This window comes from Eubacterium segne, assembly GCF_014287775.1.
In the GTDB taxonomy this organism is placed as follows: Bacteria; Bacillota; Clostridia; order Lachnospirales; family Lachnospiraceae; genus Eubacterium_G; species Eubacterium_G segne.
The window spans coordinates 57,672-173,014 of the sequence record NZ_JACOOZ010000002.1; the positions used below are offsets into that span (position 1 = coordinate 57,672).

Annotated in this window: 97 protein-coding genes, 3 tRNA genes and 1 pseudogene (2 of these 101 cut by a window edge); 5 read left to right on the forward strand and 96 right to left on the reverse strand. The window is 36.8% G+C overall.

Annotation, left to right across the window (positions count from 1 at the left end; all coding sequences use genetic code 11):
* The 6 genes from H8S00_RS02690 to lgt form a co-directional block, all read right to left on the reverse strand.
* A protein-coding gene (locus H8S00_RS02690) for a peptidoglycan D,D-transpeptidase FtsI family protein (RefSeq protein ID WP_118588994.1) crosses the window boundary here: on the reverse strand, nt 1–279 show its start. 1,455 nt of this gene lie to the left of the window's left edge; only the first 279 of its 1,734 coding nucleotides appear in the window; the start codon lies at nt 277–279; the stop codon falls past the left edge of the window.
* A 66-nt stretch (nt 280–345) separates the two neighbouring features.
* On the reverse strand, nt 346–2,319 hold the full coding sequence (locus H8S00_RS02695) for a peptidoglycan D,D-transpeptidase FtsI family protein (RefSeq protein ID WP_118588993.1): 1,974 nt from the start codon (nt 2,317–2,319) through the stop codon (nt 346–348).
* 2 nt (nt 2,320–2,321) lie between these two features.
* The gene (locus H8S00_RS02700; protein ID WP_021953317.1) at nt 2,322–2,804 is read right to left on the reverse strand and encodes a septum formation initiator family protein; all 483 of its coding nucleotides are present in this window, start codon (nt 2,802–2,804) and stop codon (nt 2,322–2,324) included.
* 2 nt (nt 2,805–2,806) lie between these two features.
* On the reverse strand, nt 2,807–3,742 hold the full coding sequence (gene rsmH / locus H8S00_RS02705) for a 16S rRNA (cytosine(1402)-N(4))-methyltransferase RsmH (RefSeq protein ID WP_186839944.1): 936 nt from the start codon (nt 3,740–3,742) through the stop codon (nt 2,807–2,809).
* A 44-nt stretch (nt 3,743–3,786) separates the two neighbouring features.
* A complete protein-coding gene (gene mraZ / locus H8S00_RS02710) occupies nt 3,787–4,236 on the reverse strand; it encodes a division/cell wall cluster transcriptional repressor MraZ (RefSeq protein WP_186839945.1) in 450 nt (149 codons plus the stop codon).
* A gap of 199 nt (nt 4,237–4,435) precedes the next feature.
* Nucleotides 4,436–5,326, reverse strand: a complete 891-nt coding sequence (gene lgt / locus H8S00_RS02715; RefSeq protein WP_186839946.1) for a prolipoprotein diacylglyceryl transferase — start codon at nt 5,324–5,326, stop codon at nt 4,436–4,438.
* A 143-nt stretch (nt 5,327–5,469) separates the two neighbouring features.
* Between lgt and ychF the strand changes: the two genes are divergently transcribed.
* On the forward strand, nt 5,470–6,567 hold the full coding sequence (gene ychF, locus H8S00_RS02720; protein ID WP_118588991.1) for a redox-regulated ATPase YchF: 1,098 nt from the start codon (nt 5,470–5,472) through the stop codon (nt 6,565–6,567).
* Nucleotides 6,568–6,652: 85 nt separating this feature from the next.
* On the opposite strand, the gene rpe is transcribed toward ychF, so the two are convergent.
* The 41 genes from rpe to H8S00_RS02925 all read right to left on the reverse strand — a co-directional run bounded on the left by rpe (nt 6,653) and on the right by H8S00_RS02925 (nt 58,376).
* Complete coding sequence (gene rpe / locus H8S00_RS02725) at nt 6,653–7,312, reverse strand: ribulose-phosphate 3-epimerase (RefSeq protein WP_118588990.1); 660 nt, start codon at nt 7,310–7,312, stop codon at nt 6,653–6,655.
* On the reverse strand, nt 7,305–8,216 hold the full coding sequence (gene rsgA / locus H8S00_RS02730; protein WP_021953324.1) for a ribosome small subunit-dependent GTPase A: 912 nt from the start codon (nt 8,214–8,216) through the stop codon (nt 7,305–7,307). The genes rpe and rsgA overlap by 8 nt, the downstream gene beginning before the upstream one ends.
* A gap of 65 nt (nt 8,217–8,281) precedes the next feature.
* The gene (pknB, locus tag H8S00_RS02735; RefSeq protein WP_186839947.1) at nt 8,282–10,291 is read right to left on the reverse strand and encodes a Stk1 family PASTA domain-containing Ser/Thr kinase; all 2,010 of its coding nucleotides are present in this window, start codon (nt 10,289–10,291) and stop codon (nt 8,282–8,284) included.
* 3 nt (nt 10,292–10,294) lie between these two features.
* Nucleotides 10,295–11,050, reverse strand: a complete 756-nt coding sequence (locus H8S00_RS02740; protein WP_243169544.1) for a Stp1/IreP family PP2C-type Ser/Thr phosphatase — start codon at nt 11,048–11,050, stop codon at nt 10,295–10,297.
* A 15-nt stretch (nt 11,051–11,065) separates the two neighbouring features.
* The gene (gene rlmN, locus H8S00_RS02745; RefSeq protein ID WP_186839948.1) at nt 11,066–12,118 is read right to left on the reverse strand and encodes a dual-specificity RNA methyltransferase RlmN; all 1,053 of its coding nucleotides are present in this window, start codon (nt 12,116–12,118) and stop codon (nt 11,066–11,068) included.
* Entirely contained in the window at nt 12,115–13,458 is a 1,344-nt protein-coding gene (gene rsmB / locus H8S00_RS02750; protein WP_118588988.1) for a 16S rRNA (cytosine(967)-C(5))-methyltransferase RsmB, read from the reverse strand. Before rsmB ends, rlmN begins: the two co-directional genes overlap by 4 nt.
* The gene (locus H8S00_RS02755) at nt 13,451–14,158 is read right to left on the reverse strand and encodes a zinc metallopeptidase (protein WP_118588987.1); all 708 of its coding nucleotides are present in this window, start codon (nt 14,156–14,158) and stop codon (nt 13,451–13,453) included. Before H8S00_RS02755 ends, rsmB begins: the two co-directional genes overlap by 8 nt.
* A 19-nt stretch (nt 14,159–14,177) precedes the next feature.
* Nucleotides 14,178–15,104, reverse strand: coding sequence for a methionyl-tRNA formyltransferase (gene fmt / locus H8S00_RS02760; protein WP_118588986.1), 927 nt, complete (start codon nt 15,102–15,104; stop codon nt 14,178–14,180).
* 15 nt (nt 15,105–15,119) lie between these two features.
* Entirely contained in the window at nt 15,120–15,617 is a 498-nt protein-coding gene (def, locus tag H8S00_RS02765; protein ID WP_118588985.1) for a peptide deformylase, read from the reverse strand.
* Between the two features lie 27 nt (nt 15,618–15,644).
* On the reverse strand, nt 15,645–17,876 hold the full coding sequence (gene priA / locus H8S00_RS02770; RefSeq protein ID WP_186839949.1) for a replication restart helicase PriA: 2,232 nt from the start codon (nt 17,874–17,876) through the stop codon (nt 15,645–15,647).
* Nucleotides 17,877–17,931: 55 nt separating this feature from the next.
* Nucleotides 17,932–18,780 carry a bifunctional methylenetetrahydrofolate dehydrogenase/methenyltetrahydrofolate cyclohydrolase FolD gene (gene folD / locus H8S00_RS02775; protein ID WP_021953333.1) on the reverse strand — a complete coding sequence of 283 codons (849 nt, stop codon included), beginning with the start codon at nt 18,778–18,780 and terminating at the stop codon, nt 17,932–17,934.
* 34 nt (nt 18,781–18,814) lie between these two features.
* The gene (locus H8S00_RS02780; RefSeq protein WP_021953334.1) at nt 18,815–20,485 is read right to left on the reverse strand and encodes a formate--tetrahydrofolate ligase; all 1,671 of its coding nucleotides are present in this window, start codon (nt 20,483–20,485) and stop codon (nt 18,815–18,817) included.
* An 18-nt stretch (nt 20,486–20,503) separates the two neighbouring features.
* On the reverse strand, nt 20,504–23,143 hold the full coding sequence (locus H8S00_RS02785) for a DNA translocase FtsK (protein WP_347497881.1): 2,640 nt from the start codon (nt 23,141–23,143) through the stop codon (nt 20,504–20,506).
* Between the two features lie 21 nt (nt 23,144–23,164).
* A complete protein-coding gene (locus tag H8S00_RS02790; RefSeq protein ID WP_118588984.1) occupies nt 23,165–24,037 on the reverse strand; it encodes an undecaprenyl-diphosphate phosphatase in 873 nt (290 codons plus the stop codon).
* Between the two features lie 116 nt (nt 24,038–24,153).
* Entirely contained in the window at nt 24,154–24,801 is a 648-nt protein-coding gene (locus H8S00_RS02795) for a ClpP family protease (RefSeq protein ID WP_021953338.1), read from the reverse strand.
* A gap of 106 nt (nt 24,802–24,907) precedes the next feature.
* Nucleotides 24,908–25,678 (reverse strand): phosphoribosylformimino-5-aminoimidazole carboxamide ribotide isomerase, encoded by a 771-nt coding sequence (gene hisA / locus H8S00_RS02800; protein ID WP_118588983.1) that lies wholly within the window; start codon nt 25,676–25,678, stop codon nt 24,908–24,910.
* Nucleotides 25,679–25,707: 29 nt separating this feature from the next.
* Nucleotides 25,708–26,982: an O-acetylhomoserine aminocarboxypropyltransferase/cysteine synthase family protein gene (locus H8S00_RS02805; protein ID WP_021953340.1), complete on the reverse strand. Its 1,275-nt coding sequence runs from the start codon at nt 26,980–26,982 to the stop codon at nt 25,708–25,710.
* Between the two features lie 22 nt (nt 26,983–27,004).
* On the reverse strand, nt 27,005–27,217 hold the full coding sequence (locus H8S00_RS02810) for a hypothetical protein (protein WP_118588982.1): 213 nt from the start codon (nt 27,215–27,217) through the stop codon (nt 27,005–27,007).
* Between the two features lie 9 nt (nt 27,218–27,226).
* Entirely contained in the window at nt 27,227–28,156 is a 930-nt protein-coding gene (gene cysK, locus H8S00_RS02815; protein WP_186839950.1) for a cysteine synthase A, read from the reverse strand.
* Between the two features lie 109 nt (nt 28,157–28,265).
* Nucleotides 28,266–28,967 carry a response regulator transcription factor gene (locus H8S00_RS02820; protein WP_186839951.1) on the reverse strand — a complete coding sequence of 234 codons (702 nt, stop codon included), beginning with the start codon at nt 28,965–28,967 and terminating at the stop codon, nt 28,266–28,268.
* On the reverse strand, nt 28,960–30,021 hold the full coding sequence (locus H8S00_RS02825) for a sensor histidine kinase (protein WP_186839952.1): 1,062 nt from the start codon (nt 30,019–30,021) through the stop codon (nt 28,960–28,962). Before H8S00_RS02825 ends, H8S00_RS02820 begins: the two co-directional genes overlap by 8 nt.
* A gap of 158 nt (nt 30,022–30,179) precedes the next feature.
* On the reverse strand, nt 30,180–32,264 hold the full coding sequence (locus H8S00_RS02830) for a polyribonucleotide nucleotidyltransferase (protein ID WP_118588979.1): 2,085 nt from the start codon (nt 32,262–32,264) through the stop codon (nt 30,180–30,182).
* A gap of 259 nt (nt 32,265–32,523) precedes the next feature.
* Complete coding sequence (gene rpsO / locus H8S00_RS02835) at nt 32,524–32,790, reverse strand: 30S ribosomal protein S15 (protein ID WP_186839953.1); 267 nt, start codon at nt 32,788–32,790, stop codon at nt 32,524–32,526.
* Nucleotides 32,791–33,171: 381 nt separating this feature from the next.
* Entirely contained in the window at nt 33,172–33,618 is a 447-nt protein-coding gene (locus tag H8S00_RS02840; RefSeq protein ID WP_118588978.1) for a DUF488 family protein, N3 subclade, read from the reverse strand.
* A gap of 410 nt (nt 33,619–34,028) precedes the next feature.
* A complete protein-coding gene (locus tag H8S00_RS02845; RefSeq protein ID WP_186839954.1) occupies nt 34,029–34,208 on the reverse strand; it encodes a hypothetical protein in 180 nt (59 codons plus the stop codon).
* Nucleotides 34,209–34,280: 72 nt separating this feature from the next.
* Nucleotides 34,281–36,374, reverse strand: coding sequence for a fibronectin type III domain-containing protein (locus tag H8S00_RS02850; RefSeq protein ID WP_186839955.1), 2,094 nt, complete (start codon nt 36,372–36,374; stop codon nt 34,281–34,283).
* Nucleotides 36,375–36,706: 332 nt separating this feature from the next.
* Nucleotides 36,707–41,812 (reverse strand): SpaA isopeptide-forming pilin-related protein, encoded by a 5,106-nt coding sequence (locus H8S00_RS02855; RefSeq protein WP_186839956.1) that lies wholly within the window; start codon nt 41,810–41,812, stop codon nt 36,707–36,709.
* A 15-nt stretch (nt 41,813–41,827) separates the two neighbouring features.
* Nucleotides 41,828–45,100, reverse strand: a complete 3,273-nt coding sequence (locus H8S00_RS02860) for an MSCRAMM family protein (protein ID WP_186839957.1) — start codon at nt 45,098–45,100, stop codon at nt 41,828–41,830.
* Nucleotides 45,101–45,213: 113 nt separating this feature from the next.
* The gene (gene srtB / locus H8S00_RS02865) at nt 45,214–45,957 is read right to left on the reverse strand and encodes a class B sortase (RefSeq protein ID WP_186839958.1); all 744 of its coding nucleotides are present in this window, start codon (nt 45,955–45,957) and stop codon (nt 45,214–45,216) included.
* Complete coding sequence (locus tag H8S00_RS02870) at nt 45,920–46,798, reverse strand: class C sortase (protein ID WP_186839959.1); 879 nt, start codon at nt 46,796–46,798, stop codon at nt 45,920–45,922. Before H8S00_RS02870 ends, srtB begins: the two co-directional genes overlap by 38 nt.
* Nucleotides 46,788–48,860 (reverse strand): SpaH/EbpB family LPXTG-anchored major pilin, encoded by a 2,073-nt coding sequence (locus tag H8S00_RS02875; RefSeq protein ID WP_186839960.1) that lies wholly within the window; start codon nt 48,858–48,860, stop codon nt 46,788–46,790. Before H8S00_RS02875 ends, H8S00_RS02870 begins: the two co-directional genes overlap by 11 nt.
* Nucleotides 48,861–49,489: 629 nt before the next feature.
* Nucleotides 49,490–50,410 (reverse strand): bifunctional riboflavin kinase/FAD synthetase, encoded by a 921-nt coding sequence (locus H8S00_RS02880; protein WP_186839961.1) that lies wholly within the window; start codon nt 50,408–50,410, stop codon nt 49,490–49,492.
* A 45-nt stretch (nt 50,411–50,455) separates the two neighbouring features.
* Entirely contained in the window at nt 50,456–51,364 is a 909-nt protein-coding gene (gene truB / locus H8S00_RS02885; RefSeq protein WP_186839962.1) for a tRNA pseudouridine(55) synthase TruB, read from the reverse strand.
* Nucleotides 51,365–51,388: 24 nt separating this feature from the next.
* Entirely contained in the window at nt 51,389–52,336 is a 948-nt protein-coding gene (locus tag H8S00_RS02890) for a DHH family phosphoesterase (RefSeq protein ID WP_118588969.1), read from the reverse strand.
* Between the two features lie 9 nt (nt 52,337–52,345).
* Nucleotides 52,346–52,702, reverse strand: a complete 357-nt coding sequence (gene rbfA, locus H8S00_RS02895) for a 30S ribosome-binding factor RbfA (RefSeq protein WP_021953359.1) — start codon at nt 52,700–52,702, stop codon at nt 52,346–52,348.
* Nucleotides 52,703–52,707: 5 nt separating this feature from the next.
* Nucleotides 52,708–55,776, reverse strand: coding sequence for a translation initiation factor IF-2 (gene infB / locus H8S00_RS02900; RefSeq protein ID WP_186839963.1), 3,069 nt, complete (start codon nt 55,774–55,776; stop codon nt 52,708–52,710).
* A gap of 15 nt (nt 55,777–55,791) precedes the next feature.
* Nucleotides 55,792–56,124 carry a L7Ae/L30e/S12e/Gadd45 family ribosomal protein gene (locus H8S00_RS02905; RefSeq protein ID WP_021953361.1) on the reverse strand — a complete coding sequence of 111 codons (333 nt, stop codon included), beginning with the start codon at nt 56,122–56,124 and terminating at the stop codon, nt 55,792–55,794.
* A complete protein-coding gene (gene rnpM, locus H8S00_RS02910; protein ID WP_021953362.1) occupies nt 56,117–56,395 on the reverse strand; it encodes an RNase P modulator RnpM in 279 nt (92 codons plus the stop codon). The genes H8S00_RS02905 and rnpM overlap by 8 nt, the downstream gene beginning before the upstream one ends.
* Nucleotides 56,396–56,406: 11 nt before the next feature.
* Nucleotides 56,407–57,618, reverse strand: coding sequence for a transcription termination factor NusA (gene nusA, locus H8S00_RS02915; protein ID WP_186839964.1), 1,212 nt, complete (start codon nt 57,616–57,618; stop codon nt 56,407–56,409).
* Nucleotides 57,619–57,633: 15 nt separating this feature from the next.
* Complete coding sequence (gene rimP, locus H8S00_RS02920; protein WP_021953364.1) at nt 57,634–58,101, reverse strand: ribosome maturation factor RimP; 468 nt, start codon at nt 58,099–58,101, stop codon at nt 57,634–57,636.
* Between the two features lie 203 nt (nt 58,102–58,304).
* Nucleotides 58,305–58,376 (reverse strand) — tRNA-Glu (locus tag H8S00_RS02925).
* A 93-nt stretch (nt 58,377–58,469) separates the two neighbouring features.
* On the opposite strand from H8S00_RS02925, the gene H8S00_RS02930 reads away from it, so the two are divergent.
* The gene (locus H8S00_RS02930) at nt 58,470–59,288 is read left to right on the forward strand and encodes an SDR family NAD(P)-dependent oxidoreductase (protein WP_186839965.1); all 819 of its coding nucleotides are present in this window, start codon (nt 58,470–58,472) and stop codon (nt 59,286–59,288) included.
* A gap of 93 nt (nt 59,289–59,381) precedes the next feature.
* Here the strand turns inward: H8S00_RS02930 and H8S00_RS02935 are convergent, their stop codons facing one another.
* The 21 genes and pseudogenes from H8S00_RS02935 to H8S00_RS03040 form a co-directional block, all read right to left on the reverse strand.
* A complete protein-coding gene (locus H8S00_RS02935; RefSeq protein ID WP_186839966.1) occupies nt 59,382–59,549 on the reverse strand; it encodes a hypothetical protein in 168 nt (55 codons plus the stop codon).
* Nucleotides 59,550–59,638: 89 nt separating this feature from the next.
* Nucleotides 59,639–64,168, reverse strand: coding sequence for a PolC-type DNA polymerase III (locus tag H8S00_RS02940; protein WP_279287343.1), 4,530 nt, complete (start codon nt 64,166–64,168; stop codon nt 59,639–59,641).
* Between the two features lies 1 nt (nt 64,169).
* A complete protein-coding gene (gene ispG, locus H8S00_RS02945) occupies nt 64,170–65,228 on the reverse strand; it encodes a flavodoxin-dependent (E)-4-hydroxy-3-methylbut-2-enyl-diphosphate synthase (RefSeq protein ID WP_021953367.1) in 1,059 nt (352 codons plus the stop codon).
* A gap of 14 nt (nt 65,229–65,242) precedes the next feature.
* Nucleotides 65,243–66,544 (reverse strand): RIP metalloprotease RseP, encoded by a 1,302-nt coding sequence (gene rseP / locus H8S00_RS02950; RefSeq protein WP_186839967.1) that lies wholly within the window; start codon nt 66,542–66,544, stop codon nt 65,243–65,245.
* Between the two features lie 2 nt (nt 66,545–66,546).
* Nucleotides 66,547–67,689 carry a 1-deoxy-D-xylulose-5-phosphate reductoisomerase gene (locus tag H8S00_RS02955; protein WP_021953369.1) on the reverse strand — a complete coding sequence of 381 codons (1,143 nt, stop codon included), beginning with the start codon at nt 67,687–67,689 and terminating at the stop codon, nt 66,547–66,549.
* Nucleotides 67,690–67,698: 9 nt separating this feature from the next.
* Nucleotides 67,699–68,520 (reverse strand): phosphatidate cytidylyltransferase, encoded by an 822-nt coding sequence (locus tag H8S00_RS02960; RefSeq protein WP_186839968.1) that lies wholly within the window; start codon nt 68,518–68,520, stop codon nt 67,699–67,701.
* A gap of 2 nt (nt 68,521–68,522) precedes the next feature.
* Nucleotides 68,523–69,254, reverse strand: coding sequence for an undecaprenyl pyrophosphate synthase (gene uppS, locus H8S00_RS02965; protein WP_021953371.1), 732 nt, complete (start codon nt 69,252–69,254; stop codon nt 68,523–68,525).
* Nucleotides 69,255–69,368: 114 nt separating this feature from the next.
* Nucleotides 69,369–69,923, reverse strand: a complete 555-nt coding sequence (gene frr / locus H8S00_RS02970; protein WP_021953372.1) for a ribosome recycling factor — start codon at nt 69,921–69,923, stop codon at nt 69,369–69,371.
* A 32-nt stretch (nt 69,924–69,955) separates the two neighbouring features.
* The gene (gene pyrH, locus H8S00_RS02975) at nt 69,956–70,651 is read right to left on the reverse strand and encodes a UMP kinase (RefSeq protein ID WP_021953373.1); all 696 of its coding nucleotides are present in this window, start codon (nt 70,649–70,651) and stop codon (nt 69,956–69,958) included.
* A 155-nt stretch (nt 70,652–70,806) separates the two neighbouring features.
* Complete coding sequence (locus H8S00_RS02980; protein ID WP_186839969.1) at nt 70,807–71,472, reverse strand: ABC-2 transporter permease; 666 nt, start codon at nt 71,470–71,472, stop codon at nt 70,807–70,809.
* Nucleotides 71,456–72,328: an ABC transporter ATP-binding protein gene (locus tag H8S00_RS02985; RefSeq protein WP_186839970.1), complete on the reverse strand. Its 873-nt coding sequence runs from the start codon at nt 72,326–72,328 to the stop codon at nt 71,456–71,458. Before H8S00_RS02985 ends, H8S00_RS02980 begins: the two co-directional genes overlap by 17 nt.
* Before the next feature lie 30 nt (nt 72,329–72,358).
* Nucleotides 72,359–72,730 (reverse strand): GntR family transcriptional regulator, encoded by a 372-nt coding sequence (locus H8S00_RS02990; protein ID WP_186839971.1) that lies wholly within the window; start codon nt 72,728–72,730, stop codon nt 72,359–72,361.
* 223 nt (nt 72,731–72,953) lie between these two features.
* On the reverse strand, nt 72,954–73,598 hold the full coding sequence (locus tag H8S00_RS02995) for a phosphoribosylanthranilate isomerase (protein ID WP_186840039.1): 645 nt from the start codon (nt 73,596–73,598) through the stop codon (nt 72,954–72,956).
* Nucleotides 73,591–74,238, reverse strand: a complete 648-nt coding sequence (locus H8S00_RS03000) for a potassium channel family protein (RefSeq protein ID WP_021953374.1) — start codon at nt 74,236–74,238, stop codon at nt 73,591–73,593. The genes H8S00_RS02995 and H8S00_RS03000 overlap by 8 nt, the downstream gene beginning before the upstream one ends.
* A gap of 9 nt (nt 74,239–74,247) precedes the next feature.
* On the reverse strand, nt 74,248–75,588 hold the full coding sequence (locus tag H8S00_RS03005; RefSeq protein ID WP_186839972.1) for a TrkH family potassium uptake protein: 1,341 nt from the start codon (nt 75,586–75,588) through the stop codon (nt 74,248–74,250).
* A 55-nt stretch (nt 75,589–75,643) separates the two neighbouring features.
* A complete protein-coding gene (locus tag H8S00_RS03010; RefSeq protein WP_186839973.1) occupies nt 75,644–77,101 on the reverse strand; it encodes a TrkH family potassium uptake protein in 1,458 nt (485 codons plus the stop codon).
* A gap of 15 nt (nt 77,102–77,116) precedes the next feature.
* Nucleotides 77,117–78,475: a Trk system potassium transporter TrkA gene (gene trkA / locus H8S00_RS03015; RefSeq protein WP_186839974.1), complete on the reverse strand. Its 1,359-nt coding sequence runs from the start codon at nt 78,473–78,475 to the stop codon at nt 77,117–77,119.
* A gap of 94 nt (nt 78,476–78,569) precedes the next feature.
* Nucleotides 78,570–80,035: pseudogene (locus H8S00_RS03025) on the reverse strand (DUF4153 domain-containing protein).
* A gap of 3 nt (nt 80,036–80,038) precedes the next feature.
* A complete protein-coding gene (locus H8S00_RS03030) occupies nt 80,039–80,245 on the reverse strand; it encodes a helix-turn-helix domain-containing protein (RefSeq protein WP_021953379.1) in 207 nt (68 codons plus the stop codon).
* 10 nt (nt 80,246–80,255) lie between these two features.
* A complete protein-coding gene (locus H8S00_RS03035; protein WP_118588961.1) occupies nt 80,256–80,705 on the reverse strand; it encodes a DUF2975 domain-containing protein in 450 nt (149 codons plus the stop codon).
* Between the two features lie 268 nt (nt 80,706–80,973).
* Entirely contained in the window at nt 80,974–81,468 is a 495-nt protein-coding gene (locus H8S00_RS03040) for an immunoglobulin-like domain-containing protein (protein ID WP_118588960.1), read from the reverse strand.
* Nucleotides 81,469–81,596: 128 nt separating this feature from the next.
* Between H8S00_RS03040 and H8S00_RS03045 the strand changes: the two genes are divergently transcribed.
* Nucleotides 81,597–82,223, forward strand: a complete 627-nt coding sequence (locus tag H8S00_RS03045; RefSeq protein WP_186839977.1) for a nucleoside triphosphate pyrophosphatase — start codon at nt 81,597–81,599, stop codon at nt 82,221–82,223.
* Between the two features lie 60 nt (nt 82,224–82,283).
* On the opposite strand, the gene H8S00_RS03050 is transcribed toward H8S00_RS03045, so the two are convergent.
* The 15 genes from H8S00_RS03050 to H8S00_RS03120 all read right to left on the reverse strand — a co-directional run bounded on the left by H8S00_RS03050 (nt 82,284) and on the right by H8S00_RS03120 (nt 100,169).
* Nucleotides 82,284–85,250, reverse strand: a complete 2,967-nt coding sequence (locus H8S00_RS03050) for a discoidin domain-containing protein (RefSeq protein ID WP_186839978.1) — start codon at nt 85,248–85,250, stop codon at nt 82,284–82,286.
* A gap of 112 nt (nt 85,251–85,362) precedes the next feature.
* Complete coding sequence (locus H8S00_RS03055) at nt 85,363–85,854, reverse strand: dihydrofolate reductase (protein ID WP_186839979.1); 492 nt, start codon at nt 85,852–85,854, stop codon at nt 85,363–85,365.
* A gap of 10 nt (nt 85,855–85,864) precedes the next feature.
* On the reverse strand, nt 85,865–86,710 hold the full coding sequence (gene thyA / locus H8S00_RS03060; protein WP_021953385.1) for a thymidylate synthase: 846 nt from the start codon (nt 86,708–86,710) through the stop codon (nt 85,865–85,867).
* Nucleotides 86,711–86,722: 12 nt separating this feature from the next.
* The gene (locus tag H8S00_RS03065; RefSeq protein ID WP_186839980.1) at nt 86,723–90,556 is read right to left on the reverse strand and encodes a S8 family serine peptidase; all 3,834 of its coding nucleotides are present in this window, start codon (nt 90,554–90,556) and stop codon (nt 86,723–86,725) included.
* A gap of 133 nt (nt 90,557–90,689) precedes the next feature.
* Nucleotides 90,690–91,517, reverse strand: a complete 828-nt coding sequence (locus H8S00_RS03070; protein WP_186839981.1) for a polysaccharide deacetylase family protein — start codon at nt 91,515–91,517, stop codon at nt 90,690–90,692.
* A 67-nt stretch (nt 91,518–91,584) separates the two neighbouring features.
* The gene (locus H8S00_RS03075) at nt 91,585–92,565 is read right to left on the reverse strand and encodes a Gfo/Idh/MocA family protein (RefSeq protein WP_186839982.1); all 981 of its coding nucleotides are present in this window, start codon (nt 92,563–92,565) and stop codon (nt 91,585–91,587) included.
* A gap of 62 nt (nt 92,566–92,627) precedes the next feature.
* Nucleotides 92,628–93,368 carry a 23S rRNA (guanosine(2251)-2'-O)-methyltransferase RlmB gene (gene rlmB / locus H8S00_RS03080; RefSeq protein ID WP_021953389.1) on the reverse strand — a complete coding sequence of 247 codons (741 nt, stop codon included), beginning with the start codon at nt 93,366–93,368 and terminating at the stop codon, nt 92,628–92,630.
* Between the two features lie 10 nt (nt 93,369–93,378).
* Nucleotides 93,379–93,825, reverse strand: a complete 447-nt coding sequence (locus H8S00_RS03085; RefSeq protein ID WP_118588954.1) for a Mini-ribonuclease 3 — start codon at nt 93,823–93,825, stop codon at nt 93,379–93,381.
* A 10-nt stretch (nt 93,826–93,835) separates the two neighbouring features.
* Entirely contained in the window at nt 93,836–95,248 is a 1,413-nt protein-coding gene (gene cysS, locus H8S00_RS03090; protein WP_118588953.1) for a cysteine--tRNA ligase, read from the reverse strand.
* Between the two features lie 17 nt (nt 95,249–95,265).
* Nucleotides 95,266–96,285, reverse strand: a complete 1,020-nt coding sequence (locus tag H8S00_RS03095; RefSeq protein WP_186839983.1) for a GNAT family N-acetyltransferase — start codon at nt 96,283–96,285, stop codon at nt 95,266–95,268.
* Between the two features lie 15 nt (nt 96,286–96,300).
* Nucleotides 96,301–97,212 (reverse strand): DUF2156 domain-containing protein, encoded by a 912-nt coding sequence (locus H8S00_RS03100; RefSeq protein WP_021953394.1) that lies wholly within the window; start codon nt 97,210–97,212, stop codon nt 96,301–96,303.
* On the reverse strand, nt 97,199–97,687 hold the full coding sequence (gene ispF, locus H8S00_RS03105; RefSeq protein WP_021953395.1) for a 2-C-methyl-D-erythritol 2,4-cyclodiphosphate synthase: 489 nt from the start codon (nt 97,685–97,687) through the stop codon (nt 97,199–97,201). Before ispF ends, H8S00_RS03100 begins: the two co-directional genes overlap by 14 nt.
* A 98-nt stretch (nt 97,688–97,785) precedes the next feature.
* Nucleotides 97,786–97,859: transfer RNA gene (locus H8S00_RS03110), tRNA-Met, on the reverse strand.
* Between the two features lie 31 nt (nt 97,860–97,890).
* Nucleotides 97,891–97,963, reverse strand: a tRNA-Val gene (locus H8S00_RS03115).
* A gap of 70 nt (nt 97,964–98,033) precedes the next feature.
* On the reverse strand, nt 98,034–100,169 hold the full coding sequence (locus H8S00_RS03120) for a Tex family protein (protein ID WP_118588951.1): 2,136 nt from the start codon (nt 100,167–100,169) through the stop codon (nt 98,034–98,036).
* 224 nt (nt 100,170–100,393) lie between these two features.
* On the opposite strand from H8S00_RS03120, the gene H8S00_RS03125 reads away from it, so the two are divergent.
* Entirely contained in the window at nt 100,394–101,122 is a 729-nt protein-coding gene (locus H8S00_RS03125) for a phosphatase PAP2 family protein (protein ID WP_118588950.1), read from the forward strand.
* Nucleotides 101,123–101,157: 35 nt separating this feature from the next.
* On the opposite strand, the gene H8S00_RS03130 is transcribed toward H8S00_RS03125, so the two are convergent.
* The 3 genes from H8S00_RS03130 to H8S00_RS03140 are packed head-to-tail and all read right to left on the reverse strand — an operon-like array spanning nt 101,158 to nt 103,781.
* Nucleotides 101,158–102,171, reverse strand: a complete 1,014-nt coding sequence (locus tag H8S00_RS03130; protein ID WP_118588949.1) for a glycosyltransferase family 2 protein — start codon at nt 102,169–102,171, stop codon at nt 101,158–101,160.
* An 11-nt stretch (nt 102,172–102,182) separates the two neighbouring features.
* The gene (locus H8S00_RS03135; RefSeq protein WP_118588948.1) at nt 102,183–103,103 is read right to left on the reverse strand and encodes a CPBP family intramembrane glutamic endopeptidase; all 921 of its coding nucleotides are present in this window, start codon (nt 103,101–103,103) and stop codon (nt 102,183–102,185) included.
* 27 nt (nt 103,104–103,130) lie between these two features.
* Nucleotides 103,131–103,781, reverse strand: coding sequence for an HAD-IA family hydrolase (locus tag H8S00_RS03140; protein WP_021953400.1), 651 nt, complete (start codon nt 103,779–103,781; stop codon nt 103,131–103,133).
* Nucleotides 103,782–103,928: 147 nt separating this feature from the next.
* Between H8S00_RS03140 and H8S00_RS03145 the strand changes: the two genes are divergently transcribed.
* The gene (locus tag H8S00_RS03145) at nt 103,929–104,309 is read left to right on the forward strand and encodes a hypothetical protein (protein ID WP_021953401.1); all 381 of its coding nucleotides are present in this window, start codon (nt 103,929–103,931) and stop codon (nt 104,307–104,309) included.
* Between the two features lie 79 nt (nt 104,310–104,388).
* On the opposite strand, the gene argS is transcribed toward H8S00_RS03145, so the two are convergent.
* The 10 genes from argS to H8S00_RS03195 all read right to left on the reverse strand — a co-directional run.
* A complete protein-coding gene (argS, locus tag H8S00_RS03150; RefSeq protein WP_118588947.1) occupies nt 104,389–106,152 on the reverse strand; it encodes an arginine--tRNA ligase in 1,764 nt (587 codons plus the stop codon).
* Between the two features lie 75 nt (nt 106,153–106,227).
* Nucleotides 106,228–107,454, reverse strand: coding sequence for a UTP--glucose-1-phosphate uridylyltransferase (locus H8S00_RS03155; RefSeq protein ID WP_118588946.1), 1,227 nt, complete (start codon nt 107,452–107,454; stop codon nt 106,228–106,230).
* A 186-nt stretch (nt 107,455–107,640) separates the two neighbouring features.
* The gene (gene carB, locus H8S00_RS03160) at nt 107,641–110,838 is read right to left on the reverse strand and encodes a carbamoyl-phosphate synthase large subunit (RefSeq protein ID WP_021953404.1); all 3,198 of its coding nucleotides are present in this window, start codon (nt 110,836–110,838) and stop codon (nt 107,641–107,643) included.
* Nucleotides 110,831–111,910 carry a carbamoyl phosphate synthase small subunit gene (locus H8S00_RS03165; protein WP_021953405.1) on the reverse strand — a complete coding sequence of 360 codons (1,080 nt, stop codon included), beginning with the start codon at nt 111,908–111,910 and terminating at the stop codon, nt 110,831–110,833. The genes carB and H8S00_RS03165 overlap by 8 nt, the downstream gene beginning before the upstream one ends.
* Nucleotides 111,911–112,024: 114 nt before the next feature.
* Nucleotides 112,025–112,372: a helix-turn-helix domain-containing protein gene (locus H8S00_RS03170; protein ID WP_021953406.1), complete on the reverse strand. Its 348-nt coding sequence runs from the start codon at nt 112,370–112,372 to the stop codon at nt 112,025–112,027.
* A gap of 32 nt (nt 112,373–112,404) precedes the next feature.
* Nucleotides 112,405–113,097: a hypothetical protein gene (locus H8S00_RS03175; RefSeq protein WP_021953407.1), complete on the reverse strand. Its 693-nt coding sequence runs from the start codon at nt 113,095–113,097 to the stop codon at nt 112,405–112,407.
* 215 nt (nt 113,098–113,312) lie between these two features.
* The gene (locus H8S00_RS03180; RefSeq protein ID WP_118588945.1) at nt 113,313–113,771 is read right to left on the reverse strand and encodes a SpoVA/SpoVAEb family sporulation membrane protein; all 459 of its coding nucleotides are present in this window, start codon (nt 113,769–113,771) and stop codon (nt 113,313–113,315) included.
* Between the two features lie 28 nt (nt 113,772–113,799).
* Nucleotides 113,800–114,240, reverse strand: coding sequence for a stage V sporulation protein AB (locus H8S00_RS03185; RefSeq protein ID WP_118588944.1), 441 nt, complete (start codon nt 114,238–114,240; stop codon nt 113,800–113,802).
* Nucleotides 114,237–114,863 carry a stage V sporulation protein AA gene (locus tag H8S00_RS03190; protein WP_118588943.1) on the reverse strand — a complete coding sequence of 209 codons (627 nt, stop codon included), beginning with the start codon at nt 114,861–114,863 and terminating at the stop codon, nt 114,237–114,239. The genes H8S00_RS03185 and H8S00_RS03190 overlap by 4 nt, the downstream gene beginning before the upstream one ends.
* Nucleotides 114,864–115,060: 197 nt before the next feature.
* On the reverse strand, nt 115,061–115,343 hold the end of the coding sequence (locus H8S00_RS03195; protein ID WP_118588942.1) for a SigB/SigF/SigG family RNA polymerase sigma factor. Its footprint extends 431 nt past the window's final position; the window shows 283 of its 714 coding nt (coding positions 432–714); the start codon falls outside the window, past its right edge; the stop codon is at nt 115,061–115,063.

The following is a 115,343-nucleotide window of genomic DNA, read 5'->3' on the forward strand; positions in this document are numbered from 1 at the left end:
TATCACTTTTTCAGGCTCTTTTACCTGATTATATATAACAGATATGGTACATACAGTTTTGTTAGAAGCAATAACTTTTCCATTTCTGTCAAGAATTTTTCCTCTGGGAGCCTTGATTTTACGTTGTCTTTCCTGAACATCTAATGCTTTTTCAGTGTAATATTCAGACTTAAATATCATTATATATGCCAGTTTTCCAGTTGCCACTATACACACTAAAATAATTCCCATAACGTAAATCAGAAGCATTTTACGATTAATTGTTAATACATTATTCAATTTTATTCCCTATACAGCTTTTTATTATAATTTATTCATTTTTTCATATCACATTCAATAAATTTATTATTCTGTATATGTTTTATCCTTTAACACTAAAGACCCGTCATCTCCTTCAATGATTCCGTCAGAATAAAATTCTGTTTCTAAGGACTGCTTCTTTGCTTTTTGCTCAATCTTTTCTGTCTTTTTAATTCCAAGATAAGGTAAAACCTGCTTCATAATATCAGTCCAAAGTTCTGTGTTAAAAGCCGTTGCCTGAGGATTTTCTTTTGGAGTATCCATAAGGGTGTAACATACCACCTGTGGATTTTCACATGGAGCACATCCTAAAAATGATAAAATATACTGATTTTTAAGACGTCCGATTCCTGTTCCTGACGTATTAACTTTTTCCGCCGTTCCCGTTTTTCCTCCAATGGTGTACCCGTCAATTGCTGCAGTAGAGCCGGTTCCTTCTGTTACGACGGCTCTTAAGCACTGCTTAATATAATCAGAAGTGCTTTTTGTTACTGTCTGTTTTACCAGAGTTTTTGAATAATTTTTTACCAGTCTGTCATCTTCCGTCACTATTTGTTTTACCACATGAGGTTCATAATAATAGCCTCCGTTTATAAGAGATGAAAAGCCTGCCACCATTTGTATCATATTTACCGTGAAATTCTGTCCAAAGGAGTTAGTTGCCAAAGTGGCAGCTCCCATTCCTCTTGACTCATCATAAACAAGACCTCTTGTTTCATTAGGCAAATCTATTCCTGTTTTCATTCCAAATCCAAATCTGCTTTGATACTGAATGAATTTCTTTGCTCCTAAAAGCTTTCCTATATGCATCATGTAATCATTACATGACTGAGCTACAGCCTGTTTTACGTTAATGGTGCCGTGTCCGTCTACCTTGTGACATTTAATGGTAAACTTATCTACCTTTTCAAATCCATCGCAGTAAAATGTTGATTTTTCATCAACTACTCCCTCTTCATAGGCAGCTGCCACTGTAAAAGGTTTAGCCGTGGATCCCGGTTCAAAGGAATCTGTTATACAAAAATTGTTCCATATTCCATTAAGAAATGCCGACTGCTTTTCATCTGACATTTTTTTCTGCCGTGCCTTTGTAAAATAAGCATCCAGATTTGTAGGATCATTTAAATCAAAGGTTTTATCATCAGACATGGCAAGTATTTCCCCGGTATTTGGGTCCGCAATTACTACTGCTATTCTCTGAGGATTGTACTTATTCATATATTTTTTTATGGATTTTTGAACAATACGTTGTATATTCATATCTATTGAAGATACAACATTATCGCCGTTTTTAGCTTCCTTTATAACTGTCTCTATATTATTGTCAGCATCCATATATCCATATTCCCTGCCTTCGGTTCCCTTTAAATAACTGTTATAGCTGCTTTCAATACCTATGTTTGCCTCGTTATTTTTATTAGCAAAGCCTAAGACACTACATGCCAATGTGTCGTATGGATAAACTCTTTTATACTCCCTCTCAAAGTAAATAAATTTCACTGCTGCTGCCTGTTTTTTTTCTAAATCCGTTTTAGCATAATCCCCATTACAATAACTTTTAAATTCTTTTACCTTGTCATATGATATATCTTTTTGGGCAATCCAGTAACTTGTAGTACCATGCTCCTTAATACTTGTTTTAAGGTCATCTGTATTTAGTCCAAAATATTTTACCACTGCGTCAATTGTCGGCTGTAAATACTCCTGATTTTCCTCTTTTGATAACATCTTTGCATCTACTACCATATTATAAACTACAGTGCTTGTGGCAAGAATATTTCCGTTTCTGTCCTTTATGTCGCCTCTTTTATATGGCACAATATTGTTAGTAAAGCTTTGCTGTTTAAGAACCGCTATAGAATACTCATCTCCATAAGCTACATTTATGTAAATAATTCTTATGCACAATATAAATAGAAATCCAATAATCACCCAACTGGTGATTTTCAGATTTCTATTTGCTACTTTACCAAATCTTAACTTTTTTCTTTTTCTTCTAACTCTTCTTACTTCACTCATAATTATTTGTTTGGTATATCTCCGTACTGCAATGTGTAGCCGCTGTCACTAGACTTATATGTAATAATCTGGTTGTCAGAAGCCTGTTTCATTCCCAGCTTACTTTTTGCCACCTTGCAAATGTGGTTTACGTCAACATAGCTGTTTATAGCATAGCTTAACGCATTATTTTCAGTTTGTACAGTGGAAATATTTGTTCTAAGCTGTGAAATATTGTCCCTTGTAGCTCTTATGTTTGACTGAATGTTAAGGTATGTTACACACATTACTATACAAATACATGTAACTGCAATTAAAAAGAACACATATGGTGCACTCATTGGCAGGGCATTTTCCCTTGTTGCAACCTGTTCTCTCTTTTCTGTCTTTACCCTTTTTTCAGTTTTTATTCGTTCTTTTCTTTGTGGCTCCAAAGCCCTTACAGCGTTTCCGTCTATATATCCTGTATTTCTTAAATTTGTATTATATAATCTGTCTTTATTCATACTTAATGCCTTTCAAATATTCTTAATTTTGAACTTTTTGCTCTCTTATTCTCTGTGATTTCCTTATCACCCGGTACTATAGGTTTTCTTGTTATCACTTTACCCTTAGATACCTTTCCACATACACAAACTGGGAAATCCGGTGGACATGTACATGGATTTTCATTTTCCCTAAATTTCGTCTTTACAATTCTGTCCTCAAGGGAATGGAAAGTAATTATGCAAATCCGTCCGTTTTCATTTAGCAATTCAATCATCTTATCAATTGAGTCCCTAAGCACCGTAAGTTCCTTATTAACTTCAATTCTTATTGCCTGAAAAGTTTTCTTTGCCGGATGCCCTCCCTTGTTTTGAAACTTCATTGGTATTGAGTGTTTTATAACCTCACTTAACTGCGCTGTTGTTTCAAAAGGCTTTTTCTGTCTTTCCATAACAATGTGCTTTGCTATGTTCTTTGCAAATTTATCTTCACCGTAATCTCTTATTATTCTAAATAGTTCATTTTCGCTGTATGTGTTTACCACATCCGCTGCTGTTTTCACCTGTCTTTGGTCCATTCTCATATCAAGAGGTGCATCTGACTTATAGGAAAAACCTCTTTCTAAATTGTCTAGCTGATATGATGAAACTCCCAGGTCTAAAACAATTCCGTTAACCTTGTCTATATCTAAATCTTTTAAAATTGTATCTATTTCACAATAATTACTTCTAACCAATGTAATTTTATCTTCAAATTCCTTTAAGTGTTCCCTTGCGGCTTCTAATGCTTCTCCGTCCTGGTCTATTCCAATAAGTCTGCCCTTGTCTGACAAACGTTTGCACACCTCGTATGCATGTCCGCCTCCACCTAAGGTTCCGTCAACGTATATACCATCCGGATTTATATTTAAGCCATCAATGGTTTCATTTAACAACACTGATACATGTTTGAAATCCATATTGACCTCTTTTCATTTTTATATTTTTGTTTCCCGTTTCTATATTAAACTCCAAGTCCTGCCATATATTCTGCCAGTTCTTCAAGTTTCTGTTCTGCATCTTCGCTCTCAATATATTCATTGAGCTGTTCATTCCATTTATCTACATTCCAGATTTCAATTCTGTCACCAATTCCAACCCATACAACTTCCTTTTCTAAAGATGCATATTCCCTCAAGTTAGATGGGATTAATACTCTTCCCTGCTTGTCCGCATCGAGGGGTTCTGCACCACCGAGGAAAAATCGATTGAAACTTCTTACATTCTTATCTGTAAAAGCGAGACTACTAAGCTTCTTTTCAAGGGCTTCCCAAGTGGATTCAGGGTATGCAAACAAGCACTTGTCCACACCTCTTGTGACAACAAGTCTTTCGGCAAGAGCATCCCTCATTTTTGACGGGATGACTGTTCTGCCCTTTGTATCCATTTTTTGTGTCTGCTCTCCTGAAAACATAAACATCACCTATCTTTTTGGTATTTTTAATGAAATTTCACCACTTTTCACCACAAATACGCTCTCAATCACCACTTATATATGAATAATAAACCATTTTAGGTATCTTTTCAACCCTAAAATAAATAAAAAAAACGTTATCCGGTATTTTTTTAACACCTGATAACGTTTTCTTTTATTTTACGTTTTATATTCTGTTTTATTCTGCTTTTGCAATTTTTCTTCTTTTTACTATTACCACAATAACAGCCACCGTTGCCACTACTATAGATAATGTCTGGGATACCGGCCATCCGGTAACTGGCATAATAAGCTGGTCTGTTCTCATTCCTTCAATAACGGCTCTTCCTATGCCATATCCAATTAAGTACCAAAGGATAACCTCCCCATCAAACTTTTTCTTTCTTCTGAAAATAAGCATTAATACAAGTACAAACAAATTCCATAGGGATTCATATAAAAATGTGGGTTGCACCTGAATATATCCTATTTCACTTAATGCTTTTCCTCTTAAGGCTTCCATTCCGTTTTTTACCACATCCGGTACCTGGGAAATATCATAGTTTTCGTCAAAATAAATTCGCATTGCCCATGGATTTTTGTCTCTGGCAACTCCTCCAAATGCTTCTCTGTTAAAAAAGTTTCCCCATCTTCCAATTATCTGACCAAGTATTAATCCTAAAATTGCTGTATCGCACACCTTAGGGAAAGACATTTTCTTTATTTTGGTGTAAATAAAGCAGGTAAGAATTGCCACAATTACACCACCGTATATTGCAAGTCCCCCTTCACGGATGTTAATTATTTCAGTGGGATGGGCACTGTAATAGCTCCACCTGAATATTACATAATAGGCTCTGGCACCAATAACACTAAACACAATGGCATAAAGGGCGAAATCAATATACTGGTTATAATCCTGCCCTGTTCTTTTTGCCTCATAACATACTATGGCAATTCCTGCTAACATTCCCAAAGCTATAATACAGCCGTAAAATGCTATATCAAAGCCAAAAACCGAAAAGGATTTGGGCAGATGCTCTATATTTATATGTAAATTAGGAAATTGTATTGTTGTAGATAATATCATTTTATATTGCCTCCGGATTTTCCATTATTTTCTCTCATTATAATTTAACAATATTTTTGATTTTATTCAACCCTATCATTGCCCCTGTCCCTAAAATATGTTAAACTATCTTTTGGTATTACCAAAGATTGGAGGATTATAATATGAAATTAGGTATAGTTGGCCTTCCTAATGTAGGCAAAAGTACTTTATTTAATTCATTAACTAAAGCGGGGGCTGAATCAGCCAATTACCCGTTTTGTACAATAGACCCTAACGTAGGCGTAGTTGCAGTTCCTGATGAGAGACTTGACAAACTTACTGAATTATATAATTCAGCTAAAACTACTCCTGCCGTTATTGAGTTTGTAGACATAGCCGGATTGGTTAAAGGTGCGTCAAAGGGTGAAGGACTTGGTAACCAGTTTCTTGCTAACATCAGGGAAGTTGATGCCATTGTACATGTAGTAAGATGTTTTGAGGATACCAATGTTATTCATGTTGACGGAAGCGTTGACCCTTTAAGAGACATTGAAACTATTAATCTTGAGCTTATCTTTTCAGATGTGGAAATTTTAGAAAGACGTATTGCCAAAACAACCCGTGGTGCAAGAAATGATAAAATGCTTGCTAAGGAACTTGATTTCCAGCAACGTATGAAGGCATTTCTTGAAGATGGAAATTTAGCCATTAAATATGAAATCGATGATGAAGATGAGCAAGCATGGATGGCTGAATACAATCTTCTTACAGCAAAGCCGGTTATTTTTGCAGCTAATGTTTCTGAAGAGGATTTAGCAGATGACGGTGCTTCTAATCCTCACGTTGCAGCAGTTAGAAAATATGCAGCCGAAAACAATTCTGAGGTTTTTGTTATTAGTGCTGAAATTGAACAGGAAATTGCAGAATTAGATGATGATGAAAAACAGATGTTTTTAGAGGATTTGGGAATTAAGGAATCCGGCCTTGATAAATTAATTAAAGCCAGCTATTCACTTCTTGGTTTAATTAGTTATCTTACAGCAGGAGAAACTGAAACAAGAGCCTGGACTATTACCAAGGGTACTAAGGCACCTCAGGCAGCAGGAAAAATCCACAGCGATTTTGAGCGTGGCTTTATCTGTGCAGAAGTTGTAAGCTACGATGACTTAATGGCATGCGGTAGCTATAAAGACGCTAAGGAAAAAGGTCTTGTAGGACTTCAGGGAAAAGATTATGTAGTTAAAGACGGAGATGTAATTCTCTTTAGATTTAACGTTTAAAATATTTTTGCGTTATAAAAGATGCTGTTACCTTTAAATTTTAATTAAGGGTAACAGCATCTTTTTTATTATGTTTTTTTGTTTTTTATTCAAAGCTAATAAACTTATTTTTAAATACTTCTATATTCTTTTCCACATCTCCCTTATATACAGCAGAGCCTGCTACAATTACATTTGCTCCTGCATCAAGAGGTATACATACATTTTCCGTATTTACTCCACCATCTACCTGAATCAAGGTATCTAACCTGTATTCATTTACTATGGCATTTACTATTTCAACCTTTTCCGTACATTCATCTATATAAGACTGACCTCCAAAGCCCGGATGAACAGTCATAATAAGTATCATATCCACCTTATTAATGTAAGGAACAATGTCATCAACGGGAGTTTCCGGATTACATGCCAGTCCTGCCTTGATTCCTAACTTATGAATTTCATCAATGGTTTTTTCCACATCCTCACATGCCTCCACATGAACAGTAACCATGTCTGCTCCTGCCTCTTTAAACTGCTGTAAGTAACGTATTGGTTCCTCAATCATAAGATGTACGTCAAAAAATTTATTAGTTAGACCTCTTATGGCTTTGATTACAGGCATTCCAAAGGAAATGTTTGGCACAAACATACCATCCATTACATCTATGTGAATCCAGTCACAGCCTGCCTTGTCTATTCTTACTACATCTTCTCCTAACTTTGCAAAATCCGCTGATAAAATTGACGGTGCTAATTTAATCATAACGCCTCTCCTTTTCCTTTAATTCATTGTACATTAATTTATAGTTTTCATATCTGCTTTCATCTATATGTCCACCGGCTAAAGCCTCCTTTACGGCACAATCCGGTTCGCTAATATGGGCACATCCCACAAACCTGCATTTATCCTTATACTTTTCAAATTCACCATAACAGTCCTCAAGACTTTCCTTAGTCATTCCCGGAACATATAATGAGCTAAATCCCGGTGTATCAAAAATATAAGTATCGTCACCTACATAGAATATTTCAGAATGTCTTGTGGTATGCTTTCCACGTCCTATTTTTCTGCTTACACTACCTGTTTCCATTTTGTAATCCTTCGTTAAGGCATTAAGCATAGATGACTTTCCAACTCCTGAAGGGCCGGCAAAAACAGTACTTTTATTTTTTAAAAGCTCCATTATGCTTTCCACACCTTTTTCTTCCGTGGCACTGGCAAACATCACCTTATACCCTGCTTTTGAATATATACTGTCTAGCTCATTCATGAAATCTTCGTCTGATATATCCATCTTATTAAAGCAAATTATGGTGTCTATATTCTGATATTCCATCATAACAAGAAATTTATCTAACAGATTAAGGTTAGGATCCGGCTTTTTTAATGCAAAAATAATCATTGCCTGGTCAATATTTGCCACGGCCGGTCTTATAAGCTCGTTTTTTCTGTCACATATTTCAATTATATTGCCCTTTTTCTCTTCCTGATTAATAATGTCCATAACAACATTATCACCTACTAAAGGCTTTATATTTTTATTTCTAAATGCACCTTTTGCCTTGCACTCATAAACATCACCGTTTTCAATGCAAACATAATAAAATCCGGCTATTCCTTTTACAATTTTTCCTGACACCTGATGTCTATTGTTTTGATTTTCCAACTTATACTTCCTTTAACCATCAAAAGAGCTGTAGCTACTGCTTCAGCTCTTTTATATTCTTTATATTATTTTAACTTAACTGTTCCGGTATGAATAACCTGACCGTTTACCATAAGTTCAATGGTAGCCTTGCCCTTCTTATCTCCTGTAAGCTCTATTGTGTAATCTCCAGGCCACGTTGAAACATCTGCATACTTAGGATCAACCTTTTGTAATACACCGTCAAGTGCCACATTAACAACACCTTCAGTTATAGGATTTCCGTCTGCATCATGTAAATCCTCCAGGGCGAAAGTATAGCTTCCTGTATATTTCGGTGCATCTTCCGAGCCTTTACTTACCACAAGACCTATGGTTCCACCAAGAGGCATCTGATGACCTGACTTAACAGTCTGCCTTATTACATAACCTTTCTTTACAGTGTCGCTATATTCTTCACTTACATTTCCAATTTCAAATCCACTAGATGATATTTTCTGCTGTGCTTTTGCCAGTTTCATATTAACAAGACTTGGAACTGTTGCCGTTTTTTCTTCACTTTCCTGACTTCCACGGCTAACTACCAACTTAACAATATCTTTCTTATTAACAGATGCATTTTCTGTTGGTGAACAGGAAATAACAGTACCAATGGTATTTCCACTAAATTCGTATGTTATTTCATATTTTAATCCTACACTGTCTAATTTAGAAATGGCACTGTCTAAATCAGATCTACTTATACCTGCAGGAACCTGTATTCTTTCAGGACCTTTGCTGACAATAAGCTTAACAGTTATATTTTTATTAACTACACTGCCCGGTGCCTCAGACTGATTAACAATCTGGTCTGCCGCATAAACATCACTATATACATAATTTGAGTCATACTCAAATCCAAGACTCTTTTCATTAAGAGCTTTTTCAGCTTCATCAGAAGACATACCAAGAACATTTGGCACAACCGTCTTTCTTGGGTCAATAGTCTGGATTTCATCTCCTGACATATCCTTTGGAAGCTTTATGCTGTTATCACTTAATACCACCGTCAAAATAACAGCCACTACCATTAATGCCGCAATACCTGCTATTACACCACCTATAGTTACGGCTTTGTCCATTTTAGGCGACATGGCATCAATATCATCCACGTCCTCTTCCGGTTTCTCCGGGCTTGTTTTTCCGGCTCCTTTTCTTATCTGATTAATCTCCTCATCAGTAATCATAACTGTGGTTCCTATAGGTCTTGTAGCATCAATCTGTACAAAATCCACATCCGGTTCCGTAAGAGCCCTCTTTAAATCTGCTATAAGAAGAGAAATTTTCGGATATCTCTTGTCTGATTTATTTTGTGTACATTTTAAAATAATTTTTTCAATGCTTACCGGTGCCTGAGGAATATATTCCCTGATACTTGGCACTGAATTCTGAATGTGTTTTAAGGCAATGGTAACAGTAGATTCTCCATCAAAAGGAACCTTGCCTGTAATCATTTCAAACATTGTTATTCCAAGAGAATAAATATCGCTTTTTTCGTCAACGTACTTTCCTCCTGCCTGTTCCGGTGAAATGTAATGAACTGAACCCATTGCATTTCCGTTAATGGTATTGGAACTTGTAGCCCTTGCAATACCAAAATCCGTAACCTTAACCTTTCCCTCTCTTGAAATCATTATATTCTGAGGTTTAATATCCCTGTGAACAATCTGATTATTGTGGGCACACTCTATTCCATTGGCAATCTGAATGGCAATGCTTATGGTTTCCCTTGCAGAAAGTCTGCCTTTCTTCTGTATATAACTTTTAAGGGTAATTCCCTCTATTAATTCCATAACTATGTAATATAGTCCGTTGTCTTCACCTACATCATATACATTTACAATATTTGGGTGAATAAGACTTGCCGCAGACTGGGCCTCTACCCTGAATTTTGATACAAAATTCTTATCTTTGCTGTATTCCTTTTTTAATACTTTTATAGCTACATTTCTATTTAATTTATGATCCTTGGCTTTGTAAACATCAGACATACCGCCTGCACCTACTCTGCCTATAATTTCATAACGGTTATTAATAAAATTACCTTTTTCTAACATGCTCTACTCCTCGCCAATTTCAGGTTCTATCAGAATCGCTGATATATTATCTTTTCCGCCGTTCTCATTTGCCTGTTTAATCAGTTCACGGACTGCATCCTCAATGCTGTCATTATCTTTTACAATTTTCTTTATGTCATAGTCCTCCACCATATTTGTAAGTCCGTCTGAACATAAAAGCAACTTGTCACCATTTTCCACTTCTATTTCAAAAATGTCCGGAGTGGATGTTTTGTCATCTGCCACTCCTATAGCTTTGGTAATAACATTTTTCTTGTAATGAGTTCTTGCTTCTTCTCTTTCTAAAACACCCATTCTAACCATATCTTCCACCAGTGAATGGTCTCTTGTAATCTGCCTTATGTCTCTTCCTATCAAATAGAGCCTGCTGTCTCCAACATTTGCAATATAAACATGATTCTCAACTAATGAGGCTGCAACAAAGGTGGTTCCCATACCACTGTAATCTCTGTTGGAATTTGCCATATCAAATATATCTTTATTTACTGAAATAATTCCCGCATCTAATATGTTGGCAGGATCTGACATATGGGTAGTGCAGGCATATTTTACAAATCTTTCAATGGCTTCCCTTGAAGCCACGTCTCCTGCCTTATGCCCCCCCATACCATCTGCAACAATAAAAAGGTTAGGGAGCTTTCCTATTGGTTGTGTAGATACAAAAATACTATCCTGATTAATAGTTCTCATTAAACCTACATCAGTTTTTCCAAATGCATTAATTTTAATATCTGCCAATGATTTTCCTCCCTTCTAATCCTTTAATATTTTTCCGGACATAACCTCATTTCTAAGCTGTCCGCACGCTCCGTTAATGTCTCTGCCCATTTCTCTTCTTATAGTAACATTTATCTTATTTTTTTCAAGTATTGATTTAAAATGTTGTACCGCAGCTTTATCCGGCTGGGTCATTTTCCTTTCTTTAATGGGATTTACAGGAATAAGATTAACGTGGCAGTTTATTCCCTTAACAAGACCTACCAGTTTAAGGGCTTCCTCCGTATTGTCATTTACTCCTGCAACTAAACTATACTCAAAAGTAATTCTTCTTTTAGTTTTGTTAAAGTAATAAACGCAGGCATCTAAAATTTCATTTATTGAATATTTGTATGCTATAGGCATTAACTTCTTTCTTGTTTCATCATCTGATGCATGAAGGGAAAGTGCCAATGTAATCTGCGGATGCATATCTGCTAAACGTTTTATGTTAGGCACTATTCCACAGGTTGAAAGAGTTATGTTTCTCTGACTTAAATTCTTTCCGTTTTCGTCTGTAATCATTTCAATAAATTTTGTTACATTATCAAAATTATCCAAAGGCTCACCACTGCCCATTAAAACAATGTTAGATACCTTTTCATTTATGTCTCTTTCAATGGAATAAATTTCATCAAGCATCTCTGACGGAGTCAGGTTTCTGTCTAATCCCTTAAGGGTTGAAGCACAAAACTTACATCCCATACGGCATCCTGACTGGGTAGATATACATACTGAATTGCCATGATGATAACGCATCAGAACACTTTCAATAACAGAACCGCCTTTTATTTCTGATATGTATTTTCTTGTGCCGTCAATTTTTGAAACTAAAACCTGTATCTGATTTACATTTCTTATTTCATATTCCCTGCTTAACTTCTCCCTTAAGCTTTTGGAAATATTAGTCATTTCATCAAAGCTTCTTACGGTTTCCACGTGAAGCCATCTGTATATCTGACCTGCCCGAAAGGGCTTTTCACCCATTTTCGTTAATTCTTCTTTTAATTCTTTTAAATTATATGACTTAATATCTTTTAATTCACTCATATTTTCTTAAATGCTGATACGAAAAAACCATCCATACCATATTCTCCCGGATAAATTTGTACATAACCCTTATCTCCGCCCAGTTGCTTTGGTAAAATGCCTGCAAGAGAAACCGGGGTAAGGGGGAGATTTTCCGTTATCCACCTTACATTTTCATCATTTTCATATTTATTAACGGTACAGGTCGAAAAAACCAGTGTCCCGCCTTTTTTTAAATATTTACATGACACCTGCAAAATCTGTCTCTGTAATTTAACAAGTTCCTTTATTTGTGCTAATGACACATTGTATTTTATGTCATTTTTCTTTCCCATAACTCCAAGACCTGAGCAGGGCAAATCCGCCATTACCACATCAGCAGCTTCTATGGATTTTTCATCTAAGACTGTTGCATCCATCACGGTTGTTTTAATATTTTTATAACCCATCCGTGATATATTTTCATTTATCAGGCTAATTTTATATGGTGTTAAATCCCTTGAGTCAACCATTCCTGTCTGCCCCATAATATCAGCCATATGCATGGTTTTTCCACCGGGAGCTGCACATACATCTATAATGTAATCACCTTTTTTAGGATTGGCACTAAGTCCCGCCATCATGGAGCTTAAATCCTGAACTGTAATCATTCCCTTTGAAAAAGCCTCTAAGCTGTTTAAATTATCGTAACCCCAAATTAATAATGCCTTGTCATATAGTGGGCTTTTTTCCACCTTAACACCACCGTTTTCTAAGATGCTTATTACTTCTTCCACTGTAGCCCTGCCGGTGTTTACCCTTACTGTGGTTCTTCTGTCAGAATATATGGAGGTAAGCATTTCCTTTGTTTTATTAATGCCATATTCCTGTATCCATAATTTAATTATCCATTCCGGCATGGAATAATTCACTGAAAGTTTTTTTTCCTCATTAACAGGATATTTAATATCCTCTATATTTCTTGCAATATTTCTAAGAACTCCGTTTACAAAGCCCTTAAGTCCCGAAAATTTTCTTTTTGCCACTAACTTTACCGCTTCATTACACACTGCCGAAACCGGAACTGATTTCATATACTTTAACTGATAAACAGAAAGTCTAAGTATATTTCTTATAACCGGCTTCATTTTTTTAACAGGTGTTTTTGAATAAATGTTTATAATATAATCAAGTTCAATTTGTCTCTCTAATGTTCCCTGAAATAATCTGGTAATAAATGCTCTTGTCTGTTTATCAATGTCCTGATACCCGTCTAGTGTATTTTTAAGCACTATATGACTTTTTTCACCATTTTCAGTTTTTTCAAGCATTGTTAATACCACATTTCTTGAATTAACATTACATGAGACATTTTTAGTCATCTTTTCTTCCTCCAAACAGTATTATAAGTCTTAAGAGCTGTAAAATTGATGATGCTACCGCTGCCACATAAGTAAGGGCTGCCGCACCTAATACTTTCCTTGTATATTTAAGCTCCTGACTTCCAAATATGCCTGTACTTTCTAATACTTTTATGGCTCTTCCTGATGCATTAAACTCTACAGGAAGAGTTACTATCTGAAATATTACTGCCAATGAAAAGGCAAAAATACCGATATTTATTATTGTCTGTCCTGTTCCCTGTCCAAAGAATATTAATCCTGCAATTATAAGTACCCAGGACAATCTTGCTCCCCAGTTTGCAAAAGGAACCAATGCATTTCTCACTGCAATAGGTGTATATCCCTTCTGATGCTGCATTGCATGACCACATTCATGAGCTGCAACACCTATGGCTGCCACACTGGTGCTGTTATAAGTAGCATCTGACAGACTAAGTACCTTATTTGAAGGATTATAGTTATCTGTTAAATCCCCTGAAACATGTCTTATCTGTACATCATATATTCCCTGAGATTCCAATATTTTAGCTGCTGCCTGTGCCCCCGTAAGTCCTGAATTACTTCTGTATCTTGAATACTTTTTAAAGGTTGAGTTTACATGTGCTGAAGCTGCCATGCAAATCACCATACCTATAATAATCAAAATATATGTTGGGTCAAAATAAAATCCATATAGCATAAAAACACCTCCTAGTATATTAATCTCCCAAATGGTGTGCATTTATTTCATATCCGTTTAAAAATGCAGAAACTTCCATTCTCTTCTTTCCTTCCAGCTGTATTTCCTGTAAAATCAGAAAATTTTCTCCTGTTGCCACCTTAATGCCCCTTTTTGAAACTTCCATTATTTCTCCCGGAGCTTTATCTGTAGAACCTTCCTCTACCTTTGCCTTCCAGATTTTAAGAGTTTTTCCATTAAGGGTTGTATACGCACTTGGCCATGGATTTAATCCTCTTATTAAACGTTCAATTTCCACTGCAGGCTTTGAAAAATCAATATTTCCCAGTTCTTTTGTTATTTTTCCCGCATAGGTGGATAAGGAATCATCCTGCTTAGTTCTTTCTGCTGTGCCTTGTTCTAACTTGTCAAGAGTTTCTATTATAAGCTTTGCCCCCTCTTGAGACAAGGCATCAAACAGGCTCCCTCCTGTTTCGTCATCTCTTAATTTAACTACACTTTTATCTATAATGTCACCTGTATCAAGACCTTCTGCCATATACATTGTGGTAACTCCTGAATACTCTTCACCATCAATAACTGCCCACTGTATAGGTGCAGCTCCACGGTACTTAGGTAAAAGCGATGCATGCACATTAACGCATCCGTATTTTGGCAAATCGAGAATTTCTTTCGACAAAATCTGTCCAAACGCAATCACCACAATTACATCAGGCTTTAGATTTCTTAAAATTTCCACAAACTCCTTATCTTTTACCTTTCGTGGCTGATATACCGGAATATTAAGCTCCACTGCCGTTTCCTTTACAGGAGTAAACTGCATTTTGTGACCTCTTCCCTTTGGTCTGTCCTGCTGGGTAACAACTGCCGTTACATCATGCTTACCGGCTATAGCCTTTAATGCAGGTACGGAAAAATCCGGTGTTCCCATAAATACTACTTTCATGTATTCACCCCCTGACTATTCTTCATTATTTTCGTACAACTCTTCGTTGTCGTATAATTTTCCTTCCACCTTATCTACATACATAACTCCATCTAAGTGATCATTTTCATGAAGTATGCATCTGGCTAACAATCCTTCTGCCTCTAATTCAAATTCTTCCATGTTTTCGTCTAAGGCTTTTACCTTTACATTATTAGCTCTTGTAACCATTCCTGATTTTCCAGGAACGCTCAAGCATCCTTCATATCCTGCCTGAATGCCATCTCTGTCTATTATTTCAGGATTAATAAAAACATATGGAACGCTGTTTCCCTCCTCATCTCCACAGTCCACAACAAATATTCTCTTTAAAATTCCCACCTGTGGTGCCGCTAAGCCTACACCATTTGCCTCATACATGGTATCAAACATATCTTCAATTAATATCTTAGTACGGGAATTCATTTCCTTAACCGGCTTGCATACCTTTCTAAGACATGGTTCTCCTAATTCTCTTATATTTCGTATTGCCATTTTCTTCTCCTTAAATAAATTGTCAGTTTATACTTTAAAATCAAATTGTACATTAATATTTTTGAAATTTTGTGAACAGTTTATTACATCTTCTAAACTATCTTTTAAATCTATTAATTCTTTTCTTGTTATTCCCTTTAAATATATTATTCTTCTATGAACATCATTAACCTTTGAAACCGGTGGTTTTGCCGGGCCTATAATCATAAGCTTATTATAATGTTCATCTCTTTTCTTCTTTATGATTTCAGTAATATATTCCGTGGCAATGTTTAATTCCTTTTGGTCTTTTCCCTGTAAAAATACGGAAATCATATTTGCCACCGGAGGATATGACATAAGCTTGCGGTAGGCTATTTCCTCCTGATAAAACTCCTCATAGTCCTGATGACTTGCAGCTTTTATACTATAATTATCCGGGGAATATGTCTGAATAACCACATCTCCTAAGCTTACTCCTCTTCCGGCTCTTCCTGCCGCCTGACATAAAAGCTGGAAGGTTCTCTCTGCTGCCCTGTAATCAGATGCATATAAAGACATATCTGCTGCTAAAACTCCCACTAAGGTTACGTTAGGGAAATCATGCCCCTTAACAATCATCTGGGTTCCCACTAGTATATCTGCTTCGTGATTGGCAAAAGCTGAAAGTATTCTGTCATGGCTTCCTTTTTTAGATGTGGTATCTGCATCCATTCTAAGAACTTTTGCTGTGGGGAACATTTTCTTGACTGCCAGTTCTATCTGCTGGGTTCCTATTCCAAAGCCACCAATATTTTTAGAGCCACATCCCGGACACAATCCCGGCATCATTTCCGTGTGTCCACAATAATGACATACTAATTTTCTATTGGTGTGAAGTTTTAAGGTAACATCACAGTGGGGACATTTAATTGCCTCACCACAATCCCTGCAGGATACAAATCCCGCATATCCTCTTCTGTTAATAAACAGCATTGTCTGCTGTTTTTTCTGTAATCTGTCTTTAATTAATTCACTTAATTTTACACTAAATATAGACTTATTATCATTTTTTAACTCTTCCCTTAAATCCACAATTGAAACTGTGGGAAGATTTCCTTTTTCCCTTGATGTAAGTTTATGAAACTTATATATGCCTTTTTTTGCCCGGTAATATGACTCAAGAGACGGTGTGGCTGAACCCAAAACAATGGCAGCTCCCGTATCCACACCTCTTTTTTGTGCTACTTCTATGGCATGATACTTAGGCACCGACTCGCTTTTATATGCACTTTCATGCTCTTCATCTATTACAATAAGTCCCAAATTTTTAAAAGGTGTAAAAAGTGCTGACCTGGGGCCAATCATTATGCTGATTTCACCCTTCTTAGCCCTTTCAAACTGGTCGTACTTCTCTCCTGCAGACATTCTGGAATTTACAATGGACACCTTTTCCTTAAAACGCCTTGTAAATCTCATAACTGTCTGATAGGTAAGGGCAATTTCCGGAATAAGTACAATGGCAGACTTTCCATTTTTAATGGTATAGTCAATTAAATCCATATATACTTCCGTCTTTCCGCTTCCTGTAATTCCATGAATCAGATGAACATTAGGGAACTTAGACGGTTTAAAATTCATGTTTTTTTTTATTTCTTCCGCAACACATCTTTGTTCATTATTAAGAACAATGTCATACTCCGGCTGACTGGTAACAGTAACGGGATTTCTATAATCAATATCCGCATTAACAACAATATCTCCCTGGATTTCCATGGATTTTATCGTACTGTCAGATATATTTAATTTATCTGTTACAAGCCTCCTAGAAATATTATCATTGTCAATTAATTCCTTAAGAAGTCTTATTCTTGCTGTAGCATGTTTTTTGGTGTATTGTTCAATCTTCTCTAATGCTTCATCTTTAGTCATATTAAGAACAATGGTTTTATTTTCCTTTGCCCTGACTTTGTTTTTTACAGGTATTACGGTTTTTAATGCCTGATTCATGGTTGAACCGTAGTTTTCTTTTATCCACCATGCCAGTTTAATAAGCATGCTTTCCACTTCCACTGCACCTTCAATAACAGAGGATATTTTTTTCATTTTGCTTACATCAAAGGATGGTTTATCAGTTACCTCAATAACATATCCCTTTATCTGTCTGTTTCCCCTGCCAAAGGGTATCATTACCCCTGTGCCTGCAAAAATGCGGTTCTCCAATTCTTCAGGTATTATATATCCAAAAGGATGGTCTAACTTTTCGTGAGAAATATCAATTATAATATTTGCAAACTTCATTTTGACCTCCTTTTAATCTCCGCTGCATTTTGGACATTAGCTTTTATAGATTAATTTATTTTTTATTTAGCTCTACACTTCTTAAACAGTTTACCAACAACATAGTAACTGTCATTGGGCCTACACCTCCCGGAACAGGTGTTATGGCTGATACCTTTGGCTCCACTGACTCAAAATCCACATCACCACAAAGCTTACCGTTTTCATCTCTATCCATTCCTACGTCAATTACCACGGCACCTTCTTTAACATAATCAGCTGTTACAAATTTTGGTTTTCCAATAGCAGCAACTAAAATATCTGCCCGCTTTGTAACTTCCTTTAAATCCTTAGTTCTTGAATGAGCAATTGTAACTGTGGCATTTTCCTTAAGCATTAAAAGTGACATAGGTTTTCCTACAATATTGCTTCTTCCAATTACTACACACTCTTTTCCTTCAATATCTATGTCACTGCGTTTTAACATTTCAATAATTCCTGCAGGAGTACATGGTAAAAATGTATCTTCTCCAATTACCATTTTTCCTACATTTACAGGATGAAATCCATCAACATCCTTTGTGCTGTTAATTGCAAGAAGTACCTCACTTTCATCTATATGCTTTGGAAGGGGAAGCTGAACTAAAATGCCGTTTACGGTATCATCTTCATTTAATTCCCTGACAATATTAAGTAACTCTTCCTGAGTAGTTTCCTCCGGCAAAGCTAAGGTTCTTGAATTAATACCTACATATTCACAGGCTTTTTCCTTATTTCTTACATAAACTGCAGATGCCGGGTCGTTTCCCACCTTTACAACTGCTAATGTAATGTCAATTCCTTTATTCTTATATTCAGCTACCTTTTCCTTTAATTCATCCTTTATTGCTAATGAAATAGCCTTTCCATCTATTATTTTTGCCATTTCCTTTTCCCTCTTTTCCGGTAAATTTTATGTTTTAGAATAATCCTTCTATTTTGCCATCATCAGTCAAATCAATTCCATATGCTGCCGGCTTCTTTGATAATCCAGGCATGGTCATAATGCTTCCGGTAATTGCAACTACAAATCCTGCTCCGGCAGAAATATATACTTCACGGATATTTATTGTAAATCCTGTAGGACGTCCTAACTTAGTTTTGTCATCTGACAGTGAATACTGTGTTTTTGCCATACATACAGGATAATCTCCATATCCTAACTTTTCAATATTGGCAATGGCCTTTTCAGCCTCAGGAGAATATGTTACTCCCTCTGCTCCATATATCTTTGTGGCAACAGTTTCAATTTTTTCTTTAATGGACATATTATCAGGATATAAAGGCTTGTAATTTGACGGCTTATTTTCAATAGTATCAATTACTTTCTGTGCTAAAGCAACTCCGCCTTCGCCACCTTTTGCCCAAACTTCTGCTAATGCGAACTCACATCCACGTTCTTCACAGAAATTCTTTATAAATTCATATTCAGCTTCCGTATCTGTTACAAACCGATTTAATGTAACTACTACAGGAACTCCAAACTGCTGTAAATTTTCAATATGTTTTTCAAGGTTTACAATACCCTTTGCTAAAGCTTCAACATTTTCGTTGGATAATTCATCCTTTGATACGCCACCATTATATTTTAAAGCCCTTACCGTAGCAACTAATACTACACAATCCGGCTTAAGGCCTGCCTTCCTACATTTAATGTCAAGAAATTTCTCTGCTCCTAAATCAGCGCCGAAGCCTGCTTCCGTTATTACATAATCTGCCATTTTAAGAGCTGTTTTTGTAGCCTTTACCGAGTTACATCCATGAGCAATATTGGCAAAAGGTCCACCATGTACTAATGCCGGTGTATGCTCTAATGTCTGAATAAGGTTTGGCTTCATGGCATCCTTTAAAAGAACTGCCATTGAACCTACTGCCTTAATATCCTTTGCAGTTACAGGCTCTCCGTCATATGTGTATGCAACAATTATCTTTCCAAGTCTTTCCTTTAAATCTGCGTAATCGTTGGCAAGACAAAGAATTGCCATGATTTCTGATGCCACGGTAATAACGAAATGATCTTCTCTTACAACACCATCTACTTTTCTTCCAAGACCTACTACTATATTTCTTAAAACTCTGTCATTTATGTCAACACATCTCTTCCATACAACCTGATTTGGGTCAATATTTAATTCATTTCCCTGCTGGATGGAGTTGTCAAGCATTGCAGCAAGTAAATTGTTAGCTGAAGTTATTGCATGGAAGTCTCCTGTAAAATGAAGGTTTAAATCTTCCATTGGAACAACCTGAGCATATCCGCCACCTGCAGCACCACCTTTAATACCAAAGCATGGTCCTAATGACGGCTCTCTTAAAGCTATCATTGCTTTTTTATTTAATCTTCCAAATGCCTCTCCTAAACCAACAGTTACTGTTGTTTTTCCTTCTCCTGCAGGAGTCGGATTTATGGCTGTAACAAGAATAAGTTTACCATCTTCATTACCTTTGATTTTTTCATAGTATTCATTGGATATTTTTGCCTTATACTTTCCATATAACTCAATATCATCCTCTGTTAAACCTATATTCTGTGCTACCTCTTTAATCGGAAGCATGACTGCCTCCTGTGCAATTTCAATGTCTGATTTCATAATTTTAATATCTCCTTCTTATTGATTATCGTTTTGTAAACTAGCTTCAAATTCATCTAAACTCATAATAACCTTTCTAGGTTTATTCTGTTCCTCCTGACCTACAACCCCTGCATCATAAAGCTGTTCCATAATACGTGCCGCTCTGTTAAAGCCCACTCTGAACTGCCTTTGAATCATACTAGTTGAGCCCTTTTGCTTTTCTATGCAAAGCCTTCCTGCTTCAGCAAATAACGGGTCTTTATCCCCTTCTGCTCCACCGGAAGCCTCCATATCCGTAGTTAATTTTACACCAATGGTTTCGTCATATTCAGCTTCTCCACTGTTGTTTTTAATATATTCAACAGTATCAAAAATTTCCTTATCCGATACATATGCTCCCTGTACTCTCACAGGTTTAACATATCCGGCAGGATAAAACAACATGTCACCATTGCCTAAGAGCTTTTCAGCTCCGTTCATATCTATAATTGTTCTTGAATCCGTTCCTGATGCCACAGTAAGGGCAACTCGTGAAGGAATATTTGCCTTAATAAGTCCCGTAATAACATCTACTGAAGGACGCTGAGTTGCAATAACCATATGAATGCCTGCTGCTCTGGCAAGCTGTGCTAAACGGCATATTGCCTCTTCCACTTCCTTAGCTGCCACCATCATAAGGTCAGCTAACTCGTCAATTACAATAAGTATCTGTGGCATTTTTTCCGGTGGATTATCTCCTGAAAAATCACCGCTTTCCACCTTTGCATTGTAACTTCCAATATCTCTTGCCCCTACATTGGCAAACTTCTTATATCTGGTGGTCATTTCTGCCACCGCCCAGTTAAGAATGCCTGCCGCTTTTTTAGGGTCTGTAACTACATCATATAATAAATGAGGTATTTTATTGTATACCTGAAATTCCACAACCTTAGGATCAATAACAATAAGCCTTACGTCTTCCGGTGTTGTCCTGTAAAGAATACTCATTAATATTGAGTTTGTAAATACTGACTTTCCTGAACCTGTAGTGCCTGCAATAAGCATATGAGGCATTTTGGCAATATCAGCCACAACTACTCTTCCTGCAATATCCTTACCTGCCGGAAATGCCAGCTTCGACTTATGCTCCCTTAATTCCTTTGAATTTAAAAGTTCCTTTAAATATACAGGATCCCTTCCCTCATTTGGAATTTCAATTCCTACGGCAGCTTTTCCCGGTATAGGTGCTTCAATTCGTATGTCCGCCGCTGCCATATTTAACTTTATGTCATCTGCAAGACCTGTTATACGGCTAACCTTAGTTCCCATTTCAGGTTGCAATTCATATCTTGTAACTGACGGTCCCTTACTTACATTTGTCACTTCTACCTTAACTCCAAAGTTTGCCAAAACCTGTTTTAGTTTATTGGCTGTCTGCATAAGGGATGCTTTTGTTATACCGCTTTTGCTCCCGGGATTATCCTTAAGAAGACTGTATGGTGGTTTCTTATATTTCATTTTCTTTTTAGACGGTGCTATTATTTTTCCTTCTGAAGATGCCTTAGGCTGTTGTGAGCTGACTTCTTCTGCCGCCGGTGTTTCAGTGGCTACTGCCTCCCCTACTCCAAAAGGCTTTCTCTTCATAGTCTTTTTAGCCTCTTCACTTACTATCACTCTTTCCTTTGGTGTAAATTCACCGTCTGTAGCATGTTTATCAGCTTTTGGTGGTTCAGGTTTGTCAAGGCCATCTATTTTAACCTGCTTATTGCCCTGATTTTCTTCATAGGTATATACAATTTCACGGTCAAGGGGCATTTCATCTATGTCACTTGGGGTATCATCCACTCCGTCAATATGTATTTCGTGAACCTCCTGTTTATTATCCTCTAACTTCTCCCCTGGTAAACTATCTCCACCAACAGTAGTTTCATTAAAGTCCACACCGATTTTTTTCTGTCTGGCAATACTTCTTTCTTTTTCCTTTTCAATCCGCTTCTGCTCTCTTCGTACTGCCGTGGCTTCTTTTCTGGCTTTTGTATCTTCCACTGCACTTTCATAGGCACTTTTTCCCTTTTTCTTAAGAAAAGACATAATAGACTTTTCCGTTAAAATTACTATGCATATAATAAGTACAACAAAAGTTACAATGTAGGCTCCTGTAAGTCCTAACAGGGAATCCATAAGATTTCCTAATGCTCCCCCTACAAGACCTCCGCCAAATTCGCCTTTAGAGCCATATTTATAATATTTTAAAACATCTATTCTATTGTCACTGTAACTTAACAAATCAAACAGCAGACACATATTAATGTATAATAGCACCACTGCCACTATCTTAGAGATAACCTTGGTGTTCATATTATTATATGCCACAAGTCCTATTGTTACTGCCAGAAATACAGGAAAAACATATCCCATCCATCCGAAGCATCCAAGCATTGCATCCCTTAATGTGTTTCCCACTATGCCACAAATGCCAAAATTGCTTAAGAATAAAAACAGTGCCACAGCTAAGGATATCCACAAATAAACCTCCTTTACGATTATTTTGCGTTTCTTAGCCATCTGGGCGTTTTTCCTTCTTGTTTCCGCAGCCTTACTGCCACCGGTTTTACTGCCACTGGTTTTGTTTCCACCAGTCTTACCTTTACTGCTATTTGTTTTTTTGCCATTACTTTTTTTCTTCGTATCGGCCAATATATTTTCACCCCTGTTAATTTATTTTACGAAAAATGATGCCACTATGGCTATCAGTCCAACTAATCCGCAATAAGCTGAAAAATATTTAAACTGCTTATTTCTTACAACTACAAGCATTGTTTTAATACATATGTAACCTACCACGGCAGACACTAAAGCTCCTGCCACGTAGCACTCAACACCTGTTTTTGCAATGTCTGTGTGCATATCAGGAATGTTTAACACACAGGCACCCATTATAGCCGGAATTGACATAATAAAGGAATATTTTACAACAAAATCTCTTCTAAGTCCACATAAAAGACCTGCTGTAATGGTTGTTCCTGAACGTGATAATCCCGGAAGAGTTGCTATCCCCTGACAAATTCCTATAAAAACTGCGTTTAAATATGTAGTTTTCTTTGGTGTTTTATTTCCGTTTGGTATATTATCTGAAATTACAAGTAATATGGCTGTTATTAAAAGACAAATTCCCGGAACAATAAGAGTATGGGATGCATTATCTACTAAATTCTTACCTACAATACCTATTATTCCCGTAGGTATGGTTGAAACAATAATTAATAACGCAAATTTTCTATATGATGTTCTGATTATTTTTCTGTATTCCGGATTCTTTTTGGTTGTCTTCCATCTTATGTAATAAAACACATTAGCAACGAAATCCACCACTATTCCGATTCCATCATATATTAATCTTCCAATATCCCGCCAGTATATAACAAATACTGCAATTAATGTTCCCAAATGTAAAAATACATCAAAAGATGTACCTACATCTTCAAGTCCGAAAATCTGCTGGAATATAGCAAGATGTCCCGAACTGCTCACAGGAAGAAATTCCGTCACTCCCTGTATTATTCCAAGAAAAATTGACTCTAATAAACTCATTTGTAACTCCTTATTTCTTTAGTTAACCATAATCTATAATATTTTACTATTTTTCACCACTATATTCAAGTTATTTAGTTTTTGTATTGTAATGCCCCGGTGTCCAATGTAATTTATCAGGATTTTTTGTCAATAAGTTCATACAACTTTTTTATGGCATCTTTTAGGCTTCCTATTTCATTTATTATTCCTTCATTCACTGCTTCCTTACCTACAAGAATGCTTCCCACATCCTTTGTCATAACTTCTGTTTCCATCATTAATTCCATAAGCTTTTGTTCTTTTATGTCACAATGGTCTAATATAAAAGAATTAATTCTCTCCTGAATTTTTTTAAAATAATCATAGGTCTGGGGAACTCCTATAAACAGTCCATTCATTCTCACAGGATGAATAACCATGGTACCTGTTTTAACAATAAAGGAATAGTCTGTTGATACTGCAAGAGGAACACCAATGGAGTGGCTGCCTCCTAAAACTAATGACACTGTAGGCTTACTAAGTCCCGATATCATTTCTGCAATTGCAAGACCACATTCAACATCCCCACCTACTGTATTTAATATTACCAGAAGCCCATCTGTTTCTGCATCATCTTCTACCTGTGCTAACTGAGGAAGCACGTGTTCATATTTAGTTGCCTTGGTTCCTGATGCCACATTTTCGTGTCCTTCAATTTCCCCGATTATATTTAAAAGATGTATTTTTTTGTGTCTGCTGTTGTTATTTAAGTCTGTCTGACCGTATTCTTTTATTTCGTCCATAAAAAATCCCCCATATTGATGATATACAATGTACGGATTTTCAAATTAACTTTCCGTACAATATAATACTCTCCAATATAGGGGATTTTTATACTATTATATAATTTTAAAACTGTTCTTTTACTTTATCATATGGTAACTTTCCACCAAACAAATCCAGCGCACTTCCAATGGTAAAATCCATTTTACCATTAGAAATCTCCCTGAACCTTTCTATTTGTTCCATAGTGGATATCCCACCTGCATAGGTTATGGGAATATCAGTAAATTCAGATAGCATAGCTACCAAATCTTCTTCCATTCCACCTGATTTTCCTTCAACATCCACACCGTGTATAAGAAATTCATCACAATATTCCGACAGTTTTTTCAATGTTTCAATATTAACTACTTCATCAGTGAATTTTTGCCATCTGTCTGTTACTATGTAATACTGTCCGTCTTTCTTTCTACAGCTTAAATCCAAAACAATACACTCTTTTCCCACAGCTTCCACAAGACTTTTAAGATTTCCGTAATTAACTCTTCCATCTTTAAATACATAAGATGTGACAATTACATGGGATGCCCCTGCCTTTATATAATCCTGTGCATTTACAGCTGTAACGCCGCCGCCTATCTGCATCCCTTTAGGATATGCAGACAACGCCTCTATTGCCTGTTTCTTTGATTCCTTAAAAAATTCCGAACCGCCGGCATTTAATATTATTATATGTCCGCCTTTTAGCCCGTCTTTTTTATAAAGATTAGCATAGTAGACTGCATTTTTTTCAGATACAAAATTTTCTTCTGCCTGATTTCCCTTGTCTTTAAGGCTGCTACCTACTAACTGTTTCACTTTTCCGTTGTGTATGTCTATGCATGGTCTGAATTTCATTTTTATTACCTTATTTCGTAAGTTTTATGTTATGCATTTAATGCCTGCTCTAAATCTGCAATAATGTCCTCAGCATCTTCAATTCCTACAGAGAATCTGATTAAATCCGGCTGAACTCCTGCCTCAATTAACTGTTCATCTGTCATCTGTCTATGAGTGTGACTTGCAGGATGTAGCACACATGAACGGGCATCAGCCACATGAGTCACTATTGCCACGAACTTAAGATTATCCATAAATTTAATGGATGCATCACGACCACCTTTTATACCAAAGGTTAAAACGCCACATGTTCCATTAGGCATATACTTCTGTGCCAAATCATAATATTTGTCACCCTCTAATCCCGGATAATTAACCCAGGCTACCTTGTCATTTGCCTTAAGCCATTTAGCCACTTTTAATGCATTTTCACAGTGTCTTGGAACTCTTAAATGTAATGTTTCAAGGCCTACATTTAGCAAAAATGAATTTGTAGGTGAAGGAATTGATCCTAAATCCCTCATAACCTGTGCTGTTGCCTTTGTAATATATCCGCTTTTTCCAAATTTTTCTGCATAAACTAACCCATGATATGATTCATCCGGCTCTGTCATTCCCGGGAATTTATCAGCATGAGCCATCCAGTCAAAGTTTCCACTGTCAACAATTGCTCCACCTACTGCCATGGCATGACCATCCATATATTTAGTTGTGGAGTGAGTTACTATATCAACTCCAAATTCAAAAGGTCTGCAATTAATAGGTGTCGGGAATGTGTTATCCACAATAAGAGGAACACCATGACTGTGAGCTGCCTTTGCGAATTTTTCAAAATCAAACACTACAAGAGACGGATTTGACACCGATTCACCAAATACACACTTTGTATTTGTTTTAAATTCTTTTTCTAAATCTTCCGGTGAAATATCCGGATCTACAAATGTAACATCTATTCCCATTTTCTTCATGGTTACACCAAATAAATTAAAGGTTCCTCCATATACATTTGATGAACAGATAAAGTGGTCTCCTGCTTCACAAATATTAAAAACTGCGTAAAAATTGGCTGCCTGACCTGATGATGTAAGCATGGCTGCCACTCCACCTTCTAACTCACATATTTTTGAAGCTACTGCATCATTAGTAGGGTTCTGAAGTCTTGTATAAAAATATCCGCTATCCTCTAAATCAAACAGTCTTCCCATTTGCTCTGATGTATCATATTTAAATGTGGTGCTTTGATAAATAGGCAAAACTCTCGGTTCTCCCTTTGTAGGCTTCCATCCGCCCTGTACGCATATTGTTCCTTTGTTGTTATTCACTTTCTAACCTCCTGTGCTTTCATTATTCCGGTTTATAATCCTTAAGACATATGTGTCCCACAATACAACTAATGGCAAATAAAACTACAATAACTGCCACTGAAATCAAAAAGAATTCCATTTGCATAATTGGTATTACACATACATCAATAAAGAATAATACAAATAAAACAGTTGATATTTTATTACATATCTGTCCTATTTTTATTTTCTTATCTTCCTTTGTTTCCTGCATATTAGCTCCTTATTCATCAAACAACGGCGTTGAAAAATATCTTTCTGCCGTATCCGGCAATACAGTTACCACTGTTTTTCCTTTTCCTAACTTTTTTGCCAGCTTTATGGCTGCTGCAACATTTGTTCCACTGGAAATTCCGCACATAAGCCCCTCTTTTTTAGCTAAGTCCTTGGCTGTACTTATTGCCTCTTCGTCAGTAACTATATAAATGTTATCATATATATTCCGGTCTAAAATATCAGGTATAACTCCGTCTCCTATTCCCATTTGCAAATGAGTTCCGATATTTCCACCTGCTAAAATGGCTGCATTTTCCGGTTCCACTGCCCATATTTCAATGTCAGGATTTTGTGCCTTTAAAACCTTACCTATTCCTGTAATGGTGCCACCGGTTCCTATACCTGAGCAGAATCCGTCTATGTTTCCCTCTACCTGCTCCATGATTTCCAATCCGGTATGATGTTTATGAGCCTTAACATTGTTAGGATTGGCAAACTGCTGTGGTACAAACACCTTTGGATTGTCCTCTGCCATTTTAAGTGCTGTTTTAAGACATTCATCTATACACTTTCCAATGTCTCCGTCATCATGGATAAGAATAACCTCTGCTCCATAATGTTTAACTAGCTTTCTTCTTTCCTCACTAACAGAGTCAGGCATTATAATAATAGTTTTATATCCTTTTACCGCTCCTACTAATGCCAGTCCGATTCCCTGATTTCCACTGGTAGGTTCAACTATTATTGTATCCTTGTTTATTTTGCCTTCTGCTTCTGCCGCCTTAATCATTTCATAAGCCGTTCTTGTTTTTATTGAGCCACCTACATTTAATCCCTCAAACTTCACAAGAACCTGAGCTGAATCTTCATCAACCATATGGTTAAGACGCACCATAGGTGTATGTCCGATAAATTCTAATACATTGTTATAAATCATTTCTAATATCCTTAATGTTCCTTTATTACATTATATAATTTTGTCAACTTGTATTATTATAACTTTAACCAATATATTAAGCAAGTTTAATTTAAACTAAACAAATATGCTAACTATTCATTCTATATCCAACACCTAATTCATTTATTATGTACTTTGCTTCTCCCGGCTTTATTCCCAGTTTTCTTCTTATATTTGCCATGTTCACCTGAAGCTTTTTAACGCTTCCCTCATCAGGATAGCCCCATATTGCCTTAATTATGGCTGTATACGTCATCATTTTTCCGGCATGTTCCGATAAAAACGCCACAATATTGTACTCTGTCTGGGTTAATTTTACTTCTTTTTCATCAACAAAAACCTGTCTTCCATCATAATCTATAACAAGTCCCTCTAATGTGAACTTTCCTCCCGGCAGTTTTCCCTCCTCAGAGCTGTGTCTTGTATTTCTAAGAGCTGCTCTTACCCTTGCTAACAGTTCCGCCGAGCTAAAGGGCTTTGTTACATAATCGTTTGCCCCTGCATCAAGAGCAACTACCTTATCCCTTTCATTAGAACGGGCTGACAATATAATAATAGGAGTCAGTGAGTCATCCCTTACTTTCTTTAAGAAATACATTCCATCCCTGTCAGGAAGACCTAAGTCCAAAATAATAATGTCAGGGAGATGAGATGTGTACATTCCCAGGGCTCTCTCACAGTTTTCTGCTACAACAACCTGATAACCTGCCGATTTAAGTATGGTTGTTACCAGATTTCTAATATTATTTTCATCTTCTACTAATAAAACCTTATATTTATTATTAGGCATCTATTTCTTCCTCCGTATCTAATGTAAATCTGAAAACAGCACCGCCACCTTTAATATTTTCTGCACTAATGTCCCCTCCATGTGCCTTTATAATGGTTTTACATACGGACAATCCTATTCCCGTATTGCGTTTTTGTCCGTCTGAAGGTTCTTCCTTATTCTCATAATATCCGGAAAATATGTATGGCAATTTTTCTTTACTGATTCCACAGCCATTGTCCTTTATTTCAAATATAGCCTGCTTCCCCAATACAAACACCCGAAGTATTAATTCTGTCATTCCCTCTGCGTGCTGTATGGCATTTTCCAATATATTTACTATAACCTGTTCAATAAGCATTGCATCCATTGGTATGACAACAATATCCTCCGGCAAGTCCAATGTTATATCAAAGTCAGGGTATCTTTTTCTAAATTTCACAATTACTGAATCTATCAGTTCCTCTAAAACTATTGGTGTTTTTATTATTTTCACATTTCCACTGTCAATTCTTGTAATAGATAAAAGATTTTCCACCATTCTTACAAGCCATTCCGAATCCTCTTTTATTCCCTGTAATATTTTGGTTTGTTGTTCTTCCTCTAGTGTATCCCTGTTTTCTAACAATGTAGCTGCTGAACCATAAATAGTGGTAAGGGGAGTTCTTAAGTCATGGGAAACCGCCCTTAAAAGATTGGCTCTCATTCTTTCCTTCTCTCCTTCAGCTTTCATTGCCTCATGCCTTTTTATCTGAGTGGTTAATGTACTTGTTAATATGGCTATAACTATCATTACAATTGCAGAAATCATATTAACAGGTATCATAAAATTAATTGAAAAGAACGGAAATGTAAAAGCATAGTTAACGGCAATCATGGAAATAAAAGCTGCCACTATTCCATATACATATCCGTTTGTTAAAAGGGATATTAAAAATACAGCAAATATAAACACTGCTGTTATATGTTCATGTACCTTAAACACATGTTGCAACAACAAGCTTATTACAAAAGAAATTAATAATATTCCCGCTGTCATTAATATATTTTTTAAATATGATTTATCTTTTACCATAGCCACTCTCCTTCGTATCTGATTAATGATACCACATAGCCAATTAAGATATAGTAAAATATCTCCAAAGCTTTATTATATATCATAATATTCGCCCTGGAGATATTCCATATTTGTACAAAATTTAAGATTTTGTGCAACGTTTCTATTTAATTTATTTACTGTGCATCTTTAATTGAAAAGCTGATTCTTCCCATCTTATCTTTTCCTAGACACTTACATTTAACCTTATCACCTAATGTAAGGAAGTCTTCAACATGTTCAACTCTTTCTTTTGCAATCTTAGAAATGTGAACCATGCCTTCTTTTCCAGGTGCAAATTCGATAAATGCACCAAATTCCTTAATACTTACAACAGTACCTTCTAAAATCATGCCTTCTTCAAAGTCTGTTACTATTGTCTTAATGTATTTTATAGCCTTAGCTATCATGTCCTTATCTACGCCACAAACTGATACCATTCCTTCATCAGAAATGTCAATCTTAACGCCTGTTTCTTCGATAATTGCATTAATAACCTTTCCGCTCTTTCCTACAACATCACCAATCTTGTCCGGATCAATCTGAATCATTTCAATCTTAGGAGCGTATGCATTTACTTCTTTTCTAGGTTCAGAAATTGCCGGCTTCATGCAATTATCCATAATGAATAATCTTGCTTCTCTTGTTCTTGCAATAGCACCCTCCACGATTTCTCTTGTAAGACCATGAATCTTAATATCCATCTGAATAGCTGTGATACCTTCTGTTGTACCTGTTACCTTAAAGTCCATGTCTCCGAAGAAATCTTCAAGTCCCTGGATATCTGTAAGCAATACATAATCATCATCTGTATCACCTGTAACAAGACCACATGAAATACCTGCTACCATAGCCTTAATTGGAACACCTGCTGCCATTAATGACATACATGATGAACATGTAGAAGCCATTGATGTAGAACCGTTTGACTCAAATGTTTCTGAAACTGTTCTAATAGCATATGGGAACTCTGCTTCGCTAGGAAGTACAGGTACCAGTGCCTTTTCTGCTAAAGCACCATGTCCGATTTCACGTCTTCCCGGTCCTCTTGATGGCTTTGTCTCACCAACTGAGTATGAAGGGAAGTTGTAGTGATGCATATATCTCTTTGTTGTTTCATTTTCATCAAGTCCGTCTATTTTCTGTGCTTCTGATAATGGTGCTAAAGTACATACGTTGCAAATCTGTGTCTGTCCTCTTGTGAACATTGCAGAACCATGCACTCTAGGAATAATATCAACTTCTGCTGCTAACGGTCTGATCTGATCAATTGCTCTTCCGTCAGGACGCTTGTGATCTTTCAATATCATCTTACGAACTGTCTTCTTCTGATACTGATAAATAGCTTCTCCTAAAACAGCAAGCCATTCTTCATTATCAGCAAAAGCTTCTTCTAACTTCTCTGTAATCTGTCTTATGTTTTCTTCTCTTGTCTGCTTGTCATCTGTAAATACAGCTACTTCCATATCTGCAGGTGGAACAATTTCCTTAATTGCAGCAAATAATTCTTCAGGAATAGCACAGCTTTCATATGAGTGCTTTTCTTTTCCTACTTCTGCCACAATTTTATCAATAAATTCAATGATAGTCTGGTTTACATCATGTGCCATATAAATAGCTTCTATCATCTTTGCTTCCGGGATAATATTAGCACCTGCTTCAATCATGATAACCTTTTCTCTTGTTGAAGCTACTGTAAGCTGTAAATCTCCCTCTTTCCACTGCTTCTGGCTTGGGTTAATAACAAATTCCCCATCAACTAAACCTACCTGTGTCATGGCACATGGTCCGTCAAATGGAATATCTGATATACATGTTGCAATAGCTGCACCAAGCATAGCTACGATTTCAGGTCTACATTCAGGATCTACTGACATAACAAGGTTGTTAAGTGTAACATCATTTCTGTAATCCTTTGGGAATAAAGGTCTCATAGGTCTGTCTATAACTCTTGATGTAAGCACTGAATTCTCTGATGCTTTTCCCTCTCTCTTATTAAATCCTCCAGGGATTTTTCCTACAGAATACATTTTTTCTTCAAATTCAACTGAAAGTGGGAAGAAATCAATTCCATCCCTAGGCTTGTCTGATGCTGTAGCTGTTGACAATACCGTAGTGTCTCCATAGTGCATAAATGCTGCACCGTTAGCCTGCTTTGCAACTCTTCCAACATCAACTGTTAAGGTTCTTCCTGCAAGCTCCATACTAAAACTCTTGTACATAATCTTCTTTCGTTACTTTGTTAGTAACTTCTCCTTACTTTTTATTTTATAGCAGAAGAATCCGAAACTACTGTAAAAACCGGTAACAATGCTACTGCCCTTTACAGTGGTCTCGGCATGGTTCTTCTGCCTTTTGTGTAAATTTACACACAATCTATGTTATTATAAATTATTTATATGAAAAATGCAATACAGGGATGAGAGTAAACTCTCATCCCTGTATATAAATCCGAATGTAATATTACCACCCGGTAAGAAATTATTTACGAATTCCTAATTTTTCAATTAACTGACGATATTCGTCAAGGTCATTTTCCTTAATGTAGTCAAGTAAGCCTCTTCTCTTACCTACCATCTTAAGAAGACCTCTTCTTGAATGATGATCCTTCTGGTTAACCTTTAAATGTTCTGTTAACTCCTTAATTCTGAATGTTAAGATTGCTACCTGAACTGCAGGTGAACCTGTGTCAGTAGGTGTCTTACCATATTCTGCTGCTAACTGAGCTTTTGTCTCTTTTGATATCATTTCTTATTCCTCCTAAAATCTTAATATCCCCTTACACTTAGGCACCGGTTGGAGTATCCAAATGCTTAGTGTAGGTTAAACATACTTTGATAGTATACACCATGATTTCTGAAATGTCTATAGGGAAATTGAGAAATATGGTGTATCAGCTATTTCGAGTTTTTGATCTTGATATGTTTTCTCAGCTAACTTATTACAATTTTAATATTTGTTCTAAAAAAATCAATTATCCTCTTTAATATGCTTGTTCTTTTCTTCCTACAAGCTCTATACATCTACATCAAGTAGACATTAGTTAACTAAGAACACTTATATCAATCAATAATAACTCCAAATAACCGTATTGCTATAACACACATTTCTTATTAAATCAAATATTTTTTATAAATGCTTTATCTCTATCTCAATTCCACGTATTCTCTCTTGTAACCACTCTGCCAGCAGTTTTCTTGAACACCTACCCGGCGTTTTTCCCAGACAAATTATCATTATCCTTTCATATTCCATACAATCAATAAGAAATCTCCCTGCAATTCCCCTTTCCGAAAGTGTTTCTTTATATTTTGCCACATATTCATCCCACGAAATTGCCCTCTCCGTGTAGGCTTCATAATAACCACACATTGGTGCAAGCATAGAATTATATAAGTAGTCACAATTACATTTTTCCTTCAAACATTTTTTCAGTTCTCCTTCGTTGCAAAATCCCAACATCGGAAATCTGTTTCTTTCTCTCATGTCAACTACAAGCTCAATTTTTTTCTTATTTATTGTTTTAATAAATTCTTCCTGACTTTTCCCCTTAAATCCCATCGTGTATATCTTCATGTATCTTCTCCCATTTTTTAGAATTTCAAGACATTTTCTCCCATCGCCCGACACTATTATTCTAATTCATAAACCGGTTAAGAATCAGTTAAGGACAGGTATTTTGTGACAAAAAAATAAAGGTTATAGCCATTAAATACGTCATTACCTTTAACATCAATTCAATTTATTAATTTATATTTCTTTGTATAGCACCCCTATACATTTATCTTTATTAAATAGTACCGATATAAACGACCGTTTAATTTAATACTCTAATTTTACCAAAAAATAGGGTGAAAAACAAGCATAAAAAGATATAAATTAGACGTTACCTCTAAATTAATACTAAAATTAATACTAAAATAAATCTGAAATCAATAGTAAGTAATTCTTGCTGTTCTATTTCCATGTTAATCTCTTGCAGCACTCTAATCGTCATGCTCTAATTTAAGTATTATGTTTCCATCATTATCTTCCAGTCTATAATCAAGTCCCAGCCAATCATCTTCCCACAGTTCTCTTACCTGAGCTTTGGCTTCATCTAATGTTATGCCGTCTTTCAGTTTTCTTGTTTGTGTTTCCATTCCGTTGTCTGCCACTATTATCATTTTTGTTTCCTTTCTTCAATTCTAAAAAACAAAGGGAACAGCCACTAAGTATGCCATTCCCTTTTCTGTCTGTTATTTCTTTATTTTTATCTTCTTAACCACACTCCACTTACCCCAGCCGCTTTTATTATAGGCTCGAATGTACACCTTATAGGTTTTGCCTTTTTTAAGTCTCTTGAACGCATATGAAGTCGTTTTTCCTTTAAGGCTCTTGGTTTTCGTCTTTGCCTTTTTTCCTCTTCCAAGTACCCATTTTACCTGATACTTTGTTGCTCCTTTAATTTTCTTCCACTTAAGACTTATCTTTTTACCCTTATTATTCTTTACACTCTTAAAGCTCATTCTCGCAGGCTTTGCCGTTTTTTTGGTCTGCGGTTTCTTTGTTGTCACAGGTATTTTCTTTGTTGTGGTCTGTGGTTTCTTTGTTGTCACAGGTTCGGGTTTCCTTGTTGCAGGCTCAGTTGTTGTAACTTCCTCTTCCGGTGCCGTGGTTGTAGCCTGCGGTTCCTCTGTGTAATACTTCATGTATATCTTCCATGTACGGCTATCCACGTCAAAGTAACAGTCAACACTGTCTCCGGCATTAACCCACTTGCCCGCCTGCTTGTCATAAAGTCTTCCCTTGTCAAGTATTCCGCATTCCACCCACAAACCGTCGGTGTATGCCCCGTTTCCACTTATTTCCCTTTTCATTGACATTTCAAATTGGCCCTGTTTACAGAACCAGTCTTCCTTCTCTGCGTCATACCATGTGATTATTCCATATCCTCTGTCCTTCTTTTCAAGGTCACTTTCCTGATATGCAGGTGTCGTCACCGATTCCTCAGTGGTTGTGGTTTCAGTTTCAGACTGTGTTGGTCTCTCCAACTTATCCTTATATTCCTCGTAATAAACCTTTCCACGGCTGTTGCATACTATCTTAAACCACCCTTCGGTGTCAAAGTCACTGTCAGCAGTGTCAATCTTATAGTCATGTGGTTTCATGGCAACCTTTTCCGTTTCCTCATTGCCACACTCACTGCATACTTTCTTTATCTCGCCTTCTTCCGTACAGGTTGAAGGCTTGTTCTCAACCGTCTTATAGGTATGTGCTGCAGGAAGGGTAAAGGAATGGACTTTACCACAGTAATCACAGTGTTCGTCAACCTTTCCTTCCTTTAAGAATGTCCCGTCGGTTGTACAGGTTGGTTCTGTTATTTCTGCAAGTGGACCCATGACACAATTATCAACTGAGCCATGCTCAAATTCAGTATCGTAGTGCGTTATGGCACTGTACTCAAAAAGTTCGCTTGAAACCTTCTTGGTTGTTCCGACAAGTGCCCTGTTCAGTTCCCACAGTAGCTTGCCATTCTTATTGTACTGTTCATAACCCTCATAGCAATCCACTGTTCCCACCTGGCAGTCCGTCTTGTAATGTTTTCCGTCAAGTCTTACAAAGTTAAATGCATGGGAAACGTTTGAAAGATAGTAGCTCTTAATTCCACAGTCATGCATGAAACGGTTGAACACACGTGTATAACCTCCACATACAGCATAGCCATAAAGTATCGCTTCTATTGGCTCCTGTCCTCCGGACACATGCTGTCCGGACACATCACTTGCATAACCATACTTTACGTTCTGTTTTATCCATGCATATGCCAGCTGTATCTTCTGATAGTCGCACAGGTCATCATTCAGTATTCCAATTCTGTTTTCAACATTCCTTATCACGTCCATGTATTCATCCCACCGGTCTATCGTGCTGGTGGCATAGTTAAAGGGTGACATTGTTACCCCTGAACTCATTCTTATGGTGTAGTAGTAATTGTCTCCGACGATGGCAGCACAGTTCTCCACGTTCCAGTCAAGGGATACACTGAAGTCTCCCTGTGAACGCACGTACTGACGCCAGTATGACTTGTCAAGGTTCTCACCCTTGTTTTTTATGATGTACGTCTTATCCTGAAAGTCATTCTCATATGACCTTTTTATCACGTCGTCAAGCATATCCTTATCCGTCACGGAAACCTCATCAAGTGCCTTTGCTGCGGCATCCGACAATTCATCTGCAGTTCTCATTCCGGCTTTCTCAGTGATGGTGTATGCATCAGTCACCGTTACGCCTGACAGGGCAGTGACACCGACAATGCAAAAAACAGTTATCCATGCCGTTATCTTCTTCATTAGCTATCTCCTCTCTTTATTTCTCTCGAACGTTTGTTCTTTTAATCCTATTATATCTGATTAAACCTATGTTTGCAATACATTTTTACTTATTAATAAAAAGTCAGCATTACGGATACTTTTGTCTTTTTTCTTCCTTATATATATTATAATTATATAGGAAGTTTCTCTTTATCCGTAACGTTACCGGTTACTTCCACATAACATCCTACTGTCCGGAAATACCTTTCATGTCTGTTTATACTTTTCTGTCTCTGGGGTTGTTTTTGTTTTCCGTATGGTTATGGTTAATGCAGAACAAGGGGGAAAACTCCCCCTCATCTGCTTTTAGTTTATGAAATCCTCCGTCTTCTCTGTCTGCTTCTTACAAACAGGTAAAGAAGTGTGAGCACAATCATTATCACTGCTCCAATGACGCCATAAGCCATGCCGCCTGCTCCCGTTGCCGGAAGTCTGAGTGTTGCGTCATTCTTTACCTCATATGTAAGGTCAAAGAACCTGTACACTTCGTTTTCCTCATCCCACTTTGCCTTTGAGGTGTCTGCTCCCATTGCATCCGCCTCAGCCTTTGTGAGTTTAAGTGGAAGTGTTATCTCAACAGGGTCCTTTAACAGGCTGTGTCCGTTTACCGTCTTTGTCTCGGTTAAGGTGTACTTCTGTGGTGGAAGTGTCTTTTCACCGTTTTTAACTCCGAATACAAGTTCACCGTTCTTGTCGGTTTTTCCGGTAATGGTGAGTCCGTTTTCACCCTTTAGAGTGAACTCTGCACCCTCAAGCGGTTTTCCGGTGCCCCCATCTGTCTTTAATACCTTAATGGATCCTCCGGTATACTCATCAGTCATCACATATTCAACTTCCGTGGTATCGTCTGTTACCTCAAACTCTATGTCCTCTGCAAGCTCATAGTTTTCAGGTGCATACTCTTCATGTATCCTGTACTTTCCGTTTCCAAGTCTGAACACACTTGACGTGTCTGCTCCCGTTGTCCATGAATACAGGACATTTCCGCTTTCATCAAGTAACTGCAGTCTTGCTCCCGGAAGAAGGTCTCCGCTTCCCGTTTTCTTTATGATTGAAACAAGTTTCGGCTTGTCAAGCATTGTGATTGTGACTGTTTCCGCAGCTGACGCATCATAAGCATCACCCGTTTCACCGTCCCTGTCAACCTCGTCAACAACTCCGTCCCCGTCATCAGGATTTGTGATGTCATCATCACTTCCGGTTTCCGGTTCAAGGTCGTCTGCAGGTTCATTCGTTGGCACCTTTCCGTCGTTCCAGTTCACTTTGTTTCCGCCCTGGTCCGTAAACTGTGTGCCGTCCATTCTGTTGTAGTCATCTTCTGTCACGCCGTTTCCGTCATTCCACTGTCTTCCTGCAACAAACTCTATGTCTTCTGCTCTCTGGTAATCATCCGGTGCAGACACCTCATGGAGATAGTATGTCTCACCTTCTACGAGATAATCTATCTCGTGTTCGCTTCCGTCGGTTGTCCACTGCTCAACAACGTTTCTGTTTTTGTCAAGCACCTGCAGTACACATCCTGAAAGTGGTTCACCTGTATCCGTTGCAAGTTTGATGAACCTTGTCTTTGTGTAATCATCATTCATCACGATCTGCTGTACCTCGTTGCTCTCTCCTACCTCAAAGGTGATGCTTTCGGCAACAACATAGCCCTTTGGTGCCCTTTTCTCAACAAGTCTGTAAGTACCCGTCTTTATTCTGTCTATTCTGTGAGGTGTCTTTTCTGAAATCCAGCTGTCAACAAGGTTGTTCTCGCTGTCATAAAGTTCCATTTCAGCACCTTCTATTTCCTCGCCTGTGGTGATATCACACTTTCTAAGCTCTAACTTATTGTAATCATCCTTCATTTCCACCTTTGTCACACTTCCGTCCTTATTCACGGTAAATTCAATCGGTGTGGCAATGGTGTATCCGTCAGGTGCCACCTCTTCCGTGAGTGTGTACTTTTCACCTGCCTTTAGTCCGTAAATCTTGTGTGTCTTTCCGTCACTGGTCCAGTGGTCAACAGTGTTTCCGCTTACGTCTGTCACGGTGTACTCACCGCCTGTAAGCTCCTCACCTGTTGTGATGTCCGTCTTGTCAATCCATGTCTCGGTCTTTTTGTTCTCAAAGGTTACTTTAAAGTACGGTATGCCGTCTTCATCAACACCGTCTTCCTTTCCCTTTTCAAGATTCACTGTCCTTGGTGTGTCATCCCTCACGTATCCGTCAGGTGCCTCAACTTCTTCAATTCTGTATGTTCCATATGTCAGCTTTTCCGTCTTGATCAGTCCGTTTTCATCTGTAACAAACAGTCTTTCTTCCTGACTGATTATATCATTTCCTTCATCATCGGTGCCTGAAACATCCTGCATGATGTAGCTGTTGTTATTTACGTCAAATATCTTAAAGACTGCACCCTCAATTCTTCCATTGTCCGTGCTGTCTTCCTTGTACAGCTTTATCCTTGCCTTTTCTTCCTCGTTCACTACCGTTATTGTTTTTGCAGTCACGTCACTGTTTCCGCCGTTTTCAGTTGTAAGCTCCACCATCTGGTTTGGAGCCTTTTTGTATCCGTCGGGAACCTTTGTTTCAACAAGAACGTACTTTCCAAACGGAATGTCTTCAAATGATGCGTAGCCGTTTACAACCTTTTCTGTTCCACGGCTCTTTACATTGCTGTAATCGTAATCATCAATGTTTTTGTCTGTAACATCCGCCGGGCACTCATACAGGGTAAACTCTGCACCGTTTAGGTCATTTCCCCTGTCGTCCACCTTGTGTACGTTTAACCTTGCACTGTCCTCGTCTTCCTCAAAGGTAACAGTGGCATTAAAGGTTGTTACACCTGTTCCGGTGGCAATGTCTTCTGCCCTTATCTGTTTTACCTCGTCTGAAAACAGGAACTTTCCACTCTTTGGTGCCTTTGTTTCCTTAATCCAGTAGTCCTTAAGCGGAAGGTTTTCTGCAGTTCCCTTTCCGTTTCTTCCTATTATAATGGTTGTTACTGGAAGTGAAAGTGTGCTGTCCTCATATATGGTGTATTCCGCACCTTCAAGATCAGCCACGTTGTAGTTCTGCTTCTTTGACTGCTTTGTGACACTTATGTTAAGTCTGTATGACTCGTCAATTAATTCCTCTGCGTCTATTGTTCCACCGTTTTCAATGGTGACTGTCTTTCCGTCTGAAAATGTAACCGTGAGATTATCTGCCTTCCATTTGGCTTCAATGTCACTGTAAACCACATGTGCGTCAACCCTGAAGTCCTTAATCTTTCCGTAGTTGTCGGGAACCCTGTCTTCCCTTACAACGAGTTTCAGTGTCTTTGTTCCGTCAGCGTTAAGGGTTGCATGAGACTGGTCATCATTTACTGAAATCTCTGGATATTCAAGCGGCTTTCCCTTAGCATCAATATCCGTTGAGTAAACACCCTTTATGTTTAAACGTTTATTCATCGCCCTACACAGGCTGTTATCATCTGCATAGTAGACGTTAAATCCGGCTCCCGTAAGCAGCGTGCCGCGTTCATCCTTTTTTCTAAGTGAAAAGATTATTCCGGTTTCCGGTGGCTTTGAGTTTCCAATCTTAACACCAAAGGTCTTTGCGTATGCATTTGCGGTATTCCATTCGCCGGCACCCTTTATCAGTCTGCCATACTTACTGTAATTGTTTTCATCAAGTTTTAACCAGTAATCGCCTTCTGTCGGTCTCTTTCCAACGTTTGCGATCCTTGCCTGATAATAGGTTGCATTCTTTGTGTCTGCACTGTCTCTTACAATGTCACCTTTCGCATATCCTGCACCCATGACAAAGACACCCTTGTCCTCTTCAACCATGGTGTTTTCATAAAATGGCATGTCAAGTCCGTCCTTTAGACTTATTTCTGCCTCATCACCATTGTTGATGTACGGTGCCTCAACATCCTTTTCCTTTATCTTGAACTTTCCAAGGTTGTCTGCAGTATAGTTAAGGATGTTTTCCTCGTTTGACTTAATGGAAAATGACGGGGTGTTTTTGTATGCTCCGTATCCGTTATTCAGGTCCTTTGACCACTCATAAACGTCAAATGTTGCATCAAGTGTCTTTTTATCATCCGTTTCATCAGTCTTTACAACGTTTACCTTCATTATCTTCTTTATGTTCTTTAGGATGTTTGCATTGTTAAGGGCTGATGAATTCTTTACCCACACTGCATAGAGTGTAACCTTTCCGTCTGCATCCGTTGTCAGGTTCTTAACGCTTTCACCGTTTAGGAACTCCGGCTCTGCGGCATCCCTGTTTCTGCTCCATCCAAGGAAGGTGTGTCCCGTTCTTATGTATGCATTCTGTGTAAGGTTAAGTGCTGCGTCATACGTGTGTTCCTGATTTGCCATCGTTCCGGCTGTTGCACCGTTTCCGTCATATATGACGGTGTACCTGTTCACGTCAAACAGTGCGTTGAATGTGACGGTGCCGGAGGTTGCCCTTAGGTTCATGTATGATGTCGGGATGTAGCTGCTCTTCATGGCATCCGCATTTGTTGTTGTGTTAAGTGCTGTTCCCGTTGTGGTCTTTGCACCACCACTTGTGTAAAAGTAATGGGTGTCATTATCCATTCCCGTTATGTTCCAGCCCTTAAAGGTGTATCCTGCCTTCGTTGGTTTTTCCACGTAAAAGTAGGAATTGCTGTAGTCTGATGTCTTTTCCCCTCCGTCAAGTGCGGTTGTCGGGTTCTGTTTCTGTGTTCTTCCGTTTGACGGGTTTGTGTAAGTGGTGTTGTTACCGTTCTTAAACTTTCCGCCATCAAGATTGTAGGCTATGCCATATGAGTTTCTTCCTATATGAAGTGTGATTGTGCTGTGCACACTTGCATTGCCCTGTCTCAATCCGCACTCATAAAGGTTTAATGCCATTATCATGTTTTTTGTGTATGAACTGCTGTTATGTGCCACCGTGACGTCCGTGTATGAGTTCGTGGTTATCGGTGTTTTTACCTTGTCCGCAAGTCTGAATGTGTGATTGTTTCTGTTGTTCTTTTCAACCTTAACGTATGAGGTGTGTGCCGGTACACTAAACTGCAGATTACACATTAAAAGCGAAACGGTGCCATCCTGTGATGTCACGATGTTCTTATGGGACTGTGTGGTATTGAGTTTAAGCCCCAGCTTCGGACTTGTCACACTTCCCGAATACGTTACGGTGTTGCTTGTTGCCGTTTCATCACCTGCGGATAACTTCTTTCCTGATGCCTTTTTTGCCGTCACGTTTACCCTTAAGGTATCCGTGTCCCCTGTTGTGTCATTTACAACCTTTACGTAAAAGTATCCCGTTGATCCTGAAACCAGTATGGCATCCGCTGCCTTTACGGGCATTGTCATGCCCTCTGCCATTCCAAGGGTAAGGACGGATGCCATGACAATGGCTGAAAATCTCTTTATCATTCTTTTCATTTTCTTCATCGTTTTCTATCCTCCTTACCATATGGTGTTATCCCATGTCCTGTTGTCATAGGATAATCCCTTTTCTCCGTTTAAGTATGTTGTCTTTCCCGGATATATTGTCACTTCCATTGAAAGTCCCGGTTTGTTTGCAAATATTTCTGAATTAAGGGTATTCTCCCTTAAGTAGTATGTTCCCGGAACCAGTGGACCGCTCTTAAAGTGTCCGCCCCTGTCAAGGACAATGTTGTCAAGTCCGGATACAGGTCTTGTGCAGTTTTTGTCCGTGTATAATCCGTAGGTTATTCCAAGAAGTTTGCTTGAAAAGTCAAGGGTTGTGTCCCTGTTTCCAAGTCCGTCCTCTATTATCTTTGTTATGTCAAGATAACCCATTCCGGTGTCAGTAAATGACGTGAACTCTGCCATGCTGTTTCTGTTCTGTTCATTTATTACAAGATACTTCATTGTGGTGTCGTCAATAGTGTAACCGTCCGGTGCCTTTGTCTCTGCCACCGCAAACATTCCCCTGTTTGTCTTGGTCCACCTTACAAGGTGTTCCTCGATTTCTATTCTTGCATATCCGTCACTTCCGGTTTTTCTTGTTTTAATCGGCATGTATCTTCTGCCGTTCCATTCATAGAACGTGAACTCTGCACCCTGCAGTGGTTCTCCCGTTACTGCATCGAGTTTTCTTGCCGCAAGTCCCGCATACCACGGAATCTGGTTTCCCACTTTTCTTGCATTTACTCCCGGCTTTGCCTCAATGGCAGTTGTGGCATTCTTTGTTACATTTACCGTTTTTACTGCGTTTTTGTCTGCAGGCTCATAACCGGCATTCCATGATGTTTCCTTTACATAGTAGGTTCCCGTTGGAATTGCACTGCTCTTTCCGTAGCCTGTTGTTCCCTTTGTTGTGATTGTTGTAACCTTTTTCTTTAGGTTGCGGTCCGAATAAACCGTAAAGGTTGCGGTCATGTCATAGTCAGCTGACACGTCGTTTCCGTCTGCGTCACTTACCACCTTTTGAACGCTTATGTATCCGTATTCCGTTGTGAGTGGATTGTCAACAGTCCATTCAAGTGGTGCTTCCTCACTGTCCTTGGCATTATCCTTGTTTATCTGTATGTCCTTTCTTGCGTGGTTGTTCTTATGGCCCTTTGGTGCCTCTGTTTCCTCTATTCTCCACTTGCCCTGGTTCTTTTGGGTGTAATAAAGCCATCCGGTTGCAGCTTTTCCCTTGCTGTCTGTTGTTATCACGCCATTGTTTCCTACGGATGTTGCCGTGACGTACTTGCTGCCGTTCCACCGGTAAACAGTGAACCTTGCACCGGACAGGTCCTTGTCAGTGCCTGTTTCCTTCTTGTGCACACTTATTCTTGTTCTCCACGGTTTATTTACCGTTGAAAGTCTTACTGCCTTGTTCTTTGATGTTCCATCCTTTGTTGTCTTTACGGTGTAAACCTTTTTGTTTAAGTATGTTCCCTTCGGGTTTACAAGCTCCCTTATGTAATACTTTGTGTCTGTCTTAAGTTTCAGTGCCTGTGTCTCGCTTGTTGTTGCCTTTCCGTCTTTATCAAGTGTCATCTTAAACAACGGGCTCTTTCCACTTTTTGCTCCTGATTCCGTCTTGAACACTCCGTATACGGCTCCCGCAACAACTCCGGGACTTCCGCCTGCATCCGTCTTCTTTACTATCTGTATGTATGCCGGTTTCTTTTCAACCTGTATCTTTATGGCTCCCGCCAGTTTCTGTCTTCCCGCTGCATGGTATTCCCCGACAATCTCAACATAATATGTGTTGTTGTCATTCCTTAGGTATGCATTTACATATGAAAGCATTGACTTTGTAAGCTGTGACATGTAATATCCGGCATCCCCGTGGTCAACACAGTTTAAGTACATTGATGTTGGTACGTCACCGGTGCTTACTATTCCAAGTCCCTCGGATGATACAATGTCGTCTATGAGACTTACCAGCTTATTCTTTGAGAACCTGACCTGTACACCGTCAAAAACCGAAACGCCTGTCGGTGCACCGTTATGGTATTCCTCACAGGTATGGCTTACCGCCATTCCCGATACCGCTTTAAGCACCGTACCCTGCTTTATGTTTGATGCGGCATTTACAGTTTTGATGCCAAGGGTGTCACTTATTAAGTCAGAAATGTTTGATGCCATTGTCTTGACAGTGGTGTCACTCTTTTTGTCAGTTATTATTCCTGTGTTTGTGTGGCTTTCCCATCCGCCGTTTACCGCATTGTCAGGTCTGCTTAACAGCTCATCCTGAAGTTTGCCGTTACCAAGTGTTATCTCCACTCCCCGGTAATCATAGTCATTTCTTAAGGTAATGATTAAGTCATCACCCTTTCTTTCAGTGTCCCTTATCACTTCACTGTTTTCTATGGTCCTGCCGTTTCTTTTTACCGTGATGTCTGCCTCTGCAGCGTGCTCTCTTCTGTTCTGGACCGTTATTGTCTTAACGCCTGCGTTTAAGTTATAATCACAGCCCTTGAACACTTCCGTGTCATTTCCGTTTTCATCCGTTACGGTGGCATGAATGATGTTGTCATCTGCCACAACCTTCATTCCCATGCTTTCTGCCGGCTTTTCGGTTACGTTTACGGTGTACTTCTCATGCCAGTACATTCTTGCGTCACTTACAGGGCTTACGCTGTATGTTATCTCATAAGTTCCGGGTTTGCCTGTGTCTACCTCTCCGTCACTTATCGACATTACGTACTCATCAGAGTCATAGTTCTGAAATGACAGCTGTGGATAATACTCATCACCTCTTGTGATGCTTAACTCCCTTTCATTTTCATGGCTTATTCCGCTGTCCGTGTAGTCTGCCGGAACCTGACCTCCAAATGAAGGCGACTTTTCAAGTCCATATATGACCTCATCCTGTTTTCCTGAACGAACCGTTGACGATGACTTGTCTGATACTGCGGTGAATGTGTAAAGCCTAAGTCTGCTCTCTCCCTTTTCATCCGTTATCCTGTATACGACATTGGAGGTTGCACCGGGGGTTAGGTCAATGCTTCCCTCCTCGTATGCCACTCTTTCATCTTCACCAAGGTTTCCGTCAGGATGATAGTTTTTGGGGTCAAATGCCTTGTCACCTGCCCACACGTAAAGGTTTGTTCCGTATGTGATGTTTCCGTCGTACTCACTTAGGAGTTTTTCGGGAACCACGCTTACGGTGGCATCGGCACTGCTTTTCTTAAGCATTGTGCCTCCCCATACCGTTGTGACTATCATTGCTGACGAAAGAAGCACTGCGGTGATTCTTTTTGTGCGTCTTCTCATGTCTCTGTCTCCTTGTCTTTTGCGGATGCGGGAAGTCCCGCACCCTGTCTTAATGTTACTTCTATTTTTACTGTTAAATCCTGCCGTTAAGTGTTACTTTTGTTTACCGTGTCTTAATCATCACTTTCAGTGCAGAAAACCACTATCTTTTCTCCCGTGTCATGGGTTGTGTCACAGGTTGAAAGGGTAAGGGCTCTCTTACATTCATTAAGACTTTTTTCACTTACACATGGATAAATGGATTTTTCCATCTGTTTTCTTATCCACTCCCCGTAATCGCCCTTTATGTCTGTTTCATACACTCCTGATGAAATGTCTGCGTGCATTACCGATGCGATGGTGTAGTGAAGTGTTATGTCCGGTGTGTACAGCGTTACACTCTCATGTCCCTTAAGGAAAGAGCTGTCAAGGTATTCCTTTAGTTCACCGAACATTACACCGGTCCAGCTTCCCATGTTGTGTCCGTATATGATGTTGTTTCTGTTTTTTATTATCTCAGTGTCATGCAGCCTTTCGTCAAGGAATATTGAACCGTAAATGCTGTAATTGCCCTCAATGTCCCTGTACAGGTATTCATCATTGCTTTTGGCCCTTATAACGGGATATGAAATGCCCGTGTTTTCTATCTCTATCCATGCCACTATGTCCGGATTTATCTTCCACAGCCTTTCAAAGTCAATGGTTTTCGTCTTTTCATCCTTTGCATCATTCTCAATCCTTATGTACTTAAGTTTTACGCTGTATAAATCCCTTACGTCATTTCCAAGATAAAACAGTGACACAATCAGTGTAACGATGAAAAGCAGTAATGCCACTCTTCTAAGCACTGTCCCTGCCTTTTTTCTTTTTTCTGCCATTTTTATTCCTTATAATCCTGTCGGTTACCACCAGCAACAATGAAAGGAACAGTCCGATGATTATGCATGTCTCGTATTCCCTCATCCACTGTGATGTCCGCCTTTTTTTCGTGGTTGTTTCACTTACTGCATTGTCACTGCATCTTTTTCCGGTTACAAGAAGTCTGTGGTCGTTCACTCCGTAAGGCGTGCAGGTCACAAGGGTACACAGGTCTTCTCCATCCCTGATGGAGAGTTTTCCCGTGTCCCCGGGCAGTACGACGTTTATTTCGCACACACGGTAACACAGCCTTTCTCCCAGAACCCTTATGTAGAAGACATCCCCCACACTTAACAGTTCAAGGTCCGTGAACAGCTTCTTGTTTCTAAGCCCCGTGTGTCCCGTTATGACACTGTTGGTGCTTTTTCCTCCCACGGGAAGTGAGGTGCCCTCTAAGTGACCACACCCTGCCTCTAACACCGTCTGTGACGTTCCGTGGTATATGGGAAGTTTCACGTCTATCTGTGGTATCACTATTTCTCCCATTACGGGACTCCCGTTCACTGACAGCTGGCTTTCATAGCCCTTTGGTGCCTTTTTTATCACATCAGTGTCAAATGGGTCATGAAGCACTCCAACCCTGTTTACCAGTTCACTGTTATACTTGTCCGCCTGCCTTCTTATTTCATCAAGTTTTTTTTGTGATGTACTGCTTATGCTTTTTTCACTTGATGTTATCACTGATGATGCACGGTTTTTATAAATCTCATTGCTTATATAGGGGTATGCCGCAATTAAACCCCCAACAGCAATGATTAATGCGGGTATCATTTTCCTTAAGAGAAATTTTCTAAATTTCATCCTTTTCCTTTTTACGTGTGAGAACTATTCCTGCTCCCGCAATTAAGAGTCCCAGTACCGGGAGAAGTCTTATTGCCTGTCCCCCTGTCTGTGGAAGACGCCATTTCTTTGAGTTTACGACGCTTATTCCTGCAATCGCATTGGCTGAAGTGCCGTCTGCTGACAGTGTGGCGTTCTTTCCGCCCACTTTTGCCGTTGCACTTACCACGTCTCCTCTTGCCATGTCAACCTTTCCTGCAGGTCTTCCCTTTCCTGATGTCGGATTCTTCCTGTCTGCCTCATTGATTTCCATTCCGTTATGTCCTGCCAGTGCAGACTGAATGTCCTGTGTTGCAGGTATTACTTCAATTTTAACCGGGTCCTTAAGCAGTGTGTAGCCGCCATCCGTTTTTGTTTCCGTAAGCTCGTAGCTGTCACCCTCAAGTCCGTAAACAAGCAACTTGCCTTTTTTTGATGGAACAAGTGATGTTGCCTTGTTCCTGTCTGTTGTCTTTCCTGTTACATAATATGTTTTGTTGTCACCAACTGTTTCGCTGTTGTCTGCAACAACATAGTATCCGTCTGTCACGTTGTAAAGAATGAAGCTTACGTTTTCCGCATTTCCGCCGTTGTCTGAAAATGTCTTTGTGATGTCAAGTCCGTAAATGAATACTGTTGCCTCATCCTCCAGTGTGTCATAGTATCCTTCTGATGTTCTGCTCCATGTAAGTGATACGTCATTCGGGTTTCCGCTGTCACCAAGCACTGCGGTTGCGTCGGAATTTACCCTTGCCTGATAATACACAACCATGTAGTAATCGGAATACTTCTCATTGATTTCCTTAAGTCCCTTGTCTGTCACGTCAACCGTGAGTGTTGATGCGTCATCCCTTCCACTGCCTGTTGTAATTTTTGCAAGTTTGTTGTCTGATGCAACATTCCATACTGCAGTAGCCTTTGTAAGGTCATTTATTGATGCATTCTTTCCGTCCTCTCCGTTTACGTCAGGATCATATGTCTTTACGTCACCTACCTGACTTCCCCTGTCATGAGCCTTTATGTCAGCCGCCCATGTTTCAGGATTTGATTCATAGAATGCTATCTGCACGCTGTCCTTTTCGTATTCTATTCCCTTTGATAATGTGTCAACAAATCTGTACTGTGTAAGGTATGTTGCCTTAGTTGTGATGTGTGGGAGTTTTGATACTATGATGTAATCTAAAATGTCACCTTCTGATGCGGTGGTTGAGGAGTCATATGAATACTCACTTCTTTTTCCCGCAAAGTCTGTCTTATCCTTATCCGTTACGATGTATGAGTCATCCTGCTTTGTTTTTGAGCCGTCTGTTGCATTTTTACCTTCTGCATTTCTTACGAGCTTTTCTATTGTGGGATTTCCCGTCTGGTTCTTCGGGTAAAGGTTTAAGTCATAAAACCATCCGTTCCCCTCGGAATTTGTCATTGGAATGGAAACAAAGAACGGGTCTGTTGTTGATACCACTTCCTCAGGAACCTTTGTCTCAACAATCAGGTAAAGTCCAAGGTCAAGATTGTCCTTTGATGTTACACCCGTGTCTGATGTAAGGTCCATTGCTGTTCCGCCCTTTGCATACTCCTCCAATTTGTTCTTTGCTCCAATGCCCTTTTTTAATGTGTCTGATAATGCACTGTTGATTTTGTCTGATGTAAAATAGCTTTTTCCATTTATTATTTTTTTGTCACTGTCTGATAAACCAAGAATTGTCTGAAGTTCTTCCGGTATTTCATACTTAATGCTTATCACACCATTGTCCTCATCCTGAACGATATCTCCGACCTTTATGTATGTAAACTCAACGCCCTTTATGGCATATTTCTTAAGTGCATCTTCCGCTGCACTGTTCTTCTTTCCGTCTGACACAAAGCTGTCGGTGTCAACACTGTCATCACCTGCTGCGGTCATGTCATACTTGTGTATAGTAATGCTTCCCTTTTTGGTACTGTCAATGGTTGTATCATCTGCAAAAACCACTGAACCCATGCACAGCGACATGATAAGCGCCATGCTCATTAATGCTGAAATAAGTTTCTTAACTACTACCACGTAATATTCCTCCATAATTTAACTATAATATTCAAAATATTTACTAATAGTTGTAAATCTAAACCAGTGCTATATAGTAGATGCAAACAAAGAACTGAAAAATCTACGAAGTTAAGCTGTCCTTAAAATTAAGCTACCGTCTAACATGGCTGTCCGGTTCTCCGACTAAGCCCACTACACCTGGTCTAAATTTTTCCTATTATGAAATGTCACTTCCGGCATGCGTCGGAAATTTTCTGATTTAAATCCAATAAACTTTTAATATTTACATGTAATTTTTTAATATACATACTTTACATTCACATATTCATTATATATTTGTACCTTTTATGTGATTGCATTATTTGATATTACGCGTATTTATATATCATATGATACTTGGTACATTTTTAATACTACATCATTTCTTATAGTAAATCAATCACTTTTTGTTATTTTTTATAAATATTTTGTAACTTTCTACTAGATTGTGGGTTTTGATAAGTATAAATTGCGTAGTGATAAAAAAATTGGGATGTATTAGCAGACATCATACTCTTCAAAATAAATATTTTCTATTTTAGGCAAAAAAACACATGTAAGGCTGACATTACATTACAACCACTACATGTGTTCTGATTTTACTGTATTTAATTTTTTCTTCCTGCAAGAGTTCTGCACTTTTCTGTATCTCGCTGTATCTGCTGCTTCAACTCTTCCATGTTACTAAAGGTTCTCTCCGGTCTTATGAAATCAAAAAATAACACCTGTATTATTTCACCGTATACGTCTCCTTCATAATCCAAAATATTAGTTTCAACCTTTATCTTCTTTCCACTTTCCACTGTAGGATTTACCCCTACATTGGTTATGGAGTCAAATTTTTCGCCATTTATAACCACCTTGGTTCTATAAACACCGTTAGGCGGCAACAACTTTACTGCCTCGGGAATAATATTAGCCGTAGGGAAATTTATTGTTCTTCCCAGCTGTTTGCCATGCTCAACCCTTCCAATAACACTATAAGGGTGGTCCAGCATCTCATTAACCTCTGCCATATCACCTTTTGATATTTTCTCCCTAATGGATGTACTGCTAATATCTTTGTTGTGATACTGCTCCTTTTCCACCACAATCAGATTATATCCATATTTTTTCTGGTTACTGCGAAGGAACTCCACATCCCCCTTAGCCATTGCTCCAAAGTGAAAATCCGTTCCACAAACTATAGTTGTGGCACCGATTTTTTCTTTTAAAATATCCTTAACAAACATTTCAGGTGTTAATGCAAGAAACTCTTTTTTCATGGGCATCTTCATATACACGTCAATGTTTTGTTGTTTGCAAAGCATCTGCTTTTCCGATTCTGTTACAATAGTCTTGTTGGCATTGTCCTCTAAAAAAGCTTTAGGAGAGGTTTCAAAGGTCAATACAACCTTCTGCCTTCCATTGGCATTTTTCCTTATTTCCTCAAAGAGTTTTTCGTGACCCTTATGTATGCCGTCAAACTTTCCTACTGTAACAATTGTATTCTTTAGTTTTATATTATCAGTTATTGAAATACACTGCATATTTTCTCCTTAATCAATTATGTGAAATATGCCCTGTTACAAGCCTTATAAAAACATCTTCACCGATTTATATATCTGTTTTTCGCTGTTAAACTTATATAATCCTATAAATTCTCCCTCAGATGTATACACTCTTACAATCTGTCCATCTTCATGGTTCATTTTTAAAAATGTATTTCCGGATGTAAAAATATTACCATTATATACAAGCTTTTCAGCGCCTTTAGACACCATGCATTTTGAATAATTTCCCAGCATTTCATCCACCGGTGTAATATAATCCTCCAATGTATTATTATCTCTGAATTCTTCAATCTGCTTTAGGGTTATACTGTCTTCAACACTAAATCTTTCCACCTTGGTTCGCACCAGCTTCTCCATACAGCCACCAACTCCTAAGTCCTTTCCTATATCATGACACAAGGTTCTGATATATGTTCCCTTAGAGCATGTAACATGTAAATCAACCCTTGGAAGTTCCATTTTAGTTACCGTTATATCAATTATTCTGCAATGTCTTGCAGGTCTCTCAATAACTTCTCCACGTCTTGCCAGATTATATAACTTTTCCCCACCTATTTTTATGGCTGAAAACATTGGTGGAATCTGGTCGTAATCGCCAATATAACTTTTTATGGTTTCAAAAACCTTATCCTCTGACAGTTCCATAATACTATCAGTATCCGCCTTACTTATTACTTCCCCTGAAGTATCCTGGGTATCTGTATCTAACCCCAGCAATAATGTTGCATTATATGTTTTATCCTTTTCAGATAAAATATCACACAACTTAGTTGCCTTGCCTAAACATACGGGAAGCACTCCCACCGCATTAGGATCAAGAGTGCCCATATGACCTATTTTTTTCTGTTTTAAAATTCCCCTAAGTTTTGCCACAACATCATGAGATGTAAAACCCGGTTCTTTATATACGTTAATTACACCATTAATCATATATTTATTCCTTATCAATATTCATTACAAATCTTCTTTTATTGATGACAATACCTTTGCAACCACTTCATCTAAAGTGCCTTTTACTTCAAATCCGGCAGCCCTTACATGTCCGCCACCACCGAAACTCACTGCTATTTTGCTTACATCCACATATTTTTTTGAACGGAGGCTTATTTTATAAGTATCCTCCTTTAACTGGTATGCAAACATAGCGACCTCCACACCATCAACATTTCTTATGGAAGCGATTACTGCATCTAAATCATTTGTGGTAACATTATACTTCTTCATTGTATCAAAAGTGCAAACTCCATATATGCACTTTCCTTCCATACAAAGCACTGTTTCGCTTTGTATTTTCGCCGTAACCATCATCTGGTTATAGGTTTTTCTGTAAAATGTTTCCTCTAAAATTTCATTTGGCTTAACGCCAAAATCTATCATTTTTGCTGCAATGCGCATAGTCTCAGCCGTTGTGCTCTGAAATCTGAAAACTCCTGAATCATGAGCAATTCCCATATACATGGGATCAGCAACAGTTTTATCAAATTTGTCCTCATCTAAAACATTAAATAAAACTTCACTGGCAGAACTTGCCTCTGCCACAATATAGTTATAATCCGCATATCCTTTATTGCTTTCATGATGATCTATACAAGCTGTACGCCTTGCATTAGTGAAGAACTCCTCATTCTGACCTAACCGGTCTAAACTTGCAGTATCAAGGGATATAAACAAATCATAAACCGTACCATCATATCCACTGGTATCTATTTCTTTAACACCCTTAATAATATCAAATTTGCTGTCGACATATTCCAGATAAACTTTAACCTGTAAATCCGGTCTGTTTTTTTTCAGATAATTATAAAGAGCCATGCATGAGCCTACGCAATCTCCATCCGGTCTTACATGCCCTGCAATTCCCACAGTTTTAGAATCACCTATAATCTCATCAATCTTCTTCATTCTTTACCTTTACTCTTCATTCTTTCTAACATCATCAATTAACTTAGACATTCTCATTCCATACTCAATAGACTCGTCCATAATAAACTTAATCTCAGGAGTATTTCTAAGATTTACCGTTCTGGCTAATTCCCTGCGGATAAAACCTGCAGCACTTTTAAGTCCTGCCAATGTTTCAGCCTTTGTTTCATCGTCGCCTAAAACGCTAATATATGCCTTACAGTATTTAAGATCCGGTGTGACCTCAACTGCGGTCACACTGGTCATTATTCCCACTCTCGGATCTTTAAGTTCTCTGATAATGTTACTTAATTCTCTTTGAACTTCCCCGTTAATACGGGTATTTTTTATACTATTCTTTCTCATTCTTCTTACCTCGGTACTTCTACCATAATATAAGCTTCAACCTGGTCGCCTTCGGCAATTTCATTAAATCCGTCAAATACAAGTCCACATTCATATCCTGCCTTAACTTCCTTGACATCATCCTTAAATCTCTTAAGAGATGCAACAGGTCCTTCAAAAATCTGTTTTCCTTCTCTTGTTACTCTTGCCTTGCAACCTCTTTGCATTGAACCATCTAATACATATGAACCGGCAATATTTCCAATACCTGAAGCCTTGAAAATCTGGCGGATTTCTGCATGACCGATAACCTTTTCTTCATAAATCGGTTCAAGCATCCCCTTCATTGCACGCTCAATATCATCTATAGCTGTATAAATTACAGAATATAATCTAAGGTCAACATTTTCATTCTTTGCTGTTTCCTCTGCTCTTGCGTCAGGCTTAACATTAAATCCAAGAATAATTGCGTTAGATGTTGATGCAAGTATAACGTCTGATTCGTTAATTGCACCTACACCACCATGAATAACCTTAACTTCTACTTCGTCATTAGATAACTTAATAAGACTCTGCTTAACAGCTTCTACTGAACCCTGAACGTCAGCCTTAATAATAATATTAAGTTCCTTAAGTTCTCCGGCTTCAATCTGTGAATTAAGGTCATCTAATGAAATTCTAAACTTATTGCTTTCCATAAGTTTAGCCTTGCTATCCTCAACAAATGTATTAGCAAAATCCTTAGCTTCATTTGCTGTCTTTGTTGAAACAAATACTTCACCGGCATTTGGCACTCCGTTAAGTCCTAAAATTTCCACAGGAGTAGATGGACCTGCTGACTTAATTCTGTTACCCTTATCATCTGTCATAGCTCTGACTCTGCCGTGATTTGCTCCGGCTGCAATATTTGCTCCAATATTTAATGTACCCTTCTGTACTAAAACTGTAGCAACCGGTCCTTTACCCTTGTCAAGCTTAGCTTCAATAACAATACCTCTTGCCTCACGGTTAGGATTTGCCTTAAGCTCTAATACATCTGCCTGAAGCAATACCATTTCAAGAAGGTCATCAATACCTTCCTTAGTGTGGGCTGATACGGGAACCATTTCTACATTTCCACCCCAGTCTGAAGCTAAAAGTCCGTGCTCTGCAAGTCCCTGCTTAACTCTGTCAATATTTGCTCCCGGCTTATCAATCTTATTAATAGCTACTATAATTTCAATTCCTGCTGCCTTAGCATGGTTAATAGCTTCAACAGTCTGTGGCATAACACCGTCATCAGCTGCAACTACAAGAATTGCAATATCTGTTGACTGTGCACCACGCATACGCATTGCCGTAAATGCCTCATGTCCCGGTGTATCAAGGAATGTTATTGTTCTGTCATTAATTTTAACAACAGATGCACCAATATGCTGTGTAATACCACCTGCTTCACCTGAAATAACATTAGTTTGCCTGATGGCATCAAGAAGTGATGTTTTACCATGGTCAACGTGTCCCATTACACATACAACAGGAGGTCTTTTAACCATAAGGCTCTCATCCTCCTCGTCCTCTTTAAGAAGTTCTTCGATAATATCTACCTTTTCTTCTTTTTCACACATAATATCATAGCCCATAGCTATTTCTTCTGCACTGTCAAAATCAACCTCAGTATTTACCGTAACCATTTTTCCTTCAAGGAATAATTTCTTAATAATAGCTGATGGCTGCATTTTCATCTTTTCAGCAAGCTGGGCAATTGTAATGAAATCAGGTACTTCAATAACCTTGATTTCCTCTTTCTTTTCTTCTTTCTTCTTTGGCTTTTCCATTACAGGTTTTGAAAGGTCAATTCTCTTTCCATTCTTGCCCTTTCTTCCGCCATCTTCGTAATTCTTCTTATTACGCTCCTGTCTGTCCTGACGAATCTTGTTTTCTCTTGACTTTCTGTTCTTATCCTGAATTGGTTCTGCCGGAGTATCGTTTCCTCTGTCATTTCTTCTGAAATCACGTCTGTCGTCATTTCTGTTGTCATTTCTGTTATTTCTGTTCTGGAAATTTCCACCGTTTCTGTTATCACCACGATTTCCGTTACGGTTGTTTCTGTCGTTATTTCCATTTCTGTCACGGAAGTTGCCGTTATTTCTGTCATTGTTACGGTTTCCGTTTCTGTCATTTCCACCACGATTTCTGTCATCATTTCTGTTATCGTTTCGGTTATTTCTGTTCTGGAAATTTCCGCCATTTCTGTTATCACCGTTTCTGTCATTATTTCTGTTGTCACCACGGTTTCCGTTACGGTTATTTCTGTCATTATTTCCAAATCTGTCGCCATTTCTCTTTCCGTTACGGTTATCATTTTTAGGCTGGTTATTTCTCTGCTGTCTGTTATCAGGCTTTGCTGTCTCTTTCTTTTCCGGCTCTGCCTTTTTAACATCGGCTATTTTTTTGTCCTCAACTTTAACATTCTTGTTTTCTTCAGTCATCTGTGTCTCTTCTTTTTTCTCTATTACTTTTTCATTTTTTTCTTTATTTTCCGGCTTAACTGTTTCAGATTTTTCTTCTGTTTTTTTCTCAACCGGTTCCGCCTTAACTTCAGGCTTTGACTCCGCCTTTATCTCCGGTTTAACTTCTGCCTTAGCTTCAACCTTTGATTCCGCCTTTACTTCCGGCTTAACTTCAGATTTAACCTCCGGCTTTGACTCCGGCTTAACCTCTGTCTTAGTTTCAACCTTTGGCTCCGGCTTTACTTCCTCTAAACTCTTTGCAACTTCTTCTAACTGCTCAGATGACTTTGAGTGATGCTTATGCTCACCTTCGCTGTGTCGTCTTCGTCTTCTCTCGCCTTTTCCATGTCGCTCCCCTGTCCTTACAATACCTTTACTGGTAATTAAAACTCTAGGCTTTGACTTTTCTTCTTTTTTAGCATCTTCATCAGATGATGTTCCATCACCCTTTTGGGCGAACTTTTTCTTTACATATTCTATATTGTCATCTTCTATTGAACTTGCAGGTAATACTTCAACGCCTTTCTCACTAAGCGCCGTAACTATATCTGCACTTTTTATATCTAATTCCTTAGCTAACTCTCGTACTCTCATTTTTGCCATTTAGCTACCTCCATTTTAATTATTTTCCGTTAATATGTTAATAATTGACTTACTAAAGCCTTCATCTGATATTGCTATGGATGCACGTTCTTGATTCCCTGTAGCCTTTCCCAGCTGGCTACGACTGCCACAAACAAAAACCGGTATTTTATAAAAATCACATTTATTAGTAAACAATTTCTTTGTATTGTCCGATGCGTCTTCCGATACAATAACCAGTTTTGCTTTTCTCTCTTTCACTGCCTTTTCCACTGAAAATTCACCTGAAAAAGTTTTGCCTGCCTTAGTTGCTAAACCTATCATGGAAAAAACTTTGTCCGGTACATCATTTTTTAAAACACTATTCATTTACATCACCTAATTCCTTTTTAAGCTGCTGATAAACTTCCTCACTTATCTGTGAAATCTTAAGTGTCTTTTCCAGCCCCTTGTTTTTAACTGCCTTTTCAAGACATTCTTCATTAGGACAAATGTAAGCGCCTCTGCCGTTTTGTCTTCCGGTAACGTCTACAAATACGTTTCCTTCCTTATCACGGACAACTCTGATTAAATCTTTTTTGTTTTTTACCTGTCTGCACCCGGTACAAGTTCTTGTAGGGATTTTTTTCACCTGACCCATAACACTATCTCCTATGCCTGCTCTGTTTCTGAAGGTTCTTCTGTTTCTTTCTCGTCGTCATATTCTTCTTCGTCGTATTCATCATCGTAATACTCATCATCATAGTATTCATCGTCATAATACTCGCCATCGTAAAACTCTTCTTCATCATAGTAGTCTTCATCATTAAACTCATACTGAATATTTTCAGCCTTAGCCTGTGACTCACTCTTAATGTCAATTTTAAATCCTGTAAGTTTAGCTGCAAGTCTTGCATTCTGTCCTTCCTTACCAATTGCCAAAGACAACTGAAGATCAGGGACAACTACCAATGCTTCCTTATTATCCGGATCAGCAAGAACCGCTACTACCTTTGAAGGGCTTAACGCATTTTCAATTAAAATAGCCGGATTGTCACTCCAGTTTATAATATCCATCTTTTCATCCTGAAGTTCATCTACAACAGCATTTACTCTTGCGCCGTTCATACCTACGCATGCACCTACGGCATCAACATTCTTATCGTTAGACCATACCGCAATTTTTGTTCTTGAACCTGCCTCTCTTGCAATGCTCTTAATTTCAACTGTTCCGTCCTGAATTTCAGCAACTTCCTGTTCAAATAATCTCTTTACAAGTTCAGGATGAGTTCTTGATACAACTACTCTTGGTCCCTTACCGTTATCCTTAACTTCAGTTACATATAACTTAATTCTGTCATTTGGTCTGAAGAATTCTCCCGGTGACTGCTCTTTTTCCATAAGAACTGTATCTATCTTTCCTAAGTTAATACTGATATTCTTTCCGTTTATTCTCTGTACAATACCTGTTATTATATCGTTTTGCTTCTCATAATATTCCTGATAAAGGCTCTTTCTTTCCTCTTCACGCATTTTCTGTAAAATACCGTTCTTTGCACTTTGTGCGGCAATTCTACCAAAATCTCTTGCCTGAATTTCTACATTAACAGTATCATCTATGTCATAGCCTGCCTTAATGCTTCTTGCATCTTCTAGGGAAATCTCTGTAACAGGATCATTTACTTCTTCAACAACCTTTTTCTGTGAGTAAATGTGAAAATCACCTGTTTCTCTGTCCATTGTTACAACAACATTATCTGCTTTATTAAAGTTATTCTTATATGCCACTACCAAATTACTTTCAATTGCCTCAAATAATGACTCTTTACTAATACCTTTTTCCTTTTCCAACAATTCTAATGCTGTAATTAACTCTTTGTTCATTTTTTTATTATCCTCCTAAAAATCAATGGTTAATCTGACAAGTGAAACATTTACCCTGTCAATATTTATTTCACTACCGCTTTCATCTTCGATAGTAATAGTATCTTTATTATATGCCTTAAGCAATCCTACATACTGCTTGTTGCCATCAATGGCTCTGTATAAGTGAATTTCAATTTCCTCACCTATGCTTCTGTCAAAATCCTTATCCTTTTTTAGCGGACGTCCAAGTCCCGGAGAACTAACCTCTAAAATATAAGGGTCGCTGATGAAATCTTCTTCATCTAATAAATCACTTAATTTTCTACTTACTGATTCTAAATCATTAATGGTAATCCCTCCCGGTTTGTCCACAAAAGCTCTTAAGTACCAGTTACTTCCTTCTTTTACATATTCAACATCAACCAGTTCAAAACCTTTCTCATCCACAATAGGCTGTAACAGGGCTTCTGTTTTCATTTCGTATTCTTCTCTTCTTGACACTAAGACCTCCTACTTTAACTTCCAACACAAAGGAGCGAACCTTTGTGGTTCGCTCCTTACTATCTAGTCAATATTCACCTTATTACTATAGACCTTTATTTTACGGGTGTCAACCCCTAATTAAAAACTTCTGCCTGCCAAACTTTCACCTGTCACAAATAAAAAACTCCTACCTGTCAGACAGATAGAAGTTCCTCCATAAGCAGCTCGTAGGGGAATTGAACCCCTGATTCCGCCTTGAGAGGGCGGCGTCTTAACCACTTGACCAACGAGCCTAAAAAATGTTACTGTATTATTATAACAATAAAGTGACATTTTGCAAGTACTTTTTGTTATAATTTTGGAATTTGAAAGGAAACCTATTGATAATGGATTGGATATACGGAAAAACAGTGCTTATAACCGGTGCTTCTTCAGGGCTTGGACGTGCTATGACTGTCAGATTAATAAAGGAACACAACTGCAAAGTTATTGGCATTGGTCAGTCAGAACCTAAAATGAAAAGTTTAATTGATGAACTCAGCTATCAAAAAGATGCTTTCACGTATCAGCTTTTTGATGTTGGAGTAAAGAAAAATTGGGAAATATTCTCTGAAAAGATTCTGGCAAACAATATTAATATTGATATTTTAATTAATAATGCCGGTATCCTTCTTCCATTTGACAAATCCTATAATTATAGTGAAGAAGCTGTAGAAAAATGCATGAATACCAACTTCAACAGTTGCAGGTACGCAATTAACTCTATGCTACCTGTTTTAAGAAAATCCACAATGCCGGGAATTTTAAATATTTCCAGTTCTGATGCTCTTGCTCCTATTATCGGAACCGGTATTTACAGTGCCAGCAAGGCTGCCCTTAAGGCTTACTCTGAGGTACTTATTGCCGAACTTGGGCGAGAAATGTACATAGGCTACGCATGTCCCGGCTTTATGAAAACTGATATTTTCAGACATCAATATGTAATTTCCCAAAGCAGCCTTATAAATATGTTTTCAGCTAACGTAGATAAGGTTGCCGGAAAGATTATCAAAAAAATCATACGTCAAAAATCCCGTATTATTGTTGGAAAGGATGCTAAGTTTATGAATTTTACTTCTAAATTCTTCCCAGTGCTTGGGCTTAAACTTTACGAACAGGTAATAAAATCATCTAAGATAAAGATGTTTGATAATGTAAGATATTAATGGGATTGAATAGCTTTTAGGGGGGGTATGGGCAATCTTTTTATGGTGATGTATGGCGCATAATAGCCATGTGAGTGTGTATTAACCGGAAATTCACTTATTACTTAGTATTTCCCGGCCAGATTCACCTGCATGGCCGGCAATTAAATGTCTTGTGTACGGTTGAATTTCCTGATTTACTCTTCTCAACCATACCACACGACTATTTCCACAAGACTGATTTCTCACTTTATCTTTTAATTGTTTCGCTGTATGAATCATCCATTATCTCCACATACATCTTTCAAATTAAAAAGGAGCTGTTACCTGACGATTATACTCGTTAAAACACAACTCCTTTCATTTCCTCCCTAAAAATCAAATATTGACAGCTGGCTGTCTTCCGGCATACCTTCTAACAAACCTAACTGGGACATGGTTTCTATTACTGTTTTACTTAACTTGCTTTTTTCTCTTAAGTCATTTTTAGACACGAACGGTCCATCCTGAGCCTGTACGGCTTCAACTAAACCGTCTGCCGCCTTTTCTCCCAGACCTTCGATTGTGTCTAAACTTGGCATGAGCTTTCCGTCTATTATCTGAAACTCATGAGCCTTTGCAGTATAAATATCTATTGGTAAAAACTCAAATCCTCTGGCATACATTTCCTGAACTACCTTCATATCTCCCAAGGAATCTTCATCCTTTTTGGAAGCCTCATGATTTGCCTTTTTACGCTTAAGCTCCGACATGTAATATTCCATTTTCTCACGACCTCTACACATGGTTTCGTAGTCAAAGGCCTTGGCTCTGATTCCAAAATATGCAGCATAATAAGCTAAAGGATGATACACCTTGTACCACGCCACACGCAAAGCCATCATAATATAAGCTGCCGCATGGGCTTTTGGGAACATATATTTAATCTTTTTACAGGACCAGATATACCATTCAGGAACATTATGTTCACGCATTACATCCTCTTCCTGACGTTCCTCTCCTGTTTTCTTATCCTTGTATGTTAAAAGACCTCTTCCCTTTCTTACATGCTCCATTATGTCAAAACTTACCTGAGGCTCAATTCCCTTATCCATAAGATAAACCATAATATCATCACGGGTACATATTGCCGTGGAAATAGTACATTTACCCTCCGCAATAAGCTGCTGGGCATTGCCAAGCCAAACATCCGTGCCATGGGAAAGTCCCGCCAATCTAACCAAATCGGCGATTTTCGTAGGCTTTGTGTCTACTAACATCTGAATAACAAAATCAGTTCCTAACTCCGGCAGTCCCAAAGAACCTGTAGGGCATCCGTCAATATCCTCTGATGTAATTCCCAGTGCCTCCGGGCTCAAAAACAACGACATAACCTTTTTGTCATCAAAAGGCACATCCCTTTGAACATTAGTATTAGTTAGCTTTTCTAACCTTCTAATCATGGTAGGATCATCGTGTCCTAAAATATCCAGTTTCAAAAGGTTAGCATCAATAGCATGATATTCAAAGTGGGTAGTTATAATATCCGTTGTCATATCATTTGCCGGCTTTTGGATAGGTGTAAATTCGTATATTTCCTTATCCCTTGGTACAATAACAATGCCTCCCGGATGCTGACCGGTACTCCTTCTGATTCCTGTACACCCTCTTGATATTCTGTCAATCTCCGCAGTTCTTTTTACCTGATTATGGTCATCAAAATATTTTTTAACATATCCAAATGCTGTTTTCTCAGCCACACCGGCATAAGTTCCTGCCCTGAAAGTATGTCCTTTACCAAACATTACCTCAGTATATGCATGGGCATTTGCCTGATATTCACCGGAAAAGTTTAAGTCAATATCCGGCTCCTTAGTTCCGCCAAAACCTAAGAATGTTTCAAATGGAATTTCAAGTCCATCCTTGTGTAGCGGCTTTCCGCAATGAGGGCAAATCATATCCGGAAGGTCAAATCCAAGACCACCCTCTGCCCTTTCTTCTTTAATAACCGCCTGTATTTTCTTGATTTCCTCAATATCCGTCCCTTCCGGTGCCCTGTATTCATCCTCAAAAAATGAGCTTTTACAGTCTAAGCAGTAATAATGAGGTGCTAAAGGATTAACCTCAGTTATTCCTGACATTGTTGCCGCAAAGGATGAACCTACGGAACCTCTTGAACCTACCAGATATCCATCTTCATTTGACTTCCATACAAGTCTCTGTGCCATTATGTACATAACGGCATATCCGTTACCAATAATGGAATCCAATTCTATTTCCAGTCGGTCTTCAACAATTTTTGGCAAATCCTCACCATAAATTTCGTGAGCACGGTCAAAGCAGATTTTTCTTAGATTCTCCTCAGAATTATCTAACACCGGTGGGCATTTATCAGGATGAATCGGTGAAATATTATCAATCATATCCGCTATTTTATTAGGATTTGTAATTACTATTTCTTCCGCCACGTCACTGCCTAAATATTCAAACTCCTTAAGCATCTCATCAGTAGTTCTAAGATAAAGAGGTGCCTGATGGTCTGCATCCTTAAATCCGTTACCGTACTGAATTATTCTACGGTAAATTTCATCTTCCGGGTCAAGGAAATGAACGTCACATGTGGCAACAGTCATTTTATTAAACTTCCTACCCAGCTCAATGATTTTGCGGTTTACATCCATTAAATCCTCTTTTGAATCCACCAAAAACTTCTTTTTGTTATCTATGTCAGGATTGCCTGTTTTTAACATAAATTCATTATTTCCCAAGGGCTGGACTTCAAAATAATCATAAAATTCCGCCAATCTGGCAATTTCCTGCTGTGTTCTTCCATGCAAAATAGCCTGATATAACTCTCCTGCCTCACAAGCACTGCCAATCATCAGTCCCTCACAATATTTAAGATAATCACTTTTTAATATTCGTGGCTTCTTATTTGCGAAAGTGTCAATATGTGATATGGAAATCAGTCTGTATAAATTAACTCTTCCCACTAAATTTTTAACCAGAATAATGGCGTGATGGGACGGAAGTTTATTTATAAGATTTTTAGACTGCTTTCCCTGTTTATTTAATTCATCAAGGTTAGTTATTCCCTTGTCCTCAAGCATTTTACACAGTTTTAAGAAAATAAGGGCTGTACACTCTGCATCATCCACTGCTCTGTGGTGATGGTCTAATACTATTCCCAGTGCCTTTGCCACGCTGTCTAATTTGTACCTTCCAAGACCAATAATCAAATATCTTGACATTGCCACGGTATCAATAACAGTAAAATCGCATGGCAGGTTCTGTCTGTTACAATTAGCCGAAATAAAACTCATGTCAAAATCAGCGTTATGTGCTACCATAATTGCTCCCTTACAAAACTCCATAAATTTAGGAAGAATCTCTTCTATGGTAGGTGCATCAATAACCATATTATCATTAATACTTGTAAGCTGCTCTATTCTAAAAGGTATTGGAACCTGTGGGTTTACAAAGGTGCTAAACCTGTCAACTATCTTTCCCTTTTCCACCTTCACTGCACCGATTTCAATTATCTTATCTGCCTTTGCACTAAATCCTGTAGTTTCCAAATCAAATACTACAAAAGTATCATCTAATCCCTGCCCCTTTGGATTTACAATCATGTCCTTTAAGTCGTCTACAAGATATGCTTCAACTCCGTAGATAACCTTGAAGTCACACTCTTTTCCTGCCTTCTTACATTCATTCTTTATATCCAAGTATTCATGCCATGCATCAGGGAATGCCTGCACTACACCATGGTCTGTAATGGCAATTGCCTTATGCCCCCACTCGTAAGCTCTACGGACGATTTTCTTGCATTCGCTTACGCCGTCCATTTCACTCATCTTTGTATGGCAATGAAGTTCAAGTCTTTTCTCTACTGCAGTATCCTTTCTCTTTTCTCCAACAGAAAATGCCGGAATCAGCTTCATACCGTCCACTCGGCTTATTTCCACCTGTCTGTCATATGTGTCAAACATGGCAACGCCCTTTATCCTTACAAAGCTGTTCTTTTTAACTTTTGAATAAAACTCTTTCTTTACGTTCTCATCTGCTAAAAATATTTTAACTGCAATACTGTCGGTAAAATCCGTAATTTCCATTGTAACAATGAATTTTCCGTTTCTTGTCTCCCTGTCCTCCATGGTCATAATCTGACCCCTGACTACAGTTTCACCTGTACCTTCAAATACATCGCTTAACTTAGTATCTCCCTCATACTTAAAATCACGTCCGTATACCATATCAGGGTCCTGTGAATATGTAGCCTTTTTCACTCTTACAGGCTTGACTTTTTCCTGCTTTTCTTCCTTTGTCTCTTCCTCATTTTGATTTTTTCCTAACAGAACATTAACCTCATTTTGGAGTCTCTTTGCATTTTTAATGGCAAATCTGTTTTGCTGGAAAGCCTTCTTTTCAATTTTTACTTCCAGAGGCATATCAAATCTGTCCCTAAAGATTTTCTCAATGGTATCCTTTAAAACTTTCATTCTGGCTTCCGACACAATGCTTTGCTCTAAGTCAATAATCAATTTTTTATTTTCATCAAATCTAATGGGAGCCTTTTTAAACATTGCCGCTACTATAGGGCTTTTGGCATTAAGCTCCATAATAATACTATCTTTATATATTTCAAAAAGATTTTCCTCCGTATACTGACTTGACAGGGAATATTTTTCAATAATCTCAATCTCCACCCGTTTTCCCGTTCTTAAATTTCTTGCAATTTCATCTCTAACGGTGAAAATAGCAGACTTTTCAATAAGTCTGCTGCTTTCAATATATATTCGCATTTTTGTATGATCAACATTAGTAGCTATCTTTGTAATATCCACATATTCAAACATAGCCGTAAGCTCATCATTTAATTTAATTGTCTGGAAAACATCGAAAAACTTCTTTTTTTCCAATCTAACTCCTCCAATTCTTTAACTCATCTTCTAGTGCATCAAGAAGCTGATTTTCAGGAACTTTCTTTATAATTTCACCTTTTTTAATTAAAAGTCCCTCTCCTTTTCCTCCTGCGATTCCTATATCTGCCTCTCTTGCTTCTCCCGGTCCGTTTACAACACATCCCATTACAGCTACCTTAATATTCAAATCATCATATTTGGTAACCATATTTTCTACCTTGCCTGCTAAGCCTATTAAATCAATCTGAGTACGTCCACATGTAGGACATGAAACTACGGAAATGCCACCCTTTCTAAGACCTAAAGTTTTAAGAATAAGCTTGGCACTTTTTATTTCCTCCACAGGATTTCCTGTAAGGGAAACTCTTATTGTATCTCCAATTCCCTGATTTAAAATAAGCCCCAGACCTATTGCAGATTTTATGTTTCCTGATGTTACTGTTCCTGACTCTGTAATTCCCACATGTAAAGGATAATTAGTTTTTTGTGCAATTAACTGATGAGCCTTTACACACATCATTACATCTGAGGATTTTATGCTGATTACCAAATTATCATATCCCAAATCCTCTATTGTTTTCACCTTGTCTAAAGCACTTTCCACAATGCCCTCAGCAGTTACCTTCCCATATTTATCTAAAATATGTTTTTCTAATGAACCACTGTTTACACCTACTCTTATAGGAATATTTTTTGCCTTTGCTACGTCAACTACTGCCTTTACCCTGTCCATATCACCTATATTTCCGGGATTAATTCTTATTTTGTCAGCCCCGTTTTCTATAGCTGCTATGGCAAGTCTGTAATCAAAATGAATGTCTGCCACAAGTGGAATATTGATACTTTCTTTTATTTTTCCCAAAGCCTTAGCCGCTTCCATGGTAGGAACCGCACACCTTATAATGTCACATCCTGCAGCCTCTAATTCCTTAATCTGATTAACTGTAGCTTCCACATCTTCAGTTTTTGTATTAGTCATAGACTGAATAAGTATGGGATTTCCCCCGCCTATAACTTTATTTCCTATTTTTATTACTTTAGTGTTGTCTCTAAACATAATATTTTCTCCAATTAAATAAGCTTTCTTATATCGTTAAATAATAAGAATACCATTAATGCCATAAGAAGAACAAATCCAACAAAATGAATCATTCCTTCCTTATCCTTTGGTATTGGTTTTCCGGTTATAATTTCTATAAGATATAAGAAAATACGTCCACCATCTAATGCCGGTATTGGCAAAAGATTCATAACTCCTAAGTTAGCACTAAGCATAATTGCAAGATTAATAAGGGACAAAATTGTAACAGTGGCACCTGATGACTTAGCACTGGTATAAGTATCTCCAATTACCGTTACTATGCCTACAGGGCCTGAAATTTCATTGGCTGAAACCTGACCTGTAACCAACATTTTAAGACTTTTTAAAACTGTTGCAATTTCATATCTTACTTCCGTGAAGCTATATTTAATAACATTTCCAAAGGAAACTTTTTCTCTTGCAAGATTATAAACAAATCCTCTGTCTGCTATCTCAGTCACCTTAGGTTTAAGTACAACCTTTATTTCTTTTCCTTTTCTGTCTAAAGTGATATTAACCTCTTTTTCTCCAAAGGGGTGTTCACTAATATACTTAGCCATATCACTTCCTGTGGTAATTTTAGTTCCGTCAATTTCCGTAACCACATCTCCTGCCATAACTCCTGCCTCAGCCATAGGAGAGTTCTTAGTAACCTGTTCCACTGTAGCCTTTGTATCCTGACTAGTATATGACATTCCCACAATAGCTTTCTTCTGGGTTGACGGCTTATAGGTTATGCTCTTTTTCTCGCCGTTTCTTGTAAAGGTAATGCTAATGTTGCTTCCATCTAAAGGATTAACATATTCCTCTAAATATATTTCCCTTCCAAGAGTTGCATGGGCACCGTTAAATTTGGTAATCTGGTCTCCAACTCTAAGTCCTGCCTCATATGCCGGTGATTTTTCATCAACATAAGTTACATATGATTTATCAATTCCCTTTGCTCCAATAACAATTAAAGCAAGAACAAAAGCCAGTATAAAGTTAAAGAAAGGACCGGCAAAAACTATTGCCATTCTTGCCCATATTGATTTTGAATTAAAAGAGCCTTCTTCATTATTGTCCTCATCTTCCCCTAGCATGGCACATGAACCACCTAAGGGTAAAAGTTTAAGGGAATATCTTGTTCCGCTTTTTGCCACATGGCTGTAAATTCTAGGTCCCATTCCTATGGAAAACTCATTTACAGTAACCTTATTCTTTACTGCCACAATAAAATGTCCAAATTCGTGAATTAAAACTAATACACCAAAAATAATTAAAGCTATAACAATTCCTATAAATGTCTGCATTCTTACCACCTGTTCTCAATAAGCTCATATGCCCATTGTTCTATTTCTAATATTTCACTTACTGAAGGATTTTCCTTAACCTTATGATTTTCCATACAATACTGTATAATATCAGTTATTTCCAAAAATCCTATTTTCCTATCAAGAAATTTCGCAACTGCTTTTTCATTTGCCGCATTAAATACTGTAGGCATTGAGCCTCCAATCCGTCCTGCCTCATATGCTAACTTTAATCCGATAAAATTATCTGTATCAGGATTTTCAAAGGTAATCCGGGCTATCTTTCCAAAGTCTACCCTGTCACCGGCTAAAAATCTTCTTTCCGGATAGTATAGTGCATACTGAATAGGCAGTCTCATGTCAGGTGTACCTAACTGTGCTATAATGGCACCGTCTTTAAACTGTACCATGGAATGAATAAGACTTTGTGGCTGGACTACTACCTGAATATCATCAAAATCCACGTCAAAAAGCCACTTTGCTTCAATTACCTCTAATCCCTTGTTAACCATTGTAGCTGAATCGATGGTAATTTTTCGTCCCATAGTCCAGTTAGGATGCTTAAGGGCATCTTCCACCTTTACATCCTTCATCTGTTCCCTTGTTCTTCCTCTAAAAGGTCCTCCGGAAGCAGTAAGTAATATTTTATCAATTTCTTTTCTGTTTTCACCGTTTAAGGACTGAAATATGGCACTATGCTCACTGTCTACAGGCAAAATTTTTACGCCATAATCCTTTGCTGCCTGAATTACCAGATGTCCTGCAGTAACCAGTGTCTCCTTATTTGCCAGGGCAATGTCCTTTCCTGCCTTTATTGCCTCTAATGTAGGACGTATACCAATCATTCCCACAAATGCCGTTACAACAATATCGGCGCCTTTGTATACTGCTGTCTCAATTAATCCGTCCATTCCTGCTACTACCTTTACGGAGGTATCAGCCACCGCTATCTTAAGATTAGCTGCCGCCTCTTCATTGTATACGCATACTATTTCCGGATGAAATTCCCTTATCTGTTCTTCTAATTTTTGTATATTTGAGCCTGCTGCAATGGCAACCACACGCAAATCATCATTGGCTCTTACAATGTCAAGAGTCTGAGTTCCTATGGAACCTGTAGAGCCTAAAATTGTAATATTTTTCATTAATTCTCCTTAAAAAATCTGTACCAAAATCCATATAACAGGTGCTACATATATAACACTGTCAAATCTATCCATTATTCCGCCATGTCCCGGAATAAGTCTTCCATAATCCTTTATATCATGATTTCTTTTAATAGCCGATGCTGTCAAATCTCCCACCATGGATATTAAAGCACCTACTGCACATATTACTGCAAAAACTATTACAGGATTATTTATTGTAATCTTATCTGCAAAAACTGAAGCATATACTGCCCCTAAAACTGCTGCACCAACAACTCCGCCTATAGCTCCTTCTATTGACTTTTTAGGGCTAAGCACCGGTGCCATTTTATGTTTTCCAAAGGCTACTCCTGCCAGGTAGGCACATGTATCACTGCCCCAGGAGCAAAGGAAAATAAGCCATACGGTATAAGCACCATTGTCTCCTGCCCTTACATTGTAAATATATGACAACATAACACCTGCATATAACATGCACATTATTGCATTGGAAATTTCCTCTGTCTTATATTTCGGGAACATAAATACATACTGTGCCAGAAGACACATAAGAAATACAATTATAAGTATAAGCATGTTTTGTGTTTTTCCCATGAACAAAAGCCCATAGTAGATAACTACTGCCACATATCCCGTAATTCCCGGAAGTTTTTTTTCAATTCCAAGAACCCTGTATAATTCGTATACTCCCACCAGTGATATTAACATATTAGCCACCAACAAAATTATTCCTCCGGGAATAATGGTTGCCAGAATAAGTGCCACTAACACTATTCCACTTAATAATCTTGTCAGAAAAGATTTATTTGCAAATTTACTTAAAATCATGGTTATGCCTTAACTCCTCCAAATCTTCTGTCTCTCTGGTTATACTTTACAATAGCCTTTTTCAATTCTTCCTTATCAAAATCCGGCCACAAAACATCCGTGAAATAAAATTCCGTATATGCTAACTGCCACAAAAGATAATTAGATAATCTTATTTCACCGCTGGTTCTGATAAGTAAATCCGGATCCGGTATTCCTGCCGTATCAAGATATGAACTAATAAGATTTTCAGATATATCCCGGGATTCTATAACTCCATCTTTGACATCCTGTGAAATTTTTGTAACAGCACGCCTTATTTCATCGCGGCTACCATAATTAATGGCAATAATAAAGTTAATTCCCTTATTATCCTTTGAACATTCTTCTAATTCATTAATTCTGTCAATAATATCATCATCTAATCTTGATTTATCACCTATGACTCTTACCTTCATGTCGTTTTTGTTGGCACGTTCAATACAGTCTTTTAAGTAATTTCTTAAAAGCTTCATTAATGCCTTAACTTCATCTTCCGGTCTGTTCCAGTTTTCCGTTGAAAATGCATACATTGTAAGATATTTAATTCCCATGTCATGAGCATCTTCAATTATTTTTTCCACATTTTTCGCCCCTGCTGCATGTCCTGCGTTTCTTGGAAGAAAACGCTTTTTCGCCCATCTTCCGTTTCCATCTAAAATAATTGCAACATGCTGTGGAATGTTAAGTCCCGTAATGTCTATTTTTTCAGCCATACATTATCCGCCTTTCACTAAATTAACCTATGTAAAACAATATCTTTGACAGTGCAAAGAATAGAGGAAACAATAGTCCCCTCTATTCTCTGTAAGTGTGTATAAGCACATATATTATACTGTCATTATCTCCTGTGACTTTGCATCTATGGCATCATCAATTTTCTTTACATATGCATCAGTAGATTTCTGAACATCATCCTGATATCCTTTAATTTCATCTTCTGATATTCCATCTTCCTTGCCTTTTTTCTTAACGGCTTCAATGGCATCTCTTCTAATGTTTCTTATGGCAACCTTAGCATTTTCGCCTTTTTTCTTGACATCTTTTACTAATTCTTTTCTTCTGTCCTCTGTAAGTTCAGGAAATACAAGACGTATAAGCTTTCCGTCATTAGTAGGTGTAAGTCCTAAATCAGATGCATTAATTGCTCTTTCAATATCCTTTAAGAGTGATGCATCCCAAGGCTGAATGCAAATCATCCTTGCCTCCGGAACAGATATGTTACCTACCTGCTGAAGAGGTGTGGGTGTTCCATAATAATCTACCTTAACTTTATCTAAGATATGAGGATTTGCTCTTCCTGCCCTGATTGTTGTGTATTCCTCTTTAAGATTGTCTAATGACTTCTCCATTTTATCTTCATATGTCATTAATAATTCTTCCATTTTATCTATTACTCCTTTAAAAATATGTTTTATTATACAGTTATTTTAGTGCCGATTTTTTCTCCTGATACGGCTTTATTTATACTGTCTTCTTCGTTAAGTCCAAACAAAAGCATTGGCATTTTATTTTCCATTGCCAAAACACTGGCTGCTAAATCAATAACACCTAATCTGTCATCAACTATCTTAGAAATAGGAAGTTCATCATATTTCTTTGCATCAGGGTTCTTAGCCGGGTCGCTGTCATATACACCGTCAATGGCCTTTGCTCCTAAGATACAATCTGCTTCAATTTCAATTGCTCTTAAAACCATGGTCATATCTGTTGAGAAATATGGATGTCCCGTTCCTCCTGCAAAGAACACAACCTTTCCATTATTTAAATCAGCTACTGCTTCATCCTTTGAGAAAAGCTTTGTCCATGTTCCACAGGCAAAAGGTGTATATACGTTAGTATCCATACCTTCTGTTCTAAAGATTTCTGATACATACATACAATTCATAATAGTAGCTAACATGCCTATTCCATCTGCCTTAGGTCTGTCAATCTTATTGCTTGTTCTTCCTCTCCAGAAGTTTCCGCCACCAATAACAATAGCTACCTGTACTCCTTTGTCCACAATAGTTTTAACCTGCTTTGCAACTGCCACACAGGTTTCTTCATCAAAGCCTGTTTTCTTATCACCTGCTAAGGCTTCACCACTTAACTTAAGTAAAACTCTATTCATTTTATGTTCCTCTTTTTTTCTGTTTTTATTAGTCGCAATAAGGTGCTTTATGCACAAACTGCTTCCAATTTTAATCTAGAACTAGAATAACATATAAAGTCAAAAAAATAAAGAAGTATCTTATTTTAAAATGGTTTTAAAATAGTTTAAATGGTTTAATAATCTTTTCTTTTAACTATATAGGTAGACAACATTATTCCACCTATATACATGGCAACACCTATTATAAATATCACAACAGCAACAACATTAATATGTTTTAAGATATACATAACTATATTTTCAAATTCTCCGCCCTTTAATAATGTATCCGAAAATGCACTTAACACACCCCAAAGCACCATTGTAGGTAAAATCAGAATTATCCTCTTTAATTGCGGGTTACCTGATGTTCCCATCCCATACAGTACGGTATTCATTATTGAATTATAAATAAATGGTACTCCTGCCGACAGCATAATTACTATAGGAATTTCCGGAAAACTTTTCCCTAATGTTTTTATCATAATTGCTGATAATATTGTTGCCAGCAGCATTTCCCAAACAACATAAAATACACCGGTTAAAAATCTTCCTGAAACCCTTTCAATTTCTTTTGCCGGCAGCATATTGTCAAAACCGCAGCCATTCTTTTGTTCATACGAAAACAATGACAAGGGTCCTACCATGGCTATTAATGACATGTATGAAAATATAGAATACACACTATCATTGTTTTTTCCCATTATAAAACCAATAGGTGCAAAAAACACTAAGGATAAAACCAGCACCATCTTTCCTTTTCTTAAATCATATTTAAAAAATTTAATTGCGTTTTTCATGTTGTCTCCTTTCCTTTATGCTGTGAAGCATAATCTGTGATATTTCCGGTTTTTCAATAACAAATCCTGAGCCTATTTTTTCTGCATCTTCTGTTTTTATAAGTGCTTCAAAGTTGTATGCTTTATGGTCAATTCCAATTAAATATTTAGAATTTTCACCGGTAATCTGCCCCGGTTCTCCCTTAACCAGCAAATAATCTTCTAGCATTTCATCCTTGGGCTTACTAACCAGAATTCTTCCCTCATCTATAAAGGTAATATAGTCTGCAATTTCTTCTAAATCACTAAGAACATGGGTTGAAAACAAAATACTTCTGCTACCATTTTCTATGTATTCCTGTAAATCATTTAACAATTCTTCTCTTACCACCGGGTCTAATCCGTTAGTTGCCTCATCTAAAATAAGCAGTTTTGAATCCCTGGAAAATGTCGCTGCAAACATTAGTTTTACCTTCATTCCCCTGGAAAAATAATCTATTTTCTGCTTTTCAGGCAAATTGTACTTCTTTATAAATGAATTAAACTTATCCTCATTAAATGTAGGATAAAAGTCCTTAAGAGTTTTTCGTATTACACTTATTTTGGCACTGGGATAAAAGAAGGATTCATCCCCTACAAAGGCAATACTTTCCTTGTATTTAACCGGATTTTCCTCATATGTAATTCCATCTACCTTAATGCTTCCTTCCTTGTACTTGCATATATGATTAATCATGTTAATGGTAGTGGTTTTCCCTGCACCGTTCTGACCTACATACCCCATTATGTATCCTGCCGGAATAGTCAGATTAATATTTTTAAGTTCAAATTTCTTATAACTTTTGTTTAAATTTTTTATTTCCAAAATATTATTCATTTTAATTTTCCTTTCTGTCATAAAGCATTTTTATTCCTGCCAGAATGAGTCCAGTATGTTTTGCAACTCTTCTTTTGCCAGACCAATGCTTTTGGCTGTTTCTACTGCCGTTTCTATTCCCTGTTCAATTCGTAAAAGGTATTGTTCCCTTATTATGCCGTTATCCTTTCTAAGCACCACGCTTCCTTTTCCCTGCATGGTAGCAATAAAGCCTTCCTGTTCTAAATCGTTATATGCCCTGGTGGTAGTAATAACACTAACTCCAATGTCCTTTGCAAGGCTTCTGATAGACGGTAACACCTCTCCTTCTTCTAACTGACCGTTTAAAATCTGTTCCTTAATCTGCTCCCTTATTTGAGCATAAATGGGCAATTCTGACTGATTTGATATAATTATCTTCATAAGTTACCTCCGTATTTCAATGCATTGTATACACTGTATATATTACATTATATACAGTATATACAATTTGTCAACGAATTTATACTATTTTGATTATTTTTGTTCTAATTTTTATAGTTTGATTTACTTCTGATTTACTTTTTGGTGATTTCAAAGATGTCATAACAGGTGATTTTTCTTTTTCAACATACTACTTTCCCTCCACTAAAAAAAGCGGTTGCAATTATAGCATGCCGCCTTCTTGTCCTCTTGCATTTCTAACAAATCTTCTGATTTTTTCGTAATCCTTCCCCATGCCATCACCCTTCTCCACACCTGATGATACATCTACACCGTCAGGCTTAACTGTTTTTATGGCTTCAGCCACATTGTCCGGAGTAAGTCCACCGGCTAATATAAACCATTTTTCACTTCTCTTAGTGTCCCTTATACTATTACAGTCAAATGTCCTTCCGCTTCCCGGTTCCGCCGCATCAAAAACAAAACCCTTTATACCTGAAATCTTGCTGTACTCATCATACATTTCCATATCATTTACATTAAATGCCTTTAGTACCGAAATGTCTGTTTTATCAAATATTCCTACGGGCATTTCTCCATGAATCTGTATATAATCAAAGCCTGCATTTTCAATTTCTTCAATCTGGTCAATAGTAGGGGATACAACCACAGCCACTGTTTTTATTTTGTCATCAAGAGTTTTCATGATTTCTTTGGCATTATCTATAGTAATATTTCTCTTACTTTTTTCAAAAAATAATACCATTCCCACCAAATCAATTTTCACCTTATTAAGATATTCTGTTTCATTAGCCGTTGTTATTCCACAAATTTTAATAATCGTTTTCTTACCTTTTATCCTATATATGAAAACATTTCTCTATGTTCTTATTTGAGCCAAGAACCAGCATATGACAACCTGCAGTTAACACCATATCAGGAGTAATATTTATATCCAGACGTCCGTCACGTCTAATTGCCATTATGTTTATACCAAAACGTCCTCTGATATCTATTGCACTTACTGTTTTGCCATCCCACTCATTAGGAATTTCAATTTCAAATATTGAGTATTCCTTCCCTAATTCAACATAGTCAAAAATATGGTCGGAAGTATATCTTATGGCACTCCATTTTGCCAACTGTCTTTCTGGATACACCACCTCATCTGCCCCGTTTCTTAACAAAAACTTTGCATGTACATCTCTTGCAGCTCTTGAAACAACCTTTTTTGCCCCTAATTCTTTAAGAAGTGATGTGGTTTCTAATGAACTTTGAAAATCATCACCGATACAAACCATACATACATCGTAATTTCCTACACCTAAAGATTTCAGGAATTCCTCATTGGTACTGTCACCAATTACAGCATTAGTTACAAAATCCAATACTGCATTTACTCTATCCTCTTTTTTATCTACTGCCATAACCTGATGCTTTAATTCATACAGATTTTCAGCGATATGTCTCCCAAATCGTCCAAGTCCTATTAACAAAATTGATTTCATAATCTTCTCCTATCCTACCATTATTTTTTCTTCCGGGAATTTTGCCACATCTTTTCTCTTACTTGATACTGTAGCAAAAATCACTGTGAGACCGCCAACTCTTCCAAACAGCATAAGCACTATAAGAACAATTCTCGAAATTACACCTGTATGAGGAGTTATTCCAAGAGTAACGCCTACCGTGCATACTGCAGAGGCCGACTCAAACAATGCATCAATAATATTAAATCCATCCACTGCACATATTATAATTCCACCCATAAGAAACAAAAAGCTGTAAAGCAGCATTATGGCTGCCGCACTTTTTATTACCTCTTCAGCAATTCTTCTCCTAAACAAATAAGGGGATGATTTTCTTCTAAACACCGATATTGCCGAAGCAAAAAGTACCGCAAGGGTAGTTATCTTCATTCCACCTGCAGTAGAACCTGTAGCACCACCTACCATCATTAACACAATCATAATTAACTGTCCTGCCCCGGAAACCTTAGTTAAATCCACGGTGTTAAATCCGGCAGTTCTAGGGGTAACTGTCTGAAATAGAGATGCCAATGCCCTGTCTGCCCCTGACATATGCCATTTTGCTCCTGAAAATTCACAAAAATAAAAATAAACAAAAGGAATAACTATAAGTCCTATGGTTGCTGACAAAATAACCTTGCTTTGCATTCTATACTTACTAAATTTAAATTTGTGTGTTCTAATATCATCCCAAGTCATAAAGCCTATTCCACCCAATAAAATAAGAAGCACAATAACTAAATTAATTACAATGTTGCCGGAAAAAGATGTAAGGGATGAATACTTTTCATTTATTCCCATAAGGTCGAATCCCCCATTGCAAAATGCTGATATTGAATGAAAAACCGAATACCATATTCCTTTAAGTGCCCCCATTTTAACGGCAAAAACAGGGTACATTAAAACCGCTCCCGTTAATTCAGTTACAAATGCCATTTTAATGATAAATCTTGTAAGCCTTACTATTCCCTCAAGCTTTGGTGCAGAAATTGCCTCCTGCATAACTGTTCTTTGCATAAGACCTATTTTTCTTCCTGACATGGTGGCAAAAGCTACCGCAATGGTAACTATTCCCATTCCACCTATTTGTATAAGGAATAATATCACTGCCTGTCCAAAGTCTGACCAATACGTCGCCGTGTCCTGAACTACTAATCCCGTAACGCAAACTGCCGATGTTGCCGTAAATAATGAGTCTAAAAAGGAAGCCCCTTCTCCACTACGTGTAGAACACGGTAGCATCAGAAAAAGACTTCCTATAATAATCACTCCTACAAATCCTAAAAGTATAAATTGTGCCGTTGATAAATGTATACGTCTCTTTTCCATAACTATCTCCTAATCATAAAAGATATTATACATCACCGGTATTTTTTTCACAACTCTATCTTTTGAAACTCCATACATCCCTTGAAAACAATATTAATATAGGGTATATTTCCAATCTGCCGGCTAACATATCTATTATTAATATTATTTTTGAAAAATCACTAAATAGTCCAAAATTACATGTAGGGCCTACCTGATCAAGTCCCGGACCTATATTGTTAAAGCAGGATAAAACAGCCGTAAAATTAGTAATAATTGAAAATCCATCCACTGCTATTAGCAAAAAGCTTCCAAAAATAATAATAAAATATGTTGCCACGTAAATATTGATTCCGCTAATTACTTTTTCATTTACAGCATTTCCATTGTTTCTTATAACTTCAACTTTATTTGGATTTAAGGTCTTTCTTATTCCACGTCGTATGCTCTTTAACAATAGCAACAACCTTCCACACTTAAATCCGCCGCCAGTACTACCTGCACATGCTCCAATCATCATTAACACAACTATTATTGATTTAGAAAACTCAGGCCATTTATCAAAATCTACAGTAGCAAAACCCGTAGTTGTAATTATACTGGCTACGGTAAAAGCTGCATGATGTAAAGCTTCCCCAATACTTCCAAACATATGGTAAATATTAATGGTTATAGCTGTAATGCTTGCAACAACCAATCCTAAATATAATCTAAGTTCCCCATCCTTTAACACTGTTTTAAATCTTCTTAACAAAAGAAGGTAATAACAACTGAAATTTACACCAAACAATAACATAAATATGGTGCAGACATTTTGAATGTAAGGACTATATCCTGCCATACTGTCATTTTTAATTCCAAATCCACCGGTTCCTGCTGTTCCAAATGCCGTACAGACTGAGTCAAACAACGATATTCCTCCTAACAGTAAAAATATTACATTCATTACTGTAAGTGCCATATATAACATATATAATATCATTGCCGTGTCACGCATTCTCGGTGCTAATTTTTCCACATTAGGCCCCGGGCTTTCAGCCCTTAATAGATGAAGAGTAAATCTGTTACTTCTTCCATTAGCCGGAGTAACTGCCAGCAAAAATACCAGAACTCCCATTCCACCTAACCAGTGACTGAAACTTCTCCAGTAAAGCATTCCTCTGGACATAGCTTCCACCTCAGGAAGAATTGAGGAACCTGTAGTGGTAAATCCTGATACCATTTCAAATAACGCATCAATAAAATGTGGAATTTCCCCTGATATATAAAAAGGGAGACATCCTAATAAACTAATGGCTATCCAGCTTAAACCTACACAGGCTAAACCTTCCTTTACAAAGAAACGCTGTTTTGCCTTTCTTCCCAAAACAAATAACAATGCTGATACAGCCATAATAATTAATATACTAAGGACAAAACTTATAAATGCCTTATACTCTTTGTCAAAGACACTTATTAACATTGCTGGTATCATAAAGACCGCTTCAACTGCCAATATTTTTGAGATGAAACGACCCATAACTTTATAGTTCATTATTACTTCCTTTCATTAATCAAAAATATCATTAAGCTTATGTATTACCGCATCTCCCGTAGCAACTACAATAACTGTATCTCCCACTTCAAACTTTGATTCACCATCAGGTATAACTGTTTTTCCTTTGTGAGTAATACATACAATAAGTACATTTTTTCTTACTTTTACATCTCTTAATGCCATTCCACAATTTTTAGTATGTTCGTCAGCTAAAAATTCCAAAGCTTCCACCTGTCCGTCAACTATACTATGAACTGAAATTGCCGCTCCTGTCTGTGCCTCTAATGCTCTTACATATCTTACTATGGTATTGCAGCACAATTCTTTAGGACAAACTACGCTTCCTATTTGCAAGCTGTCCTGTATATTACTTTTTTCAGTATGGGCAACCTTTGTAATAACCTTCGGCACTCCACTGCTTTTAGCATATAGGGAAATAATAATGTTAAGCTCGTCCATACCTGTTAAGGTAATTAATGCATCACAATTTTCTATTCCCTGACTTTCTAACATAGTTCTTCTGCTGGCATCACCATTGATAATAATTGTCTCCGGCAACATTTCCGCAAGATTTCTCGCTCTGTCGGGATCCTGTTCAATAATCTTTACAGACACTCCCGTTCCTTCTAGTTTCTTTGCCAAATAATAGCTTACTCTTCCACCACCACACAAAATTACATTTTTAATTTTATGGGTAATAATACCAAGATTTTTCAATAAAATACTCATATTGGTGCTTGGTGCAGTAACGTAAATACGGTCACCTTCCCTTAAAATAAAGTTACCATCCGGTGCCACAACAACACCATTTCTTCTAACTGCGCAAACCAGTATTTTACACTTAATTATTCCGTACAGTTCATTAAGGGAAACATCTTTAAGAACACTCTTTCCATCAATTTCTAATTCCACAATTTCAACTTTTCCCTTTGCAAAGGTATCTCTCTGTAAAAATCCCGGATATTTAAGCAATCTCTCTATTTCAATTGCTGCCTGCTTTTCAGGATTAACAGCCATAGATAACCCAAATTCTCCGCTCATGTTATAAATCTGTTCACTATATTCCGGATTTCTTATTCTTGCTATTGTATGTAATCTGTCATTCATCTTATGTGCTGTCATACAAGATAATAAATTAATTTCATCTGCTCCGGTAGCTGCAATAAGCAAGTCTGTTTTTTTGATTTCAGCCTTATCCAATACTGACATTAATGCACAGTTTCCCTGAATTGCCATAACGTCATATCTCTCTAAGCTTGCCTCTAATACCTTTGGATTGGAATCAATTAAAGTTAAATCACACCCTTCTGCTGACAATTTTCTAGTCAGAGTTGCGCCAACTTTTCCATCTCCGGCAATAATAATTCTCAATTATCTATCCTCCCATAAAAGAACATATAAACAAAGTTATTATAACCCTTATGTGCAGAAAATCAAGTAATGATTATTTCCATGGTATTTATATTTACTTTACATTCTTTCCTGCATTATATCTTGATAAATTAAAACTCCTTATTCCACCGTCTTTGTATTTTTCTAATTTCTTATAATACCTCTTTTTGTTTAAATATCGTGTCACCTTCTCATTTTTCTCATCCAAAACCGCCGGCACACTGTCTGCTGAAAGATTAATGATATAATCCATATCCACATAAATATTTATCTCATAAGGGTCATCATTTTTATTCTTATCCATAATATATTGACACTGGGATAAATTGTATTTAGCTATAATATAATCAACATGACTAAAGGACAAAAAATAAAACAACATATTACAACTGCCATTGAAAAGGAAAATAAATTTAATTCTTTATGGAAGTTTTTAATGACTAATCCCAGCATAACCATACTTATAACAACTAACAGCCACAATACAAAAATCCTTGAAAAAGTGAGACCATACTCTTCTATGTACATTTTCATTCTGTATCCGCTGGAAAATATCATTATAAATGTACACAGGCATATTACTCCCGAAACCACCTTCATGAATTTATTTATTTTTACAAATTCCATGGTAAGCAGTATAAAAACAACATTTACACCACTTAAAAACAACAGCTGGAAAAATCCCTGTCTGGCATATTGTGCATATGTATAGCCCTGAGGAAGACTGCCTCCATGACCAAATAGATATACCACCTGTATAGTGGCAAACATCACATAAACAACAGCTACCATTGACATAATTATATTAACGGGAAGTGCAGCCATCTTGTTTTCTTTTTCATTTATGTATACTTTTCCATTTTTCACATAAAAAGAAAATGCATATACCAGGGCATAAGATACAATTATCATAATTACTATTCCGGTTAAATTAAGAATAAGAGTATCTAATTTAAAAATTTTAACTATCATGTTTCTGAAAACACTATCTGCACTGGCTAAGATAATAGTTACCATCATTACAACAGGCAGAGCACAGCCTATACCAATTAATATATATTTTATATTATTATTGCGGTCTTTATCCATTTTTAATGCTTTTATTCCATGGGTAAAAGGCTTTGGCAGTTCTCCTATGCATCCCAATATACACTGGCACACAGCCATGGATTGAATGCACATCCCCAGTTTTTTTATGTCAATAAACATATATATCATATTTACTGCTATGGCTATGAAAATCACCATATAGTTAAAAAACAGAATAATCTGATTATCCGTAGTAAAATTTGAAATTCCAAGAAGTATGATTACACAATCATAAAAAATATTTATTGGCTTTTGCTTTTTTTCATATTTACGTGCCACATACGCAATATAAATTACCGTTGCCACTGTCCACAGCACATTGGTAATTCCCGAAAAATTCTTGTAAAGGCAAAAAGTAAGTACCACTGCATATATAAATGACGATAATCCCAGCACCTTAAAATCCTGTTTTTCTTTCTCTTCCATTTCTTTTCTCATATTATTTTCCATAAATTAATCCTCCACAAACTGTAATATATCTCCCGGCTGGCACTGTAAAACCTTACATATTTCATCTAATGTTGAAAAACGGATTGCTTTCGCCTTATTGTTTTTAAGAATAGATAAATTTGCCTGAGTTATTCCCACCTTTTGGGATAACTCCGTTAAGCCCATTTTCCTTTGTGCCATAACCACATCTAAATTTATTACTATAGCCATCGGGCACCTCCTATATTGTTAAATCATTTTCCAGTTTATAAGTTACGGCCTTGTCAAACACCTGTGCCAGTACACGGCTAAATAATCCTGCAATTATAAAAACCATCATTATCGCCATAGTGGCAAGGGTTATGTTAAATAGGCATTTCACTGCCATAAAAAATACAATTCCTACACTGTATATGGACATTTTTTTAAGACTTGTCACGTTATTTCTAACAAAGCAGTCATCTGCTATTACGGTTTTAAACATTTTTCTTAACTCCCATACAATCATAAGGGAAAATATTCCACAAAGTCCCAATACCACACTGTTTTGCCATATGTACTTTTCTATTCCCGGCTCCACATATTTTCCATATGTTTTCAGTAGAAAAGGTAATGTGGCTGTGATAAGTATTCCTAAAACAAACATAATATCAAGAACAGCCTTTGTAAATCTGGTAATATTTAACTTCATTTTGTCCTCCTTTTAAAGTTTTAATTTACTGGTATCCTTACAATTCATAATAATCCTCTAATGTATGAAAGTCAATATATTTTTATCGTTTTTCAATAAATAATTATTGATATTAGAAAAAAATTAACGGATTTACAACGTTTTTCTTTATTACTCAATCATGTTTTTGCACTAATAAAATACATTATTCCTGTATATACCAATAAAAATCCTCACAAAAAATAACAGCCTTCTAATATTTAGAAAAGCTGTTATTTTTTACTATAGATTATCTTTTTATTCTGAATGTAGCATACCGTCCCCTAGCCTTCACATCATAGTCCACATATATTCTATACTTTCCCGGTTGCAGGTCTTCTTTATTATATGCATATGTAAGATTATATGTTTTATATGCCGATGACTTTTTAGGAAGTACATACGCTATGCTATTAAAAGCCATTTTACCACCATGTCCATACTCAACTTTCCGCCATTTTCCATTAACATATTTTTTGATAAAGTATACCTCACCATAGTATTTTTCCCGGTTAGTTTTGTTAATGAACTTAACCTTCACCTTTACCGCTTTCTTTGTGCGTTTCACCTTAGCTACCTTTATATAGGCTTTAGGTTTCTTTTTTCTTTTAACCTTTTTCTTTTTTGTTGTGACAGTAACCTTTTTACCTACAGTATTATTTGCTGAAACATTCCATATTGGTGCCACTGTAGTTACCATGGTAATTACAAGCATTGTAACAATAAATTTTCTTATTTTATTCATCCACTGCTCTCCTTTCTTTCATTTCTATCTATAATAATCCTTAAAAATATTACTTTGTTAGTTGTTTACAAAATTTATTTTCACTGGTAAATTATACTGGTATTTATATTAAAGTTTAAGGAGCAAATATGATTAATTTAGATAAAACAAAAATTATTTTAGCATCCCAATCTCCCAGAAGATGCGAACTTATGAAACAGGCAGGTTTTGAATTTGAAATTATAAAATCAGAGGTTGATGAGAAAATCACCAAATCTATCCCCTCTGATATTGTAAAAGAACTTTCCCTTCAAAAAGCTGACGATGTTTTTAACAAGCTTATGTCACATATAGATTTTTCTCTTATGGCTTTTGAAGATTTGTCTTTTTTAGTTATCGGTGCCGACACTATAGTTACCAAAAACGGTAAAATAATGGGAAAGCCCAAAAACTTTGAAGAGGCTTTTTCAATGATTAAATCCATTCAGGATGCCACTCATGAAGTTTATACCGGAGTTACATTAATAAAATATGATTTTAATACAAAGCATAAAGAAATTCACTCATTTTTTGAATCTACAGATGTTACTTTATATCCTATGACAGACTTAGAAATAAGCAGCTATATTTCTACCGGAGATTGCTATGACAAAGCCGGAGGATACGGTATTCAGGGACAATTTGCCGTATATGTAAAAGGTATTAATGGAGATTATAATAATGTTGTGGGACTTCCAATTGCCCGCCTTTATCATGAGCTTAATTTAATGAAATAAAAAATCCCCTATAGCCATATTTAATTAAATTAATACGACTATAGGTGGTATTTTTATATTTTATTTGTTATACAACTGGAATTCGTATAGTCTTATTGTACCTGCACTATCTCCCGGATTAAATATTTTAATCTGAACGTAACGTGCTGTCTGTGTACCAATATTATATGATGAAACCGAATTATTGTTGTTATTTTGATAATCAACAGATGTCCATGTCTTTCCATCCTCTGATACCAATATTTCCCACTCTGATGCATTAGCAAAATTTTCTTTGCTTTGTGTATTGTATATTGTGTATGTATTAAACGTCTTCTTACTTCCTAAGTCAATTTTAACTGAATGCATTACACCGTTAAATGTTGATTCGGAAGAACTCCTTGAACACCATTTCGTATCAAGATTTCCGTCAATTAACTTTTCAGCTGCTTCATTTACATTTGTCTGACCTGATGTATGAAGAATTGACGCTCCACTACACAAGTTGGTTCCACTTGTAACAGCTGTATCCAGCTTTGCGGCTTTTTTTGAGCCATGAGTTTTAGAACCAATCATAGGATAAGTAGGCTTATCAACACCTGCTATTCCTTCTGTTATCCAGTTATCCTGATAATATCTGAATCCTGTAAATGCCCATGTACCATTCTTCAATTCTTCCACATATTTAAGACGAAGTGACTCAATACAGTCATATCCTGTTATCTGATATACCAGCTTGCTCCATGGTGTAGATGTGTCCTTTGGATTATCATCATACTTTGTTCCCTTATTTGTCTTTAACATATTATTTATGCTATCAATAAGTCCTAATTTTACAGTTCCGTCAGATGACTTAGTTGTAGGATATTTTGCATCCATATATGCAAAGAACCATTTGTTATTGCCATATGCCTGATATCCCCAGTCCTGAAGGGATGTATCACTTGCCTGGTATACCTGGACATTGTCTTCAGTTGCCCAATGGTAATAACGGAATCCACCATAGTTCGCCATATTTTCAACCCACCATGCTGGACCGGAAGATGTAACATTTCCGTACTGCTGTACTGCATGAGTAAGCTCGTGAGAGAAATATCCTATACCTACCGGATTAGAATTCATCCAGTCTACTGAAATTACAATGGAATTTCCCATAGTGTATGCAACTCCGTCATAACCCTTATCTGCTACTATAAACATTCTCTTAGGTTCTGAACCTGTTCCCCATCTTGTATACTGACGTGGATAAACCTGATAGAATAAATCCTTAAGGTTCTTCTTATAGTTTGTTGCAGTAACCTTATCCCAATCTCCTGTGAAAATAGCTTCGAACTCATTTTCCAATAATAATGCACATCCTTTTAAGCTAATTTCCGATAATTGGAATGAATTTCCATATCCTTCTGTTACTGTTAATTTAAAATGTTTATATGAGCCAACGTTATCTACAATGTATGTATAATCAGCATAATTTACATCCATTATTCCACTGTCATTTACCCTGTCAATTACATCCCAGTTATTTCCATCATTTGAGCCGTATAACACCCATGATTTCATTGAACGGTTCTTATATGTAGCGTTATCATTGGCAGTTGTTAAAGTATAACTATATAATGACGTACTTTCCTTCATTGTCCATGCTATTGAACATGGTGTTGCGGTATTGGTAAATAATTTTGTTGATGTATCACCGTCAAAAAGATTTTCAACACCTTCATTTCCATTATATCCTACAACAGTTGTAGCTGATGTGTTAATTCCACTTATATGGTCATCTAAATCAACACCAATGTTTTCTGTTTTCTGAACAACATCACCTTTTATGTATATTTCTGACAACTGTGAGCCGTAATACAACCTTCCATCATCACCACTGCTCTCAATTCTTAACATAAAGAACTGACATGCTTTCTGAGCATCAGTATCATATGAGTATCCTTTGTTATTTTCATGACCTATTCCACCATTGTCCACTGCATCAAGCTGTACCCAGTCAGTACCGTTTACAGAGCCTAACAATTTCCATTTATATGGATTTCTATGTGGATAAGTAGCTGCATCACCTGCTGTTACTAATGTGTAATTTCTGATTATGGTAGCACGTTTCATTTTCCATGCGATGGAAATAACCGGTGCATCCCCTGTAAAGAATTTTGTATTTACATTTCCATCAAACAAATTATTTATTCCTTCATTGTTAGAAGTATTTCCTTTTGTAGATGAAAATTCCGTATCAATTCCGTCAATATATTTATTAAGGGAAATATTTGATGCCACCTCAGCATCAGCACCTTCACTTTGAACTCCCGGTTTCTTATATGTAGTACGATCTACTTCAGCCTTTGTAGTTGTTTCCTCAGGCTTTGCTGTAGTCTCCGGTTCTGTCGGTTTCTCAGTAGGTGCCACTGTAGTATTTTCCTCAGCCTCTGCTGTAACAATAGTATTTCTGTTCATATAATCCACCTTCTTATATGAACTGTCTACAACAGAAAGAATACTATCATACAGATACTCATGACCTCTCATATTACTCATAAGATTTCTGTTATAAAGTTTTCCTGCTACGTCATATACAGACATTGTGCTTATATTGCTATAAACATAACTGCCATCTTTTAATTTAGCATATGCCCTTACACTTATGCCCTGTTTATAAAACTCTGCATTTTTTATAAATTCCATTGTAAGACAGTAGCTTTTTGCATTATCCAATGAACTGTACTTTTTGCCTGTCTCTCCCAATGGTGTTGCTGCATATGAATGAACTGTAGTATTTGAGCTTCCTACTATCATTTCATCTTCTGAAACCGAATCGGTAAGTCCGTATACCAATCCTATTTCATCTGTTTTATCTGTTTCCGATACAGAGTAAATGGTTCTAAATGCTTCTAACATTGCACTTATCTGAAAACCATTTATTTCAAGTTTAACATTACCCGATGCATACACATCTTTAGGCATAGTTATTGGCTGAACCAATAGCACTAACGCCAAAACAAAAGATATCATTGCTTTAAATTTCTTTTTTATCGACTCTTTTTTCATAATACCTCCTATTGATATTTTAATATATTAATTTAATTATTGTTTGTTTTTTTGTATTTTTCAAGTATCACTATTTTTTATTACGGTTCTATTTTTATAACATCAATTGATATTATTTACGCTTATAAGTTCTGAAATAATACTCCAAATCGAAATAAGTATTTTCTTCACTTTCTTCAACCATTTCCCATTCATCCGGCATTTCATCTAAATTAGGTATGAAAGTGTCTGCTGCATATTCATAGTTAACATAAGTAACATATGCAGTATCACAGTATGGAAGCATCTGTTTATAAATGCTTCCTCCACCAATTACAAATACATCTTCAGTATTGTATTTTTTAGCTTCCTCTAATGCCTCTTCTATAGAATAAACCACTGTAGCCCCGTCTACCTTGTAATCTTTTTCAAGAGCAATTACAATGTTCACCCTATTTTTTAATGGTTTTGAATTAGGAAAACTTTCTAATGTATTTTTTCCCATAATAACAACTTTTCCTGTTGTTGTTTCCCTGAAAAATTTCATATCATCAGGTATGCTTACAAGTAAATCATTTTTGTAGCCTATAGCCCAATTCTTATCCACTGCAACAATTAAATTCATTTTGTTCCTCCTAAACTGCAACAGGTATTTTTATCTGTTCACCTGTAACATAATCTTCTAATTTTAAATCATCTACCGTAAAATCATAGAAATTCTTAATTTCAGGATTTATCCACAATTTTGGTGCCGGATGCTGCTCTCTGCTGATTAATTCCTCAACTAAAGGAACATGTCTGTCATAAATATGAGCATCAGCTATTACATGGACAAATTCTCCCACCTCCATGTCATTTACCTGAGCCAATATGTGAACCAAAGCTGCATACTGACAAACATTCCAGTTATTTGCAGTAAGTACATCCTGGGAACGCTGATTTAACATACCGTTTAATACAAGTTTCCCTGTTTCTTTATTTTTCGTTACGTTAAAAGTCATGCTGTATGCACATGGATATAAATTCATTTCAGACAAATCCTGATGTACATAAATGTTTGTAAGTATTCGTCTGCTGTAAGGATTGTTCTTTAAATCATAAAGAACTCTGTCTACCTGATCCATATCGCCTTCCTTATAGTGATGCTTAACACCTAACTGGTAGCCATATGCCTTACCTATTGAGCCGTTTTCATCAGCCCATGCATCCCATATATGGCTGTTTAAATCATTTACATTGTTAGATTTTTTCTGCCATATCCACAGCAACTCATCTAAGCAGTTTTTGAAACCTGTTTTACGAAGAGTTATTGCCGGAAATTCCTTCTTTAAATCATATCTGTTTACAACCCCGAATTTCTTTATGGTATATGCAAAAGTACCGTCCTCCCACTTTGGTCTGACCTTTTCACCCTTTGTGTCTATACCGTTATCAAGAATATCTCTGCACATATCAACAAATACTTTATCTGCGTAACTCATTAACTTCTCCTCTTATTTCTTCTTTACCTTAACTGTCTTAACCTTAGACCAGCTGCCATATTTCTTTGATTTACCTGTTTTACGGTATGCTCTTGCCTTAATATAATATGTTTTTTTAGCATTAAGTTTCTTTATTACAGCCTTATTTTTCTTAGTATTAACAGTTTTAGTAACCTTCTTTCCAAATTTCTTTGATGTAGAATACTTAATCTGATATCCGGTAGCTGTACCTGCCTTTTTAAGGGTAAGTTTTATGCTCCTGTTGTTTTTAGCCCTTACCGCCTTCGTAATGGATGTCTTTCCCGGTTTTATATATATATCAGTATACTCTGCCTTTACACTTGCCGTGATTTTTGCCGGTAAGTCATATGCTCTTGCAGTATATACATAACCGGTTTTGCCCTTCTTAACAGATTTTCCATTAACTATGAACTGGCTTATATTAAGTTTCTTATCCATTACTGCTGCTTTCAAGGTAACTGTATCTCCCGGCAGATAATAACCCGTACCTTCTACATAAGCACCAAACTCAGATGTATCTTCAACATAAACCGCACCGGAATCTATCGGAATACATAATATCTTTGCATCATCCTCATAATCATCTTCATCATAAAAATCTTTATTTGACAGCTTGCTTTTATTAGACCCAAATTCTTTACCGTCGTCATCAGCCATTGCAAAACCATATACAACGTATAATTTATCTCCAGCCGTTGTGGCATATAAATTATCAAATTCAAGATTTGATGCATTAAGTGCATACTTTGAAGTAATAAACTTATCCTTTGCAATATCATATGTGAAGGTATCACCCAATGAATCTACACGTAGGTTTGTATAAATAATTCCACCTTTCACCAGACCAATTTCACCCATTATAACAGCAAACTTTTTATTTCTGCCCTCAATTATCTTAGTATCAATTGATTTACCGATATTTGCTTTTGACTTTGTCCACTTTGTTCCATCATATATTAAGTTATAAGGTGCATTCATTGTACCGTCTGAACCTAATGTAACAATAAGCTTCTTTCCAACCTGCATAGCCCTTGAGTATGCCCTGCCTTCCGATAAACTCTCTGTGACAGACCACTTTTTAGACGTTGTCGAATACTTCATTACAGTTTTTGAAAAATTATCATTTTCATCAACACCACCCATTAAATATAGTTCACCATTATATGCAGCCAGTATAACGCCACTTAATTCTTCTTTTTCCTTAGGCATATTAGCAAGCTTTTTCCAACCTTTTTCATCATCATAATATGATAAAATGGTATTTTGTGCGAACCCTTGATCAAGCGTTATACAGCCGTACACAACTCCATTAGAGCATACATAATCTGTTTCACTATAAACATTAGCATCTGCAACATTCTCATATTCTTTTCCGAAAACATCCGGTGTAAATGTAAATCCACCACCCCTCCAGAAAAATTCGTCCTTGCCTGTCTCATCATCTTTATACGTCATCCCTACTGACACTGAACCTGTGCTGTCAATATAAACCAAATTTCCGCCATTAGAAATCATTTGTCCGCCATTTAAATCCGCCTCCACAGACGGGCCTTTAGTAAAAGCACTGCCGGTAGCAAAGAAGCACTCTTTTTCATAGGTTCGGTCACCTTTAATCAGTTTTACCTTTAATGACTTATTCTGATATGATTTACCATCAACAACAATTGTTTTACCATTGTTATAAATTACATTTATTTTCTTATCATTAATATATACCTCAGCATTGTCAGTATAATATCCTGATATTTCTATCTGTTTTTTGCCATTAAGTAAAACCTTATCTATAGTCATGCCCGGTTTTCCTATTTTAGATAAATCAAGTGCACCACCTGTTGATATTTTTCCCTTGAAATTATCGTTATTTCTTGTGCTTCCTAAAATTCTTGCCTTTATCTGAAGAGCATTTTCATTTGTATATGCATTAGCCACTGCTGCAACAGCACCTGTAACATATGGAGTAGCCATAGATGTTCCATTGTAATAATCATACATACCAAATTCATCCGGTGATACATTTTCCCTGCTTATGCCCCAATTGTCTACATAAACAGCAAAATCCCCTTCCTCATATGAGCTAACACATAACAATATTACATGTTGTTCATCTTTTTTGCTCTTTGATGATACCTCTCCTGAAAGATGAGACCAGTAATTACCGTTTTCATCTATATAAGCACTGGCAAACACTCCATCTTCAAGAGTATCTAAATCACTTATATCCACTTTTCCGTTTTTGTCTAATTTACAATCTATGGCATAAATTACCGAATCGTTACCAACTAACCAGTCATCATTTGTTGCCTTTGGACCACTTACCTTAACCATAACACTGGCTGATGTACCTGTATCTGATGACTTCATTGTATATGGAAGGCACATAAAATACATTCCATCTTTCTGTGCACCTTTTATTTCCCATTTAAGTGATTTGTTGTTATAAGACTTTTCTCCAAAATACTCACTATTTGTAGTTGATACATTCATAGTTCCATCAGATTCACTTAATGTTCCGTAAGCCACTTCATTATTTTCAGGCGTAGCTACCATCTTTCCTTCTTCATTAAAAACATTCAAAATGCTTTCATTATCAAAATTAACATATGTACTACATAATTTATCTTTGTTATCATATATTCCCGGATTAAAGCAATTATATGAAACTGTTGATAATATATCAGTTCCCGGAGCAGCTATATCTACCGATTCAGTTCCATAGTTTGAAAATCCTGCCAATTCATCTTTTTCATTCGACGCTGCAACAGAAATGATATATGGGCTGTCTATTGTTGAAGGATAGTTATCCATTAAATTTTTATCATTATCAGAGTTGTCATTTCCTGCTGCACATACAGATATAGCACCTTTCTTTCCTACAAGCTCAATAAGATTTTTTATAATTTCATCTTCTTCATCTGCTGAGCCACCCCAGGAATTATTTACAGCTACTACATTTACACCTAACTGCTGTGCCTTGTAAATATAATTGTACGCTCCTATGGCACCCATTCCACTTCCGCTGCCTTCTTCATTGAGAATTTTAAGTGCCATTACTTTTATATTGTTACTTTTAGCAATTCCGGCAATTCCAACTCCATTATTTGATTTTCCTGCCGCAATTCCGGCACAATGTGAACCATGACCGTTATCATCCATAGGGTCTGTGTCATAATTAACAAAATCATAGCCGTGCTCACCATATAATTTTCTGTTGTTATAAGGATTATTCCAAACAATATCTTTTAAATCTTCATGTTGGTAATTAATACCGGTATCAACTATTGCAATTACTCTTTCCTTATTGTCCTTATTATCTAACAATGGTGTGTCTGCATTTACATCAATGCCCTCTGTACCGTTATTCTGTCCCTTATTGTCAAGTCCCCACAAATACTTATAGTAACTGTCATTGTAGTCTGATGCTTTTATTTTATAATTTGGTTCAGCATATTTAACGTTACTTTTCCTTTTTAAGATACTAATTAATTCCTTGGTACTATACTTATCAGACTTAACTAATGACACTGAAAATCCATTGTCACTAACCTTGTCAGCCGATTTTGCATTAACTGATGTATCTGAATTAAAAACATATGTTTCTACAACTTCCATATCATCATCTGCAATGTTGCTGCCGGCACTTCTTGTTGACGTTTTAGTGTTTCCATACATAACAATAGCCTGACCTTCAACATAATTTCTGCTGCTCTTTACTGCTTTTTTCTCTTTGGTTACTTTCAAACTTTGATTTGCCATAGTTGGCACTGCCGTACATGTCAAACACATTGCAAGGGTCAATGCCATGGCTTTCTTCGCCATTCTTTTCATATTCACAATCTCCTATCTCTTGTTTTCCACTATTGTGGGTTAATTTGTACATTGGGGAATTTTATTTCACACCGCTTAATATTATAGCACATATATTTTTACCTGTAATCCTATAAACGAAAAAATCTGCTTATTATTTCAAATTCTTTAACACTCCGAAAGTATACCCCATTTCTTCCCATTTGCTAAGTAATTCATCTAATATTTCCCCATTTGTTTTTGATGTGTTATGTAATAAAACAATTGCCCCCGGATGTATCCTTGATAACAATTTATCAAATGCCTCTTCTTTAGTCGGCTGGGAATCTTTGTTCCAGTCTACATATGCTAAACTCCAGAAAAATGTTTTGTACCCCATTTCCTGAGCCATTTTCAAATTATCCGTATTGTATTTTCCCTGGGGAGGTCTATAATACTTAGTCATATTTTTCCCTGTTATGCTTTTGTACAGTTCCTCTACCTGCCCTACTTCATTTGAGAACTTTTCTTTGTCCATTCCTATGATATTTGGATGATTATATGTATGATTTCCTACAGTATGCCCTTCTTTCACCATCCTTTTAACTAAATCTTCGTTTTCCTTTAAAAAATGGCCTACCACAAAGAAAGTTGCCTTTACTTTATGCTTTTTTAATGCATCTAAAATAGCAGGCGTGTTTCCATTCTCGTATCCACAGTCAAAGGTTAAATATATTTCTTTTTTATCCCCGCTTCCTATATAGAAGGCATTATATTTTTTCATAACCTCCGGTGATTCCGTTCCCGTAGGCTGAGTTCCACTTTCTCCAAATCCCAGTCCCCAGTTTTCACCATTTTCAATAACATTACTAGCAGGTAAAACCTTTTCTTTTACCAGCCCCACGCCTTCTCCGGCAAAGAAAGCTATGGCAAAAATACCAATAATAAACAGTATTCCTTTTAACCCGCTGCCTCTTTCGCCTTTTAATATTTTTTTAATCATACCCTATTCCTGAAAATATATTTACTTAATTATATGACGCCAGTGCTGAAAGTATAAATTCTATCCTTTATTTATCTGCAGGGAATACAATATTTTGCTGTCTTCTTGCTTCATCCATAACCTTAATGCACATTACGGAATACTTTATATGTTTGTCAGTAAACTCACCTTTATTAATAAGTTCTGCCCATTCTTCTGCCTCATATTCCAAATTCAAATCCTTACATGGAATATTCTCTATGTTTTCTTCATAACCATCATTATATATTATTTTGATTTTTCTCGGATTTGGTATGTCCTCTATCAATATAGTTCCTTTTTCTCCCTGAATCTGGCTTGGAAGTCTTCCATTGGTAATCTTGGAATAGGAAATATCTGCTATCATACCGTCATATGCACAGGTTATTGTCCCCTGACCGTCTATACTGTCAGGAAGCATGGTAGCTGTTGCCTTTATTTCATCCGGCAATCCAAATAATTTTACTAACGGATGGACGCAATATACTCCAATATCCATTAATGCTCCATTAGAAAATGACGGATTAAAGGCATTTTCAATTATTCCGTTCTTGTATTTATCGTACCTGGATGAATACTGGCAATACCGAAACTCCACTCTTCTTACAGGCTCTATCTTTTTCATTGCATCTTTTATTGCCAAAAATCCCGGTGAATACACTGAACGCATGGCTTCCATTATAACCACATTGTTCTCTTTAGCTAACCGGCATAACTCATTAAGTTCTCTTAAATTGCTGGTAATGGTCTTTTCTATCATTACATGTTTTTTGTTTTTTATCATAAGCCGTGCCTGTTCATAATGCAAAGAATTAGGACTTGCAATATATACCGCATCTACATCCTTTGATTTTGCTAATTCTTCTAAATTACCAAAAATAAGATTTCCATTATGCTCTTTGGCAAATTTTTCTGCTTTTTCAATGTTTCTGGAATATGTTCCGTTATATTGCAGCCCCTCTACCTGTGCCGCACATTTTAAAAACCATTCAACCACAAAATTTGTACCTATTGTTGCAAATCTAATCATATGTTATCCTCCAATAATTGTATTAAAAATGCACCATATTTCTATGATGCTTTTTTAATTATTTATTTTAATCTCTGTCTCACTATTTCATATGCCAAAACCCCTGCTGCTACCGAAGCATTAAGAGAATCGATATCCCCAAACATTGGCACCTTTGCAATAAAATCACATTTTTCCTTTACAAGGCGGCTTACACCTTTTCCCTCGTTTCCTATTACCAGGCCTATTGGTCCCTTTAAATCAAGGTCGTACATTGTTGTGCCATCCATATCTGCACACACAAACCACAATCCCTTTTCTTTAAGTTCCTCAATGGTTTTAGAAATATTTGTAACCTTTGCTACCGGGGTATAATTAATGGCTCCTGCTGATGCCTTAACTACTGTTGCCGTAAGCCCTGATGCCCTGTGTTTTGGAATAATAACTCCGTGAGCCCCTGCTAAATTAGCTGTTCTTATAATTGCCCCTAAGTTATGCGGGTCTTCAATATCATCTAAAATAATAACAAAAGGCTGCTCACCTTTATCCTCTGCCTTTTTTAAAATATCCTCAACTGACCCGTATTCGTAAGCTGCAATATATGCAATGACTCCCTGATGTTTTCCTGTTTCTGACATCTGGTCAAGTCTTTCTCTTTTTACATAGTTAATAACAGTACCCTGCTTTTTGGCCTCCCTAAGCACCGTATTCATAGAGCCTTCCTTACAATGCTCTAAAACAAAAAGCTTGTCTATGGTTTTACCTGCGCGAAAAGCCTCAATTACGGCATTTCTTCCCTCTATTACAAATTCCTCGTATCTCATTATAACCTCTTTATACTTCTTTAATATTATCCTGCTTAAAAAGTTCTATACCGGTTTTCATAAGCTCCATCATTCTGTCTGACTGTCCACTTAAATAAAGCCAGCCCATAAGAGCTTCAAATCCCGTTGCTACCCTGTAATCTGACATAGAGGCATTTTTTGCTCTTGTAACAGCCTTTGCGTTACGCCCTCTTTTATATATGGACTTTTCCTCTTCTGTCAGCATATCCATTATTAAATGAATCATTTTTGCCTGACTTTGTGCCTTTACCAGTTGGGAAGATGCCTTATGTATTTTGTTTACCTGTCTGTTAGCCTCATCTACAATAATGGTTCTTACTACAATTTCGTAAATGCCATCTCCAATATAGGCAAGGGTCAAAGGAGAATAATCATTTACATTAATCTCCTTTAACTCCATCTTCTTTCTAATTATTCCAAACAAATCCGGTTCCATCATATATTTCCTAACTTCTGCTCCACTTTGTTCCTTCTCTTGTATCCTTAAGGATAATTCCCTTAGCTGCCAGTTCATCACGTATGCTGTCTGCTAATGCAAAATCTCTGTCTTTTTTAGCCTGGGCACGTTTTGCAATCATTTCTTCAATGTAGCCCTCATCCCCTACTTCCTTTTCTTCCTTTTCAAGGATGATTCCAAGAACATCACAAAGCCTGCTTAATACATCATATAATGACTTGGCAAATTTTTTGGATGAATTATCACCTAAATTACTGTTAGAAAATTTTACAAGCTCAAATACTGCTGTAATGGCGTTTGCCGTATTGCAATCATCATCCATTGCATCTTCAAACTTAGTTACAAATACCTTTGCATCATTTAACAGTTTCTCTTCTTCCTGAGAAATAGCACCAGCTTTTCCATTAGACATAACTTCCCTGATTTTTTCTCCGGCAGTTACTATTCTCTCTAATCCATTCTTTGCTGCTTCCATTAATGAATCGCTAAAGTTAAGGGGACTTCTATAATGGGCGCTAAGCATGAAAAATCTAAGTACCTGCAAGTCATATTTTTCTGCAATATCTCTTACTGTAAAGAAATTTCCAAGAGATTTTGACATTTTTTTATTGTCAATATTTAAAAATCCATTGTGCATCCAGTATTTTGAAAAGCAACATCCGTTAGCTGCCTCGCTTTGGGCAATTTCATTTTCATGATGTGGGAAAATCAAATCCTCACCACCTGCATGGATATCTATTTCGTCTCCTAAATACTTTTTAGACATTACTGAACACTCAATATGCCATCCCGGTCTTCCCTCACTCCAAGGTGATGGCCATGCCGGCTCTCCCTCTTTCTTTGGCTTCCACAAAACAAAGTCTAAAGGATCTTCCTTTGATTCCTCTCCTGCTACCTTAATATCTCTGTGTCCTGCCTCTAAATCATCTATATTCTTCTTTGATAATTTTCCGTAATCACTAAACTTTCTTGTTCTGTAATAAACAGTTCCGTTAGAATCATATGCGTAACCCTTGTCAATTAACGTTTTAATCATATCAATCATGCCATCAATTTCCTGAGTGGCAAGTGGATGTGTTGTAGCAGGTTTAACATTCATTCCTGCCATATCTTTTTTACATTCTTTTATATATCTCTGGGATACTTCCTCAGCGGTGCTTCCCTCTTCAATTGCCTTTTTAATGATTTTATCATCTACATCGGTGAAGTTAGAAACATAATTAACCTCATATCCCTTATACTCTAAATATCTTCTGAAAGTATCAAATATAATCATAGGTCTTGCGTTTCCTATGTGTATAAGATTATACACTGTAGGTCCACATACATACATTCTTACCTTACCTTCCTCTATAGGAACAAATTCTTCTTTTTTTCTCGATAATGTGTTATAAATCTTCATTTTGTACTCCTTATCCATTAAACGTAATCATTTATAAAAAAGCTGTCTTTTCTACATACTGCCGGCAATCCCGGAATCAACTTATACCCAAATATATGTGCAGTAAGTTCGCCTATTCCTATGTCAAAATCAGGCTCACCCTCTATATCCTTTTCAGACTTCTTTTCTAATTTTATACTTCCATGTTTTTGTGTCATAACAAAATAACCGTTATTCTCATCTAAAATAGGATCTGTTATTTTAAACACAATCTCATCTATGTTTTTAAATTCAAACATCCTTAGGGTTTTTCTTATATTTATTATTCTTGCCATAACATATGGCTTTCTTACATCACTTTCCCAACTTAAAGATTGTATGCTGCTATCTAAAACTTCCTCAAATATTTCATGGTCAATCCATATTCTATATCCCACAATAACTTTATTTTCCACGTATATGTCAATATGTCCGCCTTCAACATCTATAAGTTCTTTTATTCTTTTGAAATACTCCACATCCTTTGACACTACCACGCTATACTTATTATAGGCTGTTGACTGGGCAAAAATTGATAATTTCACCAAATCACTGTTATCTGCCTTTCTTAATATAAGTGAATGAGTTGCCTTCCTCCTATGCTCCGTAGGAGTTATCTCAAATTTGTCCATAACATAATTAAAGCCAAATCTCTCATATATGGCGGCATTATTTTCATCTGATGGAATAAGATAAGTAAATGCATCCATGTTTTCGTACATTTTCTTTAAAACTTCATTGAAGATTTCGTGCATATAACCTTTGTTCCTGTAGCCTGCAAATGTCCCCACTGCGTATATATACATTACATTGGTCTTAAGGGAACCCACAACCAGATTTTTAGGGATAAGGTGAAGTGCATACACAATTTTCCCATCCTGCTCATTTACCACCACTTCATTATGTGGCAGACACTTTGAAAAATAATAATCAGTAAATTCTTTTCCATCCTCACTGAAACAATGTTCATAAAGGGGTCTGATATTTAGTTTCTCAAAACTTTCCAACAATCTAATCATATTAATAACTCTCTCTTATTTTTGAATTATAGTATATTTTTCAATCATATATATAGGATTATATGACTCCTTTGACTTTCTTAGTCCATCAAGTCCCATATCATCCTCGCGGTTTACTTTTCCTGCCATGGGGAAAACTTCCTTTAAAAACTCGCTACATATATACTGATACAATCCTCTTATGTTATGGTCGGCTTTTTCCACCGGTATATACACCATGTCCTCTTCTTTATAATAATTTCCAATGGTAAACGCCTTTAATTCGCCATCAATGTAGACACCTGCCATCTTATAATCCAGATATTCCTCATTATCCAATAAAAACTTTACACCCTTTGCTTCACTATCAATAAATTCATGCTCCTGTGAATGCTCCTTGGTTATTTTCCATTTATCAATAAAATCAAGAATCTCTTTTTCGTTATTTTTAGTTAATATTTTAAACTCATATCGTCCCTCATAATCCCTTTTAAAAGCATTTAAATGATTTTTCTTGCCATGATATTTTTTACCGCTGAAAGTTCTTAATTTTTCAGCATCATATATATAATCAAAATATGTCCTATCAGGGACTACCACGTATTCATCCTTAGGTAAATCAAGAATCTCCACTGCCTCTTTATCCACCACATACATAGTTAGTTTCTTTTTCAGGCAATTATTAAAATACTCCTGAGTTTCTAAAAAACACTCCCTTAAATCCTCATTTCTGCAACAGGGAATGGCTGAATAAAACTGTCCATCCTCGCTTTTCGCCACCCACATAAGTCCTTTGTCGGTAGTAAAATACTTAGTAGGGTAACAATTCTCCCATAGATATAAATCCAAAAGATTGCTGTCTGCTGCCTGAGGTCTTCTCATTCTGTAATATTTATCAAGTAATTTATAATCTTCAACTTTAATAGTTTTTAAATTATACGTTTTCATTTAAACCTTCTTCTAATAAAGCTATAGCCTGTGAGGATATTCCAAGACCTTCACCTGTAAATCCCAATCCTTCCTCAGTTGTGGCTTTAATACATACTCTGCTTTCTTCGATATTTAATGCTTTGGCAACATTTTTTACCATTTCATCCCTAAAAGGTGCAAGCTTTGGTTTCTGGCAAATTATTGTTGCATCTATATTTCCAATCTTAAAATTATTCTCTCTTAACAATTCCCCTACGTGATGTAAAAGTTTAATGCTTGATATTCCCTTATATCTGTCATCCGTATCGGGAAAATGCTTTCCTATATCCCCTAATGCTGCAGCTCCTAACAGAGCATCCATTATGGCATGAACTACCACATCTGCATCTGAATGTCCTAACAAACCTTTTTCGTATGGAATATCAACTCCTCCTAATATTAATTTTCTATCTTCAACCAGCTTATGGACATCATATCCCATTCCTATTCTCATGTGTACCTCCATAGGGTAATACCCGAATAGTTAGTATACCACAGTTTCTAATTATTATAAAGAAAAAAGTACCGACTATTCGGTACTTTCTCATCTAATAGCGAGAGGGGGATTCGAACCCTCGACACCACGGGTATGAACCGTGTGCTCTAGCCAACTGAGCTATCTCGCCAAATATTAAATTCGCATCTTTTGAAAATGAATGGGACCTACAGGGCTCGAACCTGTGACCCCCTGCTTGTAAGGCAGATGCTCTCCCAGCTGAGCTAAGATCCCATACAGAATTCAAACTGCCTTATTAATATATACGTTTATCCAATTATTGTCAAGCACTTTTTTTATTTTTTTAAAATTTCATTGACAATTGTATTCTCTTCCTCTCTTTATCAACACTTAATACCCTTACATTTACCACATCACCGACAGACACTACATCCAATGGATGTTTTATATATTTATCACTCATTTCTGATATATGAACAAGTCCGTCCTGATGAACTCCTATATCTACAAAGGCACCAAAATCAATAACGTTTCTCACTGTTCCCTTTAATTCCATACCTTCCTTTAAATCATCAAAGTCTAATACATCGCTTTTTAGTATCGGCTTTGGCATTTCATCTCTTGGATCCCTTGCAGGGCGTTCCATTTCCAATATCATATCCTTAAGAGTGATTTTATCTGTTCCTATTTCTTCAGCCACACTATTATAATCCTTAACATCCTTTGAGATTTTCACCTGTCCGGATATAATATCTGATGTAGTATATCCATATTTCTTAAGAAGCTTCTTTGCGGCAGCATAGCTTTCAGGATGAACACTTGTGTAATCTAAAGGTTCTATGCCGTCTCTTATTCTCATAAATCCCGCACACTGTTCAAATGCCTTTGGGCCTAATTTTGAAACCTTAAGCAATTCCTTTCTGCTGTTAAACTGTCCGTTTTCTTCTCTATATTCCACAATATTTTTTGCCAGAGTTTTGTTTATTCCTGAAATATATTCCAAAAGGGGAGCTGATGCAGTATTTAAATCAACACCAACACTGTTGACACAATCCTCCACTACGTTTCCAAGAGTTTCTTCTAACTTTTTCTGGTTCATGTCATGCTGATACTGCCCTACACCTATAGCCTTTGGCTCAATTTTAACCAGCTCAGCCAAAGGATCCTGCAATCTTCTTGCCATAGATGTGGCACTTCTTTGACCTACATCAAAATTTGGAAATTCTTCTGTTGCCAGTTTACTGGCAGAATATACGGAGGCTCCCGCCTCATTTACAATAACATATTCTACCTTTGTAGGACATTCCTTAATAATATCCACAATAATTGCCTCTGATTCCCTTGATGCTGTTCCATTTCCAAGGGATATAAGACTAACATTATATTTTTTTATTATATCAAGAACAGCTTTCTTTGATTCTTCCACCTTATTTTGCGGTGCTGTAGGGAAAATAACTGTAGTGTATAATACCTTTCCTGTAGTATCAACCACTGCCAGCTTACAACCGGTTCTAAATGCCGGGTCCCATCCTAAAACATTTTTTCCAATAATAGGCGGCTGCATAAGCAATTGCTTTAAGTTCTCACCAAATACATCAATTGCCCCATCTTCTGCTTTTTCCGTCAGGCTGTTTCTTACTTCACGCTCAATTGCCGGCTTTATAAGACGCTTGTAACCATCTTCCACTGCGTCCTTTATAACCTGTGTAAAATCAGACTGTTTTGTTATAACCGCCTTATTTAATGCCTTTATTATATTTTCATCAGGCATTTCAACCTTAACATTTAATACCTTTTCCTTTTCTCCGCGGTTAATTGCCAGTATTCTATGTCCTGGTATTTTATTTACTCCCTCAACATAATCGTAATAATTTTCATATGGTGTTTTTTCTTCCGGATTTTTAGCAACAGACACTATTTCCCCATGTTTCATTACTGTATTTCTAATGGCATCCCTAAACTCTGCATTATCTGAAACTGATTCTGCAATAATATCCTTTGCTCCCTGAATTGCATCATCAACGGTTTCCACACCTTTTTCTTTATTTACAAAAGCCTGTGCCTCTTTCTGGGGAGTTTTACTGCTTATCTGTGCCATAAAAATCATTGCCAAAGGTTCTAATCCCTTAGCTTTAGCTTCCGTGGCTCTTGTTTTTCGTTTTGGTCTGTAGGGTCTGTATATGTCATCCACTTCAACTATTGTCATAGCCTTTTCTATTTTTTTCAAAAGTTCAGGAGTCATTTTTCCCTGTTCCTCAATGGAAGCAATAACTGTGTTTTTCTTTTCCTCTAAATTTCTAAGATATTTCAATCTTTCATCTAAATCTCTTAGCTGTTCGTCATTTAATTCTCCCGTAACCGGTTTTCTGTATCTTGCAATAAAGGGAATTGTATTTCCTTCATCTATTAATTTCACTGCTGCCTCAACCTGCCATAATTTTACTTTTAATTCTTCTGCAATAATCCCGTTTATGTTCATCTTTAACATTTCCTTCCATTTTGGTCATATAATATATTGTGTATAACTTTGTATTTTAACTAAATACCTCTTTATTTTTCATTTTTACAATGTTATACTTTCCGTTGTATGTACTTTTTTACACACATACTTATTTTAACAGATAATTTTATTTTGTGTAAAAAAAATAGAGAGTTGGCACTGATTTATACTCTGAATTACAAATAAAAAACAGAAGGTTTCTTATGATTAAATTAAAGAAAGAACTTCGTAAATATAAGCACATATGGCCGGTTATGTACGTGTTCATCTATATGCCCTGGTTTATTATGTTAGAAAAGAATATTTCGGCAGATTACCCGGGACTACATATTTTACATTGTCCCCTAGATGACATGATTCCTTTTTGTGAATGGTTCGTTATACCGTATTTGTTATGGTTTTTATATGTTCCGGCAGTTTTCGTTTTTCTGTTTTATCATTCCAAAAACGAATTTTACAGAATTTGTGCATATGAATTTACGGGAATGACAATTGCACTTTTGGTATGTACCCTTTATCCCAACGGTCTTGAACTTAGACTGGATAATGTGTCCAGAAGCAATATATTAATTGATTTGGTACATTTTTTATATGATAAGGATACACCAACCAATGTATGTCCAAGCATACATGTTTTTGCCACAATAGCAACTCATATATGTCTGGTTAAAAGCCCTCATATGAAGGAGCTGATACCGCGACAGACAATTAAACATCTGTCCCTTATACTATCTGTACTGATATGCTTATCTACCATGTTTTTAAAACAGCATTCGGTAATTGATGTTATATGCGGTATTCTTTTAGCAACGGTATTGTATTTTGTGGTATTTAAATGGTGGTTTAGAAATGTAGATTTTCCTGCTCCTGTGGTTAAAGACCCACATCAGCATCAGGTTTTATATTTTCTTAATAAAAGAAGAAAAAAATAAGGGAAGGCACGTTTTTTGTGCTTTCCCTTTATTTTTTAGTTAAATCCTACAAACTTGTTTGCAATCTTATATCCTATAACTGAAATCTGTCGTCCTGCCTTTCCCGGTAAGTTCATTGTTCTTCCTAATATTGACTTTCTTACCTTTTCATAAAGTTCAGGGTTGCTTTCCTTAACATCCTTCCACAATTTTTCCTTATCATCAAGTCTTTGCTTTGAACCTTCCCTGATAGATAATATAGAGGATACACACATCATCATATCAAAATAATGAACCATTGCCTTATCAATGTTTTCATGGTCAATTTTTGAGTTATTGTAAATTTCAAGCATTAATCTGGTAACACGATACTGCTGATCTAATCTCTTTATCATAATCGATTCCTGAACAGACTGATCATCTCTTCCTATAAAGTATTTGTAAAGACATACATCTAAATAATAAATATTCTTTACATATGGCAGTGGCTGGAATACATAAATATTATCAACATAAAATGTATGCTTCGGAAGGACCATTCCACATTCCCTTAATATTTTTGTACGGTAAATTACTGAATGCATTAAAAGATACTGTGTCATGCCGAATTTTAATTCATCCCATCCAAACATTCTGTTAACAGGCATTGCACTTTTGTATTTCATGATTTTCTTGTGCTTTGTTCCCTGCTTGTCATACATAAAGTTAGATACTAACATATCAAGACCTGCATCCTTTGATACCATATCTTCTAATAAATCCAGCACCTTCTCTAATGCTTTTTTTCCTAAGCAGTCATCACTGTCTAACACCTTAAAATATAATCCCGTGGCATTTTTAATACCTGTATTTACTGCTTCTCCATGTCCACCGTTTTCCTGATGAACAACCTTTATAATGTCAGGGAATTTTTTCTGGTATTTGTTGGCAATCTCCAGTGTATTATCACTTGAGCCGTCATCTACCACGATAATCTCAACTCTGTTGCCTCCTGTTAAGGCACTTCTTATGCTTTTTTCCATATATTCACTGGAATTATAGCATGGTATAGTAACTGTTAATAACTTCATTATTCTTCTCCTTAAATCTCATTTTCTTTTTTGGCATTTATTGCCACCGGGTTTACCTTATTCCATATAATAACTCCAAACACAGCTGCTAAAACTCCCGTTATAAATATGAAAATTATAAGGGATGAAACATATGATAATGTATCAATGTTTAAGCTATCTACTGTAGGTGTATCTGATGATGTCATGGTCATTATAAGGACTGACAAAATATTTGCCGACATATGCAACATTATTGGTGCCACAATGGATTTAAACTTCTCATACACAAACACTGCCACTATGCCAATAATAAATGCATAAGGAGCCTGAACCCAGTTGCCATGGAACACTCCGAATAATGCAGCTGAAAGTATTGCCGCTGCAATGGTTCCTGTCATTTTTTTCGTTCTTCTGTATACAAGACCTCTGAATATAAGTTCCTCTACAATAGGTGCAACGATTCCCGCTGTCAACAACTGTATCAGAAATCCGCCTCCCTCAATTATCTGCTGGGTATCTGTGTAGCTTTCTAACATAAACTTAGGCATTACAAGCTGAAGTAATGCTACAAAATAGTTAGCCCACAACATATTAAATACTCCAAAAGGAATTATAAGTAAATATTTCAAAATATTATTTAACTTATATTTTACAAAGGTACCATTTCTTCTGTCCTTATTATTGTCACGAATATAAATAAATATAAGTATCGGTGCTGTTGCAAGTCCTGCTAACAATGTCATTGACAAAGCCTGACTCATGGTTGCATTCATAATAAAGTCATATAATTGTGCCTGATCAGTAGCTCCATACCTGGAAATACCCAGCACTGCCACCGCAATCATAAATATAAATTCAACTGCAAAGGTTACACCTAAATACAGTAACATAGGATAAATAAGCCCCCATATACGACCTATAGTTACCCTTTCTCTCTTTTTACTATCCATCTGTTCTCCTCTCTATACCTGTGTAATTTAATTAAGCAGAAAGTCTGCTATTTCTTTCGTGGAATCTAAAACCTTAAGTGCTCCTAACTCAAGCATTTCTTTTTTGTTGCCATATCCGTAAGAAACACCTAAAGAATCAATTTTCATTAAATTAGCACCGATTATATCAAATTTAGTATCACCAATCATTATATATTTAGACCTGTCTTTATTTTCTATTTTTTTAAATAAAGCCTCTAACACTGACTGTTTACTTTGTCTCGGTCCTATAAGGTCTGCTCCCATAATTTTATCGAAATAATCATAAATTCCTAAATATCTCAAAACTTCTTCCGCCATAGCCTGTGGCTTAGATGTGGCAATGGCCAGATACTTTCCTGCATCCTTTAATCTTTTAAGCATAATGTCTCCATCCTTGTATAACGAAGTTTCATATATGCCTATAGGTTTATATCTTTCTCTGTAATATTCCACTGCTTTAGCAGCATCCTCATCTGAAAAATTATAAGCATTTTTAAACTCTTCCTTAAGAGGTGGTCCTACAAAATGCTTCAAATCATCAGGTTCCTTATTTATGCCAAACTTAGACAATGCATACTGGGCCGATTTAGTAATTCCTTCTCCTGAATCACTAAGAGTTCCGTCTAAATCAAAAATAATCACATCATAGGTTTTCATAATAAATCCATCCTGTTAATTTAATCACGTAACAATCATTATATCTCAAATGACACTTGTTTTACAACCATTTTTGTTTTATACTAGTAAAAGGTATGGGGCACTATAGGTGTCAGTAATAATAAATATTATGAGAGGTACATAGGAATGAGTCAGGCAAAAGTTGATCGATACAAACAGGAAAAGTACAATCGTAAGAATAACAAAAAGAAAGGCAGTGCAAAGAAAATATTATCTTATGCCATTGTTACTCTTGTAGGTGTTGCTTTTGTTGTATATATCGGCTATTCAATAGCAGTTGCCACAGGTATGTATACACCACCTGTTGCTACAACTCACGTTGAGCTTAGCCAGTCTGAATTAGAAAGCCTTAGAAGCAAATTAATACAGAACGGCGACAAGAATGTCAAAGGTGATACTTCCGTTGATACAACTACTGCATCATCAGAAACTACATCTGAGAAAGCTACTGCTGAAGAATCTACAACTGTAGAAGAAACTACTGCTGAAGAAACAACAGCACAGTAGTTTAAACTTATAAAAACATCCCAATGGATTTTGTGTTTTCACTAATTTCCATTGGGATATTTTTATTACAAATTAATATTTACATTCTATCCGGTGCCTTAAATCCAAGTAAATCTATACATGTTTCAAGAACTTCCTTTGTAAGGGTAATAAGAGCAATATAAGATGCCTTCTTATCACCATCTTCTTCTGCTAAAATCTTTGTTCCATGATAAAATCTGTTAAATGCGTTAGATAAATCATAAACATATGAACAAATCTTATGAGGCGCCAATTCCTTAGCTGCATTTTCAATAACTTCGTTTGCCTTTGCTATTTCAAGCATTAACTGAATCTGTTCCGGATTGTCATAAGCCTTAATTGTTAAATCACTTATATTTCCATTTTCAGCCTTATACTTTTCAATAATAGACTTAATACGGACAATTGTATACAAAACATATGGTCCGGTATTTCCTTCAAAGGATGCAAAACGGTCTATATCAAAAATATAATCCTTAGATGCCTGGTTAGACAAATCACCATACTTAAGAGCGGCAAGTCCTACTATTCTTGCAGTTTCCTTTGCCTCTTCTTCACTAACTGAACGGTTTTCCATGATTTTGTTATAAACTGCATCATTAATCTGGGCTATGAGGTTTTCAAGACGCATTACGCCACCTTCTCTTGTTTTAAACGGCTTTCCGTCCTTTCCGTTCATAGTACCAAATCCAATAAATATAAGCTCTGTTTCAGGCTTTACAATTCCTGCCTTCTTTGCAACGCGGAAGAACTGTGTATAGTGTAAATCCTGTCTCTTATCTGCTAAATAAACATATTTGTCAGGATGAAAATCCTGTTCCCTTTGAACTAAAGTTGCAATATCAGAAGTAGCATAAAGTGCTGCTCCGTCTGATTTTCTTACGATGCACGGTGGAAGTTCCTTGCTGTCTCCTTCCTCTGCTATATCTACAACCAAAGCTCCCTGACTTTCATATGCAAGACCTTTGTCAATTAAATCCTGAATTAGACCCGGAATATACGGCTGGGCATCACTTTCACCTTTCCATAAGTCAAATTCCACATCAAGATTATCATAATTCTTTTTTAAATCTGCCTTTGAAATTTCCATTATATGCTTCCAGATAGCTGTGTACGGTGCGTAACCTGTCTGGAGCTTTAAAGTAGCTTCATGAGCTTCTTCCTTAAAAGCTTCATCTTCCTTTGATTTTTTGCTGGCACAAGGATAAATTTCCTCCAGCTCTGTTATGTCAAAAGGTGCTTCTTTTGGATATTCCCCTGTATAATTTTCATCAAAATATACTAGATCCGGCTTTCTGCATTTAAGCTCTGTAATTATAAGCCCCATTTGAAGACCCCAGTCTCCTAAATGAACATCACCTATAACCTTATTTCCCATATATCTGGTTATTCTTTTTACACTTTCACCAATTACTGCTGAACGAAGATGTCCTATATGAAGAGGTTTTGCCACATTAGCTCCACCGTAGTCCACAACAATAGTCTGTTCCTTTTCATTTTCACAGCCTAATTTCTGTGCATTTTTCATTTCATTAAGGTACTGCGCAACAAATTCATTATTTAAGTTCATATTAATGAAACCGGGATTAACTGCTTCCACTAAAGAGAACATTTTGCTTTCCTTAATTTTTTCCACAACATCATTGGCTATCATAATAGGTGCCTTATGGTATAACTTAGCACCTGCCATAGCACCATTACACTGGTACTGACATAAGTCAGGTCTGTTTGATACAACAACTTTTCCTAACTTTTTGTCGTACTGACATTCTTCAAATGCCTTTTTAATTTCTTCCGTAATAAGTTCAAGTATTTTTTTCATGGTTATTAACTCCGTCTTCTAATTCTGGTAAACATATTAACATTTTTCACCGGGACAATAACTTTTCCGGTGAAATTATAATTCTACTCCATTTAATTTCAAAAGTTCTCTTGCAGAATCTACTGAATCCACTCCTGTCTTGTTCTTAATTGGTGCAAATTCTTTTTCTCTTACTACTTCATAGGCTAAACAGTTATCCATCATATGAACCATATCAAGAACCAATGTTTCAAATTTATATCCGTTTTCTGTTTCCGGCTTAATCTTTTCGCCTGCTTCATTTATATATGGAACCTTCTTCTTTACAACATGAACTACTAAATTGCTGTTAAGGTTCTTTTCCAAATCTTCCATGTTAAAGAGATAGTTTAAAATAACACCATACTTATATGCTAAATCTCCATCCTCTTTCTTCTGGTATCTCATTTCTTCTGTAAGTTCATAGTATTCTACAATAGATGGCTTTCCGTCTTCTAAGCATAAAACACCTACTTTTTCTTCCGGTGTAGCCTTTGATACAACCTTTGAAGCTGAGCGGTATCCACCGTCAATCATTGCACCTACAAAGCATGGATCAGCCATTCTCTGACATACATTGTCAACAGCAAATACGTTAATGTATTCAACACCTGCTTCTTTAGCCTTCTTTGCAAGTCCTGCATTTACAAATGAAATAAACCATCCGCCGTTGCCGTTTGGTGATGTAGACACTCTATCCTTATCCTCTAAGTAAATCTTTCCTTCAAAGGATGCTGCCGGTGCCATTTCCTGAACAAAGAAATCAACATAATCCTTGTTGTAACCAAAATAATTCTTTTCTTCAAAGAATTTAATTGTGTCATCATTGTTCTTCTCACTGGTCATAATGTAGAGAGGAACCCATGTGCCTGACTGGTTTACAACATCCATAAGGTTATTAATTAACATTTCAAAAATGTAAACATCCTTAGTAAGTCCTATATTGTACATTCCCTTTGGCTTGTCTGAACCAAGTCTTGTACCCATACCACCTGCTAAAAGAAGTGCTCCTACCTTTCCTTCTTTAATAGCTGAAATACCGATGTTGGTATATTTTTCTTTATTCTTTTCTATATCTTCAATGGTTACTGCTGAATCAAGAGGTGTAATAACACCCTTCTTTGCCTCTGAATTTTCTTTAATTAAATCAAGAAGACTAAAATCAATTCCTTCAATCTGCTTTAAAAGTGATGCCTTCCGGTCATCATTTAATTCATCATAGTACCTTAATAACTGTTCCTGTCCATATTTTTCAAGTAACTCTTTAGCCTTATTATAATCCATTATCTTCCTCCTGTTATCTGCTAAAATGCAAATTATATTGTGGTATAAACCCTTTTCAATTTACCACATATACTACTAGCATAAGTTATTTTCTATTATTATGCAAGTATAATGTTATTACCTGTATACAAAACCACAGTAAAAATGACTGCCGTGTGAGACAGTCATTTTTCTATGCCATTTTAATTACAATGTAGCTATATCTACTAATGTAAGATTTTCCTTTGCATCGCTTTCTAAGCTTGTAAGTAAAGCATCCACCGTATCTAAGCTTGTAAAACAGTTTACACCGGTTTCTATAGATGTTCTTCTAATAAGGAAACCGTCACGGCTCTTATCTCTTCCCTGAGTAGGTGTATCAATTACAATATCAATCTTATGTTCAAGAAGCAAATCCATTACTGTTGGTGCTTCCTGATGTATCTTATTAACCTTTATTGCATTTACTCCGTTTTCACGAAGAACCTCTGCTGTAGTTCTTGTAGCATATACTTCATATCCTAATTTTTCAAAACGCTGGGCAAGTGGAACAACTTCCTGCTTGTCTGCATCCTTAACTGAAATAATTATTTTCTTATGCTTTGGAAGTACAACACCTGCTCCAAGGAATGCCTTATACAGTGCCTCATTAAAGGTCTTTGCAATACCAAGACATTCACCTGTTGACTTCATTTCAGGTCCAAGACTTGTTTCTGCTCCTCGTATTTTTTCAAATGAGAATACCGGCATCTTTATTGCATAATAATCTGCCTTAGGCTGTAATCCCGGCTTGTATCCTAATTCTTTTATCTTGTGACCGATAATACATTTTGTAGCAAGTTTTACAATTGGAATACCTGTTACTTTGCTAATGTACGGCACTGTTCTTGATGAACGAGGATTAACCTCAATTACATAAACCTTTCCGTCACATACAATAAACTGAATGTTTATCATTCCCTTTACATGAAGTGACATGGCAAGTTTTCTTGTATAGTCTTCAATTGTATCTATAATCTTTTGTGACAATGAATATGCAGGATATACTGAAATACTGTCACCTGAATGAACTCCGGCTCTTTCAATATGTTCCATTACACCTGGAATTAATATATCTTCTCCATCACAAATTGCATCAACTTCCACCTCAGTACCCTGAAGATACTTATCTACCAAAATAGGATGATCCTGAGCTATTCTGTTGATAATTTCCATAAATTCCTCAACTTCCTGGTCGCAGGTTGCTATTTGCATTCCCTGTCCTCCAAGAACATACGAAGGTCTTACAAGTACGGGATATCCCAGTCTGTTAGCTACATTCTTAGCTTCTTCCGCAGTAAATACAGTTCCCCCTGTAGGTCTTGGAATCTTGCACTGTTCAAGAATTTCGTCAAACAACTCTCTATCTTCAGCGGCATCAACATCCTCAGCCTTTGTACCAAGAATAGGAACCCCCATCTTCATAAGAGATTCTGTCAGCTTAATAGCTGTCTGTCCACCAAACTGAACTACCGCTCCATCCGGTTTTTCAATGTTTACAATGTTTTCAACATCTTCCGGCGTAAGTGGTTCAAAGTAAAGCTTATCAGCTATATCAAAGTCAGTTGAAACTGTTTCAGGGTTATTATTTACTATAATTGTTTCAAATCCTTCTTCTTTAAATGCCCATGTACAATGTACAGAACAGAAGTCAAATTCTATACCCTGACCGATACGGATAGGACCTGAACCTAAAACCAATACCTTCTTTGGCGGGTTTGTTTCAACTGATTCATTTTCCCCTCCATATACTGAATAATAGTATGGAGTTGCTGCCTTAAATTCAGCAGCACATGTATCAACTATCTTATATGCAGCCACAATATTGTTATCGTAACGCATGTTTTTAATTTCTTCTTCGCTTTTTCCTGTAAGTCTGCTAATTACAGTATCAGGGAATTCAATTCTCTTTGCTTCCTTTAACAGTTCCGGTGTAAGAGGCCCGTTCTTTAACGCATTTTCCATTTCCACAATAATGGCAAGTTTGTCTATAAACCACTTGTCTATCATGGTAACTTCATGAATGTGGTCGTAACTTACACCACGTCTTAATGCCTCTGCAATAACCCAGATACGTCTGTCATCAACTTTGTGAAGCATATCTTCTAATTCTGAATCACTTAATTTTGAGAAATCATAATCAAGAAGACATTCAACATGCTGCTCAAGTGAACGTATAGCCTTCATTAAAGCACCTTCAAAGTTGTTGCAGATACTCATAACCTCACCGGTAGCCTTCATCTGGGTAGTAAGCTTTCTGCTGGCTGTAATAAACTTATCAAATGGAAGTCTTGGGATTTTTACTACACAGTAATCCAGTGTAGGCTCAAAACTTGCATATGTTTTCTGAGTAATTGCATTCTTAATTTCGTCAAGAGTGTAACCTAAAGCAATCTTTGCAGCAACCTTGGCAATAGGATAACCTGTAGCCTTTGATGCTAATGCTGATGAACGGCTAACTCTAGGGTTTACCTCAATTACGCAATACTCAAAGCTTTCAGGATGAAGTGCATACTGAACGTTACATCCACCTGTAATGTTTAATTCATTTATAATGTTAAGAGCTGATGTTCTAAGCATCTGATGCTCTTTATCTCCTAATGTCTGAGACGGTGCAACAACTATACTGTCACCTGTATGTACACCAACAGGGTCAATATTTTCCATGTTACATACTGTAATGCAGTTTCCTGCAGAGTCACGCATAACTTCGTACTCTACTTCCTTCCATCCTGCAATACATCTTTCTACTAAAACCTGACCTACACGGCTAAGTCTTAATCCGTTTTCAAGAATCTCAACTAATTCAAACTGATTGTGAGCGATACCACCGCCACTGCCACCAAGGGTATATGCCGGACGAAGAACTACCGGATATCCAATCTTGTTGGTAAATTCTATACCGTCTTCCACATTTTCAACAACTAAAGACGGAGCACATGGCTCGCCGATTTTCTCCATTGTTTCCTTAAATTCAAGACGGTCTTCTGCTTTCTTAATAGTCTGTGATGTTGTACCTATAAGTCTGCAGTTATGTTCCTCTAAAAATCCCGTTTCAGCAATTTCCATGGCAAGGTTAAGTCCTGCCTGTCCACCAAGGGTTGGAAGAATACTGTCAGGTTTTTCTTTTTCTATAACTTTCTTAAGTACCGGCACTGTAAGAGGTTCAATATAGACCTCATCTGCAATATCCTTATCTGTCATAATTGTAGCAGGGTTTGAGTTAAGTAATACTACTTCAATGCCTTCTTCTTTTAAAGAACGGCATGCCTGTGTTCCGGCGTAATCAAATTCTGCTGCCTGACCTATAACAATAGGACCTGAGCCAATAACTAATACTTTCTTTATTCTGGTATCTCTAGGCATTTTTTCTCACCTCCATCATATTGATAAATTCATCAAAAAGTGTATCCGAATCCTGTGGTCCCGGACATGCTTCCGGATGGAACTGAACCGTAAAAATATTCTTATTAATATATCTTAAACCTTCTACTGTCTTATCATTTACATTTACAAAGGCAACCTTTGCCACATCCGGATTAATAGTATCTCCATCTACCATATATCCGTGATTCTGGGATGAAATATAAACTCTTCCTGAATCTATATCCTTCACAGGATGGTTTCCTCCTCTGTGTCCATATTTCATTTTCTTTGTATCTGCCCCTGTAGCTAAAGCCATCAGCTGATGACCTAAGCATATGGCAAATATTGGTATATCTGTATCATATAACTTTCTAATCTGTTCAATTTGATAAACGCATTCTTTTGGATCTCCCGGTCCGTTTGATAACATAATTCCGTCCGGATTAGCTGCAATAATTTCTTCTGCTGGTGTATCACATGGATAAATTGTAACATTGCATCCTCTCTTATTAAGGGACTTTGCAATATTATTTTTAGCTCCAATATCAAGTAAAGCTACGTTAAATCCATCACCCTTTAAAACTTTTTTCTCTGTACAGGATACTTTCTTAACAACTCCTGTAACTGTATATTCTTTTATCTTAGGTAATACCTCGTCTAAATTATAATTTTCATTAGTGGTAATCATACCGTTCATTGTACCCTTTTCACGAAGAATCTTTGTAAGGGCTCTTGTATCAATACCGGCGATTCCCGGAATATCATGTTCCTCCAAAAAGTGCTGGATGGTATCATCACTTCTGAAGTTACTTGGCATACGGCTTAATTCATGTACTATGTAACCATCAGGCCATGGTTTAAGTGATTCCATATCTTCATGGCAAATACCGTAATTACCAATAAGCGGATATGTCATGCATACTGCCTGTCCTGCATAGCTGGGATCAGTAAGCACTTCTAAATATCCCCACATTGAGGTATTAAATACTATTTCTGAAATAATTTCTTTTGTAGATCCAATAGATGTTCCTTTAAAGACTGTACCGTCTTCTAAGATTAGAAAAGCGTTCATAAATGTATTTCCTTTCGTAAGTTTAATTTAAGATATATATTCTTTTGTAATGTGCATAACTTACCTATGCACAAATTGAAAATATTATAGCAGAAAAGCATTTTTTATACAATACTATTTTACTATATAAGTTTTCTTTTTTTGATTAACAAAATAATCTATTAACTCCTCATAGATTTCCCTGCCCTCCTCTTCGGACAGACTATCTACAAATTCGTCAATGTCTTCAATATGTTCTTCTTTACCAAATAATATGTAATCTGCAGAGACTCCAAACTTTTCGTTTAACGTTTTTAGCATATTTATGGTTATTGCCATAGTTCCTGACTCAATTTTTTTATAGGCAGAAAGAGAAACATCTAATTCATTTGCCATTGCAGTCTGAGTGTAGTCCATACCATTTCGTATTTCCCTAACCCTGTTTCCTGTTTCTAAATTTCTTTTTCTCTCTTCTGACAGCATAATTTATCCTTCCTGTATTTCCATGTCAAAAACTACTGTTTATCATCACATACCTTTTCTTCTAATTTCTTATAATCTGAAATCAGACTATGTAACTTTTTCTTTTCATCTTTGCCCAAATCAAACACAAACTTCCTGTTATCAAGGGTTATTTTTATATTTACGTTTTTACTTTTGACTATTTTTTCAAATTCGTCAATGTTCTCTGTGGAAAACGCCATTGCATTATATGTATTCCCATCATCAGCACTTTTCTTTTCATCCTTAAATATATTAAACTTAAGGCTTTCTTTGTCTGATAAAATGGTAAATTCCTTTGAAATTTTGTCATCTTTTATATCGGAAACATTATAAAATCCACCAAATATTATTCGTGGGTCTAAATAATACTCTCCATCTTCGCATGATACATAAAATCTGAAATACAGGCTAAATACCTCTTCTACACTTTCACCTCTGTACATGGGAAATTCAAATCTGTAAAATTCCTTTTCCTGCCTATTTCCCTCCAACGCACTGTCATTCCATATTTTTTCGATATCTTTTCGCTGCAATCCTATTTTACTGCTTTGTATGGTAGATGTTTCCTTAGTGTTTTGATTCTCATACTTTGTGTAATCTTTGCTGTTGTTTTCTTTTATTCTATACATTATTACCAGTGCCATAATCAAAATTAAAATGCATGTCATGACAATTGTAACTGCTGTTTTTTTCCTTTTATCCAAGGTACCCTCCCTGTATTGTAAAGCATATTTTTTAATTTAAGGCATACCGTTTTATGTGCCCGAACATAATTATTATATATCTTTTTTCATATGCTTTCAATAAAAAGGGAGGATACCTTCAGGCATTTTCGAGAAACTTTCCATTGCCTTATCATTCATTGCCAATTCAAATCCCAATCCCAAAGGTATTTCTTCACTATTTTTTCCATACTCTTCTATAATATTCCTGCCGCCTGAAGTATCATGTATATGACTCCCACAATCCAGCTGGAAAATATTCCATACAAAATAACCGGCCCTGCAATGGTAAATATTTTTGCTCCAACACCAAATATCTGCCCTTCTGCCTTAAATTCAATTGCCGGTGCCACCACTCCATTGGCAAAACCTGTTATGGGAACCAGACATCCGGCTCCCCCTTTTTTGGCTATTTTCGGATAAATATTAAGACCTGTTAAAATAACACTTTCTAAAATAAGCACCAGTGTAGTCCAGGCTGCGGCATCCTCTTTGTTCATTCCAAAGTAAGTAAATATTGCCACCCATATCTGCCCCATAAGGCAAATAATTCCCCCTATCCAGAATGCATTAAACACATCGGTAAACAACTTATTGTCAGGAGTTATCCGCTTAACATATTCATTATATTTTTGTTTTCTTTCTTCGCTTTCCATTACTTTCCCCTTTATGCTTTCATTAATGCTATTTTTTAACCCATCCGTTAGCGAACTGAATTATTGCCGCCGTTACTTTTCCCACTGCCACAGCTAAGATAATATAACTAAAACCTATTCTCAGTTTCACTCTTCTGGCAAAAATTGCCGTAGCATTTAATGCCTCAGCTAAAGATATTGCAAGACATCCTACAAAGATTCCCTGAGACAGTCCTATTATGGGTTGTAGCACTGCCGATACCGTTACCGGCATATGAAGTTTTACGGAAAATACCCAGAATATATTCCACAATGTACCTCCTGCCACAACTGCTGTCTCATATTTAGTAACATGTTTTCCGGTATGGGTTTTCCCTGCCATTCTGGTTATAACACCGGTGGAGGCAATAAGGGCAAATACCGCTGCTGAAATTACACTGCCTCCTCCAAATGCTGTTAGTCCCAAAATTATATATTTCCACCACGTCATTTTACATCCAACTTTCCATCCTGTCTGTTATGCCCCTCAATTAAAGTCTGATTAACATCGGTTTCATATTTTCGCATTTCAACCTCAATAGGCGTTGGATCCTTTGAAAACCTCTTTAGCCCAAAATGGTTATAAAATACAAGGATTCCTACCCCCATTCCCACAGAATAGCATAATTCCATTAATGATTTTCCGGTATTTTTGTCTCCCGCCACTAACTTGCAGATTTTTTCAAACATTCCTTCCACTGAAACGTCATTGTTAAATGACATTATGGAAAAACCTGCTCCGAAAAACAAAAGTACACATATTAAAATAACCTTAATAATTTCCAGATATTTTTTCCCTGCATATGCCTTTTTAAATTCAATAATGCAGTCTGTTTCACCAACACTTTGTACATCAACATTTTCAAAGGTTTCATCCACTATTTCAAAAATTTCCATTATAGAAACAATATATCTTTTTTTGCCATTGGAATGATCAGTTAAAAGCTTAATGGGCTTTAACCTGTTTACCACTGACATGTTCTTACATTCTAATTTTGCCACATCGCCAATAGTTACATCTTCGTGAGTTACTTCCACGCACTGATCTAACTTTATATATAATGTATCACTCATGCCCACCTCTAAATCATAACTGCCGTTTCAGTTTTTTCTGTTTCCTTCGCCTGAGAGCACAAATAAACACCAATTCCTGTAGCCATTATGATGGCAGCCATAATAATTATAACTTTAAAGATTTTCATACCTGTCAAATCCTTTCTATAATTGTTTATGACATACATTATATCCAATGAACACTATATTATTCTAATTTATCCAATTTGCTTTTTTAATTTTTCTAAAATTTTCTTTTCAGTTCTTGACACCTGAACCTGAGTCATTCCCACTATATTTGCAATTTCCGACTGGGTTTTATTTTGAAAATATCTTAAAATAATTATTTTTCTGTCTGTATCGTCTAGTGTCTCTAACAGCTGTTTTACCATTATGCGGTTAATAACCATTATCTCATGACTGCTTTCATCCTCTATTTTTTCCAATATGGTCTGCTTTTTATTATCCCCGGTATCGATTTCCTTATAAATAGATTCCACT

Coding starts and splice junctions, on each gene's coding strand:
- H8S00_RS02695 (WP_118588993.1), bottom strand. CDS start 2,319: ATGAGTGAAGTAAGAAGAGTTAGAAGAAAAAGAAAAAAGTTAAGATTT.
- H8S00_RS02700 (WP_021953317.1), bottom strand. CDS start 2,804: ATGAATAAAGACAGATTATATAATACAAATTTAAGAAATACAGGATAT.
- rsmH (WP_186839944.1), bottom strand. CDS start 3,742: ATGGATTTCAAACATGTATCAGTGTTGTTAAATGAAACCATTGATGGC.
- mraZ (WP_186839945.1), bottom strand. CDS start 4,236: ATGTTTTCAGGAGAGCAGACACAAAAAATGGATACAAAGGGCAGAACA.
- lgt (WP_186839946.1), bottom strand. CDS start 5,326: ATGATATTATCTACAACAATACAATTTCCTAATTTACATATAAATATA.
- ychF (WP_118588991.1), top strand. CDS start 5,470: ATGAAATTAGGTATAGTTGGCCTTCCTAATGTAGGCAAAAGTACTTTA.
- rpe (WP_118588990.1), bottom strand. CDS start 7,312: ATGATTAAATTAGCACCGTCAATTTTATCAGCGGATTTTGCAAAGTTA.
- pknB (WP_186839947.1), bottom strand. CDS start 10,291: ATGTTAGAAAAAGGTAATTTTATTAATAACCGTTATGAAATTATAGGC.
- rlmN (WP_186839948.1), bottom strand. CDS start 12,118: ATGAGTGAATTAAAAGATATTAAGTCATATAATTTAAAAGAATTAAAA.
- rsmB (WP_118588988.1), bottom strand. CDS start 13,458: ATGACTAAAAATGTCTCATGTAATGTTAATTCAAGAAATGTGGTATTA.
- H8S00_RS02755 (WP_118588987.1), bottom strand. CDS start 14,158: ATGCTATATGGATTTTATTTTGACCCAACATATATTTTGATTATTATA.
- fmt (WP_118588986.1), bottom strand. CDS start 15,104: ATGAAAGTAGTATTTATGGGAACACCGGATTTTTCCGTACCTGCATTA.
- def (WP_118588985.1), bottom strand. CDS start 15,617: ATGGCAATACGAAATATAAGAGAATTAGGAGAACCATGTCTTAGAAAG.
- priA (WP_186839949.1), bottom strand. CDS start 17,876: ATGAAGTTTGCAAATATTATAATTGATATTTCTCACGAAAAGTTAGAC.
- folD (WP_021953333.1), bottom strand. CDS start 18,780: ATGGCAAAAATAATAGATGGAAAGGCTATTTCATTAGCAATAAAGGAT.
- H8S00_RS02780 (WP_021953334.1), bottom strand. CDS start 20,485: ATGAAATCAGACATTGAAATTGCACAGGAGGCAGTCATGCTTCCGATT.
- H8S00_RS02790 (WP_118588984.1), bottom strand. CDS start 24,037: ATGAGTTTATTAGAGTCAATTTTTCTTGGAATAATACAGGGAGTGACG.
- H8S00_RS02795 (WP_021953338.1), bottom strand. CDS start 24,801: ATGGACGAAATAAAAGAATACGGTCAGACAGACTTAAATAACAACAGC.
- hisA (WP_118588983.1), bottom strand. CDS start 25,678: ATGAAATTCAGACCATGCATAGACATACACAACGGAAAAGTGAAACAG.
- H8S00_RS02810 (WP_118588982.1), bottom strand. CDS start 27,217: ATGCAGGAAACAAAGGAAGATAAGAAAATAAAAATAGGACAGATATGT.
- cysK (WP_186839950.1), bottom strand. CDS start 28,156: ATGATTTATAACAATGTATTAGAATTTATCGGACATACACCTATGGTG.
- H8S00_RS02820 (WP_186839951.1), bottom strand. CDS start 28,967: ATGCCTAATAATAAATATAAGGTTTTATTAGTAGAAGATGAAAATAAT.
- H8S00_RS02825 (WP_186839952.1), bottom strand. CDS start 30,021: ATGGTAAAAGATAAATCATATTTAAAAAATATATTAATGACAGCGGGA.
- H8S00_RS02830 (WP_118588979.1), bottom strand. CDS start 32,264: ATGTACAAGAGTTTTAGTATGGAGCTTGCAGGAAGAACCTTAACAGTT.
- rpsO (WP_186839953.1), bottom strand. CDS start 32,790: ATGATATCAAAAGAGACAAAAGCTCAGTTAGCAGCAGAATATGGTAAG.
- H8S00_RS02840 (WP_118588978.1), bottom strand. CDS start 33,618: ATGAAGATATACACGATGGGATTTAAGGGGAAAAGTCAGGAAGAATTT.
- H8S00_RS02845 (WP_186839954.1), bottom strand. CDS start 34,208: ATGATAATAGTGGCAGACAACGGAATGGAAACACAAACAAGAAAACTG.
- H8S00_RS02850 (WP_186839955.1), bottom strand. CDS start 36,374: ATGAAGAAGATAACGGCATGGATAACTGTTTTTTGCATTGTCGGTGTC.
- H8S00_RS02855 (WP_186839956.1), bottom strand. CDS start 41,812: ATGAAGAAAATGAAAAGAATGATAAAGAGATTTTCAGCCATTGTCATG.
- H8S00_RS02860 (WP_186839957.1), bottom strand. CDS start 45,100: ATGAGAAGACGCACAAAAAGAATCACCGCAGTGCTTCTTTCGTCAGCA.
- srtB (WP_186839958.1), bottom strand. CDS start 45,957: ATGGCAGAAAAAAGAAAAAAGGCAGGGACAGTGCTTAGAAGAGTGGCA.
- H8S00_RS02870 (WP_186839959.1), bottom strand. CDS start 46,798: ATGAAATTTAGAAAATTTCTCTTAAGGAAAATGATACCCGCATTAATC.
- H8S00_RS02880 (WP_186839961.1), bottom strand. CDS start 50,410: ATGCAGTGTATTTCAATAACTGATAATATAAAACTAAAGAATACAATT.
- truB (WP_186839962.1), bottom strand. CDS start 51,364: ATGATTAATGGTGTAATTAACGTATATAAAGAACCGGGTTTTACATCT.
- H8S00_RS02890 (WP_118588969.1), bottom strand. CDS start 52,336: ATGAAGAAGATTGATGAGATTATAGGTGATTCTAAAACTGTGGGAATT.
- rbfA (WP_021953359.1), bottom strand. CDS start 52,702: ATGAGAAAGAATAGTATAAAAAATACCCGTATTAACGGGGAAGTTCAA.
- infB (WP_186839963.1), bottom strand. CDS start 55,776: ATGGCAAAAATGAGAGTACGAGAGTTAGCTAAGGAATTAGATATAAAA.
- H8S00_RS02905 (WP_021953361.1), bottom strand. CDS start 56,124: ATGAATAGTGTTTTAAAAAATGATGTACCGGACAAAGTTTTTTCCATG.
- rnpM (WP_021953362.1), bottom strand. CDS start 56,395: ATGGGTCAGGTGAAAAAAATCCCTACAAGAACTTGTACCGGGTGCAGA.
- nusA (WP_186839964.1), bottom strand. CDS start 57,618: ATGAACAAAGAGTTAATTACAGCATTAGAATTGTTGGAAAAGGAAAAA.
- H8S00_RS02930 (WP_186839965.1), top strand. CDS start 58,470: ATGGATTGGATATACGGAAAAACAGTGCTTATAACCGGTGCTTCTTCA.
- H8S00_RS02935 (WP_186839966.1), bottom strand. CDS start 59,549: ATGATTCATACAGCGAAACAATTAAAAGATAAAGTGAGAAATCAGTCT.
- ispG (WP_021953367.1), bottom strand. CDS start 65,228: ATGTTTAGAGACAACACTAAAGTAATAAAAATAGGAAATAAAGTTATA.
- rseP (WP_186839967.1), bottom strand. CDS start 66,544: ATGCAGACATTTATAGGAATTGTTATAGCTTTAATTATTTTTGGTGTA.
- H8S00_RS02955 (WP_021953369.1), bottom strand. CDS start 67,689: ATGAAAAATATTACAATTTTAGGCTCTACAGGTTCCATAGGAACTCAG.
- H8S00_RS02960 (WP_186839968.1), bottom strand. CDS start 68,520: ATGATTTTAAGTAAATTTGCAAATAAATCTTTTCTGACAAGATTATTA.
- uppS (WP_021953371.1), bottom strand. CDS start 69,254: ATGGCTGAAAAAATAGACATTACGGGACTTAACATTCCACAGCATGTT.
- frr (WP_021953372.1), bottom strand. CDS start 69,923: ATGGAAGAATTATTAATGACATATGAAGATAAAATGGAGAAGTCATTA.
- pyrH (WP_021953373.1), bottom strand. CDS start 70,651: ATGAATAGAGTTTTACTTAAGTTAAGTGGTGAAGCCTTAGCAGGTGAT.
- H8S00_RS02980 (WP_186839969.1), bottom strand. CDS start 71,472: ATGAAAAACGCAATTAAATTTTTTAAATATGATTTAAGAAAAGGAAAG.
- H8S00_RS02985 (WP_186839970.1), bottom strand. CDS start 72,328: ATGAATAATATTTTGGAAATAAAAAATTTAAACAAAAGTTATAAGAAA.
- H8S00_RS02990 (WP_186839971.1), bottom strand. CDS start 72,730: ATGAAGATAATTATATCAAATCAGTCAGAATTGCCCATTTATGCTCAA.
- H8S00_RS03000 (WP_021953374.1), bottom strand. CDS start 74,238: ATGAAATCAATTTTGTTAATAGGACTTGGACGATTTGGGAGACATATC.
- H8S00_RS03005 (WP_186839972.1), bottom strand. CDS start 75,588: ATGGAAAAGAGACGTATACATTTATCAACGGCACAATTTATACTTTTA.
- H8S00_RS03010 (WP_186839973.1), bottom strand. CDS start 77,101: ATGAACTATAAAGTTATGGGTCGTTTCATCTCAAAAATATTGGCAGTT.
- H8S00_RS03030 (WP_021953379.1), bottom strand. CDS start 80,245: ATGGCTATAGTAATAAATTTAGATGTGGTTATGGCACAAAGGAAAATG.
- H8S00_RS03035 (WP_118588961.1), bottom strand. CDS start 80,705: ATGAAGTTAAATATTACCAGATTTACAAAGGCTGTTCTTGATATTATG.
- H8S00_RS03040 (WP_118588960.1), bottom strand. CDS start 81,468: ATGAATAAAATAAGAAAATTTATTGTTACAATGCTTGTAATTACCATG.
- H8S00_RS03045 (WP_186839977.1), top strand. CDS start 81,597: ATGATTAATTTAGATAAAACAAAAATTATTTTAGCATCCCAATCTCCC.
- H8S00_RS03050 (WP_186839978.1), bottom strand. CDS start 85,250: ATGAAAAAAGAGTCGATAAAAAAGAAATTTAAAGCAATGATATCTTTT.
- H8S00_RS03055 (WP_186839979.1), bottom strand. CDS start 85,854: ATGAATTTAATTGTTGCAGTGGATAAGAATTGGGCTATAGGCTACAAA.
- thyA (WP_021953385.1), bottom strand. CDS start 86,710: ATGAGTTACGCAGATAAAGTATTTGTTGATATGTGCAGAGATATTCTT.
- H8S00_RS03065 (WP_186839980.1), bottom strand. CDS start 90,556: ATGAAAAGAATGGCGAAGAAAGCCATGGCATTGACCCTTGCAATGTGT.
- H8S00_RS03070 (WP_186839981.1), bottom strand. CDS start 91,517: ATGATTAAAAAAATATTAAAAGGCGAAAGAGGCAGCGGGTTAAAAGGA.
- H8S00_RS03075 (WP_186839982.1), bottom strand. CDS start 92,565: ATGATTAGATTTGCAACAATAGGTACAAATTTTGTGGTTGAATGGTTT.
- rlmB (WP_021953389.1), bottom strand. CDS start 93,368: ATGAGATACGAGGAATTTGTAATAGAGGGAAGAAATGCCGTAATTGAG.
- H8S00_RS03085 (WP_118588954.1), bottom strand. CDS start 93,825: ATGGAACCGGATTTGTTTGGAATAATTAGAAAGAAGATGGAGTTAAAG.
- cysS (WP_118588953.1), bottom strand. CDS start 95,248: ATGAAGATTTATAACACATTATCGAGAAAAAAAGAAGAATTTGTTCCT.
- H8S00_RS03095 (WP_186839983.1), bottom strand. CDS start 96,285: ATGATTAGATTGTTGGAAAGTTTTGAGAAACTAAATATCAGACCCCTT.
- H8S00_RS03100 (WP_021953394.1), bottom strand. CDS start 97,212: ATGAAAACGTATAATTTAAAAACTATTAAAGTTGAAGATTATAAATTA.
- ispF (WP_021953395.1), bottom strand. CDS start 97,687: ATGAGAATAGGAATGGGATATGATGTCCATAAGCTGGTTGAAGATAGA.
- H8S00_RS03120 (WP_118588951.1), bottom strand. CDS start 100,169: ATGAACATAAACGGGATTATTGCAGAAGAATTAAAAGTAAAATTATGG.
- H8S00_RS03125 (WP_118588950.1), top strand. CDS start 100,394: ATGATTAAATTAAAGAAAGAACTTCGTAAATATAAGCACATATGGCCG.
- H8S00_RS03130 (WP_118588949.1), bottom strand. CDS start 102,171: ATGAAGTTATTAACAGTTACTATACCATGCTATAATTCCAGTGAATAT.
- H8S00_RS03135 (WP_118588948.1), bottom strand. CDS start 103,103: ATGGATAGTAAAAAGAGAGAAAGGGTAACTATAGGTCGTATATGGGGG.
- H8S00_RS03140 (WP_021953400.1), bottom strand. CDS start 103,781: ATGAAAACCTATGATGTGATTATTTTTGATTTAGACGGAACTCTTAGT.
- H8S00_RS03145 (WP_021953401.1), top strand. CDS start 103,929: ATGAGTCAGGCAAAAGTTGATCGATACAAACAGGAAAAGTACAATCGT.
- argS (WP_118588947.1), bottom strand. CDS start 106,152: ATGAAAAAAATACTTGAACTTATTACGGAAGAAATTAAAAAGGCATTT.
- H8S00_RS03155 (WP_118588946.1), bottom strand. CDS start 107,454: ATGGATTATAATAAGGCTAAAGAGTTACTTGAAAAATATGGACAGGAA.
- carB (WP_021953404.1), bottom strand. CDS start 110,838: ATGCCTAGAGATACCAGAATAAAGAAAGTATTAGTTATTGGCTCAGGT.
- H8S00_RS03165 (WP_021953405.1), bottom strand. CDS start 111,910: ATGAACGCTTTTCTAATCTTAGAAGACGGTACAGTCTTTAAAGGAACA.
- H8S00_RS03170 (WP_021953406.1), bottom strand. CDS start 112,372: ATGCTGTCAGAAGAGAGAAAAAGAAATTTAGAAACAGGAAACAGGGTT.
- H8S00_RS03180 (WP_118588945.1), bottom strand. CDS start 113,771: ATGGAAAGCGAAGAAAGAAAACAAAAATATAATGAATATGTTAAGCGG.
- H8S00_RS03185 (WP_118588944.1), bottom strand. CDS start 114,240: ATGACGTGGTGGAAATATATAATTTTGGGACTAACAGCATTTGGAGGA.
- H8S00_RS03190 (WP_118588943.1), bottom strand. CDS start 114,863: ATGAGTGATACATTATATATAAAGTTAGATCAGTGCGTGGAAGTAACT.